Consider the following 115,343-nt stretch of genomic DNA (forward strand, 5'->3'; position numbering starts at 1 on the left):
AGGGCTTTGAGCTTGCGCTCATCCACTATGCTGCGGTCTTTCAGGGTCAGACGCAGACGGGTGATGCAGGCATCGATGGTAACCAGGTTGTCTTGGCCACCCAGCACTTCCAGATACTGGCGAGCCAGTTCGGTGCGGTCAGTGGTCTGAGCCTGTGCCGGTACAGCTTCATCATCTTCACGACCCGGAGTTTTCAGGTTGAACTTGACGATGACGGCACGGAATATCACGTAGTAGAGGCCGAAGAACACCAGACCCTGTGCCAGCAGCATGTACCACTGGGTCGCCAGCGGGTTGCGGCTGGAGAGCACCATATCCACCAGACCGGCACTGAAGCCGAAACCGGCGATCCACTGCATGCTGGCGGCGATGAACACAGAGATACCGGTCAGCAGGGCGTGGATGACATAGAGTACCGGTGCCACGAACATGAAGGAGAATTCGAGCGGCTCGGTCACACCGGTGAAGAAAGCGGCGAAGGCGGCGGCGATCATGATGGATGCAACCTTGTCCTTGTTCTCTTTCTTGGCGGAGTGATAGATGGCCAAGGCAGCGCCCGGCAGACCGAACATCATGATGGGGAAGAAGCCAGCCTGGTACATACCAGTGACACCCACGACAGCTTTGCCCGCGTCAATGGAAGATTGGCCACCCAGGAAGTTCGGGATGTCGTTGATACCAGCCACGTCAAACCAGAACACTGAGTTCAGGGCGTGGTGCAGACCCACGGGGATAAGCAGGCGGTTGAAGAAGGCGTAGATACCTGCACCGGTAGAGCCCAGGTTGACAATGGATTCACCAAAGCTCACCAGACCACCGTAAATGACAGGCCAAACAGCCATCAGGATGAAGGCAACGACGATCATCACCACTGAGGTCACGATCGGTACCAGACGACGGCCGGAGAAGAAAGCCAGCGCCTTGTGCAGTTCAACACTGCTGAAGCGGTTATAGAGCTCGGCGGCAATCACACCGGTCAAGATACCGATAAACTGGTTCTCAATCTTGCCAAACGCGGCAGGCACTTGATCCAGCGGGATCTGCTGGATTTGCGACACGGCACCCGGGCTCAGCAGTGTGGTCACGACCAGGTAGCCGACCAGACCGGCCAGTGCGGCAGAGCCGTCTTTGTCCTTGGACATGCCGTAGGCAACACCGACAGCAAACAGGATGGCCATCTTATCGATGATGGCGGCACCGGCCTTGATCAGGAAGGCAGCCAGCGCGCTGTCACCACCCCAACCGTTAGGGTCAATCCAGTAGCCAACCCCCATCAGTATCGCGGCGGCAGGCAATACCGCTACCGGCACCATCAGGGCACGGCCGATCTTTTGCAAATAACCGAGAATGTTCACGGTTCCTCTCCTTAGTTAATGTTTTTCTAGAAATTAAGTGCTTATCACGTTTGACGCATAAGCCATCAAGGCTTGATTGGCAGTCTAGGGCTTTTATTTCGCTGCGCAAATTAATAAACCTGTAATCGTGATCATTATCACCCAAACGAGATAAAGGTAGCGGATACATGTGGCTTAGTTCGCAATCTTTATTTACGCTATAAAACAACTTGAATCCGTCTTAGCCTATTTGCCGCCGACACCCCGGCAGCAACCCGTACAGAGGTATCTACAATGCGCCTGATCCCGTTGAAATCTGCCAGCCAAGTGGGTCTGTGGTCTGCCCGTTACATCGTTGACCGTATCAATGGGTTCAAACCCACGGCCGATCGCCCCTTCGTACTGGGCCTGCCCACCGGCGGCACCCCGCTCAACACCTACAAGCGCCTGATCGAGCTGCATAAAGCCGGTGAAGTAAGTTTCGAGCACGTGGTCACCTTCAACATGGACGAATATGTCGGCCTGCCGGAAGAGCATCCCGAGAGCTACCACAGCTTCATGCACAACAACTTCTTCTGTCACATCGACATCCGCCCGGAAAACATCAACATCCTCAACGGCAACGCCGAGGATCTGGTGGCCGAATGCAAGCGCTATGAAGACAAAATCAAGTCCTATGGCAAGATCAACCTCTTCATGGGTGGCGTCGGCAATGACGGTCACATCGCCTTCAACGAGCCGGCCTCTTCCCTCTCCTCCCGCACCCGGGTCAAGACCCTGACCGAGGACACCCGCATCGCCAACTCCCGCTTCTTCGGCGGTGACATGGAGCAGGTGCCCAAGCTGGCGCTGACAGTGGGTGTCGGCACCCTGATGGACGCCGAAGAGATCATGATCCTGGTCACTGGCCACGGCAAGGCCCAGGCCCTGCAAGCAGCAGTGGAAGGCAGCGTCAACCACATGTGGACCATCTCCACCCTGCAACTGCATCCGAAGGGAATGATGGTGTGCGACGAGCCCTCCACCATGGAGCTCAAGGTCAAGACGGTGCGTTACTTCCAGCAGCTCGAAGCCGCCAACATCGGCCGTCTGTAAGGAGCCACCATGTACGCATTGACCAATTGCACCCTCTACACCGGCAGCTGTGTGCTGACCGGTTACGGGGTCGTGATCGAGGGCGACAAGATTGTCGCCATCCAGCGTCAGGCCGAGCTGCCTGTCGGCATAGAGCGACATGATCTGCATGGCGCCAACCTGAGCGCCGGCTTTATCGACGTGCAGCTCAACGGCTGTGGCGGCGTCATGTTCAACACCGACATCTCCACAGAGACACTGGCGATCATGCAGGCCGCCAACCTCAAATCCGGTACCACCAGCTTCCTGCCGACCCTGATCACCAGCCCGGATTCGGACATGAAGCAGGCCGTCGCCGTGACCCGCGACTACATGGCCGCGCACCCGAATGAAGTACTGGGCGTGCATCTGGAAGGCCCCTACACCAACCTCAAGCGCAAAGGCATACACCCGGCCGCCCAGATCCGCCAGCCCGCCGACAAGATGATCGACTTCTTCTGCGCCAACAGCGATGCCATCGCCAAGATCACCCTGGCACCGGAGCGCAACAAGCCCGAGCACATCCGTCAGCTGGTAGAGGCAGGCATACTGGTCTCCGCTGGCCATACCGCCGCCAACTACGATCAGGCCATGGCCGGCTTTGATGACGGCATCCGCTTTGCCACCCACCTCTACAACGCCATGACCCCGACCGTGAACGGCCGCGAGCCGGGCGTAGTGGGTGCCATCTATGATCGCAAGGATGTCTATGCCGGCGTCATTGTCGATGGACACCATGTGCACTGGGCCAACGTACGACTGGCCCACAAGATGCTGGGGGAGAGACTGGTACTGGTTACCGACGCGACCGCCCCCGCCGGTGCGCCGGAAGGCTTTGAGAAGTTTGATTTTTGTGGCGCAACCGTCTATTTCCGCGATGGTCAGTGCGTCGACGAGAATGGTACACTCGGCGGCTCTGCCCTCACCATGATTGAGGGGGTGGAGAATCTGGTCAAACAGGTCGGATTACCGCTCGATGAAGCACTGAGAATGGCCACTCTTTATCCCGCTCGCGCCATTGGATGGGACTCACGTCTCGGTAGTATCCAGGTCGGAAAAATAGCCAACCTGACTGTCTTTGATCAGACCTTCACGGTCTGCGGGACCGTGGTTAACGGACACTACACAACACAGTGACACTATGACTGGCGGACAAATAGCAAACGTAGATCTTATCAAGCAGGTCAACAGTGCAGCCGTATATCGGCTCATCGACCTGCAAGGCCCCATCTCGCGGGTCAAAATTGCCGAGCTGAGTCAGCTGGCCCCGGCCAGCGTGACCAAAATAACCCGGCAACTGATCGAGCATGGCCTGATCAAGGAGACCTCACCGCAAGCCTCTACCGGCGGGCGGCGTGCCATCTCCCTGACCACCATCAAGCATCGCTTTCAGTTTGTGTCCGCCAAGCTCGGCCGCGGCTATCTGCAGCTGAGCCTGTACGATCTCGATGGCAAGGAGCTCGATCAACACGTCACCCAGGTGAGCGAGATCGATCAACAGCCGGTGGTCGACATGCTGCTGCGGGAAATTGGTGCCTTCATGGACTCCCAGCAGGAGCGCAACCGCAACCTGATCAGCATAGCGCTGACCATGCCGGGTCTGGTCAATCCGGAATCGGGTATGGTCATCTATACCCCCAAGTACCAGATCCGCAATCTGGCCCTGGCCAAGCTGCTGGAAAACCACTTCAACCTCCCCTGCTACGTGGGCAACGACACCCGCTCGCTGGCACTGGCCGAACACTTCTTCGGCGAGTCCCGCGACTGCATGGACTCCATTCTGGTGAGCGTGCACCAGGGTGCCGGCTCCGGCATCATCACCAAGGGCAAGGTGTTCCTCGGTCAGAACCGCAACGTTGGCGAGATCGGCCACATCCAGGTCGAACCGCTGGGCAAGCGCTGCCACTGCGGCAACTTCGGCTGCCTCGAGACCATCGCCTCCAACGAGGCCATTGTCGACAAGGTAAAAGAGCTGATCAGTCGCGGCCACCTGAGCTCGCTGCAGGAGAAGCACATCACCATACAGGAGGTGTGCAAGGCGGCTATGGCCGGGGATGAGCTGGCACGCAGCGTGATCGAGAACGTGGGTGAGCACCTGGGACGGGCGGTGGCCATCACGGTCAACCTGTTCAACCCGCAGAAGGTGCTGATCGCAGGCGAAATCACCGCCGCCGAAGAGATCCTCTTCCCGGCCATTCGCCGCTGTGTCGAACACCAGTCACTGCCGAGCTTCCACCGTGGCCTGCCCATCGTGAAGGCCCGCTTCCAGAATCAGCCCACCATAGGTGGCTTCGCCCTGGTGAAACGGGCCCTGCTGGAGGGTGATCTGTTGCAGATCATCATGGAGCAGAAGTAAGGCGCTGGCCTTGCGAGACAAAAAACGGCAGCCACTGGCTGCCGTTTTTTATTGTGCGCTTTTCGCCGGTTTATCCCGCCCGACAGGGCTTGAACAAGTCCAACGCACCGTCATAGACGCTGGTCTGCACATCCATGATCCCCAGCATTGTGCGGGAGTTGTCGCATTCGCTCAGCCTGGTTCACCCCGCCCTACACGGTTTGAACAAGTCCAGCGCACCGTCATAGACGCTGGTCTGCACATCCATAATCCCCAGCATGGTGCGGGGCAACAAGTTGTCGCGCTCGCTCAGTCTGGCTCACCCCGCCCGGCAGGGCTTGAACAAGTCCAACGCACCGTCATAGACGCTGGTCTGCACATCCATGATCCCCAGCATGGAGTGGAACAAGTTGTCATGGGAGAAGCGCTTGCTGCTCGCCTCCTGTTGCAGACACCCCATGTTCAGCTGGCGATCCGCCTGCAACTGCGTAGAAAACCAGGTCAGCAGCGGCACCCGGGTCTGATCATCCGGCGCAAACTGGTAGGGAGTGCCGTGCAGATAGAGCCCCATAGCACCGAGGGATTCGCCATGGTCGGAGAGATAGACCAACCCCACGTTGTAATCCGTTTGCAGTGACTTGAGCTTCTCTATCAGTTGCGCCACCACCTTGTCGGTATAGCGAATGGTGTTGTCATAGGTATTGACCAGCTCTTCGTTGCTGCAATTCTCGATGTCACTGCGCGGGCAGTCCGGCACGAAGAAACGCTCGGACGCAGGATAACGGCGATAGTAGGTCGGACCATGGCTGCCCATCAGATGAAAAGCCACCAGCTTGTTGCCCTGTTTGCCCTTCATGTCGGCAATCTGCCGATCCAGCCCTTCCAGCATCACTTCGTCGTAGCATGAACCCTGCTGGCAATACTGCGGGAAGGCCTTGGCCTCGATATCTATGGTGGGCACGTTCTTGCACACCCCCTTGCAGCCGCCATCGTTCTCCTTCCAGAGCACAGAGACACCTGCGTGTTGCAGCACATCCAGCATGCCGTCCCGGGACTGGGCCAGGGTGTCGTCATACCCGCGCCGGGTGAGATTGGAGAACATGCAGGGCACGGAGACAGCCGTGGCCGTACCGCAGGAGCGCACGTCCTTGAAGGAGATGACTCCCGCTTCCTGCTCGGTGAAACTGTTGGTCTGCTTGCGATAGCCGTTGAGGGAGTAATTCTGGCTACGCGCCGTCTCCCCCACCACCAGGAACATCAGGGTCGGCTTGTTCCCCTGCCCCACCACCCTGGCGTCCGTCCCCAGCGGCTGATAAGGAATGGGGGTGGCAAACAGTATATCTCTGGCATAGCGATAGAAGCCGTGTACATAGTTGGCTGGCACTATCTCCTTGCCAAGAGACTTGTTGTTGCGCCCGACCGAGGCGTAATCCTGATAATAGAGCGCAGCCACCCCCACCAGAAACAGCAGTGACAGGGCGATGGAGCCAAGTCGCAGGCCAAGGCCTCTATACCAAGGGCTGGGATATTCAATCTTCACCCACAACAAGGCCAGCGCCGGCAGCACACCGGTCAGCAGGAACCAGAGCGCGACCGACCCATTGAGGTAGGCGCTCACCTCCCCCGTATTGGTCGCAACCATGTTCTGTACCATGTCCCTGTCGAAGATGACGCCATATTTGAGCATGGCGTAGCTGACCACAGAGCCCAGCAGGATCAGCAGCACGAAGAAGGGCTTGAGCAGATAGCGGAAGGTAAAGGGCAGAAACACCGCATTGAGTGCAGCCAGCAATACCAGGGGGATAGAGAGGACAAAGCCCGCCTTGACGTGATCCAGCTGAGTGAGAATGGTATAAAAGTGCAGGAAGATGGGCCAGTTGAACACCAGTGCAAACAGCAGCACCAGCAACAGATTCACCTTCATCACGCCCAGGGTGATGCGCATAACGATACTCCGACAAATCAGGCAGGACTGGGGGCCCGGCATGGGCACTCCCGTTGTTGGCATCTCGCTTACCGCGCGACGCTGTTTGAAGGCGATAGCGATAATGGGCAGGGGGCCCGGATACTGCAGGCAGCTTAAAAAGCCAAACTTAAGGGAGAGTTAAGGGGAGCGAGTATCTTGGCGGGAAGAGAACAAGAGACAAAAACGGCAGCCTGAAGGCTGCCGTTTTTAATATGTGCTCAGCGTACGATCAGAGGGTCGTAGCCAATTCGTCGGAGGAAGATGGCACCGTTGTTATGCCACCTCCTCGCGTGTGCACCCTGACGATAAGAGGGTCGCGGCGACGTCGTCGGAGGAAGATGGCACCGTTGTGATGCCATCTCCTCGCGTGTGCACTCTGGCGATCAGAGGGTCGCGGCGACTTCGTCAGAGATGGAGCCGTTGTGGTACACCTCCTGCACGTCGTCCAGATCTTCCAGCATGTCGATGAGACGCATCAGCTTGGGGGCGGTTTCCGCATCCAGCTCGGCTTCGGTGGAAGGGATCATGGTCACTTCGGCGTTCTGTGCCTTGAAGCCGGCGGCTTCCAGCGCATCCAGCACGGTCCCGAAATCGTTCGGGGTGGTGTACACCTCGATGGAACCATCTTCTTCGGTCACCACGTCATCGGCGCCCGCTTCCAGTGCCGCATCCATCAGGGCATCTTCGTCGACACCGACGAAGGTCAGCAGCCCTTTCTTGCTGAACAGGTAGGCGACCGAACCATCGGTGCCCAGGTTGCCGCCGCTCTTGCTGAAGGCATGACGCACTTCCGCCACGGTACGGTTGCGGTTATCGGTCAGACACTCCACCATCACGGCGGAGCCTGCCGGGCCGTAACCTTCGTAAACGATGGTCTCGAGCTGCTCACCGTCGCCACCACCGGCCCCACGCGCGATGGCGCGGTTGATGGTTTCGCGGGTCATGTTGCTGGTCAGGGCTGCCGTCACCGCCGCACGCAGGCGCGGGTTGTTGGCAGGATCCGGATCGCCGATACGAGCCGAGGTAGTGATTTCACGGATCAGCTTGGTGAAGATCTTGCCGCGCTTGGCATCCTGAGCTGCCTTGCGGTGTTTGATGTTGGCCCATTTACTGTGACCTGCCATAGAGACTCTCCGTTATATTTTTTAGATTTCAATAACACAAAGTGACCGGGTAGGGCGCGCTGGGCGCGGCCGGGACTGTGCCGGATGCCGGCTTATTCATCACCCTTGACGGTCGTCGCAATTGCCAGTTCGCTCATCTGCACCTGGTTGGCAAAGCTGGGGGCGTCTGTCATCAGACAAGCGGCCGCCGTGGTTTTCGGGAAGGCAATCACGTCCCGGATGTTGTCGGTACCGGTCAGCAGCATGCTCAGACGGTCCAGGCCGAAGGCCAGACCGGCGTGCGGCGGGGTACCGTACTTCAGCGCATCCAGCAGGAAGCCGAACTTGAGGCGTTGCTCGGCCGGGGTGATGCCGAGGATGTCGAATACGGTGGCCTGCATTTCGCTGTTGTGGATACGCACAGAGCCGCCACCCACTTCGTAGCCGTTGATGACCATGTCGTAGGCGTTGGCATAAGCGCTGAGCGGGTTGGCTTTCAGCTCGCTCGGGCCCAGGTTGCTCGGGGCGGTGAAGGGATGGTGCATGGCCGCCAGGCCGCCTTCGCTGTCTTCCTCGAACATGGGGAAGTCGATGACCCACAGCGGCTTCCAGCTGTTTTCCATCAGACCCAGATCGCGGCCCACTTTCAGACGCAGGGCACCGATGGCATCGGCCACCACTTTCTTGCTGTCGGCACCGAAGAAGATGATATCGCCGTCGGCCGCACCGGTACGGGCCAGGATTTCGCGCACTATCTCATCGGAGAGGAACTTGGCCACCGGGGACTGCACGCCTTCAATACCGTTAGCCGCTTCGTTGACCTTCATCCAGGCCAGGCCCTTGGCACCGTAGATGCCGACAAACTTGGTGTACTCGTCGATCTGCTTGCGGGACAGCTCGGCGCCGCCCGGCACTTTCAGGGCAGCCACACGGCCTTTCGGGTCGTTGGCGGGGCCGGCGAACACGGCGAACTCGACGGCGGTCAGCAGATCTGCCACATCGACCAGCTCCATCGGCAGACGCAGGTCCGGCTTGTCGGAGCCGAAGCGGCGCATGGCCTCGTCAAAGGTCATAACAGGGAAGTCGCCCAGATCCACGGCCAGCACGTGTTGCCACAGGTTGCGGATCATCTCTTCCATCAGCTCGCGCACTTGCGGCGCGGTCATGAAGGAGGTCTCCACGTCTATCTGGGTGAATTCCGGCTGGCGGTCGGCACGCAGGTCTTCGTCACGGAAGCACTTGACGATCTGGTAGTAGCGATCGAAGCCGGACATCATCAGCAACTGCTTGAACAGCTGCGGGGACTGCGGCAGGGCGTAGAACTTGCCCTTGTGCACCCGGCTCGGCACCAGATAGTCACGGGCACCTTCCGGGGTGGCCTTGGTCAGCATGGGGGTTTCGATGTCGAGGAAGCCGTGCTCGTCCATGAAGCGACGTACGAAAGCGCTGGCCTTGGCACGGGTCTTCAGGTACTTGGCCATCTCGGGGCGACGCAGATCCAGATAACGGAACTTGAGGCGCTGCTCTTCACTGTTGACCTGATTGAAGTCCAGCGGCAACGGCTCGGCGCGGTTGATGATGGTGAGCTCATGGGCGAACACTTCGATGGCACCTGTGGCCATGTCGCTGTTGCGCTGGGAGTCAGGGCGGGTACGTACCACACCTGAAACCTGAATGCAGAACTCGCCGCGCAGTTCGGAGGCCAGGGCGAAGGCGTCCGGCTTGTCCGGATCGAAGAACACCTGCACGATCCCTTCCCGGTCACGCATGTCGATAAAGATCAGACCGCCGAGGTCGCGACGACGATGGACCCAACCGCACAATGTAATGGTCTGCCCGGCATGGGCCTCATTGACCTGTCCGCAATAGATAGAGCGCATGGACTTCTTCCTTCGAAATTGTAGAGAGACGGTTAACCTGAGCCGCCGGGCACGACTGGCAGCACAGTCCGTCTCACAGCTGGCCAGAGTCTTGTTCTTGCCCGGTTTGAAATCTGTCTCGTACCGTCCGACCCCCTGGATCGGACACCTGCCACCGATATCGGCTCGACCAGAGGCGGCTGGCAAGCGGCCGGGCAGTCGGTCAGAGGGCATCGGAAAGCATCGTTGTTTGGCCAATTCATGGCCGCTACCGTCGCCACAATATGCGCACAGCGGGGCGAGTCACAACAAATTGGCAAACAAAAGGGCTGGCATTATAGAGGAAAACCCCCATTTGGGTAAAATGGCCAGCAGCCTCCTTTGCCCTGTTTTTTGCGTCTCAAGGCAAAAAATGGGCATAAACCGAGATAAACCCGCAGACAGGATCCGCCATGAGCCTCTTTTTGGGCCTGCCACAATGGTCGCACCCGGCCTGGCCCGGTCAATTATTGGGTGTGGGCGCCAAACCCGCCGAACATCTCGCCCACTACGCCCGGGTGTTCAACACAGTGGAAGGCAACACCACCTTTTACGCCTCGCCCACCCCTGACACAGTGCAGCGCTGGGCCGATGCGGTGCCTGCCCACTTTCGTTTCAGCTTCAAGTTTCCGAAAGAAATCAGTCACCAGAGCGATCTGGTGAGCGTAGACAAGCAGGTGACCGAGTTCATTCGCCTGCTCACCCCGCTGCACGACAAGCTGGGACTGCTCAAGCTGCAACTGCCCGCGCGCTTCGGCCCGAGCGGCCTTCCCCGCCTCGCTGAATTCTTTAACCGGCTGCCGACACAGTTTCGCTATGCCCTCGAGGTACGTCATCCCGATTTCTTCGCCAAAGGGGAAGCAGAGCGCAGCCTCAACCGCATGCTGATGGAAAAAGGCATCAACCGCATCATGCTCGACAGCCGGCCACTGTTTTCTGTGCCAGCTACCACGGCGGCCATGATAGATGCACAGGGCAAGAAGCCCAGACTGCCGGTGCACCTGCTGGCTACCGCCAGCGCCCCCGTGGTGCGGCTCATCGGTCTGCCGGAACCGGCCGCCAATCACCCCTTCCTGCCAAGCTGGTTGCCCCACTGGCGTCAATGGCTGGCGGAGGGAAAGGATCTCTACCTCTTTATACATACCGCCGACAATGCCCAGTCACCCGAACTGGCCCGTCAGATAACACACCTGTTGGGACAGGAGATGGCCCCCTGGCCGGGGGAAAACGATCGCGCGCGCCAGGGCGTGCTGCGCTTTTAGCCAGCCACTGCACCAGCCATTCATCAGGCGCAAAAAAAGCCACTTTTTTGTGGCCGGACAGGGCTCGGCGTCAAGACAAATGCCCATCAATCCTCTACACTAGCGCCCCAAGCAAGGGTCCGGAACATGACCCATACGAACTGGGACGGCCCGAAGGAACTCAAGGCCAGTCACCCCGTTCGTAAACAGGTGATATATCTACTCTGATGGGTATCACCCAACGACTCAATTGAACAATACAGCCGGATTACACCCCGGCTGTCAGGTTGCGCAAGCATGCATACCAAAGACCAAATTTTTGCTGCCCCTATCGCCCGATTGGGGGACTTTTGCTTTGACGAACAGGTCGTCGACGTCTTCCCCGACATGATCCAGCGCTCGGTGCCGGGCTACAGCAACATCATCTCCGCCATCGGCATGATGGCTGTTCGTTATGCCCAGCCACAGAGCCGTCTGTACGATCTTGGCTGCTCCCTCGGCGCCGCCACCCAGGCCATGCGTCGCCACCTGACTCAACCGGGTTGCCACATCACGGCAGTGGATCTCTCTCACCCCATGATAGAGCGCGCCCGTGCCCACCTTTCGGGTTTCAAATCCGAGGTGCCGGTGGAGCTGATCGAGGCGGACATCTGCGACATAGCGATCGAAAACGCCTCTGTGGTGGTGCTCAACTTCACCCTGCAGTTCGTGGACCCCGAAAAGCGGATGGCCCTTATCCAGCGCATCTTTGATGGTCTGCGTCCGGGCGGCATCCTGATCCTGAGCGAGAAGTTCCGCTTCGAGGATGAACCGGTCAACGATCTGCTCATCGAGCTGCACCTGGACTTCAAACGCGCCAATGGCTACAGCGAGCTGGAGATCAGCCAGAAGCGCAACGCCCTAGAGAACGTGATGCGTACCGACAGCCTGGAGACCCACAGATCACGCCTGCAAAGCGCCGGCTTCGTTCATCAGGATCTCTGGTTCCAGTGCTTCAACTTCGGTTCCATGATTGCCATCAAATCCAGCGACGCCAACTAAGCCATGATCGACTTTGCCAATTTTTATCAACTGATCGCCAAGAACCGGCTGAGCCACTGGTTGCATACCCTGCCCGCTCAGCTGCATGCCTGGCAGCACGACAACCTGCATGGGGACCTGCCGCGCTGGAATCGCGCCCTCAACAAGCTACCCACCACAGCGCCCGGCCATATCGAGCTGCAACAGGGCGTCGAGATAGGCAATAGCCAGAGCTTGAGTGAAGGTGAGCGCAAAAAAGTCGAGAGTCTGCTGCGCCAATTCATGCCCTGGCGCAAGGGGCCCTTCACGGTCCACGGCATCCACATCGATACCGAGTGGCGCTCCGACTGGAAGTGGGATCGGGTATTGCCCCACATCAGCCCGCTGGCTGGCCGCTATGTGCTGGATGTGGGCTGCGGCAGCGGCTATCACCTCTGGCGTATGGTCGGCGAAGGAGCCAAACTGGCCGTCGGCATAGACCCGAGCCCGCTGTTTTTGTGCCAGTTCGAGGCCATTCGTCACTTCACCGGCGGCGATCAGCGCGCTCACCTGTTGCCGCTGGGCATTCAGGAGCTGCCTGACCTGCGCGCCTTTGACACCGTCTTCTCCATGGGGGTGCTCTATCACCGCAAGTCCCCCATAGAGCACATAGAACAGTTGCGTAACCAGCTGAAAGACGATGGCGAGCTGGTGCTGGAGACCCTGGTTGTCGACGGCGGCGTCAATGAGGTGCTGGTGCCCACCGACCGTTACGGCAAGATGCGCAACGTCTGGTTCATCCCCTCAAGCGCAGCCCTCAAACTCTGGGTGGAGCGCTGCGGATTTACCGATGTGCGGATCGTAGACGAGAATATGACCAGCACCGACGAACAGCGTCGTACCGACTGGATGATTAATGAATCCCTGAGCGATTATCTGGATCCTGCGGATCCCGCGCTCACGGTAGAAGGACACCCGGCGCCGAAACGTGCCGTACTGATTGCCAGAAAGGCCAAAGACTAGCCGATGGCGCCAGCGGAAGTTACACTGACCCAATTCCAGGAAGCACAGTTAAATGAATGACATGAAAAGCAAATTAAAAGGAATGACCCTGCTCTCCCTGCTCAGTCTCGGCGGGTGTGTCAGTGTGGATAAAGCGCCCCCGGTACCAACCTTGACGCTGGCCGAGCTTCGCACCGAGATCAATCTGAGCGAGCAACGCCTGCAAACATCCATGGAACAGCAACAGAAGCAGTATGTGCAGCAACAGCATCTGCTGGTTCAGCTCAACACTGATGTCAACAACATGAAAGAGTCTGTGAAAAAAGTCGATAGCAAGCTCGAAGCCTTGCCACCCGAGCCGCCCAAACCCATGGCGATCCCGACCGAGAAATGCCAGGCACCAAGCCAGGGCCATACCGTCGACGGCAAACTGCTGGTGGGTGAAGCCGAGTGGATCTGGGTTGACGCCGCCAATGACGCCTTCCAGGCGCGGGTCGATACAGGTGCCACCACCTCCTCCATCAGCGCCCAGGACATCACTATCTTCGAGCGCAATGGCAAAAACTGGGTGCGCTTCTTCCTGAGCCACCAGGAGATGGACGACAAGATCCAGATCGAAGCGCCGCTGGTACGCCACGTGCGGGTACGTCAGGCGTCTGCCGACGATCTCGACCGTCGTCCCGTGGTACGTCTGGCGGTCCGGATCGGCGACATGACCGAGAAGGCCGAATTTACCCTGAAAGATCGCAGCGACATGACCTTCCCCGTGTTGCTGGGTCGCGAATTTTTGAAAGACATCGCCGTGGTTGATGTGGCCCGCGAATATATCCAACCAAAACCCAAGCTCAAGGATGTGAAATAATCCATGGTTTCCCGTAAGCCGTTCTATTTGCTGGTCGCCCTGCTGTTCATTGTCGGCCTGGGGATGACGTTTTATCACCACATAGCGTTGGATGTACCGCTGACGCCAGGTGAAAAACGCCAGATCTGGTCCATCGAGGCCAAGCTCGAATTTGAAGCCACCGGTGAGCCGGTGATCGCCTCCCTGGCCATTCCGGGCACCCAGCCCGGTTTCACCCTGATGAACGAGAACGCCGCGAGCCCGGGCTACGGCCTGTCATTTGTCGAGAAGGACGGGGATGCCCGCGCCGAGTGGTCGATCCGTTCCGCCTCCGGCCGCCAGGAGCTCTACTACCGCGTCGACATGATGGCTGACGAGCATGCCAAACCGGCTGCCCTGGCAAAGCCTCCCGTCATCGAGAAGCAGATCGAGAGCGAGCCTTACGCCACCGCCATGAAGCAGATCTCCGAACGGGCCCAGGAGCGCTCCGCCGACGGTTACACCCTGACCCGCGAGATCATCAAGGAAATAGAGAAGCAGGAGCAGAACGCCGAGCTGCTGAAATCTCACAAGAGCCGGGCCAGCCTGATTGCAGAGCTGCTGAGCAACGCTGACGTCCCGGCGCGCGTGGTCCATGCACTGAGTCTGGAAGACGGCCGTCGTCGCCAGGAGCTGGTGGATTACCTGCAGGTATTCAACAGCCCGACCGACTACAAGCTGTTCAACCCGCAAACCGGTGAGCAGGGTCGCCCTGCCAATCTGCTGCTGTGGGAATACAACTCGGGCGCCCTGCTGGATGTCACCGGCGGCCACAACTCCCGGGTCACCTTCTCGATGATCGAGCAGGAACAACCGGTCAACGTGGCGCTGGCGCAGAAGTTCGAAAAGTCCGAGATGCAGAACTTCTCCATCCACAGTCTGCCGCTGGAAGAGCAGGCGCTGTTCAAAGGCTTGCTGCTGATCCCCATCGGCGTGCTGATGGTGGTGTTCCTGCGGGTTATCGTCGGTATCAAGACCTCGGGCACCTTCATGCCTGTGTTGATCGCGGTCGCCTTCATCCAGACCTCGCTGGTTACCGGCCTGGTCGGCTTCCTGCTGATCGTCGGCACGGGTCTGGTCATCCGCTCCTATCTGTCGCGGCTCAACCTGCTGCTGGTGGCCCGAATATCGGCGATCATCATAATGGTGATCTCAATGATCGGTATCTTCTCCGCCTTCGCTTTCAAGCTGGGACTGACCGACGGCATGAAGATCACCTTCTTCCCGATGATCATCCTCTCCTGGACCATAGAGCGGATGTCCATTCTGTGGGAAGAAGAGGGTCCGAAAGAGGTGGTGCGTCAGGGCGGTGGTTCCCTGCTGGTGGCGGTCATCGCCTACCTCGCCATGGATAACGAGCTGATCCGTCATCTGACCTTCAACTTCCTCGGCCTGCAGCTGGTGCTGATGGCGACCGTGCTGCTGCTGGGTAACTACACCGGCTACAAGCTGAGCGAGCTCAAGCGTTTCAAGCCGCTGGTGAACGAGATCAAGTCTGGCGCCACCCCGGGTAAGGACAAGTAACAGATGTGGTTCTGGGAAAAATACACCAGCCCGTGGAGCCTGTCTCAGGCAGGCATCCTCGGCATGAACAAGCGCAACCACTCCTACATCAGCCGCTACAACCCGCGTCGCCTCTACCCGCTGGTGGATGACAAGCTGCAGACCAAGCGCATCGCGCTGGATGCAGGTGTGACAGTGCCCGAGCTTATCGGCACCATCCGCGAGCAGCATGACGTTGGCCGCATTACCGAACTGGTAAAAGATTGGCCTGGCTTTTGTATCAAGCCGGCCCGTGGCTCCGGCGGCAAGGGGATCCTGGTGATCCTCCGTCAGGAAGATGGTCTCTTCTTCAAACCGAATGGCAGCGCGTCTACCGGTCAGGATCTGGAGCGCCATGTCTCCAACATTCTGGCGGGGCTCTATTCCCTCGGCGGCAAGCCTGACGTGGCACTGGTAGAAGGCCTCATCAACTTTGATGATGTGTTCGACGGTTACTCGTTCGAAGGGGTGCCCGATGCACGGGTGATCATCTTCAAGGGCTTCCCTGTGATGGCCATGATGCGTCTCTCCACCGCCGCCTCCGACGGCAAGGCAAACCTGCACCAGGGCGCCGTGGGTGTGGGCCTGTGCCTGCGCACCGGCCGGGCGCTGCGGGCGGTACAGTTTGGCAATCCGCTGCGCTACCACCCGGATACCGGCCTCGATCTGTACGATCTCAAGGTGCCTCACTGGGATACCTTGCTGACGCTGGCAGCCTCCTGCTACGAGATGTCGGGTCTGGGTTACATAGGTACCGACATGGTGCTGGACAAGTTCCGCGGCCCCATGCTGCTGGAGCTCAACGCCCGTCCCGGCCTTGCCATCCAGATCGCCAACGGTCGCGGCCTGGTGCCCAATCTCAAGACCATCGAGAAGCTGGGTCAGGTCAAGATGAACGTGGAGCAGAGGGTCAGCTTCGCCAAGGATCACTTCGGTATCTTTGACGAGTAGCCCCTACCACCCTGATAGCAAAAGCGCGCCCCGAGGCGCGCTTTTTTATGGCTGGCATTCGGCCTTTTACATGATTTGGCTGGCGGCAGGCAGAAAAAAACCGATGCCTTGGCATCGGTTTTTCGGTATCCGGTACGCAGACCCGATTACAGGGAGGCAGCGTTCTCAGACAGGTACTTGGCAACGCCATCAGCAGAAGCGGTCATGCCTTTTTTACCCTTCTCCCACTGGGCCGGGCACACTTCGCCATGCTCTTCGTGGAATTGCAGGGCATCGACCATGCGCAGCATCTCGTCGATGTTGCGGCCAAGGGGCAGATCGTTGACCACCTGATGACGCACCATACCGTGGCTGTCGATCAGGAAGGAGCCACGGAAGGCAACACCGGCTTCCGGGTGCTCAACGTCATAGGCTTTGCAGATTTCGTGCTTCACGTCGGCGATCAGCGGGTATTTTACCTGACCGATACCGCCATCTTCCACCTTGGTGTTACGCCAGGCGTTGTGGGAGAACTGGGAATCAATGGAAACACCGATCACTTCCACACCGCGCTTCTGGAACTCTTCATAGCGGTGATCGAAGGCAATCAGCTCGGACGGACAGACGAAGGTGAAATCGAGGGGATAGAAGAACAGGACAGCTGCTTTGCCTTTGATGTGGGACGCCAGGTTGAAGGAGTCAACAATCTGGCCATTGCCCAGAACGGCAGCAGCGGTGAAATCAGGTGCGGGACGGCCTACCAATACCATATTCAATTCCTCATTATGTGAAGTGAACAATCCTGTCAGGATTGGGCTACCTAGAGCCAAGTCCGTCTAATTCAAGCGACAAACCCTATACCCAGTGGTAGATTAGTTAAATCAAATTAAATAGATAGCATTCATCGGGTTTTCCTATGCAACGTTGGCCCAGCCTGAAACAGCTGCAATATCTGGTCGCTCTCGACGAGCACAAGAACTTCAATCGTGCCGCCAAGGCCTGTCATGTCAGCCAGTCCACCCTGAGTACCGGGATCCAGACGCTGGAAGACATGATGAACCTGCAACTGGTGGAGCGGGACCACAAGAGCTTCATTATGACCCCGGTCGGCATGGAAATCGTCGAGCGAGCTCGCAATTTGCTCTCGGATGCGCGAGATCTGATGGAGCTGGGGCAACATCAGGGCGGCGTCATGCACGGCACAGTCCGGCTCGGCTGCATCCCCACCATAGCCCCTTTCCTGCTCAGCAAGCTGCTGCAGGAGTGCGGCAAGGCTTATCCTGAACTGGAATTGTTGCTGCGTGAAGACACCACCACCAACCTGCTCAAGCAGCTGGAACAGGGTCAGCTCGACTTGCTGATCCTGGCGTTGCCGGTGGAGATCGGCGGCTTCCACTGCAAGATGGTTGGCCAGGATCCCTTCCACATGGTGATGCCCGCCAGCATGGCGGCCGGTCTGCATACGCCGTTCGACTACAAGGAACTGCCCAACCAGAGCATCTTCCTGCTGGAACGGGAGCACTGCCTCACCGAACATGCGGTCAGCGCCTGTCGGCTGCGGGACAAGAGCAAGATAAACCCCTTTGCCGCCACCAGCTTGCACACCCTGGTGCAGATGGTCGGTGCCGGGCTTGGCACCACCTTCCTGCCCCAAATGGCAATAGATTCCGGCATTCTCGACAACACCGACCTGGTGGCCATTCCCCTGCCGGGTGAAAAACCGTATCGCGAGATAGGCCTGGTGTGGCGCCCCAGCACCACCCGGGTACAGACCTTCTACAAGCTGGCCGAGCTGCTCACTCCGCTCATCGAGCCCAAGACCGGAGTCACGTTCTGACCCACAAAAACGCCGGCAGCTTGCCGGCGTTTTCATTGGTTCAAACACATCGGCAGATCAGTTGCCGGCCGGTGGCCCAAAGATGCGGGTATAGGAGGTCAGGGTCCGTACGCTCACATCCGCCGGATTGCCGTTCTCGTCATAGAGCGCCAGCTCACCAGTCTGCTTATTGTGGCCGAGCAGCTGATGAGCACTCAGGTTGCTCAGCGCATCGCTGTCCGCCTTCCACTCCCAGCGCTGGCCCAAACTCAGACTGCAGCTCTGCAACTGGCCGAGGTTGTTGCCATCGAGGCAGCGACGGGTATCCAGCGCACTGACATAACGGCCGTACTGGTCATAGATAAAGGACTGGGCAGCCGAAGTCTCGTCACAGGTCACGGCGCTCAGGCCATGCTCGGCGCCGGCGCTCAGGCAACGGTTGTCAAAGCCCCCCAGCTGCAGGTTGACCGGGCGTCCGCCGGTGAATACCGGATGGTTCCAATCCACCTTGAAGCTGGTTGAGGCGGTCACCCGTCTGCGCTTGTCGACATCCTCGAACCCCTGGAAGGAGACATGCCCTCCCACCACGTAGTAGTGCTTGTAGATGCCGGTGTAGATGGGGCGGATGTTGACCGAAGAGTCGATCTTGAACTCGGTACTGCCCGTCTCGTCGGGCGCCGCCTTGTAGATGACATCCAGATTCGGCACGAAGCCCTTGTAACTCAGCGGCTGGATGCGGTTGTGATCCACATCGTACCCCATGCCCCAGACGGTGGCGGTCTTGGAGGAGAGCAGTGACTCCGCCGTCGCGTATTGATCCCGCACCCAGCTGAAACTCACCTTCTGGGCACTCGGCGCCGAGCGTTCGACCCGATAATCCTGGGTGTTGTAGGCTAGCTGACGCTGCTGGCTGAACTTGGCTGACGCCTCCAGCTTGGCCTTGGGCCCATCCTTGTTCACTTCAACCCCGCCGGTCACCCCCACCTCGAAACCCGAGATCTCGCGATGCTCATACTTGCTGTTGAGGTTGGTCGGCAGACTCTTGAGCACAGCCGCCTTGGTATTGGAAGCGTCGATGGTGAAGCGATAATCTTGGGCGATGGCATCGGTGGCATAGTCCCGCGCCCAGCCATCGAGCAGCAGATAATCTGCGATGTTCTCGCTCCAGGTGAGGTCCTCATTGAGCTGAATACCGGCACCTGCCGACTCGTCATCCAGCGAGATCCGCACTATCTTGGCATCCGGCGTAGCTGACCCCGTGTTGCCAAATTGCAGGGAGCGCTCCAGATTCACCCGATAGACCAGCGAGATGTTTGGCGAGTCACAAAAGAGGCGAGCCCCCCGATCCCAGGTGCGTGAGCGCGGGAAGGTACACTCGCCATCGCTGATCTTGCGATTGACGTTGAGATAAAAAGCCACGTGAGGCAGGCCCGCTTCCGCCGTCGCGGTTTGCGTCAGGGAGCGCTTGTGGCGTTTGCCCTGCCCTGCCAGGGTGTCGATTCGCTCCATCACCTGATAGAAGGCAGGATCATCCGCGCCCCCCAGCGGGGTAAACAGCAGCTCCCCCTTGTAGGCGGAGACCAGCACCCAATTGGCATCAAACGAGATGCCTGCCAGCTGCTCCATGGCTTTTCTGGCCTGTTGCCGTTCGGCCTTGTCAGTGATGCCGCTGAAATCGATGAAGATACGCTCCCCCTGCCCCAGCACACGCTCGCGCAACTGGTCACGGGTCAACGCCTTGGCTGCCTGTTGTTCATCCAGCCAGCTGCTGGCGTTGAGGTAGACCAGTCCCTGCTCCGATTGCAGGCTGGCCAGCATGGCTGTGCCCTGATCGGTGCGTTCACCTATGTCTTCGGCATGAACGCTGCCAGCCAGCAAGGCCAGCGCGAGCAGACTGAGGGCGGGAATATGAGTGACTAATTTGCGTGGTTTATTGTTTTTCATTGTTATCTCCTGATCGAATCCCGCCAGACTATTTTCCCATGCAGTGAAATAGCATAACCCTGTTATCAATGGTTATATGGAGGCGTTATTCTCTTTGCCAGCCAAGCTGTATTTTCCATTTTTCTTGCTGTGAATTAACAACGGATTGATGGGTGACATTTCATATGGCAGAGCAAGGACCGCAATGCAGTCCAGGGTGGACGACTCGGCGTTCGCCGATGCTATTACACGGTTGTCGCGCTCTGGTGCGCGCCCCATTTATGATGCGGGTGACATCTGTCATGAATCTCGCCATCACGGATATGACATACTGGCCTGACTCATATGTCTATCGTGTCTGCCTTGCCTGTAACCCGGATTGCACGGGCGACAGGGTGCGAGGAAACACTGACTGCTATGGGCTTGCGATCATGATGCTACCCTCCTCTTTGCTGGTGGAATTATTCCTCTGGCGCCATAATTAATCAATGTCAGCCAGGGGTTAATATCATTTACAGCCTGTTACAAATTAATTCCCTATATATCCAGCTTGATACTGTTATTTCTTCATTCAGGTAATCAGCATGACTGTATATATTACGCAGGAACATCATAACGAATTAACCTGAAATCAGAACGTGACACAGATCACGCAGTGACGTCAACAAGGATAATAATAAACTTATTTAAATCGCATTAGAATAAACGCGTTAATATTGAAATGCTCATTCAAGTAAGCAAGATGATATTATTCAATTAGTGGTACTTGATGGTATAAATGAAATCCATACGACCCCCTTTATACTCAACATGCCTTGTTAAAATGGGTTTTATCACGGCCAAGGCTATGTTCGAGCCCCAAACCCCGTTTATGATGAGCAGGTTGTCGCATCGAGGGAGCCCCTATGGATTGCAAGTTACTGCTACCCCTGCTGGCCCTGTTGCTGGCCGCCTGTTCCAGCACGCCCGAACCGCCGCCACCTCGTCAGAGCAGTGCCTTCGACAGCTTTTATCAGCAGTGGCGTGGTGTGCCCTATCGCATGGGCGGATCCAGCCGGGCGGGCCTCGACTGCTCCGCCTTCACCCAGCTTGCCTACAGCCAGGTACTGGGCTTCAACCTGCCCAGAACCACAGAATCCCAGGCCAGTCTCGGCACGCCGGTCGATCGCTACCGGTTGCAACACGGGGATCTGGTCTTCTTCAAAACCGGCTGGCAGCAATACCATGTCGGTGTCTATACAGGTGCCGGTGAGTTTATCCACGCCTCCACCAGCAAGGGCGTGATCCGCTCGCGCCTCGACAATGTCTACTGGAACAGTCGCTACTGGCAGGCTCGCCGCCTGACGCAGTGAGCCCCGCTCGCCATGAGAAATGAGAAAGGCCCGTGACGGGCCTTTCTCATTGTCTGTTTTCAGACTCAGTGCTTGCGATGCCAGCGCGGCGAGGTGGCTTTCTCACCCCAGGGGGTCACGCATGGCAAGAGTGCCCCCTCGATCACCACATCGCTGCTGGCCAGCGCCTCGGCAATCTTCTGGTGCAGCACCCGCAACAGACGCCCCTCCTGCTCGGCCAGGGAGTGGCCCGCGGCAAAGAACTCGCGCTGATGTTGCAGTGCCAGCTTCTGGGCAAACTCATAGGTATTGAAGCAATCCGGCATCCGCTCGACCACATCATCAAGCCGGGCCAACAAGCTGTTCAGTTCCCTGGTCATATCGCTCACTCCTTGTAGGTTGATAACCAAAAACTACCCCTTATTGGATAAACCACCAACCCTCAAACCCTGAAAGTGTGGTGGGTCGCACAGTTAACAGGTGAGTCATCCGCGACCCAGTGCCAAGCCAGATGAGATAACTTTACAGCCGGTTAACAAGCCGCTAGATTTAGACCGACCAATCAGTCGGTCAATTAACAAGCGGGGTAGGCCATGGACCTGGTTCAGTCGCAAGAGAGCTCCACAGACAAGTTGTCGCTACCAAACAAGCTGGCCAGGCTCAGGCAAGCCTGTCAGGCCAATCCCATGCCTGGCCTGAGTGAACGTAGAGCCCATCTGAATCAGCTCAAGCGCGCCCTGCTCGACCACAAGCAGCAACTGTGCGACGCCCTGGCCCGGGATTATGGCCAGCGCAGCGACTACGACAGTCTGATCGCCGATATCCTGCCCTGTGTCATGCAGATCAACTACACCCAGAAGCGGATCAAACGCTGGATGCGCCCTCATCGCCGCCATACCGGTCTGCTGCTGGCACCGGCCAAAGTCGAGGTGTTCTACCAGCCCCTTGGCGTAGTCGGCATCATAGTGCCTTGGAACTTCCCCGTGATGCTGAGCCTGGGACCTCTCATCAGCGCCATCGCCGCCGGCAACCGGGCCATGCTCAAGCTCTCCGAATTCACCCCTCACACCAATGCCGTGCTACGCGAGTTGCTGGACGGCGTGTTCGACGAAGAGGAGGTGACGGTCGTCGAGGGGGATGCGCAAGTGGCCGCCGCGTTCAGCGCCCTCCCCTTCGATCACCTGCTGTTTACTGGCTCGACCGCGGTGGGCAAGCTGGTGATGGCCGCAGCCGCCCCCCAGCTCACCCCGCTCACCCTGGAGCTTGGCGGCAAGAGTCCCTGCCTTGTCGCCCCCGACATGCCCATCGCACTCGCAGTGGAACGGATGATCTTCGGCAAGAGCCTCAACGCCGGCCAGATCTGCGTGGCCCCCGACTATGTGTTGCTGCCACGGGGCCAGGAGCAGGCCTTCATCGAGGCCTATCGCAACCACTTTGCCCGCATTTATCCCAAGGGACTGGCCAGCCCGGATTACGGCTCCATCATCAATGTGCGCCAATATGAACGGATCACCAGCTGGCTGGCCGAGGCCGAACAGGTGGGTGCCCAGGTGCACCCTTGCGGCAGCCCGGCCCGGGACGACATAGCCCACCGACTGGTGCCCCATCTATTGACCGGGGTACCCAACCACTGTCAGGTGATGCAGCAGGAGATCTTCGGCCCCCTGCTGCCGCTGGTGCCCTACGACAGCATCGACGAGGCGCTCGCCTACATAGGTGCCCGCCCCCGCCCACTCGCCTTCTATCTGATGAGCCTGGATCCGGCCCTGCAAGCCAGGGTGACCCGGGAGACCCACTCCGGCGGCATGGCCATCAACGAGAGCCTGTTCCAGGTGGCGGCCGATGATGTGCCCTTTGGCGGCATAGGTGCCTCCGGCATGGGCCACTACCACGGCCATGAAGGCTTTCTCACCTTCTCCAAGGCCAAAACCGTGCTCAGCCGTGGCAAATTCAGTACCGGCTCCCTGGTTCATCCCCCTTATCGGCGCTGGCACCAGCGGCTGATGATGGCGCTGTTTTTACGCTAACCGCCCGTGACGAGGCCAGCATGAACAAACCCATGACCGACAAACGCCGCCAGATCCTGGATGCTGCCCTTGCCCTGTGTGCAGAGGATGGGCTGCAAGGCGCCGCCACCGCCCGCATCGCCAAGGCGGCAGGGGTGGCTAATGGCACCCTGTTTCACCACTTTCCCAGCAAGGAGGTGCTGATCCAGTGCCTCTATCAGGACATCAAACTGCGCCTCGGCGCTGCCATCACGGAGGCGGACGCCGCCCTGCCCCTGTGCGAGCAGGCCCGTCATTACTGGCAGCAAGCCATGCAGTGGATGCAGGCCCATCCCAACGAGCTCAAGTTCGTGCTGGGCTTCTTCCACTCTCCCCTGCTGGCGCGCTCCCTGCGCAGCCAGATCCTGAGCGAGACCTTGCGTTTTCTGCCGCAACTGCTGACCCAGGGCCAGGCCAGCGGGGTGCTGATGCAAGCCCCACCGGCCCTGATGCTGGAGGTATGCCAGAGCCAGTTTCTGGCGTGCGCCTCCCTGTTTGTCGATCAACCTGAACTGGGGCAGGACGCCCACTGGCAAGCCAGTGCCTTCGCCCTCTTCTGGTCTGCCATCTCGGGAGTGAATCCTCATGCAAAACCGGACGCTTGAATCCCTGGCGGCCCTTGGCCGCCGTCTCTGGATGGCCACCCTGCTCTGGGTCATAGGGCGCACCCTGTGCCGCGCCGCCCGGGTCGATGAGGCGGTGCGGCGTGAACTCGCCCCCCTGCCCGACGGCCTCACCATACGGCTGGAGGTAGCGGGCCTCACCCAGGCGCTGATCATCCATAAAGCAGCTGGTCGCTGGCAGTGCGGCGTACCGGCACATGCCAGCAGCGATCTGCACCCGCTGCGGGTGCGCTTCAAACATCCGGGTATCGCCTTTCGTGCCCTCAGCTTTCGGCTCGGGGTCAATCAGGCGTTCAGTGAAAACCGCCTGCTGGTGGAAGGGGATCTCACCGTCGCCATGCACCTGGTGCGGGCACTGGAGCAATTGCAGGCCCTGATCCTGCCCGCCTTCATAGCGCGGCCGCTGCTGCGCCACTATCCGAGCCCGCGCAACAAGCTGGCGCGTGCCTGCCACATCTACCTGGGTCTGCTGACCGGCTGAATAAAAGGATGAACAACATGAGTCGCTATTACGATTTCTTCTGTCCGGTCAAACTGATGGCGGGCGAGCAGGCGCTGGAACAGCTGGCTGGCGAATTGGCGGGTCTGGGGGCACGCCGTCCGCTGCTGCTCACCGACAAGGGGGTCAGCGGCACAGGGCTCGCCACCCTGCTGGCCAATGTGCTGGCCGAGGGGGAGCTGCCGGTCGCCGACATCTGGGACGAGATCCCGGCCGACTCCTCCACCGCCGTGGTGGAGCGGATCGCGGCCCGCTATCGGGAGCTCGAATGCGACAGCCTGGTGGCGCTGGGCGGCGGCTCCGTCATCGACACAGCCAAGGCGGTCAACATCCTCGCCTCCATGGGCGGGGATCGGCTGCTGAATTACGCCGGTGCAGGCTGTCTGACCCGGCCCTTGCAGCCACTGGCGGTGGTGCCCACCACGGCAGGTACGGGATCCGAGGTGACGCTGGTGGCGGTGATCAAGGATGAGGCGAGCGGGCGCAAAGTGCCCTTCACCTCCCCCTTCCTGCTGCCCCAGCTGGCGGTGCTGGATCCGCGCCTCACCCAGGGCTTGCCCCTCAACATCACGGCCGCCACCGCCATGGATGCCATGACCCACGCCATCGAGGCCTTCATCGGCAATGCCAAGAATCCGGTCAGCGACGCCCTGGCCCTGATGGCGATAGAAAAAATCGCCAACGCCTTGCCCAAGGTGCTGCAAAGCCCGCAGGACAAGCAGCTGCGGCTGCAACTGGCGGAAGGATCCACCCTGGCGGGGATGGCGTTTTCCAACTCCATGGTGGGGTTGGTGCATGCCCTCGGCCACAGCCTGGGGGCCCGCTGTCACCTGCCCCATGGTCTGTGCATGAACCTCTTCCTGCCGACCGTGCTCGACTACAACCGCCCGGGCATAGACCCTGAGCTGGCCCGCCTGCTGCTGCCCCTGGTCGGCGCCGAGCGTTTTGCGGCAACCCCGGCCACAGAACGGGCCCAGGCGGCCATCCAGGCTCTGTGCGCCCTGCGCGATAACCTGTGGCAGGCGGTGAAGCTGCCGCGCACCTTGCGTGAGGCAGGCGTCACCGACAAGGGGTTGCTGCCCGAGATCCGGGATCTTGCCATCAATGACGGCGCCCTGCTCTATAACCGCAAGGATGCCGACCGGGCTCAACTGCTCGACCTGCTGGAACGGGCGTGGGAGTAATCAGGCTGAGGGCCCCGCATCGCGGGGCCCTCAGTTACCAGCGGATGGTGGCACCGGCGCCGTAGTTGCCGTTCTCTTCAGGCGTTTTTTCGCGCCAGATGGACTCCTTGTTGCGGCGGATGGCCTCTTCCCGCTCCTGGTTGCGCTCCCAGACGGGTTTCATCTCATCCAGCGGCCGCTCATGTTTCTCCCCCTTGTGATCGATGACGGAGCAGTGCTTTTCGCCGCACTGGTAGGCGTAGGGTTCGACGGCGCAGCCTGTCAGGGCCAGGCTCAGGCCAATAAGGAAAATGCTCAGAGAGGAAGGCAAGATCATGTGACGCTCCTGTTTGCATCGGTGACGAGAGGGCGCCGAGTGTCAAACAGGAGAGAGAGGGATTCAACCTTGCGAACCGGATGGATTGTTACAAGTTGTACATGAAGAAAACTATCAGCAAGGTACTGATTAATAACATCTTGGTTTCAGGCAGTACCGAGCGCCACGCTAGGTGGCCACCTGCTCTGGCGGCGTGAAGACCCCGGTGGAGAGGTAGCGGTCCCCCCGATCACAGATGATGGCCACCACCACCCCCTGCTTGATCTCTGACGCCACCCGCAGGGCTCCGGCCACAGCACCACCTGAGCTGACTCCGCAGCAGATCCCCTCCTCCCGCGCCAGTCGGCGCATCATGACCAGCGCCTCCTCTTGCGTCACATCCAGCACCCGATCGACTCGTTGTGGCTCGAAAATGGCGGGCAGATAGGCTGCAGGCCAACGGCGAATGCCCGGGATCTGGCTCCCCTCTGCCGGTTGCAGGCCTATCACCTGCACCGCCGGGTTCTGCTCCTTCAGATAACGGGAGACCCCCATTATGGTGCCAGTGGTGCCCATGGCGGAGACGAAGTGAGTGACCGCCCCCTCGCTCTGGCGCCAAATTTCGGGGCCGGTCGACTGATAGTGGGCATCCGGGTTGGCCGGGTTGTTGAACTGATCGAGCACCAGCCCCTCGCCGCGGGCCTCCATGGCCAGCGCCAGATCCCGCGCCTCTTCCATGCCGTTCTCCACCAGCACCAGCTCGGCGCCATAGGCCTGCATGGCATCTCGCCGCTCCTGGCTCATGGTGCGCGGCATGATGAGCCGCATCCGGTAACCTCGCGCCGCCGCCACCATGGCAAGGGCGATGCCTGTGTTGCCGGAGGTGGCCTCAATCAGCCTGGCTCCCGCGCGCAACTTGCCACTCGCTTCCGCCGCCCTGATGAGGTTCAGCGCCGGCCTGTCCTTGACCGAACCAGCCGGGTTGTTGCCCTCCAGCTTCACCAGCAGGATGACGTCGGGCCAGGGATTGATGCGGCGCAGGGCCAGCAAGGGGGTATTGCCAATCAGATCTTCCAGCGTGGCGAAGGCCATAATGGGATCCATCCTCTGTTAACTGTTCTATACCTTGGCTAGCGGGTATGCACCCGATGGGGTTCGCAGTGTAAGCGAGCCCGCACAGTTGGCAAAGGGTTGCCAACATGGTCAGATAGCCCCATCCCCCGTATCGAGGAGCAAGCATGAGCGAGATCATTCATCAGGCCAACCAGCAACAATTCATCTGTGTGGTGGATGGCAAGGAGTCCAGGCTGCGTTACCGCCGGCTCGATGCCAAGACCATAGATGCCTACAGCACCTTCGTCCCGCCGGAGCTCAGGATACAGGGCATCGCCGATCAGCTGGCGCGCACCTTCTACGACTGGACCCAGGCCGAGGGGCTCACCATAGTGCCCAGCTGCAGCTACATAGACGTCTGGCTGCGCCGCAATGCAGGTTGAGGTGCTGGCCCCGTTGGCACAAGACGACACTGACTTGAGAGTGCAGACAGAACGCCTGCTGCGGGCCGATCGCCAGCGGATGGCCTGTTTGCAGACCGCCGCCGAGCTGGCCCTGCCCGACTGGGCGCTGGGGGCCGGTTTTATCCGCAACCTCATCTGGGATCACCTGCACGGTAAAGCCGTACCTACCCCGCTCAACGATATCGATCTCATCTACCTAGACCCCCTTGACCCGCAAGGGTTGGCAGAGTCTGAACATGAGCAGTGGCTGACGGCCCGCCTGCCCGGCCAGCGCTGGGAAGTGCGCAATCAGGCCCGCATGCACCAGCGCCAGCGGGTTTCCCCCTTTGCCAGCAGTCTGGAAGCCCTCAGCCACTGGGTGGAGATATCTACCTGCATCGGGGTCAGGCTGCTGCCGGACGAGGAGTTCGAGTGGCTGGCCCCCTACGGTTTTGCCCACAACTGGTCCCTGCAGGTGAGTGCCAATCCGCGCTGTCGTCAGGAGAGCCAGGTGTTTGTGCAGCGCATCCAGGAAAAACGTTGGCTGAGCATCTGGCCTGACCTTGTAGTGAACTGGCCATAACCGCATTGCAATGTTTCGGCAACCTTGGGCACACTAGGGAAAAGCTGTTTGTAACTCAATGGGTTAAATAATGCGCGACTTCTTCTCTCTCGAACGCTGGCTACCGGGTCTCGCCGCCCTGCTGCAATACCAGCGGGCCTGGCTGATGCCGGATGTGCGCGCTGGACTGTCGGTGGCGGCCGTGGCGCTGCCCGTGGCCATCGCCTATGCCGAGCTCGCCGGCGTGGGGCCCCTGGTCGGCCTCTATTCCTGCATACTGCCCATGCTGGTCTATGCCCTGTTTGGCACTTCCCGCCAGCTTATCGTCGGCCCGGATGCCGCCACCTGCGCCGTCATCGCCGCCGTGGTGGCCCCGCTCGCCGCCGGTGATGCGACCCGCCACTGGCAACTGGTGATGACAATGACCGCCATGACGGGTTTCTGGTGCCTCATCGCCAGCCGCTTCAAGCTGGGGGTGCTGGCAGACTTTCTCTCCCGCCCCATACTGATGGGGCTGCTCAACGGGGTGGCCATCACCATCATGGTGGGCCAGCTCTCCAAGATCTTCGGGTTTACCTTCGATGAGCGTTACCTCATAGAGCGGATCGCCAGCGGGGCCTACTACATCACTCAAACCCATCTGCCGACCCTGGCCATGAGCCTGACCGCCTTGCTCACCCTGCTGCTGGCCAAACGTTACAAGCCTGCCTGGCCCTCCTCCATGGTAGCCATGGTGGTGACGGGGGCGCTGGTATGGGGTTTCAGCCTTGGGGATCACGAAATCGCCACCCTCGGTCTGGTGGGCTCGGGCCTGCCCGCGTTTCAGCTCCCCCAGTTTCCTCCCGGTCTGATGCGCGAACTGGTGCTGCCCGCCTTGAACCTTGCCATGGTGAGCTTCGTCTCCATGATGCTCACCGCCCGCAGCTTCGCCGCCAAAAACGGCTACGAAATAGATGCGGACAAGGAGTTTCGGGCCCTTGGCATGGCCAATCTGGCGGCCGCCGCCTCCCAGGGCTTTGCCATCAGCGGCGCCGATTCTCGCACCGCGGTCAACGACGCCAACGGCGGCAAGAGCCAGCTGGTCTCCATCATAGCCGCCGCCGTGATCGCCATCATCACCTTCTACCTGACGGCGCCGCTGCAATACATACCCACGGCCGCCCTCGGCGTTGTGCTGGTGATGGCGGCGCTGTCGCTCACCGACTTTCGCAGCCTCTGGGCCCTGCGCCACTCCGACAGATCCGCCTTCTGGCTCGCGCTCATCACCTTCATCAGCGTGCTGGCCATGGGGGTGATCCCTGGGATCACCCTCGCCGTCTTGCTGGGTCTGTTCCAGTTCCTGCGCAACGTGATGCGCCCCACCGATCAACTGCTCGGCATGGATGACGAGGGGGTAGTACGCACCCTGGGGGACAACGAACAGGCCAAGGCCATTCCCGGCATCCTGGTCTATCGCTTCAACTCGCCGCTCACCTACTTCAACGCCCCCTACTTCAAACGGCGGGTATTGGCGCTGCTGGTACAGGATCCCCACAATCCCAAATGCCTGGTGGTGGATGCGGTGGCCTGTTTCACCCATCAGGACATCAGCGTGATGAGCATGGTGGGGGAGCTGCACAGGGATCTGAAACGGCGCGGCATTCACATGGTGATGGCGGGTCGCCACGGCCAGATGAGCCAGTGGCTCAAGCAGGCAGGGATCCGGGTGGGCGACGAGGGTGTCATCCTCTGCCCCGACATGTATCAGGCGCTGCGCATGACCCGCTGTTACCGCGAGCCTGTGTTCAAGGATGACGCCGTGGTGGAGAGCACCACGGACGCCATCCTCTCCCACTGGCCCCAGGATGATGCCCTGCCGGACTCGGCGCGGCTCACCCTGCCCTCCGAGCAGGAGGCGGGTGCCACCCTGGCCTGATCGGTTGCCAGACCATGCCCAGAGCTGGTCTGACACACTCTCCTCCCAAGGCAAGATTGCACCCCGCAGGCTCTTGGTGTTAAATGCCCGTCCAGATGGCGCTGACGAGGGCCATCCCCAGTATTTGGACATCCCATGCAAACTCAACCCCACGCGGGCCCGGGCACACTTTTCTCCCTGACCTGGCCGCTATTTATCGATCTCGCCCTGCACTTTCTGACCGGGGCCCTCAACACCTTCATGGTGGGCCACGTCTCCTATCAGGGCGTCGCCGCACTGGCGGTCGGCAACCAGGTGTTTGATCTGGCCATCACCCTGTTCAGCTTCGTCAGCATAGGCACCAGCGTGGTGATCACCCAGTATCTGGGGGCTGGCGATCGGGAAAAAGCCCGCATCGTCATCCACACCGCCATCGGCTTCAACCTGCTGGTGGGGCTGGTGGCCGCGGTCGGCGTGCTCGCCGGTGCCAGCACCATGCTCTCCCTGATGAACCTGCCCGCCCACCTGATGGGCGATGCCACCCTTTATTTGCAGATCATCGGCCTGTGCCTGTTGCCGGAGGCGGCAGCACTCTGTCTGGCCGCCACCCTGCGCGCCCACGGTCATACCCGTCAGGCCATGTACGTGACTCTGACCGTCAACCTCATCACCTTCGTCGGCAACCTGCTGCTGCTCTACGGCTGGTTCGGCCTGCCCCAGCTTGGGGTAGCCGGGGTCGCCATCAGCACTGTGGCGGGTCGCATCGTTGGCGTAGTGCTGCTGGTGTGGCTGGTGACGCGCAAGACAGGCATCCGCTTGCGTCTGCCCGAGATAGTTCGCCCCAGCAAGGTCATGCTGGACAAGGTGCTGCACATAGGTCTGCCGGCGGCGGGGGAGAACCTCTCCTGGATGTTGCAGTTCATGGTGGTCACCGCCTTCGTCGGCCTGCTCGGTGACAAGGCGCTGGCGACCCAGTCCTACTTCTTCCAGATCTGCCTGTTCATCCTGCTGTTCGGCCTCTCCATCGGCCTTGGCAACGAGATCATCATCGGCCATCTGGCGGGAGCGCGCCGCTTCGAGCAGGCCTATAACCAGCTGATGAAGAGCCTCAAGTTAGGCCTCATCGTCACGACCCTGATCGCCATCGCCGCCGCCCTGAACGGCCGCGCCATCATCAGCCTGTTCACCGACGATCCGGACATCATCACCCAGGTGGCACAGCTGTTTCTCATCAGCCTCATCCTCGAACCCGGCCGCACCTTCAATCTGGTGGTGATCAACGCCCTGCGTGCCACCGGGGATGCCCGTTTCCCGCTCTACATGGCGCTCGTCTCCATGTGGGGGATTGCCGTTCCGCTCGCCTATTTCCTTGGTATCATGCAGGGTTATGGACTGGTCGGCATCTGGTTGGCGCTCGCCTGCGATGAGTGGGTGCGCGGTCTGGCCATGTTCTGGCGCTGGCGCAGTCGTCGCTGGCAAAACAAAATTCTTGTTGAAACATAAGCGGAATCACAATGAAGAAAATCGGACTCTTGTTGGCTGCCATCCTGCTCAGCCCGTTGGCCATGGCGCAAACCGCGCCCGCGGCTCCCAAGGCGCAGGCCTCCAAAATCTGGTATGTGGCACCCATCGCCATCGCCATCGACGAGACGAGTGAAGCCCAGAAAGCATTGACCAAAGATTTTATGGCCCAGATGATCAAGACCATCAAGATCAACGAATACCAGACTGGCAAAGCACTCGGCAAGACCAAGGATCCCAAGTGGCTGATCCGCACCAAGTTGATGCCTGCCAGCACGGAGCCGCTGGTCGGCAAGAAGCACCCGCAGGGTCTCACCTACGGCAAGGGCATCCCCACCCAGGAAATCGTCGGCGAGCTCATCATGAACGGCACGCTCGTCGCTCATGTGGGGCAGGGCTGGCGTGAGCCCATAGTCCCGGGCACCCCGGTGGCCGAGAAGATCACCATAGCCAACTACCAGTACGCCATCGGCAACGAAGCCAAGGCGCCGGATCTGGAAGAGCTGGCAGCGCAGATAGGCTTCGAAGTGGGCAAGGTCATCGCCCGCGATGGCAAGCCGCTGCCCGAGAAGAAAAAGAAAAAAGAGTAAACGCCATACCCGTTACGAAAAGGGGCCTTGCGCCCCTTTTTGCTACCCCCTTGCCAGCCCGCCGCCGTCATCAAACCGTCACAACTGTGATCGAGATTCCAGTTTGAAGCTCAAAACCTTACTTACAAATGACTTATCAGCTTGTGATTCAATGAGTTAAAAATCATCTTCCCCATGCAGCAAATCATTGGTTCCGAATTCGATCGGGATCACATTTATCTCTGGGGGGAAGGGGTACTTTTGTTTTGAAGGCACAATCAAACGAAACCAAGGAGGCTTCATTACATGTTCCCAGAGTACAGAGATCTCATCTCGAAACTGAAGAGCAGTGATGTCCATTTCCAGAAGAAGTTTGACTTGCACAACGACCTGGATGCGGAGATTAGAAAGTTGGAAAAGCATCATGCCAGCGACTACAGCTCCGAGGTGAAGGATCTGAAAAAACAGAAACTCAAACTGAAAGAGGAGATATACGACATCCTCAAACAACATCCACATTAGACGCCTCGACGAATACCCGGATAAGCAACTTATCCCTCCAGCCCGGCTCAAGCCGGGCTTTTTATCGCCCGCTCACGACGGAGCGGCGCAGACCATATCAGGCCGACACCGCCTGCGGATCATTGTCGGTCTTGTTGGGCGGTACGCAGATAACCAGCGATTCGCAGGGGATGGGCCACAGCTCTTGTTTATCAGTAGCGGGCATATGGGCAGAGATCGTCAGCGGATGGGCATTGATCCCCTCCCCCTGCAGACGGGCCGCCTTCTCGGCGCTGCAGACCGTCACCGCTACCGGCTTGCCTGCCGCCAGCAGAGCCCGCGCCAGCGGCAGCCCGAGACCGCCCGCCCGCCCCCAAAATACCGATCGTCCCGGCTGCATATTGTTCTGTCATCATCCCTTCTCCTGCTTGACGCCGTGTGCCCCGCAGCTTACCTGCCTTGGAGAGAAAAAAGCTTTGGCCTACAGAACTCAATACGTGATCAACATGCCACGATATATAAATCCCTTTTTGATACTTGTTCAGGTATTTACTAGAACGGAATATCCTCCCACTCCATTTCTGGTTCTTGCTTAGAGTGATTTAATTTTTGGATACCGAATTTAGAAAGCAAAGCATTAAATGAATTAATAAACCCTTGTGATTCCATCAACAAAGAATTATCAGACACCTGTTTTTTTAAGCTATCAAGTAAATCTACTGATATATTATCCAACGATTTAAGGATGGCAACTTTATCAAGAGCTTCTTCAGGTGAGCTGGCGTTAGACACTGCTCCTGACATTGCCATTAGAATTTTATTCTTCGTTTTTGGCGATTTGATCAAGGTTTGAAATATTGCTTCCGCCACATCACCAATAGTTTTATTTTGAGCTTGAATGCCTTGGTACTTACCAATAAAACCATACGGATCTAATCCTTTGCGTAAAGGTATCACAAGAACATCACGACCAACGGCGAAGCCAACTTCTTGATCACACCAACGACTTTCTTGAAAACCAGGCATTAGAATTGCCACTAAGGCATCCATAGTATGGAGGGCAGCTTCAATTTCCTCTTGCCACTGTTTCGTTGGCTCAATGTCTTCATGTGCAACAAAACTAGAAATTGCATATTTCCTTAAAGCCGATTGTAAATGAGATGTTTGCACTTTGAATGAAGCTAAATGACTAATGAACAATTTAAAATGCCCGGCCTTCCAAAAAGTTACTTCTTTTGTAGACATAGCATTCATCATCGGTATTTCAAGTGAGAGTTCCTCTGCAATTTTAAAAAGAACTTCATCACTAACCTTTGAAAGCATATCTTTTGAATATGAGCGCTTACTGTTAGTTGGGTAACTAGCCTCTGTTGGAACTTTATGTCCAGAAAAATAAACATCAATATCTGAAAACGTCATTCTAGATTGTAATTCAACAGCAATCGCATCAATAAGCTCAATTTTCTCTAAACCATTCATAATTATATTACTCTCCCCTATATAAATAACTATGCATTACGAAATGAATTTTTATATAACAACATGCTGCGGTGGTGGATTCAGCCCCGTACATCCTGCCCAGCCTTACCTAACATATCAACACATCATCTTTGATATTTAACAACTAAAAGTGTCCAAACTGTCAGATAGCGATAACAGATATAACGTGCATTAAAAATACCAATAAGCGGGCTAGTGGCCCGCTTGGTTATATCGATTTCACCCCACAATCACACCGGCGGATGGAAATGGCTGGCCTCGCGGGTGGCCATCTCCTCGTAGGTGGCCCACTTCTGCCACGCCACTTTTTGCGCCACCTGCATCAGCCGTTCGGCTTCCTCGGGGTGGCTCTGGGCCAGTACCTGATAGCGGTTCTCCTCTGCCCTGTATTCGGCGAGCGGAATGGAGGGGCGCAGGCTGTCGAGGCTGAAGGGGTTCTGCCCCGCACTGCGCAATACAGGGTTGTAGCGCAGCAGCGGCCAGTGACCCGAGTCCACCGCCCGTTTCTGCTGGGTCAGCCCCAGCTCCATGTCGATGCCGTGGGCGATGCAGTGGCTGTAGGCGATGATGAGGGACGGTCCAGGATAGGCCTCAGCCTCACGCAAGGCTTGCAGCGTCTGCTGCGGATTGGCACCAAAGGCGATGCGAGCAACATAGACGTTGCCGTAGGAGATGGCCTGCAAGGCTACATCCTTCTTGGCCAGCGTCTTGCCTCCCGCCGCGAACTTGGCGACGGCACCGAGCGGGGTCGATTTCGACATCTGGCCGCCGGTGTTGGAGTAGACCTCGGTATCCATCACCAGCACGTTCACATCGCGCCCGGAGGCGAGCACGTGATCGAGCCCCGCCGAGCCTATGTCATAGGCCCAGCCGTCGCCGCCAACGATCCAGACCGAGCGGCGCACTAGCTGATCAATCAAGGAGAGCAGCTCGCGGGCCTTACCGGATCGCACCTCTTCCAGCCGTTCCCGCACTTGCGCTACCCGATTTCGCTGGGCGCGGATCTCCGACTCCAGCCGCTGCGGGGCGCTGATAAGCGACTCGACCAGCGCTTCTCCCAGCTCCCCCTTCATCGCCTTGAGGGCGGCCACCGCCTGACCGTGATGCTGATCGGCGGTGAGACGAAAACCAAAGCCGAACTCGGCGTTGTCCTCGAACAAGGAGTTGGACCAGGCGGGCCCCTTCCCTTCCGCGTTCTTGGCCCAGGGGGTGGTCGGCAGGTTGCCGCCATAGATGGAGGAGCAACCGGTGGCGTTGGCCACCAGCATGCGATCGCCAAACAGCTGGGTCAGCAGCTTGAGGTAGGGGGTCTCGCCACAACCGGCGCAGGCGCCGGAGAACTCGAACAGGGGTTCCAGGAACTGGGCACCGCGCACGGTGGAGAAGTCCACCCGCTCGCGGGCAGGCCAGGGCAGGCTCTCGAACCAGCGCAGCGCCTGTTTCTGACCGGCGAGGTGTGGCGCCTTGTCCATCATGGTGATGGCACGCTCGCCTTCGTGTTCCTCATCAGCCCCGCACCGCACCGGACAGGCCTGCACGCACTGGCCGCAGCCGGTGCAATCCTCCGGATAGAGCTGCAGGGTATAGCGGCTGTCGGGGAAGCCCTTGGCGGTGACGGGCACCGACTGGGCCGCCTCGGGGGCGGTCGCCAGCCAGTCCTGATGGTAGAACTTGGCCCGCAGCGCAGCGTGGGGGCAGACAAAGACGCAGTTGCCACACTGGATGCAGATATCGGATTGCCAGATTGGGATCTCACGGGCGATATCCCGCTTCTCGAAGCGACTGGTGGCGGTGGGGTAAGTACCATCCACCGGCAGCATGGAGACAGGGATCAAATCGCCGCGCCCCGCCAGCATCTCGCCGGTGACCCGCTGGACAAAGTCGCTGCCGCCGGGGGCCAGTGGCAGCGGATAATCGCTGATCTGCTCGTCACCGGCCGGGATCACCACCTTGCTTAAGTGAGCCAGGGTATCGTCCACCGCGGCGAAGTTGCGCGCCACCACTTGCGGCCCCTTGCGGGCATAGCTCTTCTCTATGCTCTCCTTGATCAGCGCAATGGCTTCGTCCCGCGGCAGCACACCGGCCAGCGCGAAGAAGCAGGTCTGCATAATGGTGTTGATGCGATTGCCCATGCCGTTCTGCTCGGCCACCCGATCGCCATCGATGCAGTAGAGCTGGATATTGAGGGCGCGGATGCGGGCCCGCAGCCGCTCGGGCAGCTGGCCCCACACCTTGTCTGCTTCATAGGGGGCATTGAGCAGCAGGGTCGCCCCTTGGGCGGCGTGCTCCAGCAAGTCCACCGATTCGGTGAAGCTCCACTGGTGACAACCGATGAAGCTCGCCTGCTCGATAAGCCAGGGGGCGTCGATGGGCTCGGGGCCAAAACGCAGGTGGGAGACGGTGCGCGAGCCCGACTTCTTGGAGTCGTAGACGAAGTAGCCCTGGGCGTGGAAGCCATCCAGCTCGCCGATGATCTTGATGCTGTTCTTGTTGGCGCCAACCGTGCCGTCGGCACCCAGACCGAAGAAGAGCGCCCGCACCCGGCTAGGAGGCTCCAAATCACCGATGGGGTGCCAAGCCAGACTGAGGCCCGAGACGTCATCGACAATCCCCACGGTGAAACGTGGGCGCGGCGCATCGGATGCCAGCTCCTCAAACACAGCGGCGCACATGGCCGGGGTGAACTCCTTGGAAGAGAGACCGTAGCGACCGCCACTGAGCCACGGCAGCCGCTTGATAAGGCCGCGCTGCAAGCCATCGATCAGGGCGCTCTGCACATCCAACAGCAGCGGCTCGCCGCCGGCGCCCGGCTCCTTGGTGCGATCCAGCACCGCCAGCCGGCGCACGCTGGCAGGCAGCGCATCGAGCAGCGCCTGCACAGGGAAGGGGCGATAGAGGCGCACCACCAGGACCCCTGTCTTGCGATCCTGCCGGTTGAGCCAATCCACCGTGGTGCGGGCGGTGGCCGCCCCCGATCCCATCAGCAAGATGACGTCGGTCGCGTCGCTGGCGCCGTGGTACTCCACCAGCCGGTAGTGGCGGCCGGTGAGGGATCCCAGCTTGTCCATGCACTGCTGCACCCGGGCCGGCACCGCCTCGTAGAAGGGGTTGACGCTCTCGCGGGACTGGAAATAGGTGTCCGGGTTCTGGGCCGTGCCGCGCATCACGGGATGATCCGGGTTGAGCGCCCGGGCGCGGTGGGCCCGCACCCAGTCGTTGTCGATAAGCGCCCGGATCTCGTCCCGATGCAGGGCCGTGATCTTGTTCACCTCGTGGGAGGTGCGAAAACCGTCGAAGAAGTGGATAAAGGGCACCCGGCACTGCAGGGTGACGCTGTGGGCAACCAAGGCCAAGTCCTGCGCCTCCTGCACCGAGCCGGAGGCGAGCATGGCAAAGCCGGTGCTGCGCGCCGCCATCACGTCCTGATGATCGCCAAAAATCGAGAGCCCCTGCGCCGCCAGCGAGCGGGCCGCCACATGGAACACTGCCGCGGTCAATTCACCGGCGATCTTGTACATGTTGGGCAGCATCAGCATCAGTCCCTGACTGGCAGTGAAGGTGGTGGCGAGCGCCCCCGCCTGCAGGGCGCCATGTACAGTCCCGGCCGCCCCCCCTTCACTCTGCATTTCCACGACTGTGGGGATGTTGCCCCACAGGTTGGTCTGCCCCTCGTCCGCCCAGGCGTCGGCCAGCTCGGCCATGGTCGAGGAGGGGGTGATGGGATAGATGGCGCACACTTCGCTCAGCTGGTACGCCACCCGGGCCGCGGCTTCGTTGCCATCGACCATGATCAGTTCATGTTTCATTGGGACTCCTCCGGTTGGCGCAGCTCGATAGCGTGACAAGGGCATTGGTCGTGACAGGCACCGCAGCCGGTGCAGCGCGTCGCATCCACTTGATAGCCCTTGCCCGGCCCCAGCTTCTCGATGGCCTGCTCGGGGCAGCTGCCGTAGCAGCCGTCGCACTCGAAGCAGTTGCCGCAGGAGTAGCAGCGCGCCGCCTCGTAACGGGCGGCCACCTCATCCAGCCCGCCGATGATCTCGCCAAAATCATCCCGCGCCCACGCCGGTTTGACCGGCTGACTGCTGGCGGGCGCGTGGGTCTGGAACCAGAGTTGCAGCTGCTCCGGCACCACCAGCGGGTAGGAGAGCGGTTTGTGGTAGTGGCGACCGCGCAGCCAGGCATCCATATGGCGTGCCGCCTTCTTGCCGTGGCCGGTCGCTATGGTGACGGTGCGCTCGGAGGGCACCATGTCGCCCCCCGCAAACAGGCCCGGCACATCTGTCATCAGGTTGTCGGCCACCTGCACCACTCCCTCCTTGTTGACCCGCACGCCGGGAATGTTCTCCAGCACGCTCAAGTCCACCTCCTGACCGAGCGCCAGAATGAGTGAATCCGCCTCCAGGGTTTCAAACTTGCCGGTGGGCACCGGCTTGCCCTGCTCATCCAGCGCCATCACCTCCACTTCGATATGGGTGTTGTCGAGCTGGCGGATGCTGCGCAGCCAGTTGATCTTGATCCCCTCCTCCTCGGCCTCAAGGGCTTCGAAGGCGTGGGCCGGCATATGGTCCCGGTCGCGGCGGTAGATGATCATCGCCTCCTCCACTCCGAGACGGCGGGCGGTGCGGGCTGCATCCATGGCGGTATTGCCGCCGCCGTAGATCGCTACCCGCCGTCCCAGTTTGGGGGGCGGCAGTCCCTGCTCTTCGGCCAGACTGGCCTGCTCAAGGAAACTCACCGCATCGAGGATCTTGCCCGCTTCCCGGGCCGGAATATCGACCCGCTTGGCCAGATGGGCGCCGATGGCCATAAAGACGGCGTCAAAGCCCCCTTGATCGCGCGCCTTGAGCACGTCTTCCACCTTGTGGTTGAGGGTGAGGATCACTCCGGCAGCAAGGATGCGGGCGACCTCCCTGTCCAGCACATCGCGGGGCAGCCGGTAGGCAGGAATGCCAAAGCGCAGCATGCCGCCAGCCAGCGGCCCCGCTTCGCGGATCTCCACCTGATGGCCGAGCCGGTTGAGGTGCCAGGCACAGGAGAGACCGGAGGGACCGGCGCCGATCACCAGCACCTTCTTGCCGCTGGCTGGAGCTGGCGGCGCGGGCAGCCAGCCTTTGGCCAGCGCCTCGTCGCCGAGGAAACGCTCGATGGCGTGAATGGAGACGGCATCATCCACCTGGGCGCGGTTGCAGGCGCTCTCGCAGGGGTGATAGCAGACCCGGCCATGAACGGCGGGCAGCGGATTTTCTTCGATAAGCGTCTGCCAGGCCGCTTCAAAGCGGCCCGCTTCGGCGAGGGAGAGCCAGGCCTGGATGTTCTCGCCAGCCGGGCAGGCGTGGTTGCAGGGTGGCAGGGCCGGCCGCCAGACGGGCAGCCGGGTACGGACCGGGCCTGTTCCCGTTTTCTGGGAGAGATCCGGCTGTGGGGTCATATCCAGTTGTTTGCTCATACATTGCTTTCTTCTTTTTGTGTGACAGGCCCCATCCGATGGCACTTGATACCGTTTAGCCGAAGCGGACGGTGGCCGGATGGGGAAGAAGCGAAAGCGTTAGAAACTGGAAGCTGGTTCGATAGTGGACTGATTTTTGTACTGATTGACGGATCAGGATCAAATAATGTTGCACTTTATGGGGTATGGAGAACAGAACGTGACCCCTGTAACATCTTGCCCGATTGAAGATGTGATTGGGTTGACCATGTCGCACCTTCGACAACCGGCGCAGCACACTGCAGGGATGGCTGCCACGACAGTCACTGCGCTCTTCCCCTCGTTGACACAGGGCACTTCACAGGATCAGGACATGCCAATACTCGACAGCATTCATCTCTACCCCATCAAATCAACGGCAGGCATGCCACTGACTCGCGCTCTGGTGACCGAAGAGGGATTGCAGGGAGATCGCCGCTACATGGTGGTCAAACCGGACGGCACCTTTATCACAGCCCGTACCCATCCTCAGCTACAGCAAGTAGTGGCGACCCCCATAGAGGGCGGCTTGCAGTTGCGCTATCCGGGATTTAAACCGCTCACGCTGCGAGAACAGGATTTTTCCCGCACACCTCGGACTACCGGCGTCTGGCGCGACAGCTTCACCGCCCTGCATACCGATATCAGCGCCGATCTCTGGCTGAGCAAGGTCACGGGTGAGCCGGTCGCCTTGCTCTGGCTCGGCGAGCAATCGGATCGTTTCCGGGAAAAAACCGGCACCCGGGTCAGCTTCGCCGACGGTTATCCCCTGCTGCTGATCAGCCAGAGCTCGCTCGATGACCTCAACCTGCGCTCCGATGCCCTGCACCAGATGAGCCAGTTCCGTACCAACCTGGTGGCAACCGGTACCCGGCCGTTCGAGGAGGACAGCTGGGTCCGCATCCGCATCGGCGAGGTGGAGTTCAGTGTGGCCAAGCCCTGCAGCCGCTGCATCATGACCACGGTGGAGGCGGGCACGGATCGCTTCAATGCCCTGAAAGAGCCGCTGGCCACCCTCACCCGCTATCGTCGCGGCCAAGATGGCGAGGTCTATTTCGGCCAGAATCTGGTGGCACTGAACGAGGGCTGGATTGAGGCGGGCAGCGAGATAGAGGTGCTGGAAACCGCCCGTCCCCCCGTCTACCCCAATGCGGCGCCGAAGAAGCGGGAGCTGGTCTGCGTCGCCCGCGAGCCGCTGGCGCGAGATCTGGAAACATTCTGGTTCGAAGCTGCCGATGGCGAGCCGCTGCCCGACTACCTGCCGGGCCAGCACCTGCCCATCAGTCTGGATATCAAGGGCGAGCGGCTGCAACGGCGCTATACCCTGAGCTCAAGCCCGGATCTGCCGGAGCGCTACAGCATCAGCGTCAAGCGCCTGGGTGAAGGGCGCATCTCCCCCTGGTTGCACCACCAGCTGCGGGTGGGGGATACCCTGCTGGCGGCCGCACCGGCTGGCGAGTTTCACCTCGGCACCGAGCGCAGCCTGCTGCTGCTCTCGGCCGGCTCGGGCGTCACCCCCATGCTGTCGATAGCCCGCACCCTGTATCTCAGACACGAACTCGGCGACGTGCACTTTATGCATTTGTGCAGCAGCGAAGCAGACATACCGGCCGCCGCCGAGCTGCACGCCCTGAGCCGGGCAGGCATGCAACTGACCCTGATCCTGAGCCAGCCGGATGCTCACTGGCAGGGGCTCAAAGGGCGGCTGTGCGATGATCATCTGGCCCAGGTCAAGGGGTTGACCGGGCGCGAGGTATTTATCTGCGGTCCTCACGGGTTTATGGCCGATGCGGCCGCCAGATTGTGCGCGCTCGGCGTTGCTGCGGACCGCATCAAGCAGGAGAGCTTTGGCGGCGCCATTCTTTCGGTGACTCGCCCCCATCAGGCGGTGCAACTGCGTATCGGTGAAGAGACCTTTGTTGGCAACAATCAGGGCACCATCCTGGATCAGGCCCACAAGCAGGGAGTGGAGCTGCCCTGGAGCTGCCGCGCCGGCATCTGCGGCAGTTGCAAGCAGACCCTCGTCTCGGGGGACGTGGATCACCCGGATGCCCCGGCCATCACGGCAGCCGAGCGGGCCGAAGGCAAGATCCTCACCTGCTGCGCCGTGCCATTGACCGATCTGGTGATCGGGCCGCGATAATAGTGCGGGCCGGAAGCATCATGGGTTAAGCGCCCCCCGGCCCTTATTTTCCCCGCTGTTTTTACCCCCTTCCCTTTTCTCGGCATACCCGAGCCATGCAGCCTCTCCGGCCCCCTATACTCACTGCAGAACAATAAAAACCTTCAGAAGTACCGGCCTTCGCCGTGTGACAAAGGGGGTTATTCTGGTGAGAATAAGGACGCTCAAACCATGGAACAGAACAGACCTGCCTTTCAACTCAATCTCTTGCTCTCCGTTGTCACCCTGATCCTGCTATCGCTGGTATTTTTTGCCTACACCTGGTCAGGGACAAAACTCGAGCAGAGTTATCAACAACGCTACCAATCCTATCTGCTGGCCGATGAGCTAAGGCAATCCTCCGACGATCTGACCCGGCTCGGTCGCACCTATGTGATCACCAAGGATCCCGCCTATGAGCAGCAGTACATGCGGATCCTGGCCATACGCAACGGCGAACAGAACAGACCGGAAGGCTACAACCGCATCTATTGGGATTTCGTGGCGGCCAGTGGTCAAAACCCCAGACCCGACACCTCGCTGCGGCGTGGCCTCATCGACCTGATGAAGGATGCCGGCTTTACCGACGGTGAGCTGGCCAAGCTCAACGAGGCCAAGAACAACTCGGATGCCCTGGTCAGTACCGAAGTCGCCGCCTTCAAGCTGGTACAACAGCAGGAGGGGGATCTCGCGGCCAACCAGCAAAAAGCCATCGCCATGATGCATGACAAGGCCTATCACCAGAACAAGGGGCGCATCATGGCCCCCATCGATGACTTCTACGTCATGATGGAGACCCGCACCCAGCAGGCGGTGGACGATGCCACCAGCCAGTCTGCCATGTTGCGCTATCTGTTTATCGCCCTGGGCCTGGTATTGATGTTCTTCCTGTGGCGCACCTATCGGGCCCTGCTCGACTTGACCGGCACCTCGGTCAGCCAGCTCAGAAGCGATCTCAACAGTCTGGCGCAAGGGGATTTCTCCCGTCAGATCCATGTACCCGTTGGCGCACAAGAGAGCCTGATCGGCCTGCTGGCCACCATGCAGTCAACCCTCAAGGGGATCATCGCCCAGGTCTCCCACTCCAGCGAGGAGCTGTCAGGCTCGGCCGACAGCATAGCCCAGATAGCAGAGCAGACAGCCCAGTTTGCTACCTCCCAGCAGACCAGTACCCAGACAATGGCGGCCGCCATCGAGGAGCTGGTGGTGAGCATCAGCCACCTCTCCGACAACGCCACCCATGCCGACGAATTGAGCAAGGTGTCGGCCAACACCCTGGAAGAGGGTTCCGGCGTCATCAAGCAGACCCTGGACAGCATAGAGAACATCTCCAGCACAGTGGGGGATGCGGCCAGCAGCCTCTCCGAGCTCAACAGCCACACCCAGCAGATTTCGGACATCATTGAGGTGATCCGTGGCATCGCCGATCAGACCAACCTGCTGGCCCTCAACGCCGCCATAGAGGCAGCGCGGGCGGGAGAACAGGGGCGGGGCTTTGCGGTGGTGGCCGACGAGGTGCGCAATCTCGCCAGTCGTTCGGCGGCCTCGACCCAGCAGATCACCGGCATGATCAGCAAGATCCAGAGCGGGGCGGATGCCTCCATCCGCAGCATGGAGAACACGGTCAACAACGTCTCTCGCGGCGTGAGTCTGGCCAACCAGACCGGCGAGGCCATCACCAGCATCAAGAGTCATGCAGCCAACCTGACCGGATTGATGGGGGAGATAAGCCACACACTGCGCGAGCAATCCACCGCCGCCAACGAGGTGGTTTCTACCGTCGGCCACATTACCTCCCTCTCCGAACAGTCGGGGGATGCGGCCCGTCACGTATCGCAGGAGGCCGCCAAACTCAAACAGCTGTCACGGCTGCTGCGCCAAGAGATGGGTCGCTTCAAGCTTTAAAGAACGCTGAAAAGCAAAACGGCTGCCCTTGGGCAGCCGTTTGTTTAGCAAGGTCTTATTCAAGACCGGATGGCATCAACCACGCAGGGCGGCGATGCGCTGTTCGATGGGCGGGTGGCTCATGAACAGCTCGCTCATGGAGCGCTTGCCGTTGATGCCAAACGCCATCATGGAGCCTTCCATCTGTGGCTCGGCACCGCGAGAGAGGCGCTGCAGCGCTGCAATCATCTTGTCACGACCCGCCAGCTTGGCGGCACCTGCGTCGGCGCGGAACTCACGCTGACGGCTGAACCACATGACGATCATTGAGGCCAGCACACCGAATGCCATCTCCAGCACGAACACGGTGATCATGTAGGCAAAACCACCGGAGCTGCTGCTCTCTTCGTCGTTGTTGGAGCTGAAGAAGTTGCTGATGACACCGGCCACGATACGGGCGAAGAACATCACGAAGGTGTTTACCACCCCCTGGATCAGGGTCAGAGTCACCATGTCACCGTTGGCCACATGGCTCACCTCGTGAGCCAGCACGGCTTCCGCCTCGTCGCGGCTCATGCTGTAGAGCAGGCCGGACGAAACAGCGACGAGGGAGTCGTCACGACGGGCGCCGGTCGCAAAAGCGTTCATCTCCGGCGAGTCGTAGATCCCCACTTCCGGCATCTTGATACCCGCTTCACGGGCCTGACGGGCAACGGTGCTGACCAGCCAGTGCTCTGTCTCGTTACGGGGTTGCTCGATGACCTGGACGCCATAGCTGCGCTTGGCCATCCACTTGGACATCAGCAAGGAGATAAAGGAACCCCCAAAACCGAACACGGCACAGAACATCAACAGACCGGAAATGCTGGACTTGTTGATCCCCAGAACCGAGAACAGGATATTGAGTACCACCCCCAGCACCAGCATGACGGCCAGGTTGGTCACCAGGAATAGCATAATTCGCTTCATATAGACTCCTTGTGAGATATGGATAGGTGCCTCCCGTTCCGGTTCACAGCCGGTCGGTATCACACCTGTTCCGCATAATAGATAGATTCGATGAATGTTCGCTGAATGTCGGGTTCAGAGCAGAGGGGATATATCGAGACGCCCGCGCAAATCAGCCTCAAGTGGATTGTTTACAAAGGGTATTTCACCCAAAAACGGCGCGGGGAGCAAGCCCCTCAAGGTGTCCAGGTTTTCCTGGTAGTGACTCATGGATCCGTACAGCCGATTCATGACCCAGCCTGCTACCGGCAGATTGTCGTTTCGAATGGCGGCAAAGGTGAGCAGCGCATGGTTGAGACAACCCAGCTTGGCCCCCACCACCATGATCACCGGCATGTTCTCCTGCTTGACCCAATCCGACAGCAGATGCTTGCGATCCAGCGGCAGAAACCAGCCGCCCGCCCCCTCTACCACGACAAGCTCGGCCCCCGCCTGCTCTATCTGGCGCAGACCGTCAGACAGTCCCTTCAGGGTAATGGCATCACGGGCCTCGCTGGCGGCGATATGGGGCGCAATGGGCGGTTCAAAGGCATACGGATTGACCATATCGTAAGGCAGCGACAGGTTGGCCGCCTCTTGCAGCAAGACGGCATCCAGGTTGCGCAACCCATCCGGGGTGCGAGCGCAACCAGCGGAGATCGGCTTGTAACCGGCGCACTGAATGCCATGGGCGACAAACTCCAGCAGCAGGGTGCGGGCGACCAGCGTCTTGCCCACATCGGTATCTGTGCCGGTGATAAAGAAGGATTTAACCATGATGACTCCTCAACACAAATCAGGCGACAGCCCGCCGTTTATAGGGGCAGATCACCTGCATATCAAGTATCTGGGACAGAAGATGAGTTCAGCCCGACTTGTTCGCACATCGCGTCCCCCGGACAGACCCGGCAAGGGGCGACTCAGGCCAGCTTATCGGCAGATCAGGCGCCCCAGGCACACCTGATAGCTGGCGGCCAGCAGGCCATCCGGCTGACGGTAGGCTTCATAAGCCTCCGTCAGGCGCTGCAAGCGCAGCCGACTGCTCAGACCTGATTGACGCGCATCGTTGAGCTGGCTGGCTCCTATGCCCTTGAGGTCGCGCAGCAGACCGCTCAACTCGTGATAGGAGAGCGCCCAGGCCAGACTCTCAAGGCAAGGCGCTGTGAAGCCCCCTGCGGCAACGGCATCTTGCAATTGTGGCAGGCTGAGGAAGCGATTGACATGGGGATGGTCGTCAACCGTGCGCCAGGCCTCACGCAACTGCCAGAGCGAATCGACAAGCAGGGTCGAGAACAGCAGTTGTCCACCGGGTTTGAGTACCCTGTGGAGTTCGGCAAACGCCTGCGCCGGTCGTTCACACCACTGCAGGGCGAGGCTGGAGAAGACCCAGTCCAGACTCCCGTCGGCAAACGGCAGACGCTCGGCATCGCCGCACACAAGTTGCGCACCGCTGCCACGCAGAGCCGCCTGCTGCAACATGCCGGGGGCAAGATCCAGTCCATGCAACTGGTGGCAACGACTGGCAAGGTGGGGCAGGAAAAATCCGGTACCACAACCCAGATCCAGCCCGGATATGGGAGATGTTGACAAGGAAGCGGGAGTCACCGGCTCCCCAGTCATGCGATCCAATAGCGCCAGACCGACTTCCTGCTGAAAACGGGCATGGGCATCGTAGTGGCGGGCCGCCGCCCCGAAACGGCGGGCGAGCTGCGCCTTGTCAACCTGCTGAAAGCGCTCATGCATGGCGAGCACCTCTCTGCTCTGCGGCAGACTCGCGCCTACTGGCCGTCAGGGTGCAAGGGCCGAGGGCCTCGAGCAGGCGGTCCACATCCTGTTCGCTGTGAGCCGCGCTTAACGTGATGCGCAGCCGCGCCGTACCGACCGGCACAGTGGGCGGGCGGATGGCGCTCACCCAGACGCCGCGATCCCGCAGCCGCTCGGCCAGTTGCAGGGCCGCACTGCTCTCCCCCACCAGCAGCGGCTGTATGGGGGTGTTGCTCGCACCGAGTTGCCAGCCCTGCGCCTGTGCCCCTTGCCGGAAACGGGCGATCAGCTGGCCAAGATGAGCGCGGGCATCGTCGGCGACCCGCACCAGTTCGATACTCTTGCTGACCGCACAGGCCTGGGCGGCCGGCATATGGGTGCTGTAGACATAGTGGCGAGCGAAGTTGACCAGATAATCCACCAGCTCGCGGCTGCCGCCGACAAAGGCCCCGGCCACCCCGAGCGCCTTGCCAAAAGTGCCCATCTGGATGTGTACGGATGCAGGAGCCACCCCTTGCGCCGCCAGGGTGCCGCGCCCCTCGGGCCCCAGCACGCCAAGGCCGTGAGCATCGTCGATCATCAGCCAGTTGCCGCTCTGGGCGGCCAGGCGGGCAAGCTCAGGCCAGGGGCCCTGATCCCCATCCATGCTGAACACCCCTTCCGAGACGATCAAACCCCGGTTTGGTTCGAGTTGGCGCTCGAGAGCAGTCATATCGTTGTGACCGAAGCGCTGCATCTTGCAGGGGAGCTGGCTGCCCATCTCCTGCAGGGAGGCGTGGTTGAGCCTGTCCTGCCACAGCAGATGCTCCTTGCCGAGCAAGGCCTTCAGCACCGCCTGATTGGCGGAAAATCCGCAGTTGAACAGCAGCACCGCCTCCACCCCCAACCAGTCAGCGAGCGTCTCTTCCAGCTGCTGGTGAGCACGGCTGTAGCCGGTCACCAGGGGCGAGGCACCGGAGCCAGCCCCATAGCTGTCAATCCCGTCCTTGAAAGCGGCCTTGATGGCAGGATGATCGGCCAGTCCCAGATAGTCGTTGGCACAGAAGTTGAGGTAGTCGCGGCCCGCTACCTGCAGCCTCCCCCCCACGCAGCCATCGGTGGCAGTGCGGCGGCGAAGCAAGGCGGCCTGCTCGCGCCCGGCCAGAGCCTTACCCAGACCAAAAGGGCCCGTTACCACAGGGCTCTTCATGGACGCACGACGCCTGCACGGGGACGGGTAGCATCGTAAAACATCTCATCCGGCGCGTTCTGGCGGCTCACCTCGGCCAGCAGCTCGGCTTCCAGTTCCAATGTCTGAACCTGATCCGGCTTCTGGGCTCGCTGGGCGGGGCGAATGCCGAGCCGTTTGAACAGCTGCATATCGCTGTTCTCATCCGGGTTTGGCGTGGTCAGCAGCTTGCAGCCATAAAAAATCGAATTTGCACCTGCCATAAAGCACATGGCTTGCATCTGTTCGTTCATCTTCTCCCGCCCGGCGGAGAGGCGCACATGGGAGGCAGGCATCATGATCCGTGCCACGGCTATGGTACGGATGAATTCGAACGAATCGAGGTTCGCTTCGTTTTCAAGCGGCGTCCCTTTCACCTTCACCAGCATGTTGATGGGCACGCTCTCCGGGTGGCGCGGCAGGTTGGCGAGCGCCATCAAAAGACCCGCCCGATCTTTTGCCTGCTCACCCATGCCGACTATGCCACCGGAGCAGACCTTCATGCCGGCGCCGCGCACATGCTCCAGGGTATCGAGCCTGTCCTGATAGGTACGGGTAGAAATGATCTCGCCATAGAACTCCGGCGAGGTGTCGAGGTTGTGGTTGTAGTAGTCAAGACCTGCGGCACCGAGACGGGCGGCCTGATCCGCGGTGAGCATCCCTAGCGTCATGCAAGTCTCCATGCCTAGTCCTCGCACCTCTTCAATCATCCGCAGTATGTAGGGCATGTCCCTCTCTTTGGGGTTGCGCCAGGCGGCCCCCATGCAAAAGCGCGACGAACCGTTGGCCCTGGCCTCACGGGCCCGCTCCAGTACCTTCTCCACCTCCATCAGCCGCTCGGTCTCAAGCCCTGTGTGATAGCGGGCACTCTGGGGACAATATTTGCAATCCTCCGGGCAGGCACCCGTCTTGATGGAGAGCAAGGTGCTCACTTGCACCTCGTTGGGATCGAAATGGGCGCGGTGTATCGTCTGTGCCTGGAACAGCAGATCATTGAATGGCAGGGCAAACAGGGCCTGAACCTCGGCGAGGGTCCAGTCGTGACGAAGGGCGTGGCCGCCCGCGGTGTAAGCATTCATACATGGCTTCCGGTTGTTATAAGTGGGATCCTGCGCCCGCCATCCTGGATGGCCGAGCCCCGGACCCGCCACTTTGCCCCCGCGCCATCCAGCGAGTGAGGAGCCAAGTGGCTGAAATTGTTGGCTAGTGTAGAGAGCGCGCGTAGACTGTCAACACCGACCAGATCAAATCCATTGACAACAGAACATAAAATGAACAACCAAGAATTCGACTTGAATCACATCTGGCACCCCTATACCTCTCTCACCCATCCCCTGCCCTGCTATGAAGTGGGCAGCGCCAAAGGAGTCACCATCACTCTCGCCGATGGTCGCGAACTGGTGGATGGCATGAGCTCCTGGTGGGCCTGTATCCACGGCTACCAGGTGCCTGAACTCGATGCGGCCGCCACCGCCCAGCTCGGCAAGATGTCCCATGTCATGTTTGGCGGCCTGACCCATGCCCCGGCGGTCGAGCTGTGCCGCAAGCTGGTGGAGATCACACCGGCCGGTCTGGATCGGGTGTTTCTGGCCGACTCGGGATCGGTGGCGGTGGAAGTGGCGCTCAAGATGGCCCAGCAGTACTGGCACGCCAAAGGCCCCCCCAGAGCCAAGTTCGTCACACTGCGCGGCGGCTATCACGGCGACACCTTCGGTGCCATGAGCGTTTGTGACCCGGATGGCGGCATGCACGAGCTCTACCAGGGCTTCCTGCCCGAGCACTACTTTGCCCCGGCCCCCAGCTGCCGCTTCCACGCCCAGTGGGACGAAGAGTGTGTGGTGGATCTCGCCACGCTCGTCGCTGACCATCATGAAGAGATCGCAGCCATCATCCTCGAACCCATAGTGCAGGGAGCGGGCGGCATGCGCTTCTACCACCCCCGCTATCTGCAATGGGTACGCGCTTTGTGCGACGAGTTCGGCCTGCTGCTGATTGCCGACGAGATTGCCACCGGGTTTGGTCGCACCGGCCAGCTGTTTGCCTGTGACTGGGCTGGCATCAGCCCCGACATCATGTGCCTTGGCAAGGCGCTCACCGGCGGTTACATGACCCTCTCTGCCACCCTCACCACAGAACATGTCGCCCGCACGATTTGCGACGGGAAAGCGGGGGTCTTTATGCACGGGCCTACCTTTATGGGCAATCCGCTGGCCTGCGCCGTGGCCTGTGCCTCCATCGATCTGCTGCTGGCCTCGCCGTGGCAGGAACGGGTGCAGGCCATCGAGCATCAGCTCAAAACCGAGCTGGTGCGGCTGACCCTGAACCCTTTGGTTGCCGATGTGAGAGTGCTTGGCGCCATCGGCGTGGTGGAGATGAAGGAGCGGGTAGATGTGGCCCGTATCCAGCGCAAGTTTGTGGAGTTGGGTGCCTGGATCCGGCCATTTGGCAAACTCATCTACCTGATGCCCCCCTTCGTCATCACACCGGCACAATTGAGTGTGCTGACCCAGGCCATCCATGAAGCCATCGCCAGCGGCGAGTTCTAAGCCGGCATGAAAAGGCCCGGCATGAGAATGCAGGGCCTTTTGACTCTTTTTTATCAGAATGTGAGCAAGACACCAGACCCGGGCGACCATGACGAGTAGACTGCGCGGGTTTTACCCAACAGATGTACTGCTCCCATGCGCCTCTCCATTGCTGCCAAAATCAACTTCTTCCTGCTGTTCATCTTTTCCATGGTGCTGGTCTTCTCTGCGGCCTATCAGGCGGTGCGTGAGCGCGACCTCATCCTGACGCTTATCAAGGAGCAGAGCCGCGAGCAGACCGAAGCCTATTTCGACGGCCTCAACATGCTGATGCTGACCGGCAAGATGGACGCTCGCGACACACTGCGAAACAAGTTCCTCGATCACGCCCACGTGGAAGATGCCCGCATCGTCCGCGGTGATGCAATCAGCAAGCAATACGGGCCGGGCCGCGAAACAGAGCAGGGCAAGGATGAGTACGATCGACTGGCGCTGGCGGGCAAGGGCAGCCTGGAGGTGGTGCACGACGGCATGCACAGCAAGCTGGTGGTAACCCGACCGCTGTTGGCCAAGAAAGATTTTCGCGGTACAGACTGCACCAGTTGCCATCTGGTACCGGAGAACACTGTGCTGGGGGCTGTGCGCTTTGACTACTCCCTCGACACCCTCTTTACCCGGGTCGAGCAGAACATTCTCACGTCGGCGCTTATTCTCACCGGTATCTTCGGGCTGGGGCTGCTGTTGACCCTTTGGGTCATTCGCACCTGGATAGTTCGCCCCCTCAACCAGTTGACCCGTTCCATGGAAGAGGCCACCGACCTGCATGACTTCGGTCACCGATTGGAAGGGGATGAAGGGGACGAGATTGGCCGGGTGGCACTGGCTTACAACCAGATGCTCGACAGCGTGGAACGTCAGCTCGGCAAGCGCCCTGCCGCGCAGGCGAAGCCGGATAAAAAGCAGGATTAGCCCGCATAGTAGAACAGCAAACTGGCGATGAAGATCAGCAGCAGTATGGTCAGATTGACGTGCAGTGAGTCTTCCCGTCGTCGGCTGCGTTTACGCTCCAGCAAAAACACCGCCAGGGTCAACAGGCAACAACCCCAGAGCCAATAAACCAGCCAGGGAGTCAGTACGGGATCCCAATAATCGCGAACTGCTATCCCCCCGTAGACCAGAAAACCGTACGCCACTTCCGGGCGCGCATAGTGATAGAGGGAGAGCAGCACGATAAAGCCCGCCCAGCAGAGGATCACCAAGCCCTGCAGCCCTCTGGTCAACCAGTCCGGTCCCTGTCGCCGCTCTTTCACGTCCATCCCCTGCCCCACTGGCCCGGCCATCAGGTGATCCGGGCATAAATCCCCTCCAGAGTCCGACATTTTTGCTTGTTTATCAAACCCGCGCGGGTAAGATTGTCGGCTTAGTCTGCCATGATGGGCCAGTGAATGCCCGGGCCAGACCCCTAGTGTTGCAAATAGCGCTGCAAGAACAAGCTGGAGACAATATTTCGATGACGCACGCATCCGTAGTAGATGTGCTGACCGGTAAATATGCGGTTGGCACCACCCAGACAGTAAAAGGGTGGATCCGGACTCGCCGTGATTCCAAGGCGGGGATCTCATTTTTGGCCGTATCCGACGGCTCCTGTTTCCATCCGGTACAGGCAGTTGTCCCCAATACCCTGGCCAATTATGAGAATGAAGTGCTGCGTCTGACCACAGCTTGCTCCGTGGAAGTGACCGGTGTGGTTGCCGCCTCCCAGGGCAGCGGTCAGGCTTTCGAACTGCAAGCCACCGACGTCAAGGTCGTAGGCTGGGTCGAAGATCCGGACACCTACCCCATGGCCGCCAAGCGCCACAGCATAGAGTACCTGCGTGAACAGGCCCACCTGCGTCCGCGCACCAACATAGTCGGCGCCGTGACCCGGGTGCGCAACTGCCTGGCCCAGGCCATCCACCGCTTCTTCCATGAAGAGGGTTATCTGTGGATTGCGGCTCCGCTCATCACCGCCTCTGACACCGAAGGTGCCGGCGAGATGTTCCGCGTCTCCACCCTGGATCTGGAAAACCTGCCGCGCACCGACGCTGGCAAGGTCGATTACGACAAGGACTTCTTCGGCAAAGAGACCTTCCTGACCGTTTCCGGTCAGCTCAACGTCGAAACCTACGCCTGTGCCCTCTCCAAGGTCTACACCTTCGGGCCCACCTTCCGCGCCGAGAATTCCAACACCAGCCGCCATTTGGCCGAGTTCTGGATGGTTGAGCCGGAAATTGCCTTCGCTAACCTGGACGATAACGCCGCCCTGGCCGAAGCCATGCTCAAGTACGTCTTCAACGCCGTACTGGCCGAGCGCCGTGACGATCTGGAGTTCTTTGCCCAGCACGTCGACAAGGATGCCATCGGTCGTCTGGAACGCTTCGTCTCCTCCGACTTTGCCCAGATCGACTACACAGATGCCATCGAAGTGCTGAAAAACTGTGGCAAGAAGTTCGAGTTCCCTGTCTCCTGGGGCATCGATCTCTCCTCCGAGCACGAGCGCTATCTGGCCGAGGAGCACTTCAAGTCTCCTGTAGTGGTGAAGAACTACCCGAAAGACATCAAAGCCTTCTACATGCGTCTCAACGATGACGGCAAGACTGTTGCCGCCATGGACGTACTGGCCCCCGGGATCGGCGAGATCATCGGCGGTGCCCAGCGTGAAGAGCGCCTCGAGGTACTCGATCAGCGCATGGCCGAAATGGGTCTGAACAAGGAAGATTACTGGTGGTATCGCGATCTGCGCCGCTTCGGCACAGTCCCGCACGCCGGTTTCGGCCTCGGTTTCGAGCGTCTGGTAGTCTACGTGACCGGTATGGGCAACGTCCGTGACGTTATCCCCTTCCCCCGTACACCCCGTACCGCCGAATTCTGATAACGGCCCTTTGCCGACAAAGCCGACCTCAGGGTCGGCTTTTTGTTGCCCGCCCCACGGCATTCGCCCCTCGCAGCCACCACAATTAATCTCACTTCCCCTTCTGGCTGCAGCCTTGCTGCACTGCACCTCAAGATACCAGCCCCGTATGATACCAACCAGGCCCCCTTCAAATAACAATCATGTTAATACGTGGTTTTTATGCAGTTAAATCAAAAAGCGATGAGTTATTGAAGTACCTCAATTTTTTGCCCCTTTGAGAAGGGCACAATACCCACTAACCCTTTAGGGCTAAATAAAAACAGACAATCCCGGTCCATGAGCTCAACACAGCACAGATATGGATTAAATCACGCGAGGTAATGGAATGATCTTGATGGAATTTATGGTGGTACTCGGCTGCTTGTTGCTGGGTACCCGATTTGGGGGCATGGGACTGGGTCTCATCAGTGGCATAGGTCTGTTCCTGCTGACCTTCGTGTTCGGCCTTGCACCGGGCGAACCGCCGGTGCAAGTCATGCTGACCATACTCGCGGTGATCGGCTGCGCCGCCACCCTGCAGACCGCCGGCGGCCTCAACCTGATGATGCAGGTGGCCGAGCGTCTGCTGCGCCGTCACCCGCAATACATCACCATACTGGCCCCGCTCACCACCTGGACCCTCACCTTCCTGTGCGGTACCGGCCACGTGGTTTACACCATGTTCCCCATCATCTCCGACATAGCGCTGCAAAAGAACATCCGCCCGGAACGGCCGATGGCAGTGGCCTCCGTCGCCTCCCAGATGGCGATTTGCGCCTCGCCAGTCTCGGTCGCCGTGGTCTCCATGGTCTCCATACTGGCAGCCGGACACGGTATCGGTGAGGCTTACGGCCTGCTGGATATCCTGATGATTGCCATCCCCTCCTCGTTGACCGGCGTGATGATGGCGGCCCTGTGGAGCCTGCGTCGCGGCAAGGATCTGGACAAGGATGAAGAGTTTCAGGCCAGGATCAAGGATCCGGAGCAGCACGCCTTCATCTATGGCGGCGGTGAAACCCTGCTCAACACCAAGTTCCCGAAAGAGGCCTACTGGTCTACCTGGATCTTCTTCGCCGCCATCGCTGCCGTAGTATTGCTTGGCGCCAACGAAGGGCTGCGCCCCGTGTTCACCATCAAGGACAAGACAGGCCCTCTCTCCATGAACCTGGTGATCCAGATGATGATGCTGATCGCCGGTGCCATCATTCTGATGCGCTGCAAGGTCAAACCGGGTGAGATCGCCAACGGGGCTGTCTTCAAGGCCGGCATGGTCGCCATCTTCTCCGTGTTCGGGGTTGCATGGATGAGCGAAACCTTCTTCCAGGCCCACATGCCGCTGCTCAAAGAAACCCTGTCCCACGTGGTACAGGCCCAGCCCTGGACCTACGCCCTGGTGCTGTTCCTCATCTCCAAGCTGGTCAACAGCCAGGCTGCCGCCCTGACCGCCATCGCCCCCATGGGTCTGGCGCTGGGGGTGGAGCCCAAGCTGCTGATCGCCTTCCTGCCGGCCAGCTACGGTTACTTCGTGCTGCCGACCTACCCGAGCGATCTGGCCTGTATCGGTTTCGACCGTTCCGGCACCACCCGCATCGGCAAGTTCATCATCAACCACAGCTTCATCATTCCGGGGCTGATCGGGGTGAGCAGCTCCTGCGCCCTGGGTTACGTGCTGACCACCATTCTGCTCTAATCGCAGCGGTGTTTATCGCACCATTGCCACACAGGCCCCCAACTTCGGGGGCCTGCTCTTTTCTCCCCCTGCCTATTCCCGTTACGATTTCACGCCACGGCTTTACCTGCGACCCCGCCACTGGGTAGCATGCTCCCTCTTTCACCATCGGAATCGACTCCATGTCTCGCGTCATCCTGCTCTGGAGCGGCGGCAAAGATGCCATGCAGGCCCTCTGTCGTGCCCGTGAGCAGGGGCATCAGGTGGTGGCACTGGTCACCTTTGCCCCGCCATCCCCCCGTTTTCTCGCTCATCCCCTGCCACTGGTACGCCGTCAGGCCGAGGCGCTGGGCCTGCCCCACCAGCTGGTTACCATAGAAGCGCCATTCGATCAGAGCTACGAAAGGGCACTGGCCGACTTGCAGCAGGAGTGGAAACTCGATGGGGTGGTCACCGGCGATATCGACAGCGTGGGGGGCGCCAGCAACTGGATCCGCGAACGCTGCCGCCCGCTGGGGCTTGAGGTACACACACCGCTCTGGCAGCAATCTCGCGAAGCACTGCTGAGCGACATGCTTGGGCGCGGCATCGTCGCCCACCTCTCCTGCGTCGATACCCGCACGCTGGCACCCGACTGGGTCGGTCGTGTGCTGGACGCATCCGCCATCACTGAATTGAAAGCGCTGGCAGACCGGCAGGGGTTCGATCTGTGTGGGGAACAAGGGGAATACCACACCATGGTGACCGACGGCCCGGGCTTTGCCGCCCCTCTTGGGCTTGATGGCTGGCATCTGGCAGCGCAGGCACACCTGGCCTACCTGACAGAAAAGGAGGAATAGCCGGGCGGCGGTGAAGGCAGGAGCTTCTTCTGGCGGCAAACAAGCGGGTTCAATCGTTGATCCGGTCGCGGTTTGGTAAAGGGCCATATGAGCCAGCAATAGGAGGATACAGACATAGACGGCACCGTTTTCCCTTGCTCCTGGTCGCCAACCATGACGGAGCCTCACTTCGCCAGAACAAAACTCCAAAAAAACAATAAAAAATGGAAATTTAAACTAATAGCAAAGCTTTAGAATCCCTTTGCCAAGCATTCTGGCGAGGAACCTCAGGCTTTTTTGCTCTGGATCAACGTCAGGGGCCAGTGAACTGGCCAAGATGCCCATCGACATACAGCGACCATTTCGCGCCGGAGAGAGTTATGACAAACCAAGCCACTGCAGGCACCACAACCTGCGACTACAAGCTATGGGACATCCTCGTCGAGTCAGCAAAGGAACGCACTACCATTCGTTACTCCAAACTGGCCAGGCAGGCCGGGCTGGAGAATAGCCAGGATGAGCTGCGCACCCTGCTGCAACGCATCCGCATGTACTGCACCGAACACCAGTTGCCGATCCTCTCCACCATAGTGGTGGACGATGTGGGCAAATACACCGGCCTCTCCTCCGGCCTGCCGGACGCTCCTTGGGAGCGTGCCAGGGTGTTTGACTACCAATGGCCTGTTGCCCCCTGATCCAGACATTCATCACCATAACGCGCCCGCTGGCGCGTTTTGTACTTCTTCGGGCCCGCTTTCCTGAACCGCAGGCAAAAAAAACCCGCCTCAAAGGCGGGTACTAAGCAAGCAACGCTCTGGATGACCAGAGTAAAGAGTTCAGGCTGTCGAATCTTGCCACCCCCGGCACCACGCGAAAGAGGTAACAGGACAACATGGGTTTGTATAAATCGCTGATTTATCCAAGCTTCATGCTGACCATCGACGGGGAGTGAGACTAAAGTGAAGGCCCTGCTTAAGGAAATGATTTATTAGTATTCCATTATGCACAGAATGAATTTACGAGGCGTCGACCTCAACCTGCTGGTGGTGCTCAAGGCCCTGCTGGAGGAACGCAACACCACCAAGGCCGCCGAGCGACTCGCCATGAGCCAGCCTGCCGTCAGTCGGGCTCTGGCCCGCCTGCGGCTGCTCTATGACGATCCCCTGCTGATCCGCACCCCCCTGGGAATGGAACCTACCGCAAGGGCACAGGCACTCTTGCTGCCACTGCGGGAAATACTGCACGACATAGAGCAGACCTTCAGCCAGCCCGAACAGCACGACCCGAGCCAGTTCGAGGGAGTACTGCGCATCGGTGCCCACACCTATGTGGAATATGTGATGATGCCAAGCCTGCTGGGGCGCCTGCAGCAGCAAGCGCCCAACCTGCGCATCCACATGGTGCCCCTCAATGCAGATTACGAGGACCAGCTCGACGAAGGGGTTGTCAGCATGGTGATCAGCAAGCAGGACGAGGTACCCGGTCGCTTTCGCCGCATCCCGCTGTTTGAAGACAAGCTGATCTGCGCCGCCCACAGCAGCCATCCCTTTCAGGGTCAGGTGCTCTGCATAGAGTCTTTCGCCAAGGCCCAGCATCTGCTGGTCGCCCCCCGTGGCAGCGAAGGGGGCATAGTCGATGACCTGCTCGCAGCGCACGGCATGACCCGCCATACCCCCTTGATAGTGCAGAGTTTTCTGGCAGCACCCTTCATCCTGCCCTATGCCCCCCTGCTGCTGACCTCGCCAGCCAGGGTGCTGCGTCCGCTGATGCCGCTGCTGGATCTGGTGGAGTACGAGACCCGCTTTACCCTGCCGACCTTCGAGGTCAGCCTCATCCGCCATCGCCGCGACGACAACCACGCCATGCTCAACTGGTTCGAGTCAGAATTGCATCTCTGGTGCCAATCCCTCTGCGAGCTATGATCCCCTCCGGCGCCCCGTGCGCCGGGCTCTTTTCCCATCATCACAGCATTTGACTCTGGCCCTTTGGCTGGCGACTCCCCTGGTAAAATCCCCCGAGTCGCAGTGCCAGCGTTGCCTTGAGATCGCCACAATGCCAGAATCGGGCCTTTCCTTGATTTCATGTTCAGATCTCAAGTTTCAGCTTTCAGGGCCCACGCCCGCAGACAAGGACTCCCCATGGCCACCACCCTCTATGGCATCAAAAACTGCGACACCATCAAGAAAGCCCGCAAGTGGCTGGACGAGGCTGGCATCGACTACCGCTTTCACGACCACAGGGCCGATGGCCTGGATCCCGCCGCGCTGGATAGCTGGCTGGCAAAGCTTGGCTGGGAAGCTCTGCTCAACAGCCGTGGCACCACCTTCCGCGCCCTGCCGGACGAAGCAAAACAGGGGCTGGATACCGCAAAAGCGCGCGCACTGCTGCTGGAACATCCGGCCATGATCAAGCGCCCGCTGCTGGATCGGGATGGCGAGCTGACCCTGGGTTTCAAGGCTGATCACTATCAATCCCTCTTCTCTCGTTAAACTTTTTAAGGAACGCTGATGTCGGACGTCATCGCACTGGCCAAGGATCTGATCCGCCGCCCCTCCGTTACCCCGCAGGATGAAGGGTGTCAGGCCCTGATGAGCGAACGCCTGGCGCGTCTTGGCTTCGTCATCGAACCCATGGTGTTTGAAGACACCACCAACCTCTGGGCGCGCCGTGGCAGCGAAGGCCCCCTGTTCTGCTTCGCCGGCCACACCGATGTGGTACCGGCCGGGCCGCTGGAGAAGTGGCACACACCGCCGTTCGAACCGACCATCCAGGATGGCGTGCTCTACGGTCGCGGCGCTGCCGACATGAAGGGATCCCTCGCCGCCATGGTGGTGGCCGTCGAACGCTTCGTGGCCGAGCATCCGGATCACAAGGGGTCCATCGCCTTTCTCATCACCTCGGATGAAGAGGGCCCCTTCATCAATGGCACAGTGCGTGTCATCGACACCCTTGAAGCGCGCAACGAGAAGATCCGCTGGTGCATCGTCGGCGAGCCCTCCTCCACCCATGTGGTGGGGGATGTGGTAAAGAACGGTCGACGTGGCTCCATCACAGGGGATCTGCTGGTGCGTGGCGTACAGGGGCATGTGGCCTATCCCCATCTGGCGGACAACCCCATCCACAAGGCGGCGCCGGCATTGACTGAGCTCGCCGAGACGGTATGGGATGAAGGCAACGCCTACTTCCCCCCCACCAGCTTCCAGATTGCCAATATCCAGGCCGGCACCGGCGCCTCCAACGTCATTCCGGGGGAGTTGCAGGTTCAGTTCAACTTCCGCTTCAGCACACAACTGACCGACATGGATATTCGTGAACGCGTCCAGGCCCTGCTCGACAAACACGGTCTGGACTACGAGCTGACATGGACCCTCTCCGGCCAGCCATTTCTGACCGATACCGGCGCCCTGCTGGAGGCCACAGTGGCGGCGGTAGCGGCGGTCAATGGCCAGCAACCGGCCCTGCTCACCACGGGCGGCACCTCGGATGGGCGCTTTATCGCCCCCACAGGGGCCGAAGTGATCGAACTCGGGCCCGTCAATGCCACCATCCACAAGGTGAACGAGTGCGTGAAGGCCGAGGATCTGGATCTGCTGGCAGCGATGTACCAAGGGGTACTCGAGAGATTGCTGGCATGACCCAGGAACAACTGCTGGGGCTCGACGAGAGTCACCTTGTTCTGGTGGGACGCGGGCCTCATCGCCTGACCGCTGCCACTGCAGCGGCCTTCAACGACATGCAGGTGGCCGCCGCCCATGAAGGACACAACCTGCAGGCGGCCTCCAGCTGGCGCAGCTTCGAGCGTCAGCTCGCCATCTGGAATGGCAAGTGGCGCGGTGAGCGCCCCCTGCTGGATGCCGACAACCAGCCTATGGACACACTGCAACTGAGCGAGTGCGAACGGCTGCACGCCATACTGCGCTGGAGCGCCCTGCCCGGTACCAGTCGCCATCACTGGGGCACGGATCTGGACATCTATGATCCCGACTGCCTGCCTGCCGGTACCAAGCTGGCGCTGGAGCCCTGGGAGTATGAAGCCGGGGGCTGGTTTAGCGACCTCGGCGACTGGCTGACCGACCACATGAATGACTTCGGCTTCTTCCTGCCTTATGCCAGACCTGTGGGTAGCGGCAGCGGTGTCGCCTACGAACCCTGGCATATCAGCTTCGCGCTGGAATCCCGAGAGCAGCGGCTGGATCCGGATGCGCTGGCGCTTTGCCTGCAACAGGCGGATATTGAAGGCAAGTCGACCATATTGGCCCATCTTGACGAGATTTTGGCCCGTTATGTCACCACCTGTCCTGACGAAAGGAAAACCCCATGAATCTCTGGCTGTGGATTGGTTTGCCACTGCTCTTCCTGCTTGGCATGTTTCTCAATGCCATCAAGGACATGAAGCGGCTGGAGAAACAGCTGCCCAAATACAAGGACAAGATACGGGAAGTCAAGGATGACGAGGACGACTGATCGCCCTCTCAGCCCGCCAGGGGCGCCACTATGGCGCCCCTGCTGCTTTTCACGAGGACGGAATTCCCCCTCCCCATACTGATGCAGGCTCCGTGATCCCGTTCACATAGAACAGGACTTCTTTCTCCCTTCCTTCCCGCCATCTTCAAGGTAAAAACCCAGTTCCTGGCAGCACTGAAAATGTAAAAAACTGCAAATAAATGCACAATTAAGCCACACTGCGCCCAACAAACTGCATATAATGTGCCTGTTTTGCATTTTGACAGAAGGAGTTCGCCATTGGATGCCGTCACCATCAACAGTTTCTTTTTAGTCGCGGCCTTGTTGGTGGGAGCCAGTGTCCTGTTGAGCGCGCTCTCCTCTCGCCTTGGCATCCCCATTTTGGTGATATTTCTCGCGGTCGGCATGCTGGCCGGGGAAGATGGACCGGGGGGCATTCACTTCGCTGACTACTCGGTTGCCTATCTGGTGGGCAACCTGGCGCTCGCCATCATATTGCTCGACGGCGGCATGCGTACCCGGGTTTCTTCTTTTCGGGTCGCACTCTGGCCAGCGCTCTCGCTGGCAACCGTCGGCGTGGCCATCACCACAGGGCTGACCGGTCTGGCCGCCGCCTGGTTGTTCGACCTCAACCTGATGCAGGGCATGCTGATCGGCGCCATCGTCGGCTCCACCGATGCGGCGGCTGTCTTCTCCCTGCTCGGCGGGCGCAGCCTCAACGAGCGGGTCAGTGCCACCCTGGAGATAGAGTCCGGCAGCAACGACCCCATGGCGGTGTTTCTCACCGTCACCCTGATCGAAATTCTTGCCACCAACCAACAGGGGCTGGACTGGTTCTTCCTGCTGCTGCAACTGGGCAAGCAGTTTGGCCTCGGTGCCGGCATAGGTCTGGGCGGCGGCTGGCTGTTGTGGAAACTCATCAACAGCGCCAGGCTGGCTCCGGGCCTCTATCCCCTGCTGACCGTCAGTGGTGGCCTGCTCATCTTCGCCCTCACCACGGCCATCGGAGGCAGCGGCATCCTCGCCATCTATCTCACCGGCCTGCTGCTCGGCAACCTCTCCCTGCGCAGTCGCAGTACCACGCTGTCGGTACTCGATGGCCTGACCTGGCTCAGCCAGATCGGCATGTTCCTAGTGCTGGGGCTGCTGGCCTCCCCCCACAAGCTGCTGCCCATCGCCCTGCCGGCGCTGGCACTCGCCGCCTGGATGATACTGTTCGCCCGTCCCGTCTCTGTCTGGATTGGCCTCTTGCCGTTCAAGAACTTCGCGCCCCGCGAGCGCTGGTTCATCTCCTGGGTGGGGCTGCGCGGCGCCGTGCCCATCATACTGGCTGTCTTCCCCATGATGGCCGGGCTGCCCAACGCCCAGCTCTACTTCAATGTCGCCTTCTTCGTGGTGCTGGTCTCCCTCATACTGCAAGGCAGCTCGCTGCCGCTGGCATCAAAGCTGGCCAGGGTTGAGGTACCGGCACCGCCGTCACCCATCAACCGATCCGGGCTTGAGATAGATCTGGACAGCCAGTGGGAGACCTTCGTCTACCGCCTCAGCGCCGAGAAGTGGTGCATCGGCTCGCCCCTGCGGGATCTGCGCATGCCCAAGGGTACCCGTATCTGTGCCCTGTTCCGGGATCAGGAGCTGCTGCACCCCTCGGGCAGTACCTGCCTGCAATCCAATGACATCCTCTGCGTCATAGGACACGAGCGAGATCTGCCAGCTCTCGGCCAGCTGTTCAGTCAGGCTCCTGAGCAGGATCTGGGTCCGCGCTTCTTCGGTGACTTCCTGCTGGAGGCGGCCGCCAATATGGTGGACCTGGCTCCGCTCTACGGGCTGGATGTGAGCGAGGTGGCGGATCAGACACTTGGCGATTTTCTTGCCGACCAGTTGGGCGATAATCTGGTAGTCGGCGATCAGGTCGAATGGCAGGGCCTGATCTGGACAGTGGCCGAAATGGAAGAGGGCAAGCCCCGCAAGATAGGGGTGCGCTTTCAGGAAGAAGACCCGGTCTGACGCACATCGTCTGACCCGCCTTTGCGAGCAGGGAGTTCATTATGCCTTACCAAACCGAGTTGTCTGGCCTGCAACCCCCTTTTCCCAATCTGGGATTGATAGAGGGATTCTTTGGCAAGGGCTGGAGCTGGGAAGCCCGCGCCCGCTACGCTCAATGGCTGCCACGCCACGGCTACGGCTTCTACATCTATGCCCCGAAAGAAGATGGCTATCTGCGCAAGCACTGGGCCCTGCCCTGGCCTGAAGCCGAGCTCGAGGCTCTGCGCCAGCTGGCCCGCCAGTGCCGCGACAACGGCCTCGCCTTCGGGGTGGGCTTGAGCCCCATGGGTGCCCACCACGACTATGATCGCAAGCGCCCGGCCCTGTTGGAGAAGGTGCGCCTCATCGACGAAGCGCTGCAGCCTGACATACTGGCTGTGCTGTTCGACGACATGAAGGGGGATACCCCGGATCTGGCCCACCACCAGCTCACCATAGCCCACGACATTGCGGCCCACAGCAAGGCCGGCCGTCTCATCTTCTGCCCCAGCTACTACTCCACGGATCCCGTGCTGGAAAAGGTGTTCGGCGCCATGCCCCCCCGCTATCTGGAGGATATAGGCCAGCAACTCGACCGCCGTTTCGAGATCTTCTGGACAGGCCCCAGGGTCTGCTCCAGCGAATACCCGGCCCCCCACCTCAAACAGGTGACCGAGCTGCTCGGGCGCAAACCCTTTTTGTGGGACAACTACCCGGTCAACGATGGCAGCAAGGCCAGCAGCTTCCTGCACCTGCGCGCCTTCGAGAATCGTCCGGCAGAACTTGTGGATCTGGTCGCGGGCCACGCAGTCAACCCCATGAAGCAGGCGGCGCTTTCTGTGCTGCCGCTCGCCACCCTGCCCATGAGCTACCGGCTCGGCAAGCAGTATGATGCTGACAAGGCGCTGCACGCCTCCCTCAATGCCACCTGCGGGCCGCAGATTTCGGCGATGATAGAGGCAGACCTGCCGCTGTTTCAGGACATGGGGCTGGCCCTGCTCACCCAGGAGCAGATCGCCCATCTCAAGCGCCGTTACCTGCCGTTTCAGGATCAGGTGTGTGTAAACGAAATCTTGCGCTGGCTGGCGGGTGAATATGTGTTTGATCCTGACTGCCTGACCGACTGAGACAAGCCACGCCAGATGCCACAGGAGGCTGCATGGACGCATCCCTGATCTACCAGAACCTGGCGGTGCTTGCCGCCTTCTTGCTGATCTACAGCCTGATCGCAGGTCGCTTCGAATCCAGATTGATCAATGGCCCCTTGCTGTTCCTGCTGATGGGCTGGCTGCTGGGGCCAGGCGGGCTCAACCTGATGTCACTCTCGGTCGACAGCGAGGGGATAAAGCTGCTGGCAGAGCTCACCCTGGTCATAGTGCTGTTCAATGACGCCGCCAACACCAACTGGCAAGTATTGGCAGCCAACCGCGCCCTCCCCATACGATTGCTGCTCATCGGCCTGCCACTCACCCTGCTGGGGGGCACCCTGTTCGGCCTCTGGCTCTACCCGGATCTGCCGCTGCTGGAGCTGGCCATCCTCTCCACCATCCTCGCCCCCACAGATGCGGCGCTCGGCAAGGCCGTGGTCAGCAATCCGGCCGTGCCCGCACCCATCAGGGAGGGGCTCAATCAGGAGAGTGGCCTCAACGACGGTATCTGCGTGCCAGTGCTCTTGCTGCTGCTCGCCCTCATCGCCCCCACCGAACAGCACGCAGGCACGGGCATGCTGGCCATAACCTTGCTGCTGGAAGAGATAGGCATAGGCCTGCTGGTGGCCCTGGTGCTCACCAGCCTCACCATACGGCTGCTGAAAACCTCCTACCTCAACGGCTGGCAACTGCCGCTCTGGCGCCAGCTCACCATGCCGGGGCTGGCCCTGCTCTGCTTTGCGCTTGCCCAGACCCTGGGGGGCAGCGGTTTTATCGCCGCCTTCGTCGGGGGTCTCTTGATGGGCCGCAGACTGGGGGAGCACAAACACGCTTACATGGATAGCTGCGAAGGGTATGGGGACCTGCTCTCCGTGGTGATCTGGATGGTGTTCGGCGCCACCCTGATGCCCATGCTGCCGGAGCTGCTGCACTGGCAATACTGGCTCTATGCCGCCGCCAGCCTCACCCTGCTGCGCATGCTGCCGGTCTGGCTGAGCCTGCTGGGGACAGGACTAAAACCCGAGTTGATGCTCTTCATCGGATGGTTCGGACCAAGGGGGCTCGCCAGCATTGTCTTTGCCGTCATGGTGTTGCAACACGAGCCCGCGCTGCTGGGACAAGAACCCATCATAGCCACTGTGCTTTGCACCATCATACTGAGCGTCATCTTGCACGGTATCAGTGCCAACCCCTGGGTCAGGCGCTTCAAGACGGCGTAAATACCCGACAGTGGCCAAAGGTATGGCAGAGGGGATAAACAACCTCATCGCCATTGCGGTATAAAACAATACCCCCAGTCAAGACTGGGGGTATTGTGGATAGATCAAGACATGTATGAGCGGCGTATTTCAAGGTGCCATGGCAATCGAGGCTGATTTGGTCCCCTTGTGGCCGCCCCCATCATGACCGGATATTGCCCTCTGTTGCACGGTAAACCAGAATGCCCGGCTTGTTTTTCACATAGTCAATAAAAGGCGAATCCACTACCTTCATATTCGTCGAAACAGAAGAGGCATTGCGAAGTACGGGGCCATTTTCACCCCGAATGAAAATACCAGTATGGGTCACATCCAGACCGGCAATATTGGTATAGATACCGATATAATCACCATCTTCCAGCAAGCTCAGCATGTCTTCGTCCACGCGATCACCAGGAATATAAGTGATGTCGCGATTCTTCACCGCCAGCCCCGGAATATAGTGACTGCCATCTTCTTTTTGATTCAATACTTTGGCGGCGGTCACCACATAGTTGCCGACCAGATGGGTCACATCCTTCACCTGATTGCCACCATGGACCCAATCAGAGAAAAAATGCTTTCTGGTCAGGTAGTTGACTTCACCATTTACATAACGAGTGTACATGACATTCTCGATGAAATTATGCACACTCGTTGAGTGTCGCAGTGACTCAACGTAATCCAGATAGGTGAAGCAATCCAGCTCACCAAAATCCACCACCAGTTTTTCCTGCCGGTCGCTCGATCCCACCAGCCGATTGGCAACATAAGGATTCTCGAGAAACAGTTGCGAGAAATCCTTTATTGACTGACCCGGTGCCACATTCTGATGTTGAGCAAACATCCTGGTGAGTTGCTGCTCCTTTATATTGTAAAAATCCAGGTTTTTCCCGTTGCCGGCCGCAACCCCGCCAGAAAAAGCGAGCAAAGCGGCGCCTATTACCTTCACCATTGAGTACCATCCTTGACCATAAAAGCGAGCAGCAGGGGATACCCCTGTCGCGAACAGAGTCGACAATATGCATCTAATGCCATTCGAGACTGATGAATTAAGGGCCGATTGAAAACAAAAAAAATGTAAGTAAATGTACCCAACTCGCCAGATATTGGCCTGATACAAACTCACGCTGGCATGAATACTCGCTGGTGGAAAATAACCTCGATGGCAACCAAACAGAGAAGCCCCGACGCGGCCGGGGCTTCTCTGTTGGCTTTCGTTGCTCGTCATGGCCTTGCGGTCACTGCCTGACGAAACACGTTACCCGCCCCATCCCAGGACTGAATTCACATGCTGACAGGCTCTCAGCCGAGCGCCAGCCAGACACCGACACCGAACATCAGGGAACCGGCGATCCGGTTCATCAGGGTCACGTTGCCGCTCTTGGCGAGGAAGTGGCGCAGGGTACGGCCACCGCCTGCGTAGAGCAGCAGACAGGAGAACTCGATCACCAGGATCAGGGCCACCAGGGCGCTGATCTGGGGCGTCATCGGCTTGGCTGCGTTGATGAAAGGAGGCAGCAGGGAGACCATGAAGGCCCACCCCTTGGGGTTGGCGATGGCAGTGACAAAACCCTGCATGGCCAGACCAAGGGGGCGTGTCTCCTGTCCGGCCGACAGATCCGCCGGTATGGCCATCTTGCCTTTGGCCTGCCACATCTGGATACCGAGCCAGATGAGATAGGCGCCACCCACGTATTTGAAGGCAGAGAAGAGCGCCGGATAGTTGAGCATGACGGCCGCCACCCCGATCACCGACAGCACAGAGACCAGCGCGACCCCGACCAGTTCACCCCACATCATGTGGAGGGTACGGCGCACCCCCAGACTCATGCCGAGGGTCATCGCCAGCGTCATGCACATGCCGGGGGTAACAGAGACAAAAAAGAACGTAGGCACAAACAGCGCCAGAATCGCGGGATCAATCCAGTCGGACACACTACACCTCCATGGTAACAAGCTTGAGATCTTGCCTATCACACTCTTTTAACACAAGAAAAAACCTTTTCGTTCAGCATGATTTCAGCAATAAAAACCCTGTGACAATAGTTGTCGCGCCTGTGTAATATGCCGCCTCACTCCTCTTTTGGGTTAGGACCTGCCATGTCGTTGAGTAACCTGTCCATCCGTCTTCAAGTGCTTGTTCCACTCCTGCTCGCCAGCCTCTTGATGGTCCTGATGGCCGGGATCAGCAAGCAGGAGATAGACAGCGCCATTGCGGACATGAACCAGACCACCACCAGCGTGACGCGCCACAAGGACGACATCGCAGCCCTGATCCACGCCACCTACCGGATGCGCACCAACGCCATCTATGGCCTGTACGATCCGGCGCGCTTCGCCCAATTGCCAAACGATCTCAATGCGGCGGAACAGGAAATAGGGACCATCTTGTCCCGACTGGTGATCTCAGGTGCCGAGCAGGACAACAGCCAGGTGGCCGCCGCCCTGCAGGCTTATCTCGGCCACACCCGCAACAACATGCTGCCGCTGCTGGCCCAGAAACATCAGGGAGGTGGCGATGCCGCCACCTACGAGCAGTCACGGCTGCGTTTTCGTGAGCTGGGGGAGCAATTGATCAAGCAGATCGACACCATGTCAGCGCGCATCAACCAGCTGATCCAGACCGAAATTGCCGAGGAAGAGGCGCACTACAACGCCACCTTGTTGCGAACCCTGCTGATGATGAGTGCCACCCTGATAGCGGCGCTGCTCGGTGGCTGGTGGTTGTCCGGCCAGATAGTCCGCCCCATAGGCCAGTTGCAGGAGGTGATGCGCGCCGTCGCCCAGGGGCGCTTCAACGTGCGGGCCAACGCCGATGGCAGCAATGAACTGAGCCAGCTGGCCAAAGATATCAACCAGACACTGACCCAGCTTGGCAGCACAATCCATACCCTGACCGGTATCAGCGGCAACGTGGCCTCTGCCGCCACCGAGCTCGCCGCCGTCATGACCCAGTCCGAGACCAATGCCCAGCAGCAGCGCAGCGAGACAGAACAGGTGGCCTCCGCCGTGACCGAGCTGGCCAGCACGGCCGACAACGTCAACCACAACGCCGCCCTGGCAGATGGGCTGGCGCGGGATGCCAATAGCCGGGTCGAACAGGGGCTGGCTCTGTTCGCGGAGAGTATCGCTGCCAACAGCCGCATGGCGGGCAGCCTGGAAAGCGCCGCCGCCGTGGTGGCGCGCCTCAAGTCCCAGTCCGAGCAGATCGGCAAGGTGATCGAAGTGATCCAGAGCATCTCGGAGCAGACCAACCTGCTGGCCCTGAATGCCGCCATCGAGGCTGCTCGCGCCGGCGAAACCGGTCGCGGCTTCGCGGTCGTGGCCGACGAGGTACGCCTGCTGGCGGCCCGCACGCAGGACTCCACCAAGGAGATCCAGACCATCATAGAGCAGTTGCAGAGCCAGTCCCAATCCGCCAACAACGGCATGCAGGAGACCCTCACCATCCTTGAGCACAACCAGCAGCTCTCCGGCGAGGTGCAGGCGCTGCTCGGTGGCATCACGGAGGCGGTCAACCAGATCAATGGGGCCAATGCCCAGGTGGCCACCGCCGCCGAAGAGCAGTCGTGCGTCACCGCCGACATAAACCGCAACATCACCAATATTTACGAAATAGTGAACCAGAGTGTGGCCGGCATCAGCCAGAGTGCCGCCGCCAGTCACGAACTGTCACAGCTCGCCGAGCAGCAGCGCAAACAGCTGGCCCAGTTCCAGTTGTGACGTCCGCTTGCGCGATCGACACAAAGGCCCCGCTTGCGGGGCCTTTGTGTTAATGAATGGACACATTTGTTATTGTTTTAAACGGCTTTTTTATAATGTGGCTTCATTGGGGGCTGGGCTGTCGCACCAAATGTGAGTATGGTAGAGGCACGTCACTTCCCCTCACATGAGATCACCATGAAGCTGCATTTCAAGAAACCGGCCTTCATCGGCCTGGGCCTCATCGCCCTCGTCTCCGCCATCTGGCTCGACTACTACCTGCCGGAGCACACCATAGCCACCATCACAGGGGTGGAAGTGAAGCGCACCGACAAGGATGGCCCCATCAGCCAGAAAAACCCGGCAGACGGTCCCACCACGGATGTCTACTACATCTATACCGAACGCCCGGGCGAACAGATCCGGGTATTTCGCAATGAAGATACCGGCTGGGGCTGGCCTTTCTACTTCAAGTTCAACGCGGCCGATGTGCAGGCAAAAGCCAAGTCCATGGAGTTCGAGAAGCGTCTGGCCATCATTACCTCCTACGGCTGGCGCGTGAACATGTTCACCATGTTCCCCAACGTCACCAAGATAGAGAGTACGGGTCCTGAGGCCTCCACCTGGAGCTTCTTCCGCTGGTTCTGGTTCGGTATCTGGGCACTGGTGATGGGCAAAGCCGCCATCGCGACCTGGCGCTACTTCGACCGGCTCGAGGACGAGATATGACAGAGCCGAGCAAGACTCGCACCAGTTTCTACCGACGGCTTTATGTTGCCTGGCTGATAAGCAGCGGCACGGACACAATCCCGGCCATCATGGCGGCCACCGGCATGCCGCGGCGCACCGCACAGGATACGCTGGCGGCACTAGCTGATCTCGATATCAGCTGCGGCTTCGAACAGACGGAAGGGGCGCGCCACCTGCAGGGGCACTATCGCATCAGCGACTGGGGTCCCATCAATCCGGCCTGGATCAAGGCCCAGTTGCCTGCCATCAAGCAAACGCTGGGTTATCCATAACGACTGACGGGGCACTATCGCACCGGTGACGGGGGATCTATCCAATCCAGCCTGGATCAAGGCCCAGCTGCCTGCCATCAAGCAAACGCTGGGTTATCCATAACGACTAACGGGGCACTATCGCACCGGTGACGATCAACAGAGGCCAGCCGCAAGGCTGGCCTCTTTTTATATTGCCCGGGCAGACACAGGTCTCGGCTCGCGGAAACGACTTACTCCGGGAAGGGCTCTTCCGGCAGCGGTTCCTGGGTCTCAGCCTGGGTGCAGTCGATGATGGAACGCTTGGGGTTGTTGGGGTCGCGCAGCAGCAAGGGGGCCAATCCCTCATTGTGCTTCTGCTCGTCGGCAAACTCGCTGCCATAGGCATTGTGGGTCAGCCTGCGCGCATTGGCGATGGGGGTGTCCACAAACAGGGCGTGCACTTCGAAAGTGGACGAGGGGATGAGAAAGCCACTGATGGGCAGACCATGCAACTCTTCATGGGTCTTGTACCAGGCAAACCCGTCCGTCACCTTGTAGGGGGTGAAGTTTTTAAGCTGAGGGTGGGCCGGCTCACCGGTCTCGCTGTCGAGGTAGAGATGGTCGAGATCGCAGGTCGCCAACCCCTGCCACATGGATTCGAACGGCGTGGAGCAGGCCGTCAATTGCAACCCGGCAAGCAGTGCCAGCGACGCTTTGTACATTTCCCGTCCCTTCTCTCAATAGTGCAATGGCCGTCAGCCAAAAAACCGCAGTCGCTCGACCAGCAAGTCGATGAAGCCCGCACGATCCAGTCCCAGCAGCACCAGCGCATTGGCCGGTTTGTCAGTCAGGCCATAGCGATCCACCACCGTCATCCCTGTGGTATGCAACCCCCGGGTCTCGATATCAACCCGGCACTCGACCCCGTGGAACAGCTCGGGGGCCAGCAACCAGGCAATGGTACAGGGGTCGTGCAGCGGCGCACCAGCAAATCCCCACTTGGGATCCCTGTGGTAGATCATGAAGAAGTCGAGCAAGCCAGCCACGCACTGGGCCACCGGATTGGTGATGGTGCGTACCCGCGCTATGTCCTCGTCCATCACCTGCGCCTCATGGGTCACATCGAGTCCGCACATTGTGATGGGAATACCTGACTTGAAGACCATATCGGCTGCTTCAGGGTCCACATAAATGTTGAATTCCGCCGCCGGGGTCCAGTTGCCCGCCCCTGCTGCGCCCCCCATCAGTACGATACGGGCGATGTTGGGCTTGAGTTCGGGGTGCGCCGTCAGCAGCAGGGCGATATTGGTGAGCGGGCCGGTCGGCACCAGGGTGACCGGCTCCGGACTCTCGCGCAGCGATTTGGCCATCAATTCGAGGCCCGTCATGGCTTGGGGTGCAAAGGCGGGATCCGGCAATGTGGGGCCATCGAGGCCAGACTCGCCGTGGACGTTGTCGGCTATGATAAGCTCGCGGGCCAGTGGTTTGGGCGCCCCTGCCGCCACCGGGATGTCGTCATGCCCCAGCAGGGTCAGGATGCGCAAGGCATTTTTGAGGGTCTTGTCCGGCGTCTGGTTGCCCGCACTGGTGGTGACCGCCAGCACCTTGAGTTCGGGACTGGCCAGCGCCAGTATGAGGGCGATGGCATCATCGTGGCCGGGATCACAATCGAGAATAACGGGCAACGCCATGGACAGACTCCTTGCAACATGACAGGGAGTCATACCTTAACAACCCGTGACGAGATTAACTCGGGAGGGAGTCACAAAACGGACTCTGCCCATCTTATCAAGCAGTTGCTCTCAAACTCGCCGTAATGGCCGTCGGCGGTTCACCCTCGATTCGCCCCGCACAGCCGGTTCGAGTATGATCGCCCCCCGTTTCCAGCCCGTGTGCCCTATGTCCGTCATCGTCGATACCTTCATCGCCCCGCCCTGCGAGGCTGCCATTGAGATCCTGTTTGAAGATGAGCACCTGTTGCTGATCAACAAGCCGAGCGGCCTGCTCAGCCTCTCTGGCAAAAATCCGCAGAATCTCGACTCTGTCCATTACCGGCTGGTGCAGGATTATCCCGGCTGCACCCTGGTGCACCGTCTCGACTTTGGCACTTCCGGCATCATGGTGGTGGCCAGAAACAAGGCCATCAACGCCCTGCTCTGCCAGCAATTCAGCCAGCGGGCGGTAAGCAAGGCCTACAGCGCCCTGCTGTGCGATCATCTGACCGACGATAAGGGGGTGATCGATGCCCCCATCGCCAAGGATCCGGCGCTGTTTCCCCTGATGAAGATCTGCGCCGCCAGCGGCAAACCCGCTCGCTCCCGCTATGAGGTGGAAGATCGCCTCTGTCGTGAAAGTGAACATGGGGAAACCCAGCGACTGACTCGGGTCAGACTGGTACCGGAGACCGGCCGTACTCATCAACTGCGCATCCACTGCCAGCTGCTGGGTCACCCCATCCTCGGCTGCGATCTCTACGGCGGTCTGCTGCCATCCGGCTGCGAACAGGCGCCGCGGCTGATGCTGCACGCCAGCGAGCTGGATTTTATTCATCCGGTGAGCGGGGAGCCAATGCAGATCCGCTGCGCGCCCCCTTTTTAGGGGCAATCAGTAGAGGCCGTCAGTAGATGGCAATAAACGCGAGTGTGGCGGGATCAGTGAAAGGCGTGACGGGAGAGGAAAGGTGCAAACGGCAGATAAAAGATAGGGGCCGTGCTTTCGCAACGGCCCCCACCCCCCACTCGGTGTGGCTATCAGATCAGCTTGCGGGCGGCGCCCAGAACGATCTTGATGGCATCAGATTCAGTTCTCGCCATGGTTTCGGCGTTCGGGATTTCCTGCTGGGTACGGTTGACGATAACACCGGCTACCATACCGGCACGCAGGCCCTGGCTGGTGCACATGGTCAGCAGGGTGGCAGATTCCATCTCATAGTTCAGCACGCCCATGGCTTGCCACTCTTTCATGGAACCCTGGAAACGGCTCACTACGCGGCCGGATACGGTGTCGTAACGCTCCTGACCCGGGTAGAAGGTATCGGAAGAAGCAGTCACACCGATGTGCAGCTTGGAGCCCATCTCTTTGGCAGTGTTGACCAGTGCCGTGGTGCAGTCGAAGTCGGCAACAGCCGGGAACTCCATGGGTGCAAAGTGCAGGCTGGCACCGTCAAGGCGCACGGAACCGGTAGTCACGATCACGTCGCCCACGTTCAGGTGCGGCTGGATGGCGCCTGTGGTGCCGATACGCAGGAAGGTATTGATACCCAGCTGGGCCAGCTCTTCTACTGCGATGGAGGTGGACGGGCCACCGATACCGGTAGAGCAGATGATCACGGCCTTGCCGTCCATCTCGCCACGCCAGGTAGTGAACTCACGATGGCTGGCCAGGTGCACCGGGTTATCCAACAGCTCTGCGATGCGCTTGACGCGCTCGGGGTCACCGGGGACGATCGCCAGGGTGGCGCCTTGCAGATCAGCTTTCTTCAAACCCAAGTGAAAAACATCAGACATAGTGGACTCCTGGTTGCTCCCGGCCGACATGGTCAGGGCGCAAGTTAAGATGATTCTTGATGGTACTTTCAAACCTTCACTCCCCTCTCTGGGGAGGCGCCAACTATGGTCGAAAGCGCTTTCCAATTCCTTGAAGCACCTCACACTTCCACGCATTGAAAGTGACAAATTCAGCGCAAAACGTTTGCTAACTTGATGAATTTCTTGAAAAACGTTTTTCTGCCAAGAAAGGGGCAATCGGCCTTGTCAATCCCTGTCTCGCCCCGGTTTATCGGTACGTGATCGAGTCCATAAAGTTGCAAACAGGATACCATTGACCCCTTCTCATCCCCACTGACGATGCTATTTTGACGTCCGCATACCACTTAATGGCTAATCATACGGAGTCCATCATGGCGACATTCAAGTTCTATATTCCCGCAATCAACCTGATGGGAGCGGGCTGTCTGCAAGAGGCGGCAGCCGATATCAAGGGTTATGGCTATCGCAAGGCGCTCATCGTCACCGACAAGATCCTCAACCAGATAGGTGTGGTCGCCAAGCTCACCACCCTCTTGGCGGAACATGGCATTGAAAGCCTGGTTTTCGATGAAACCAAGCCTAACCCCACCATGACCAACGTCGAATCGGGTCTAAGGATGATCAAAGCCAACGGCTGCGACTGCGTCATCTCGCTGGGGGGCGGCTCGCCCCATGACTGCGCCAAGGGCATCGCCCTGGTGGCCGCCAACGGTGGCAGCATCCAGGACTACGAAGGGGTGGATCGCTCCGCCAAACCGCAACTGCCGCTCATCGCCATCAACACCACAGCAGGCACGGCCTCCGAGATGACCCGCTTTTGCATCATCACGGACGAGGCTCGCCAGGTGAAAATGGCCATCATCGACAAGCACGTCACCCCGCTGATGTCGGTCAACGATCCCGAGCTGATGCTGGCCAAACCGGCCGGCCTCACCGCCGCCACCGGCATGGATGCGCTGACCCACGCCATCGAGGCCTATGTCTCCACCATCGCCACCCCTGTGACCGATGCCAGCGCCATCATGGCGATCCAGCTCATCGCCAAACACCTGCGCACCGCGGTCCATCAGGGTGATGACCTGCACGCCCGCGAGCAGATGGCCTATGCCCAGTTCCTGGCCGGCATGGCGTTCAACAACGCAAGCCTGGGTTATGTGCACGCCATGGCCCACCAGCTGGGGGGCTTTTATGACCTGCCCCACGGGGTCTGCAACGCCGTGCTGCTACCCCACGTTCAGGCATACAACGCCCAGGTAAGCGCCGCTCGCCTGAAAGATGTGGCCCGCTACATGGGCGTTGACGTAAGCACCATGAACGACGAACAGGGCGCAGCTGCCGCCATCGCTGCCATCAAGCAGCTGGCGCTGGATGTGAAGATTCCGGCCGGTCTGGAGCAGCTCGGCGTCAAGGCCGATGATTTCGACGTGCTGGCCAGCAACGCCCTGAAAGATGCCTGCGGCTTCACCAACCCGAAACAGGCGAGCCACGAAGAGATAGTCGCCATCTTCCGCGCCGCCATGTAAACCGCATTGCCAGCGGATAGGAAAAGGGGCCTGATCTGGCCCCTTTTTCACACTATTTCGTCAGCACCACATCGTTGATGGCGCTGGCCAATCGGGTCAGCACGGTGCGAATGTTGCCACTGGTCGCCTTGTAGGCCTGCGAACGGTCGCTGGCGCACTGCGCCACGAAGCGGGCATCTCCCTCGAATGCCACTGTGTAGACCTGGATCCCCTTGCGTTTCATCTCCCGGCACAGCAGCAGTTGCTTGCGATCACGCAGCGCCGCCTCGGGCCCCATGTGTTCGCCGTCCGAGAACAGCACCAGGATCTTGCGGTTATCCGCTTGTCCGTAAGGGCGCGGCAGTTCGGCTGCCCCCCGGCCCCAGCGCCCCTGCCACTGGGGTGACAGCAGGCGCCAGCCCCACATCACGCCCTCAGCCGTATTGGTGTTGAAGGCGGCGTAGAGGGTATCGAGCGCCTGGCGGTACTCGGCCCGGGTCGACAGATGCGCCTGAATGGGGCTCACCCCACAGTCGGCATCATCGAAGATGCCGAGCTTGTCACGCCGGTTCTCCAGGTAACGCTCCAGGGGGTTCTCCCTCGGGGCGAATGCCCGCAGGGGAGTGCCATCTTCATACTGCTTGATGGCTGGCGGCTTGGTGCTGTAGTGCAACCTGGGTTGCGTCTCGCCAACGGGAGCCTGCTCCAGCTTGCGGATCCAGCCCGGGGTGAGTTCCGCCAGCCGGTCTATGCCGTCCACATGCTCCGGCAGGCGGGCACAGAATGCCTTGCGCTGGCGCCCCGGTACGTCACGGGTCAGCAAATTGCTCCAGCCTCGCTCATGGGCCAGCGTCTGCAACCCGAAGGGAAATGCCAGGCTCTCTGGATGAAACAGTTCAGGATGATCCCCGATATTGACCAGTCCGGTGGCGGGGATGATGCTGACGACCCTGTCCTGATTGCGCCGCTCGCGGCCAAACAGCACCTCGCCAAACTCTGTCAGCCCCTGCTTGATCGCTTTCATCGGCGCCCCGGACATGGAATTGGACACATCCAGCACCAGGGCAATTTCAATACGGGTACGGGCACTGCTGGCACGGGCCGCCGCCGCCACCGGCATGTCACCCCCTTCGCCAATGGCCGAGAGATCCATCAGTGCGGGTACATGCCCCTGCAGAATAACCTGGGATCCCTGTTCGCTCTGGCTCAAGCTGGGGGGGGCCACCTGCAAGGGGCGGCCTGCCAGATTGGCCTGCACCAGAGCAACGGCATCCTCAGCGGCAGTGTCACTGTCGGCGGCAGAGTAAAGCACCGCATCGGCGGCGGCGCTGAGCAGGCTCTGGCCGCTGTAGCCACGTACCAGTTCGATGACAACGCCGGTCAGCGCTAGCACGCCTGTCAACATAAGGGCAAAGGCGGGAGAGAGCCCGCCCCCTTGGCGCAAGGGCAGTCCCATTCAATGGATCTCCTGAATAAAGTGGGTGACCAGGGTGCGGCCCGCCCAGAACCGGCTGAACATGCCGCCCTCCCCTTGCCCGAGGCGATAGCAGAGGGTCACCCGCATCAAGGTGCCCACCCGCAATTGCGGCCAGTTGCCCTGGCCGGCGCAGCCACTGCCCTGCAGCAGGGGAACCAGTTCGCCATTGGCGCTGTTGTACTGCTCTATGGTCAGTGCGGCCTGCCCCTCTTGCAGAGCGGACAACTGGCCCTGCACGAAGCGCTGATAGAAGGCCAGCTGCGACACGGCGGCGGCGTTTTGCCCCGTCCCCTGCTGGGTCACTATCTGGGTCACGTTGTAGGCCACATTGTGCAGGCGCTGCTCGAGGCGCAGCAGTTGCAGTGCCTCACTGCCAAAACTGAGCAGGGCCAGCAAGACGGGAATGAACATCATTGCCTCTATGCTGATGCTGCCCCCCATGGCGCCAGGGCCCGACCCCAGGAGCCGGTGGCGGCAGGAGCAGCGACTCATCCTGCCCCTCCGGCCGGTAGCCGGTCTGTGAGCAGCAAGAGGGTGCTCTGATAGCTGAGCTCGCGATCGTCAATCAGCCAGCTCGGGGTGAGCTGTAGACGGGGACGGACCCTGGCCGTCACCTCCAGCACGGGATCCGCAGGCAGGCGGATCTCGCTGGCAGGATCCGGGCTCCCCTCCTCCTGGCCCAGCATGGCCTCCAGCGACACATGGGGGGTGACGCTCACTGTCACGCCATCCAGCTCCCCTCGCCCCCGTTGTTGCAAGCGAAGGCGGATCCCGTCAGCCGACGGGATCCGCCCTGCCGCTGATTCGGCCTGCAGCTCACGGAGCACGGATCGCAAGCCATGCTCCAGGGTGCTGTATTGCAGATGCACCCGCAGCACATCCACCACCAGCAACAGCAGTGCCAGCAGCAGCGGCAATATGATCACCAGCTCTATGCTGGCCACACCGAGCTCGCGTCTCACGCCCCCGTCCCCCGCCCCAGTTGCGCCTTGAGCAGCCTGATGTCGTGCTCCAGCTGGCTGGCACTGAGAAAGCGCGACAGTATGAGGCGAGCCTGGGGTTCATTGCCCTCCGCCAGCAGCAGCAGAACATAATTCATCTCCACCCTGGGTGGCAGGCTCTGGTAGTGCAGCAGCGGCTCGAATGCCTGACGGGCCGCCACCTTGTTGCCCTCCATCAGCCAGCCCAACGCCAGGTTGGCACGATAATCCGGCTCGTCGGGGGCCGCCGCCACCGCCACTTCAAACTGCTGGCGTCCCTTGCCAAAGGCCCCCTGCTGCAAGCTGGCCACCCCCAGGCCATTGCTGAGTCGCGCGCGCTCGTCCCGGTTCAGTCCGGCCAGTGCCAATCCCTGTTGATAGGCCAGTGCAGCCTCGCCGCTCAGACCATCATCCAGCAGAAACTTGCCAAGATAGTGAGCGGCCTGAGCCCCCTGCTTGCCCCCCTTGTCCAGCAACTGCTGCAAGCCATCACGCGCCGCCTGCTTCTTGTCTTGCTGATAACGGGTACGGGCCAGCATCAGCTGCGCCTCCTCCAGGGTGGCATCGTCAGCCAGCAAGGCCTGATAGAGCCGCTCTGCCTTGTCATACTGGGCAGAATCGAACGCCGCCTTGGCCACCGCCATGCCATTGCTCTGGCTTTGCTGGCGGGTATTGCCGTGGTTGCTGCACGCTGCCAGCCCGAGCAGGGCCAGCAGCAACACACAATGAAGTCGTGATCGCATTTCAAATCCTGTGGCCTGCTCAGCGCAGGCTGTTGATCAACAAATTGAGGGTGGGAGCAATGATCAGCACCAGCATGGGCAGCATGATGAGCGCCATCTGGATGAGGGTGATCTTGCCCGGCAAGGAGCCTGCCTGCTCCTCCAGCGCCAGTCGCCGCATCTGGCGGGCCTCCTGACTGATGGTGCGCATTGTTTCGGCCAGCGGCGAACCGTACTGCTGGGCCATCTGCAAGGTGTTGGCGAGCCTGTCCAGCTCGGGCAAACCGGTGCGCCAGGCAAGCCGCGCCAGACAACTTGCCTGATCGCCGCGCATCTGGATCTCCGCATGGGTGCGCAGGAACTGGCGGGCCAGGCCCGGCTCCAGCGCTCCCAGATAGTGGCCCACCCGCAGCAGCGCCCGATCCAGCGCCAGCCCGGCCTCGACGCTGATCACCAGCAGGTCGATGGCATCGGGCACCACCTTCTGCTGCGCACTCTTCACCTTGCGGGCACGCCACTGCAGCCAGCGCTCGGGTACACCGGCCCCCACCACATAGGCCACCAGCACCCACATCAGGGTGAAACCGTCGGCGGGTGCCACCAGCAGACGCCACAGCAAGGCCGCCAGAGCCCCTCCCAGCCCACCCAATAACTTGGCCGCCCTGAGCCGGTCAAAGCCATGGCGGGAGAAGATCCCCGCCTGCGCCAGCAGTTGCTGCAAGCGGGCCTGCTCCCGGGCGCCGACCGGGTAACCGCGACCGCACCAGGCCAGCCAGTCCCGCGCCGCATCCCTGCGTTGACGGACAGGGCCATAGCGGTGGCTCTGGGCCTGCCACTGCTGCTGTTGCCGGTAACCGTGCCAGCCAACGACCGCCGCCGACGCGAGACAGGCCAGCGCCAATCCGAAAAGTTGCATGACAGTCATGGGCTACCCCTGCAGACGCGTGAGGCGACGGATAAGCCAGAGCCCGACCGCCACGCTGATGGAGACATATCCCAATACCCACTGGCCGCTGGCCGTGGTCATCAGGTAGGTGAAGTGCTCCCGCCCGGTCGTGAACAGCACCAGCAAGATGATGACGGGGAGCGCTGCCAGCACCTTGGCGGCATTGCGACTCTCGGCCGTGATGGTCTGGATGCTGGCCGCCAGGGTCTGGCGGGCACGCAGTGTCTCCACCAGTTGCGCCAGCACCTCCGAGAGGCGGCCGCCCGTTTCCTGTTGCAGGCTGAGCACTATGGTCAGAAACTGAAACTCGGCCACCGCGACCCGGCTCGCCGCCTGTTGCATCACCTGCGCCACCGGCTGACCTACTTGCAACTCGTCATGCATCTGACCAAACAACCGGGCCATCAGGCCGTGCTGCTGGCAGGCCACCAGCTTGAAGATATCCGCCAATGGCGCCCCGACCCGCAGCGCCCGTATCATGCCGTCAATCACCTCGGGCAACTGGGTACGAAACCGCTCCAGCGCCCGCTGTTGCAGTTGCTGATAGACCACCAGCCCGAGGGAAAGAGCCCCGCCCACCGCCAGCAGCAGTGCCAGCCAGAACGGCATGCCATTGGCCACCAGCAAGACGCAGGCAAGGGCCGCCCCCGCCGGGCCCTGCCAGGTCCAGCGGGTCAGCTGCTCTTGGCCCACCATGGTCACCATCTGCTGATACCAGTGGGGCAGAGGCCGTGTCCCCTTGTGTTGCGCGGGCTGGCCATAGCGTTGGCACTGCTGCTGCCAGGATTCGCGTCGGCTCTGCCATTGCCAGAGCAGCAGGCAGGCCAGTCCCCAGCCCAGACACACCAGAATGAGCGTGCTCATGACACCGGCTCCCCGGCACCCGCCATGCACTCATGGAGTTCGGTCAGCAAACCCGCCTGACGGGCTTTCTCCTCGACTCCGGCCGAGAGGGGATGGGCAATGAAGCGCCCCTGCAGCTTGCCGTGCAGCTCGGATTCCAGCACGAAGCGAAACAGCGGCTGCATCCTGATCTGGCTCCCTTCCAGCGAGGTGACTTCACTGATGGCGGTGATCCGGCGCTGACCGTCACGCATCCGCTCCAGTTGCACCACCAGATCCACGGCGCTGGCGATCTGGGCCTGGATGATCTGCTCTGAGAGCCGCTCAGCCCCCATTTGCAACATGTTGGTCAGCCGCAACAGAGCATCTTCCGGGGTGTTGGCATGCAGGGTGCAGAGGGAGCCATCATGGCCTGTGTTCATCGCCTGCAACATGTCGAACGCCTCGGCGCCGCGCACCTCCCCCAGAATGATGCGATCCGGCCGCATCCGCAGGGCGTTGCGTACCAGGGCGCGTACGCTCACCTCTCCCTTGCCCTCTGCACTCTCGTTGCGGGTCTCCAGCGGCACCCAGTGGGGCTGATCGAGGGAAAGCTCCGCGGCATCCTCTATGGTGATGATCCGCTCATCGTCGTTGATGTGCTTGCTCAGGGCGTTGAGCAAGGTGGTCTTGCCCGAGCCCGTTCCCCCCGAGATGAGCACGTTGAAGCGGCTGCGCGCCGCCAGCCCCAAAAAGCGGGCCATGGCATCGGACAGGGCCCCCTTCTCCACCAGATGGGCCAAGGTCAGGCGGCTACTCGGGAATTTGCGGATGGAGATGGTGGTGCCACACAGGGCGATGGGCGGCGCAATGACGTTGACTCGGCTGCCATCGGCCAGTCGGGCATCCACCATGGGGGTGGATTCATCCACCCGCCGCCCCACCGCATTGACGATCCGCTGCGCCACGTTGAACACATGCTGGCGGTCGCGAAAGCGCACCCCGGAGAGGGTCAACTTGCCGTGTCGCTCCACATAGACCTTGTCCGGGCCATTGACCAGAATGTCCGAGACTTCGGGGTCATCGAGCAGGGGTTGCAGCGGCCCCACGCCCACCATCTCGTCCACCAGCTGACGGGCAAGCAGGGTCAGCTCCTGACGGTTATAGGGCAACATGCGGCGGGTCGAGAGCTGCGCGAGGGCACGGGTGACGCGCTCGAGCAGCGCATCACGCGGCAAGGTAGCGGCCACCGAGGGTTCCACCAGCTCGTAGAAGGCCTCCCGCGCGGCATCAGACAGGGTGAGCAGTGCCCCTGGCACCGACGGCAGTCGGCTGTTGGCTTGTCCGAACATCAGCGTCGCCCTCGCCCTGTGACCTGAGCCCCCACCAGCTCACCCGCCAGCAAGGTCAGGGCGCGAGCCAGTTTGCTCTTTTGCTGGATGAGCGGCTGCCCGGCACGCTCGGCGCGCACAAAGGCGCCGTGATCATAGGGCAGCACGGCGGCGTGGGGCCGACCACAGACGCGCTCCAGCTCCTGCGCCGGCACCCGCCCCTCTTTGCCACGGCAGTGGTTGCCCACCAGCAGGCGGCGTTGGGCCTGCCCGCCTTGCGGGCATTGCCCCAGCAGCCGCAGAGCCCCCAGACTGAAATCGTGCAGCCAGAGCACTACGTCCGCCTCTTGCAGCAAGGCACGCAGCCCATGGGTGCGCAGATCCGGCACATCGATAATGAGGGTGCTGTAGTGCTCCGCCATAACATTGACCGCCGCCACCAGTTGCTCGGCACCGAGCACCAGCTCCTGCCCCTCGTCATAAAAGAGGAAGAGCCTTGGCCCAAGCTGATGGGCGGTGTGGGCCAGCAGGGTGCCATCGAGCCGATCGGTAGCCTGCCACCACTGTTCACCGGGCGGGGCATAGTCGCTGCCCAGCAAAATAGGGTGACGGCTGTGATGAAGGTTGAGATCCAGCAACGCAACCTGACGGTGATGCTGATCGGCCAGCGCCATGGCCAGATTGGCAGCCACTGTGCTGGTGCCCACGCCACCGGCGGCGCCGACCACGCAGATCACCCGCCCCTTGCGCAATGAGGTCACCAGCGGCACCCCCAGCAGACGCAGCAGGCCGGTACGCAGGGCATCGGGATCCAGCGGCGCCGGATAGTAATCATCCACTCCCACCGAAATAAGCCAGCGGAACAGGGTCACGTCCCCCCTCTCCCCCAGCAGGACCAGCCGCATCTGGGGCGGGCAGCACTCGGCAAGGGCGGCCAGATCGGCCGCCAGCGTCTGTGGATTTTCCACCTCCACCAGCAGGATATCGGGGGCCCCTTGCGCCAGGCAGTAGGCCCTGGCCTCGGCCAGGGAGCCCGGGATCTGTCGGGCTTCGACCTCGGCCAGCTGGGCCAGCACCAGGCCGACCCCGGCATGCAGGGCCGGCTGGCGGGTGACAGCCACCAGATGTTTGGCTTGTTCACTCATGCACTACTCCCCTGTCGTCTGCTGTTTCTTGGCAGACTTGGCCTTGCCCTGATAGAGGCGCTGCACGGCACCGGCATCGAGGGCGCTGCCACTGCCGTCGTAGCGTGCGCCGCGGGCCCAGTGCTCCCCATGACTCTGGGCGCGATACTGGTTGCGCAGTACCAGACAAGCGCCGGGCGATGCCAAAGATACGCCTCTGGCATAGCGGCAGGTGTCGGATTGCAAGGTGGCGTCAAGCTCGACCTCATACGCTTGCTGGGTCACCGGGATGAAGGTGAGGCGGGTCTCCAGCGCCAGCCACTGGGCCAACTGCTGGCGCAGAGCTTCCGGAGTTGACTCCCGGCTCCCGGGTTGCGGGCCCGTGATCGTCAGGTGCAGGGATCCTGCCTCCAGCCGGTTGGCCAGCGGGGCCAGTTGCCATTGCAGCTGTTGTTGCAGTTGCGACGGGGCAACCCGGAACTGCAGCTGATCCTTGAGGGAGGCGGCAGGGGGTTGGGTGGTGCAGGCCATCAGCGGTAACGCCAGGGCCAGCAACAGTGTCTCTCTTAACATGGTCACTTCCCTCAGTAGCTGTAGCCGTAGTTGCCAAACAGGCGAGTAGCTTGCGCGCCCGGTCGCTCGGTTGACCCCATATCGGTGAAGAACAGCCGCTCGAACCGGCTCGGCGCCCGATAGTGATCCAGCGGCGTCGACAGGGAGAGGGGATCGCTGGTGGGCTGCACCAGACGGGCGGTGGCGATGATCACCAGTTCGCTCTCCTGGTTCTTGAAGCTGTTGCTGCCAAAGAAGGGGGCCAGCCCGGGGATCTCGCCGAGGAAGGGCAAGGCCTCGCTGCTCTGGTTGCGATGGGTACGCACCAGGCCCGCCAGGGCGAAGCTCTGCCCATCTGCCAGCTCTATGGTGGTGGTGGTGCGACGGGTTTCTATGCCCGGCACCACGACCCCGGCGATGGAGACGCTGTTCTCGCGGCTCAGGGTCGACACTTCGGGTGAAACCGTCAGGCTGATGCGGCTGTTGTCGAGCAAGGTGGGAGTCAGCTCCAGCGAGATGCCGAACTTCTTGAATTCGATCTCGGGCCCGTTATCCCCATTGCCCACCGGGAAGGGGAACTCGCCACCGGACATGAAGGTGGCGGCCTCACCGGATTTGGCCGTCAGGTTCGGCTCGGCCAGCACATTGACCAGGCTGTTCTCCACCAGTGCATCTATGATGGCGTTGATGTAGACCACATCCTTCTTGCCGCCCCAACTGCCCCGTTCGGCGGGTTTGGGGAAACGGTTGCCCGGCGAGACACCCAGCTGCAAGTACTCCCCCATGGCGCTCCAGCGCAATCCCAGTTGTTCACTGGTGGTGCGCTGCATCTCGACGATGCGCACCGATATGTTGATCTGATCCGAGCCCGCCAGACGCAACTGGTTGATGACGTTCGCATATTGCCCGCTGCCACCACCGGCGACCGCCGCCCCCTCATCCTGATTGCCGCTCTGAGGCTGAGCGGGGGCGACTGGGCCAGAGGGAACTCCCTGAGGCTGAATGCCTTTGGCGAACGCCTCCACCATGGCCAGGATCTCGTGGGCTTGCAGCGGACTGGTTACCTCCCCCGCCACCACTATGGCGCCGCCAGACTCGCTGAAGGTGAGTCGACTTTGGGGAAAATGCTGCCTGGCCAGTTGCTTGAGGGGGGCAAGATCCGCCACCACCTGCACCCGGTAGTGACCCAGGGTGCGGCCATCCTGCGCAGTGACCACCAGATCGGTGCGGCCGACCTTGCGACCATAGATCAGCAATTGCTGATCGGAGGGGCTGTGTACCCGCACCAACTCCGAGTTGGCGACGAAGGCATCCAGCACGGGTTCATCGAAATTGAGCAGGGTGGACTGCTCGGGGGTGAGAGTCAGGCTCTCTGCCGCCACTGCCCATAACGGCAGCAGGGCGAGCACCATGGCGAGTGTTCGCAACATCGTGTCCTTTCTGGGTTGATTAAGGTTGGCGGTTACGGTCGTTGCCGTCGCCATAACTGATCCGGACTCCGTGACCCGGAATGGCCCTCGGATTCTGGCCACTGGCCACCTGCTCGGCCCATATCAGGCTCCCTTCCGGCAGGGCAACAGCCTCGCTGCCCGCAGGGGCACCCTGGGCCGAGCGCAGCACCAGTGCCAGCTCTCCCAATCGATGGGCCAGCAACAGACGGGCTGCCGCCCGCGGGGCCAGCTCGAAGGTCACGGCCACTTGATCGAAGTTGTCCTGCGCCGCCGCAGTGCCGTTGAGCGCGGCGATATCGGTCACCTGGGCATCGATGGCCAGCAACTTGATGTCGGTCAGAATGATCTCCGCCGACTGGTTGCTGGTCACCTCGGCCCCTTGCGCATTGTGCTGACGGGCATGCTTGCTGGTGAGGATCACATCCACCCGGTTGCCGGGCCGGATCAGGCCATGGCTGGCCGCCTCCCGCCCCAGCGCCAGGGTCACAGCCCGCATCCCCGGCGCCATCATGGCTGAGAGATAGTGGCTCTGCTCCGGGCGCACCAGATCATCAGACGAGACAATCTGCCCCGACTCCAGGGTACGGGTGACCAGACTTCCCTTGAGTGCCTTGGTATCGGTAAAGCCGAACAGGAAAAGTCCCGGCAGATTCATCTCCTCGGCGGCGGGCAGGGTTTGCCAGACCAGATCCTCGGGATGGATAAAGGAGCCGGCCTGTACCCTATGGGCGGCCACCAGCACCTGGGCGACCCTGTCGGAAGCTGTCGATTCCGATGTCAGGTCTCGCGATGGAACTGTCTTCTGCGGCGCCGGTTCAACCGGCCAGAAGGCAGCCAGCGTCGCCGCCAGCACCAGCAGTGCAGCGATAAGAGAGAAGAGTTTCTTCATAGGTGTGACTACATAAATAGAGGAGTGGTCAGACTCGCCGCCCACAAAATGGCGAATCCATAAGGCACAGTGACGGGCTCGGGAGATGGCCGGAAACGGGTGTAAGCCAGGCATATGAGGCTGAGCACGCCACCCGAGAAGGCCATCCAGAGTAGCAACTCGGGCCAGCGTCCGGATGCACCATAGAGGCAGACCGCCAGCAACTTGCTGTCACCGGCCCCGCACCAGCCTCTGTGATAGGCAAACAGCCCCAGCAGCAGGGTCAGCAGGGCCAGGGTCAACGAAAGCGGATTGAACGGCAGCAGCCAAAGCGCCCAGAGTGCCAGTACCAGCACAGCCAGGTTGGGGATACGCCGCTCAAACAGGTCGCTGACCAGACACCAGCACACCATCAATATGGCCAGCCACTGCCCGAGCGCTGTCACTTGCCCGCGGCATCCATGTTCAACCCCGCCACTATGGCGGTGAACTTCTCCTTCAAGGCCGTGATGAAGATCCCGTCCGAGCCGAAGATCGCGAGGATCCCGGCCGCCAGCCCCGCCGCCAGAATGCCGTATTCGATCGCTGTGGCGCCGGTGTCATCCTTCAGATAGTCCCCAAGGTAATCCCAAACTCGCATCTTCATTTTATTGTCCCTGTTTTTTATGCCTGAAATTAAACAGCGACAATATAATATTGAGATCACAAACGAGAATCAATATCATTATCATCAAATGAAATAATTCGCAGAGTGAATTTTCGTTTTTGACACTTTTAACAGCAAAAAAATCTGCACTAATCGTTCAACTCGCAAGAAGAGACTGGTTCAGCAGCTTATTCACCTATACAACAATAATGGAGTCGATCTTGTTCAGGATAACGCGCCCCCTGATCCTGGCCCTCTGCTGCGCAACCTTGCTGGCATGCAAAGCCGAGCTGGGTACCCCGGATCAGGAAGGAAACAACGGCAACACCAGCGGTAATAACGGCAGCAGTCAAACCACGCCTACCCCCCCGGATCCCGTGACCCCGCCATCGGACAACAACACCGGGAACAACGGCAGCGGCACGGGTTCGGGGAGCAGCAGCGGAAACGGCAACACAGGCACTGTGACCCCGCCTACACCACCGGATCAACCGGACAAGGCACCAGATCCCGCCACCAAACCCACCAGCCTGGATCTGGCGGGGGCGCTCTCCATCACACACGAGCAGGGAGCCCAATTCGATATCCAGCTCTGCGCCGACAAGGTGTGCGTGACTCAGAGCGCCCTGGCCGACGGCAGCTTTGGGTTCAAACTCAAGCTGAGCCAGTGGCCTCAGGATAAACCACTGAGGTTGACCGCCAGCAACCGCCAGCAGAGTGCGCCTATCCTCAGCAGTCAGCTGCCCTCGCTGGAGCAACTGCTCAAGCAGGATCAGAATGGGGATGGCATCATCACCGAGCAGGAGGCCCCCCATCTGCACCTCTCCCCCATGCTGCTGGCATACCAGAGCCTCACCACGGCACTGCAAAAACGGGAAGGCAGGCAGGATGTCACTGCCCTGCTGGTCAGCGATCCACAGCTCAATCACGGCATGGCCCGCGAGCTGACCGCGCTGCTGCAACTGGTACTCGATGGCGACATTCCCCTCCCGGTCAGCGAGATCACCCAGTTGGCCGAACACCTGGTCGCCTACCAGCAAGTTCAGCCAGGTGCTGACCTGCGAGAAGGGCTGTTGAACTATGCCGTCCAGCAAGGGACGGCACTGCCTGTCGATACGGAGACCATGCTGGCTGCTGCGGTCAAAGCCATGGCAGCCCTCGACACCCGCACCCCGGCCTATCAGCTGCACGCCACCTTCTACCCTCATCGACAGCTGACCCTCCAGGGAATATTCCCCTCGCGGCTTGGCGAGCCGACCGTCATGGTGGAGATAGGCGCCAAGCCCAATCACGATGGCCTTAACCAGTACTACTTCAAACCGGAACGCCCAATACGGCCACAGCGACTCCCCGTCAGGGCACTGGATGGCAAGGTACTTGACGGTCTGCCCGTCAAACAGGGCAACCAGTACAGTCTCACCCTCGCACTGCCGGACCTCAACAATACCTTCACCACTTGCCAGCCTGGCGAGAGCGAGACCAGCGACGACCTGATGCAGGACACCCTCACCCTGGTGGTACAGGATGAGAAGAGCGAGGTGGAGTTGCGATCCGTACTTGGATCCCTGTGCGAACTGGTCAAGCAGGACGGCAACCGGGACGGCATCCTCACCGCCAGCGAATTCCCGCGCCTGCAAGTGGGCTATACCAGCACGGCCCAGCAAGCCCTGCTGCTCAAAACCACACTCAGTGCCAGCATGGGCTCTTTCCTGGGCTGGCAAGCCTGGACCCTGGCGGAGCTGGATCAAAAACTCAAGGCACTGCCGAGGCATCAGGTCGAGCTGCTGGCAGCCATGGTCGCCCTGCAGGCCGAGGGGGAGCTCTGGCAGCAGCCCGTCAACCTGATCGAGGGCACTGATTTTCGCCAGCAACTGCTGAGCTGGCTGGAGATCAACATGGCCAATGAATATTCAACCGTGTCTCGCAACAATCAGATACCGGACCTGTTCAAACTGGAATCCGCCATCGCCGACAATAGCGGGCTGGGCCCCCTGTTGAATGCCAATCCAAACAAGAACATCTCCCACATCATCAAGGCGGCGGCCGGTCTGATCCGCAACTCGGAAAGCGATGCACTTCTCTATCCCGGTACCAGCACACCGGGTAGCTGGGTCTCCCCCTATCCCAACAGCCCCCTATCCCCCGTCTGTCAGCGCGAGGTGTTGTCAGATCAAGTGATCGGCCTGGCCATTCTGGGCCAGGGCCGTGATCAGGATGGCAGCCACTGGGTCACCCTTGGCTGGCAACCTCAGGAGGGGGCGAGTCAGTATCGGATTGGCTGGGGGAAAACCCCGTTTGAGCATATTGAAAACGCCGAACAGCAAGGCATCAGCCAGCAGACTCGCATCACGCTCAAGGGTCTCCCTCGCTATCAGGACTACCAGATAAGAGTGATGAGCGAAGGCGGCACCATCAGCGCGCCCCTCCACTATCGGACGGGCCAGTTGCATGTGGCCGATACCCGCATCACCCACAGCATGGGAGACGATGACGGCAAGCGGGGACGGGATCTGGACAATCGCTGCGATCCTCTGAGCGGTCAGGCCGTCAACAGCAATCAGGATGGGGTGCTTGGCGCTCGCTACATCAAGCTGGACAGCCAGGGACAACCCCTGCCACGGCAAGACCTCTCCTACAAACAGTTGCCCTTCGCCTGCGTGGTCGATGCCTTGAGCGGACTGGTATGGGAAACCAAGGTGCAGCACAAGGATGGGGAATCCTCCCTGCACGATGACAAGAGCCTGTTTGCCTATGACGATATCCAGAGCGACAACGCCTTCAACGGCAGCTGCTATGACCCGCAAAGTGGCACCCTGGCAAGTGATAGAAGCCGTTGCAACCTGAAACGTCAGGTCAATCAGGTCAATCAGAGCAAGCTGTGCGGCCTGGATAACTGGCGCGCCCCGAGTCAGCAGGAGTTCTACGGCATCATGACCCTGACCAAAGAGAACCCCATAGCGCTCGATACCCGTTATTTCCCGCTCTATTCCGGCCTGACATACACCTACGGCAAATGGAACGAGCTGGAAGGTATCTTTTACGGCTTCTGGACGGCAGATGTCATGCCAGTGAGTCGCCCGGTCGGCACCTGGAGCCAGGATGATGGCGGGCCGGATGCCTACAAGGTACGGCCAGGCTCTGACCTCAGAGGCAGTATCGCCCGCCAGTATCAACCCCATTACGTCATGCTGGTCAGCGATGGCTTCAAGGTCACAGGAGAATAAGATGCACCGCTATTTCCCCCCCCTATTGCTGATCGCCACCCTGTTGCCGGTCACCAGCCAGGCCCACGAGTGCCTGCCTGGCTATCAGGACGATCACAGCCGTTTCGTCAGCGAGCAGGTCGACACGGCCGAGGGCAAGCTGAACGTGGTCAACGACAGAGCCACAGGTCTGCAGTGGCTCTATTGCCCCTATGGTCAGCACGCCAGTACCGATGGCACCGGCTGCGAGGGCACACCCGCGTTTATTTCAACCCGCGCCAACGCTGAAGAGAATCCCTTGATGGGCGTCATCAAACAGGCCAACGACCGGCTTGGTACACCCGCACAACCCTGGCGGGCCCCCGACATCAAGGAACTGTTTACCCTCTACAACAACCAGTGCCAGCCGGCCATTTATGCGGCACAAGGTTACCCTGCGACATCCCTCCAATCACAGATAGCGGCAGACAAAGAAACCCTGTGTGCTGACGCAGCCTCCAAGTGGGATGAGGTAACCGAGCAGTGGATCGAGGCTCCCGATGATGTCAAAACTGCATGCCGCGCAGCTGAACAACAACTTTGGGCACTGACCAACATCGCCTTTGGTTCAGACAGCTCGGGGGAGGAAGGATACGACTTTCTGAACTTTGCCGGCAGCGGGGAAACCTTCAACGTTGGCGGAATAGGATTATCCAGCGTCATGCTGCGACTGGTCCGCCCCATCCCCACCATTGAGGAGTGATCCCATCGGCCAGAGGGCCAGGCGCCCTCTGGCTATTTTTTCCATGGCTTTTACTTCCGCCAAGGGAGTAGGTATGATTCGGCCAGCGTAAAAGACTTGAATGGATGATCTGAACTCGATATGCGGATGAAACACCTGATTGCCGCGGCCCTGACCGCCCTCACCCTGTCCGGTTGCAGCCTGGTCTATCGCATCGATATTCCCCAGGGCAACTATGTGGAACAAAAACAGGTCGACAAACTGCGCCAGGGCATGACCCGCGAACAGGTCGAGTTCGTGCTGGGCTCCGCCATGCTGCGCGATGGTTTTGACCCGAACACCTGGTATTACCTCTATGAATTCCAGCCGGGTCGCGGCGAAAAAGAGCGCAAAGAGCTCACCGTAACCTTCGCCAACGACAAGCTGGCCACGGTCACCGGCGACTTCCCGTTACCAGCGGCCTTCCACACCCCGCTCTGATCGCATTCACAAAACCGGCCCAGCGCCGGTTTTGTTTTATCTCGTTCGCAAGGAGTGCTTGATGAGCCAGATCCTGATTGCCGGTGCCAGCGGACTGATCGGCACAGCCCTTGTCCGCCAACTCGATCCCGCTCACTCACTGACCCTACTCTGTCGCAAGGCGGGTGCTTCCCAACCCCGGCATCACTGGCTGCCAGCCGACTTCGAACAACTGACGGATCTGGACCTGCCCTCTCCTGTCGACATCGCCTTCTGCTGCCTGGGCACCACCCGCAAGCAGGCAGGCTCTGACGACGCATTTCGTCGGGTCGACCACGACTATGTGCTGGCTTTTGCCCAGCTCGCTCGCCGCCACGGCTGTCAACGCCTCATTGTCGTCTCGAGTCTGGGAGCCAACCCACGCTCACCGGCCCTCTATCCCCGCACCAAGGGGCAGATGGAACAGGCCTTGCTGGCACAATCCTGGCCACGGCTTGCCATAGTGCGCCCCGCCATGCTGCTCGGCAACCGCCAGCCACCGCGCCGTTCCGAACAATTTTTTCAGGCACTCTATCCGCTGCTGCGCCCCCTGCTCATCGGCAAGTTGCGCCGCTGGCGCGCCATCGACGCCAGCCAGGTCGCCCACGCCATGATAGTGCTCAGCCAGCAGGAACATGGTATCGAGCTGGTGGAGAACGAGCGCCTGCTCGCCATGTAACCTCTTCGCCCTCTGGCGGGGACGATTTAAAGAACTCGCCAACCCGACAGCAGTGCGGTCGGCAAAAAACAAAAAGGCGCCTAGGCGCCTTTTGTGATCACAGCGCTCGGCATCAGGCCGAGTCTGCATCCCCTCGCTTGCGGTTGGTATTGGGCCGGCCGCCAGTCACCACATCGGCGCGTCCTTCTTCTTTGGCCTTCTCTGCCCGCTTCTTGCGCATCTCTTTCGGATCGGCAATGAGCGGACGGTAGATCTCGATGCGATCCCCATCCAGCAGCAACTCGGAACCCTTGACCGGACGGCTGTAGATACCGAACTTGTTGACCGACAGATCGATCTCCGGGTGCTTGGTCACTATGCCGGACTGCTCGATGGCAGCCAGCACGCTTGTCTCGGGGGCAACCCGGATGCGCAGCACCGTCTGGCGCTCGGGCAGGGCATACACCACCTCGATATTGAGTAAATCAGACACCGTACACCACCTTGGCGCGGTTGGAGAAAGCGAGCACCATGGAACCCACCAGATCGCGGAAAATCTGGCCAAATGCCAGCTCGATCAACTTGGACGTGAATTCGAAATCAAGGTCGAACTCGACCTTGCAGGCATCCACATCCAGCGGCGTAAAGGTCCACCAGCCAGCCAGTTTGCTGAAGGGGCCGTCCACCAGCTCCATTTTTATCTGCCGGTTGGCATCGAGCTGGTTGCGAGTGGTAAACGTCTTGGCAATTCCCGCCTTGGCCACATCCACCGAGGCCGTCATGTAGTCATTGCCGGTTTCGTGAACGCGGCTGCCGACACAACCGGGCAGAAACTCCGGATAAGCGTGAACATCATTGACCAGCCGGAACATTTGTTCGGCACTGAACATCACCAGGGCACTGCGAGTAATACGGGGCATGGGTTTTCCTCATCCAATCGGGCCGATTTTATCACCTTGTCAGCTAAAATCACCGCCGAAACTGCTCACAATGCCGTCACTCAAGCGGTTGCGCGTTTTACCACCGCCGCCACCCACCTATAAATCACCGTCCCGGCCAACATCGCCGCCGAAACTGCTCACAATGCCATCACTCAAGCGGTTGCGCGTTTTACCGCCGCCGCCACCCACCTCTAAATCACCTTCCCGGCCAAAATCACCGCCGAAACTGCTCACAAAGCCGCCACTTGAGCGGTTGCGCGTTTTACAGCCGTCGCCACCCACGTATAATGCGCCTTCCTAATCATTGCCAAAGGCGCCCGTCATGAGCAAAAAGAACAGTAAAAACAAAGCCGGGTCCAGCACCATTGCACTCAACAGAACCGCCCGTCACGAGTACTTCATCGAAGAACGTGTGGAAGCCGGTCTGTCCCTGCAAGGGTGGGAAGTCAAATCCCTGCGGGCGGGCAAGGCCAACATCAGCGAAGCCTATGTCATCTTCATGCAAGGCGAAGCCTTCCTGTTCGGCTCCACTTTCTTGCCACTGAATGCCGCCTCCAGCCACGTGGTGTGTGACCCGACTCGCACCCGCAAACTCCTGCTGAGCCGCCATGAGCTCGACAAGCTGGAGAGCCTGACTGCCCGTCAGGGCTACACCATAGTGCCGCTGGCACTTTACTGGAAAGAGTGCTGGGTCAAGGTCGAGATCGGCCTGGTAAAAGGCAAGAAAGAACACGACAAGCGGGAAGACACCAAGGCCCGCGAATGGGATCGGGAGAAAGCCCGCATCATGAAGAACAAGCATCGCGGCTGATTGTGCGCCGCCAGCGCTTGCGCGGCGTCCAATAAACCAGCAATCGACCGGCCAAGGCCGGTCGATTGCTATCAACGCCTTGCCATAACAGGATTTTTGCGTACAATCGCTTTTGACAACTTGGGGCTGATTCTGGATTCGACAAGATTCACGAAACCCAAGGTGCATGCCGAGGTGCGGTAGGCCTCGTTAACAAACCGCAAAAAAATAGTCGCAAACGACGAAAACTACGCACTAGCAGCTTAATAACCTGCATAGAGCCCTTCTACCCTAGCTTGCCTGTGTCCTAGGGAATCGGAAGGTCATCCTTCACAGGATCGTGTGGAAGTCCTGCTCGGGGCGGAAGCATTAAAACCAATCGAGCTAGTCAATTCGTGGCGTGTCTCTCCGCAGCGGGTTGGCGAATGTAAAGAGTGACTAAGCATGTAGTACCGAGGATGTAGTAATTTTGGACGGGGGTTCAAATCCCCCCAGCTCCACCAAACAATGTTCCGGCCGGGAACGAAGAAGTACAGAAACCCGCACAGCGTAAGGCTTTGCGGGTTTTTTGTTGTCCGTAAAAGTCCGGGGGAGTCGCCAGAAGCCAGCTCATTTAGTACCATTATTAGTACCACAGGGGCTGTGGTACTAATAATGGTACTAAGAGGCAACATGGACAAGAAGACACGCGAGACCGGAACAAACCGGCTAACCGACACTAAGGTGAAAACTGCCAAGGCAGAAACCAAAGAATCAACCTTGCCTGATGGCGAAGGGCTAGAGCTGAGGGTTAAGCCTAACGGCGGGAAGCGATGGGTTTTCAAATACCAGAGACCAGCCGATAAGAAACGCACCAACATGGGATTTGGTACTTATCCAGAAGTATCCCTTGCTGCAGCCAGAGAACGGCGGCGAGAAGCCCGCACTCTGCTGGCCCAAGGCATTGATCCCAAGCTCCACAAAGAAGAACAGATCGCCACAGCCCAAGCTGAACAAGAAGCCAGTGCCAACACGTTCGAGCGCATGGCCAGCAAATGGCTAGAACTGAAACGCCACGACGTATCAGAAGCCTATGCCGCAGATTCGTGGCGCTCTCTTGAGCTATATGTGCTGCCCTTCATTGGCGACCTGCCCATCGATCAGATTCGTGCCCCTAAAGTCATTGAGATACTTCGCCCTATAGAAGCTGATGGCAAGCATGAGACTGTGCGTCGCCTCTGTCAGCGGATAAACGAGATCCTCGACTACAGCGTTAATCATGGCCTTCTCCATGCCAACCCCTGCTCTGCCGTTCGCAAGGTATTCAAGAAACCCACCAAAAAGCATATGCCGACACTCAAGCCAGAAGAGTTGCCGCTTCTTATGGCTGACATTGCCAATGGACGGCTAGATCCCACAACGCGCTGCCAAATTGAATGGAGCCTGCATACCTTGGTTCGCCCAGGCGAATCAGCCGGTACTCGTTGGGATGAGATCGACATGGAGGGCAAAGTCTGGAACATCCCCGCCGAGCGGATGAAGATGGATCGCTCGCACCGAGTGCCCCTGACACCACAAGCAATATCCCTGCTGGAACGGATGAGGCCGATTAGCGGTCACCGCCACTTTGTATTCCCCGGCTACCGCGACCCACTTAGCCATATTAACGATCAGAGCGCGAATGCTGCGCTGAAGCGGCTGGGCTACGGCGGACGGCTGGTGGCTCATGGCTTGCGCTCGCTAGGGAGTACCATCCTGAACGAACAGGGGTTCAACCCGGATGCCATCGAGGCGGCGCTATCCCATGCTGACGAAAATGAGATCCGCCGTGCCTATAACCGCTCAGATTACTTCGAGCAACGGGAGATCATGATGGGCTGGTGGAGCAACCATATCGAGCAAGCTAGCCAAGGAAACCTCTCTCTGGCGAGCGGTTTTAAAGCATTGAGGGTGGTGGGCGAGTAACCCATATCTGACAAATTACCGGGCCTAGAGCGATTGATCAAACAGGCGATAACCCTGCTCGCAGGCCCTGCCCCCCTAACCAAGCAAAGAACGGGAGTGCCCTTCGATGACAACAACAGCAAAACCTAAGAAGAAAACAGGGCAATCCGCCCCCCCGTTGCTCCCCCTGGAATACTGTCGGCCAGAACGAGCCGCCGAGCTACTGGGTTGCAAGGTTGAGGATTTGCTCCACTGGGCAGCGATTGGGGTAATTAACTTCTATGTTAATGCTGCGATGGCGATGGATGGAGTCAAGACTATAGACACTTACCTCCCCGAGGGGGTTGATCCTGAATTTGTGATAGAACCTAATACCATGGAGGGTGAGTTTAAATTTGGGGCAGCATTCAGCTTTGTGAGAGCTGGTGGATATATATTGAGCGATGACGGTTATTGTAGATTTGATGCTGGAAAAATTTATGGTTTTTGGGGGATTTCCCCCTCTCATTTCCAGTGCTGGGAGCTGGACGGTGGGATTCCAGAAAGCAATGAATACAGCCTTTCACTTTTTTCAAAATTTGATTTTGGTTCATCGGCATACCTCCACGATGAGCCAGACATAGATATAACGATTGAGGTTACTGCTTCATTTCCAAGCCTCAAGGATAACCTTTGGTTGATGCGTGAGGACTTGGCAAAGATTAACCAGCACATTCACACGGGGGAGAGCCTCCCCATTAAAGCAGATGATAAAAGGCAGCGCAGAGATGCGATGAGGCGCGCACTTGGGCTCCCCCCCAAGCAGCCATCGCCAGCGTTTGAACCTCAGCAACCATCATCAGGAGAGGAGCAGTGGGCTGGCGCGCGAGCTGATATTCTTGCTGCTGCTCTTCACCTCGTAGCAAATGATCCAAACATTTTAAAAACCGAGGGACTGCTGGCTGAGGGGGCTCATGCTCACAAAGCAGCCATGTGTGGAAAAAAAGTTGGGCGTCATATTGGAGCCAGCGGTGCTCTAGCGCTGGTTAAGGAAGCGATAAATACGGGGAAGGTGCATAAAAACTAAGGCTACTTTCCAAGAAAGTAAGCTTACTTTCAGACTCTCTCCTACATCACAGACTCCCCCCTGTGCTTCAATGACCGCCTCGAAAACAACGACCATAGAGGACAGTTATGGAAGCACATACCCCACCCACTCCCCCGCAGTTTCGCCTCATCCGCATGAAGGAAGTGATCCAAAAAACCGGCTTGAGCAAGAGCAGTATTTACGACCTGATCGCTCGCGATCAGTTGCCAAAACCCGTCCGCTTATCACCAGCGGGAGGGCGCTCTGTGGCCTTTGTCGAATCCGAAATAGACACTTGGATTGCAGAGCGCATTGCCGCTCGCCATGTGGAATAAGGGGAAAAAAATGAACAAAAAAAAGGCCGCCCCGCAGAACGGCACGACCCAGTTTGAACACCTAAAGAATACCACCTTATGTGCTTGCCCAACAGTCACCGGGCAACTCGCGCAAGTACTGACCATCCTTCGACAGGGGCCGACCTCCAGCTTGGAGTTCATACATGAACACAATATCTTGAGAGCTCCAGCTAGGATTTTTCAACTGCGGCAAAAGGGGTTCAACATCACGCCCCATATTCAGTCGCACGTGCTGTATCGTGACCACCTATACAGGAACACTGCTACCTATGTGCTAGGACAGCCCGAATGGTCGTCCCCCTCCGAATCTGACAGCAACACGACCACCAGCTAACGCCGCTAGAGACCAAAACCATGACGATGCAAATCAATGGGCATAACGCTCAGGGCGAAGCTTTGCCAAAAATCGGAAAACATCGCCTCAAAGCCCTCCAGATAAGGGCGAATTTTGATGCCCGGGCCAGCAATGCGCTGGTGGCAATTCAGACCAGGAGTGAGAGATGAACAAAGCAAGATTCGTCTCGGATGTGGCCGCTGCGGCTACGGGGCACTGGCCCGATCTGCTGGCGGCTGTGGGGATCGATATCCCACACGGCGGTAAGCATGGCCCCTGCCCTGCCTGTGGTGGCAAAGACAGGTTTCGACTCGATAACAAGGGAGGGCGCGGCACTTGGATTTGTAACCAGTGCGGAGCCGGGGATGGGCTGACGCTGGTTGGTTTGGCAACTGGCAAGCTGCTCAAGGAGGCGGCTGAGCTGATAGCCCCACTGGTAGGGCTGTCTGCTGGTGGTCTAGATACAACTGAACGGGAACGCATCCACCAGCAGCAACAGACCAAAGCCGGGCAGGAGTGCCAACAGGCCGAGCTACGCCGCCATAAGGCTGCCCGCCGCGCCGCAGCAATCATGCAAGACTGTGAGCAGGCCCATGCACCCTATTTGGCCCGCAAGAGCTTAGGTGTGTGCCTGTGCGCAGTGAATCGCATCTTGATCCGCGAAGCTGGTGAGAACTTCCCACCAGCAAGCCTGATCGTTCCCCTCTACAACGAGGCCAACGAACTGGTGAACGTTCAACTGATCCGGGAGGACGGCACCAAGCGCTATCTTGCCGGTGGGCAGAAGGCAGAAGCCTATCACAGCATTGAGGGTGGGGAGCTGGTGGCAGTGGTAGAAGGATATGCAACCGGGTTATCCGTCCATCTGGCAACTGGGGCAACAGTCTATTGCGCGATGGATGGCGGCAACCTGTTAAACGTAGCGGAGATAGCCCGCAGCCAGCACCCAACCGCAGAGATCATCATCGGCGGCGATCACGACTTAGACGAGGCAGGCCAGCGCAACGAAAGCACCCAACGCCAGACTGAGGGGGCGGCCCTAACTGTGGGGGCTTTGGTTGCCCTGCCGCCCGTTCAGGGGGACTGGAACGATTACCACCAAGCCCATGGGCTGGCCAAGACACAAGAAGCCATCATGAGCGCCTGCGCCACCCCGCTCGCCAACAATGCCCAAGACCAAGACGCTAGCCAGAAGGAAGGGTCTGAGATTGTCACGCTTCATCCACTTCACCAAAACGAGGAGGCTAAGGAACAGGTGCTGCCGGTTGGGTTCGAGATCAAGGGGAATCGCCTCTGTGTGTGGGAGCTGGTGGGGCGGGGAGACAATGCCCGGCAAGAGTTGGTGCCCATATCAAGCCCGGTGCAGGTATTGGCTGAAACCAGTGATGAACATGGTCGGGGCTATGGCCGCCTGCTGGAGTGGCAAGATAGCGCCGGACGAACGCGCCAGTGGGCTATGCCCGTTCGTTCTCTGGTGCCGCGCAATGGTGAAGAGGTATTTACAGCACTGCTAGATGCAGGCTTGCCGTTTATAGAACTGGGTCACAAGCGCAAGCTGGCCGAGTACCTGATGGCTTGTCAGCCGGAGAGGCGGATCACCTGTGTAGAGCGTACCGGTTGGCATGGTAATGCCTATGTATTGCCGCAAGGGGCGATAGGCCTAGATGCCGAGGGAGTGATCCTGCAAACAGCGGGATACGCTGCCAGTGACTTTACCGAGCGTGGCACCTTGGCCGAGTGGCAACAAGAAGTTGCAGCGCTGGCCGTGGGTAACTCCCGGCTCTGCTTTGCCCTATCACTGGCCTTCGCAGCCCCACTGCTCACGTTAGTGGGTATGGAGGGAGGCGGCTTTCACCTCAAGGGAGAGAGCACAGACGGCAAAACAACCATTATGAAGGCCGCCGCCAGTATTTACGGCAACCCGGATCGCTACAGCCAGACTTGGCGGGCAACGGGTAACGCGATTGAGGGGATCGCCAGTCGGCGTAATGACGCCCTGCTCTGCTTGGACGAACTGGGGGAGCTGGATGGCAAAGAGGCCGGGCAAGTGGCCTATATGCTGGCAAACGGGCAAGGCAAGGGCCGAAGCAAGCAGGATGGAGAGTTGAGGGAGCGCAAGGCTTGGCGCTTACTCTTTCTCTCCACTGGTGAATTGAGCCTTGAAGATCATGCTGCCAGCGCTGGCCAACGCACCCAGGCGGGAATGGAGGTGCGTACCATCCAGATCCCGAGCGACACCGGCCACCATGGGGCGTTTGAATGGCTGCATGGCATGGAGGGCGGACGTATCTTTGCCGATACCCTCAAGGCCAACGCAGAACGCCAACATGGCACAGCCTTTCGTGCCTTAGTAGGAGGACTGGCCCTCGGTCTGGATAGACACCGCGAACGCTTGGCGAGCGAGATCAAACGCCTTGTCAGTGAGCTAACGCCAAAGGGGGCAGGCAATCAAGTAGGACGGGCCATCAACCGGTTCGCGCTGGTGGCCGCAGCCGGTGAGCTGGCGACCCAACTTGGCGTAACGGGCTGGCCAGAGGGTGAGGCTATCAGGGCGGTGCGGGTTTGCCTCAAGGCATGGCTGGTGGAACGGGGCCACCTTGGCAACAAGGAAGATGCCGCCACTCTGGAGCAAGTGCGCGGGTTCGTCACTGCCCACCAGTACACTCGCTTTGCTGACTGGTTTGATGCCAATCATCGCCCGGTAAATATGGTGGGCTATCGCAAAGCTGAATCTGATGGAGTGAGCTTCTTTGTGTTACCTCCTGGCTGGGCCGAGATCACCAAGGGGCGTGATCCCAAACGAGCAGCGACTCTCTGCCTAGAGGCGGGCTATCTACGGATCGGCAAGGACAAGAGGCGATTGCAGTACAAGGCAAGGCTACCGGGAATGAGTGGTGCTGTGTGGGTGTACTTGCTAACCGAACGCGTCTTGGCTGAAGCTGCAGAGGGACAAGAAGACGAGTAAAGCCAGCCAGAAGGATACAGCAGGCTACCGAACGTGGCCTTCTGACCCCCACCTTGTGCGTGTGCGTAAAGAACAAGGTTAAGCGGTGGGCACAGTGGGAACAAGACAACTCTATGAGCCTGAAAGCCTTATATGGCAAGGGATTGAGCTGTTCCCACACATATTAATATGGAGTGGGTACAAGGTGGGAACAATGGGAACAGAGGGCCAAATGCTGAAGTTGTTCCCACCTGTTCCCAGCACATTAACAGTGTGGTGGGTACAAACAAACTCAGTAGCGGCAAGGGTTGACGGGCATTATTCCCACGTTCCCACTGTTTTTTTAAGATATATGAGCACACAGCCGACATTCACCGAATGCGAGGGCTTCTCTGGCTAGCAATGTGTTATCTGGCTGCAGGACTGTGAGCACAACGAGGGGGGAAAGTGATCATTCCCCAAAAAGTGATCATTCTGCCAAAAATGATCACTGCAAAAGTGATCATCCCCCCCAATGATCACTTTTGCGACGATAAGCCGGGTACGAATTAAAGACCATAAAAATCATGCAGTTGAAATGGCATTCCGTTTACAAATGAGGGGCATATAGCACACGCAGGCAAACAAATTTATGAGCAAATACCGGGGTCGAAAATACAGAAAATGATCACTTTCCCGGTCTGCTGATGGTGGTACTGGCAAGCCGGATTGTCTTCAGTACTGAGGAGAGCAAGCAGCCCTGAGCACTCACGTCCGGCTCTGGATTGCGGGTAAGCCTAGTTCACTTGACCATAGCACCAATAAACGATCGCCAAAAAGCGATCGTTCCACCAAAAGCGATCGTCTAGCTAAAAACGATCGCTAACCCCCCACATTGCTAACACGCCCAATGAAAAATGAAAAAAGCCAATTAAAATCAATAGCATAAAAACACACAAAACACCTGATGGGGGGCGTGACGCACAAAAGCGATCGCTTTTTTACTTGCATACCCAGGGTCAGAAATAGGATCGTTTTTGTCGGGATCGTTTCCTGCTAGTTAGCGATGCTACAGCTCATGCTGAAGATTGGGAAAATCATTTAAAATCATGCTAATAGATGATGTTTTAGTCACTCAGAATGGAGGGCGGCATACAAGAAAGGGATCGCCCGGCACGCCATGCCCCTGAGTCGAAAATAGGATCGTTTTTCTCGATGCGATCCCCACTCCTAATGGTCATGCTGGTGGCATCAGCATAGGCATACCTCTGGTATACAGCCTTCCAAATCACCACCACAAAAACTCAAACGAACCTGATAAGGGCCGATTATGCAAAACAACAGCAATATGGACACCACTCCCCAGATGCAGATGAACCTGATGGATGCTCTGTCGGATAACATTGAAGAGATGATCAGCGCTTGCGAAAACACAGGCGATCAGCTAGCGCCTGTGGATGTTTGGATGGAATACCTGGCCACCCTCCCACTCTCCACCAGCCGGGAAGAGCTACACGAGTTAAACGCCCGGTTCATACCTGCAATACGGGAATACTTGGGAATGAGAGCTACACGGACAGATCTGCGAGAGCTGTTTAACCAGTCAGCGCTAACCGAGCACCAGAAAATGTATCGCTCCCCCACTGACAAACGAACCAAATAGCGGCTTACCTCTCATTTGCCACAAGAACATCGCCCCAAAAACATCCATAACGGTTTATGGCATCCGAGCAAGGCGGTAGAATGGCAGCCAACTCAATCCATTAGCGGCAACAGTCTAAGGACGCAACCGTAACGACGGCTATGTCCTTGCCAGATTGATGGGCAAGTACAAGATGCGAATAGCCGATGTAGTGAGGGATACCGGACTTAGTCGCAGCACAATCACTTTGTGACTGTGAAGTGCCTGATTTGCTGCAAAAGGTTCCAGCGTCGCAGTATCGACAAGAGAAAAATGAATGACTCTGATTAACCTAAAAGATCTTGAAGCCCACCTTTGGCATGCCGCTCATATTATCACCGGGCCGATCGATGCTTCTGACTACAAAACATACATATTCCCCATCTTGTTCTTCAAGCGTATCTGCGATGTGTACGATGAAGAGTTTCTTGAGGCAATGGAGCAAGTCGGTGATGAAGAGCTTGCCAAAGGCGATATGTTCCACCGTATCCAAATTCCTGCATATTGCCACTGGAAAGATGTCTTTGCCGAAACAAAAGACCTTGGCCAGGCATTGAAGGATGCGTTCAGAGGCATCGAGTTAGCCAACCCGAAGTTGCACGGCATATTTGGTGATGCCAGCTGGACCAATAAAGAGCGCCTATCTGATGAACTCTTAGCTACGCTACTCAATCACTTCAACAAAGTGAATCTGGGCGTCGCCAGTGTTCGTGGCGACGATATGGGCCGCGCATACGAATACCTGATTAAACGCTTTGCGGATAAAGCCAACAAGAAAGCCGGTGAGTTCTATACCCCGCGCACCATTGTGCGCTTAATGGTCAATATCCTAGATCCGCAAGCAGGCGAAAGTGTTTACGATCCTGCCTGCGGCACTGGCGGCATGTTGCTAGAAACCATTCACCACGTTAAAGAAAATGGCGGAGACCCACGCCTACTCAAAATCAAAGGCCAGGAAAAGAACCTGACCACTGAAGCCATTGCCCGAATGAACCTTTTCCTGCATGGCCAAGAAGATTTCGACATCGTCCGTGGCGACACCCTGCGCGAACCCAAACTTTTGGTCAGTGATCGCCTGGAAACCTTTGATTGCGTTATCGCCAACCCACCGTTCAGTTTAAAGGAATGGGGTTACGATCTTTGGTCGGCCGATCCGTATGGCCGTAACCAATATGGTCTGGCACCCAAAACCAATGGCGATTTTGCCTGGGTACAACATATGTTTGCATCCTTGAACGACAATGGCCGTATGGCGGTGGTGTTGCCCCATGGTGTACTGTTCCGTGGTGGGGCTGAAGGTAACATTCGTGAGAAGCTGCTCAAAGAAAATCGCATTGTCGCGGTAGTCGGCGTTGCTTCTAACCTGTTCTACGGCACCGGTATTCCGGCTTGTATATTAGTGCTGCGCAAACAAAGGCCTGAAGCACACCAAGATCACGTACTTATCATCAATGCCGAAGAAATATTCACCAAGGGTCGGGCACAAAATACCTTGTCAGAAACGCAAGCGGACGACATTTACGATATCTATCGGGATATGCGCATCAAAGGCCCTGAAGCCGATGACATCGAAGGGGTAGCGCGTTGGGTTCCCCATAGTGAGATTGAAGAAAACGACTTCAATTTAAATATTGCACGTTATGTACAAAAACCGCTTGAAGAAGAAACCATCACAGTGGAAGAGGTGCTAAAAGACTTCCAGCAAAAGCTGGCCGCATTAGAAAAAGCAGAAAATGAACTAGAGACCCTGCTTATCCAAGAAGGGTTTGAACTATGAGCATATTAAATAACAAGAAGCTAGAGGATTTACTCTGGGGCGCCGCCGAGTTTTTACGCGGCCAAATCGACGCCTCAGACTACAAGCAGTACATCTTTCCGCTGCTGTTCTATAAGCGCCTGTCGGATGTGTACTTAGAAGAGTACACAGAAGCGTTGGAGATCCACGCCGGCGATGCAGAATACGCCGCCATGCCCATGTTCCACCGTTTTGATATTCCGCAGGAAGCCCGCTGGGAAAAGGTGCGCCACACCAGCAAAAACATTGGGGAAGCCATTCAAACTGCGCTGCGCCTCATCGAAGCCAACAACCCGCGCCTTCATGGGGTGTTTGGTGATGCTCAATGGACCAACAAAGAGCGGTTGCCCGATCATCTATTATCAGACCTAATTGAGCACTTCAGCAAAATTCCGCTGGGGATTAAGTCAGTCGCTCAAGATGATTTGGGCGAAGCCTACGAATACTTGATTAAAAAATTTGCCGACGATTCAGGCCACACCGCTGCCGAGTTTTATACCAACCGTACTGTTGTGCATTTAATGACCCGCATCATGGGCTTAAAGCCAAGTGAAACGGCTTATGACCCCACCTGCGGCACCGGCGGTATGTTACTGAATGCCGTGATGGACTTGCGTTCACAGGGCAAAGAATGGAGATCAGTACATTTACATGGTCAAGAAGTGAACCTGCTTACCTCTGCCATCGCCCGTATGAATATGTTCCTGCACGACATTGAAGAGTTCGATGTGCTGCGCGGTGATACCCTGGCCGACCCCAAGTTTATTGAAAACGATCGGCTCAAGCAGTTTGATGTGATTTTCGCTAACCCGCCTTACTCCATCAAAAAGTGGAACCGCGATAAGTTTGCCGCCGACCCTTACGGCCGCAACCTCTACGGTGTACCGCCACAAGGCTGTGCCGATTATGCGTTTTACACCCATATCATCAAAAGCCTAAAACCCGACACTGGCCGCGCTGCCATGCTCTGGCCACACGGCGTGTTGTTCCGCGATTCTGAGCAAAGTATCCGCAAACAAGTGATTGAGTCCGACATTATCGAAGCGGTGATTGGCCTTGGGCCGAATCTGTTTTACAACTCACCGATGGAATCCTGCGTGGTGGTACTCAATTGCAATAAACCCGCCGAGCGCAAAAACAAGGTGTTGTTTATTAATGGCGTGGAACATGTTACCCGCGAGCGCGCCCACAGCCGCCTGTCTGATGATGATTTAGCTGTGCTATGCGATGCTTACTTTACGCCTGAAAAGCAAAGCGACATTACTGCGTTGGTAGATATCGATACCCTTAAAGAGAACCTCTACAACCTGTCGATTCCGCTCTATGTGCAGGCGCAAAACAATGGTGAAGTGCACGATATTGAACATACCATCGAGGCATGGAAGGTCAGCCGCGTGCAATTTAAAAAGCAGACTAATAAGTTATTCCAAAGCCTTGCTGAGCTTGGCTATAGTGCTGACACAGGTAATACGATTTTTACAGAAGAAATGGCACATGAAGCCAGAAAAGAGTTGCATAAAAAGCTTAATGGTGAAGGTAAATAAATTATGACTAATAAAAAAACCGTTAAACTTGGTGATATTTGCCGCGAAATAAAACTCACCACCCAAGACCCGATTGTCGATGGTCATGAGCGTTACATTGGCTTGGAGCACTTAGATTCTGGCTCGCTTAAGATCAAGCGCTGGGGAATGATTGAGGAAGATAACCCGAGCTTTACGCGTGTATTTAAGAAGGGAAATCTTTTGATTGGAAAGCGTCGGCCGTACCTCAAAAAGGCAGGAATTGCTGAGTTTGATGGAATATGCTCAGGCGACATAATTGTAGTTGAGTCGAAAAAATCGAAGTTGGAAAAAGATTTACTGCCATTTATTGTCCAATCACAGGAGTTTTGGGAATGGGCAGTTAAGACTTCGTCTGGCTCGCTATCCCCGAGAACTAAGTTTAAGTCTCTATCGGAGTTTGAGCTTCGGGAAATCTCGCCTGAGGCTCAAGCGCGGTTGCTTAATAGTTTGTTGTCTGTTGAGAAGTCAATCAACCTAGTGGATGAAGCTTTAGAGCAGGCTTACACGTTAAAAAGAATTTTGATAACAAAATTTTTCTCCAAAAATTTTGTTTCAAAATTTGAGCATAAAGACGTTTATCTTAGGGACGTAGTAGACATTCAAAGCGGGCAAGTTGACCCTAGGGAAAAGCCCTATTGTGATTTACCGCATATTGCTCCAGATAATATGACAAAAATCACTGGTAAGTTAATTGAATATAGGAGTGCAAAGCAAGATGGAGTAACAAGTGGAAAATATTATTTCGACGAGTCTTGGGCTCTATACAGTAAGATTCGCCCAAATTTGAGAAAGCTTTGCTTCCCTAAGTTTTCAGGGGTTTGTAGTGCGGATGTTTATCCAATAAAAGGCAGGCGGGGACTTCTTACTGAGTATCTATTTTATCTTTTGCAGTCTGAACACTTTAATAGGTATGCCATAAGTACATCTACACGAAGTGGATTTCCGAAAATAAATCGTGATGATCTCGGGGCGTATCGTTTTTATCTTCCTGAAGAAAAGGCTCAGACTTTAGCTATTTCTAAGCTAGTAGAGGTCGACAAGACAATTGAAAGCTGTCTTTCTTACTTATCTAGGCCCGCTGAAATTAAAAGTGCGATGATTTCAAAGGAGATAGGAATTTAATGTTTAACGAACAAACCGTCACAGAAAATGGAATTATTGACCGCTTAAAGGGTTTAAGCGGTGTAAAGTGGACATACTGCCACGGTGAGAGCTTGCCCAAACAAGCGCATGATATATTCGTTGATGAGTGGCTCAAAGACGCGTTGTGTTCGTTAAACCCCGATATCGCCAAACACCCCGATTACGCCGATGAGGTGATTTACAAGCTGCGTGGTGTGGTGCTGGAAGCGCGCCACACCGGCTTGGTGAAGGCCAACGAAAACTTTCATGAATGGTTAATGGCCGAGAAGACCTTACCCTTTGGCGAGAACGGCGACCATATCACCATCAACCTGATTGATTTTGACAATATCGACAACAACCACTTTGTGGTCGCGCAGCAGGTACACTATATCGCGGCCACCGAAGTCTATTTTGATATTGTACTCTATGTGAATGGAATTCCCTTGGTGGTGGGAGAAGTAAAAAGCGCCACCCGCCCGAGTGTCACTTGGCAAGATGGTGCCGCCGATTTTATGGGCGGTAAAAAGCACTACTGGAAAAACGTTGAACCTTTCTTTGTGCCCAACCTGCTCTGTTTTGCCAGTGAAGGAAAGACCTTTGCTTATGGTGCCATCAATGCCCGGGTAAAAGATTGGGGCCCTTGGCACAATACCGACCTGCGCGATGAAATATTGCCCGGACTGGCATCAGTGCTGGATAGCTGTGAGGGCTTGTTAAACCCGCAAACCTTATTGCAGCTGCAGGAATCTTTCGCGCTATTTTCAACGATTAAAACCGGCAAAGAGACCCCACCCAAACGCATAAAAATCCTACCGCGCTACCCGCAATTTGAAGCAGCAAAACAGATTGTTGAGCGTGTGCGCCAAGGTTACCCGAAAAAAGGCCTTATCTGGCACTTCCAAGGTTCGGGTAAATCCTTGCTGATGCTTTATGCCGCCAAGATGTTGCGCTGTGACAATCAGCTTAAAAATCCCACTGTATTGATCGTGGTGGACCGCCGCGATCTGGACAGCCAAATCAACGAAACTTTTGGTGGGGCGGACGTTAAAAACCTGATTAAGGTACAGAGCTGTAAAAAGCTTGGCCAATATATCGAGCAAGACAGCCGAGGCATTTTAATTACCACCATCTTCAAGTTTAAAGATATCGAGATCGACGATAGCAATCTCAATGGCCTTAACAGCCGCGACAACATCATCGTGTTGGTGGACGAAGCCCACCGCACACAAGAGGGTGGCTTGGGTGAGAAAATGCGCTGGGCACTTCCCAATGCGCATTTCTATGGTTTAACCGGTACACCTATTTCGGGTATTGACCGCAACACCTTTAAGCTATTTGGCGCCGAGGAAGACCCCGGCCGCTATATGAACCGTTATAGCTATAAACAGTCGATTCGCGATGGCGCCACCAACCCGGTGAAGTTCGAACCGCGCTTGGCAGAGCTGCGGGTAGATCGTGATGCGATTAACGAAGAGTTCGAAAAGCTCGCCAAAGAAAACAACCTCGACGACGAAGAGAAGGCCGCACTATCTAAACGCGCAGGCAAATTAGCAGTGATGCTCAAAGCGCCGAAACGGATGGCGGCAGTAAGTGCAGATATTGCCGAACACTTCACCAATCACGTTCAGCCGAAAAAGATGAAAGGCATGGTGGTGGTGTACGACCGCGATGCCTGCGTACAGATGTACTACTTGCTCGGGGAAAAGCTCGGCTTTGATGCTGTTGAAGTGGTGATGAACCTTGATCAAGCACCGGTAAAAGTCGAAGAAGGCGGCAAAAAAGACAAGGTAAACAAAGACTGGCGCAAATGGCATGACGAATTGGAATTGCCAATTCAGCAAGCGGATTTTGAGCGCTGGCAGAAGATAGATGCCGAAGATCAAACCCAGAAAGACTTGATCGAAAGCTTCAAAGACCCCAAGCATCCGTTACAACTGATCATCGTGACTGCGAAGTTACTTACCGGTTTTGATGCGCCAATTTGCTACTGCATGTATCTAGATAAGCCGCTGCGCGATCACACGCTTTTGCAGGCGATGTGTCGCACCAATCGTCTGTATGAAACGGACGAGGCGCGCAAAAATATGGGTCTGATCATCGACTATCTCGGCGTATTTGAAAACCTACGTACTGCACTGGCTTATAACCCGGAAGAGATTGATGGGGTGGTTGAAGGCATTGAAGCCTTTAAGAAGATACTGCCTGAGCTGCTGGATAAGTGCTTGTCCTTCTTCCCGGGTGTTGACCGCACCTTAGAAGACTTTGAAGGTATTATGGCGGCACAAGAATGCTTGCCGACCAATGAAAAACGTGACGCATTTGCTGCCAGTTTTGGCGTGTTGGCCAAGCTGTGGTCGGCCATTAACCCAGACACCTTCTTAACCCCATACCGCAAAGACTATAAGTGGCTGGCACAAATCTACGAATCGGTACGTCCCGTTGGTCAAACCGGCGCTCTGGTATGGGCGGCCCTTGGCCCTGAAACCATTAAAATGATCCACGAGCATACCGACATCAACCGCATTCGTGATGATATCGATGAACTCATTATGGATGAACACGCCATCTTTACCCTGACCGACAAAGAGCAGGAGCAGCGTGCCAAACGCCTGGAAATTGATCTTATGGGCCGCCTGCGTGGTAGCAACGAGCCAAAATTTGTCGAATTGGGTGAGCGCTTGGAAAAACTGCGGCAAGACTACGAGGCTGGTGTGATTAAAGCCATCGACTGGTTAAAAGGCCTGTTAGATGCCGCGAAAGATAGCGTTCAGGCCGAGCGAGAAACCGGCGAACATGTGGTGACCGAAGAGGACAACAAGCAGGCTTTAACCAAGCTGTTCTTGGAAACTCGCCCTGAAACCACGCCCAAGTTAATTGGTGATGTGGTTGAGCAGATCGACAAGATAGTCAACGCCACCCGTTTTGAAGGTTGGCAAAACTCTAACAGCGGGCCTAGAGAGATTCAAAAGGCTTTGTTTTTGACGTTGGCTCAGTTTGGACTGGGTAAGGACAAAGAGCTGTTTCAAAAAGCTTATGGGTATATCGAAGAGCATTACTGATGCAAAAGGGAATCGAGGCCGAGCAGAGAGACCTGTTTGATGTGCAGGCCTATGTCGCCTATGCCGATGACCCCATGACCAGGGAGGAGCGAGCAGCACAATCCGAGGCCATGCAGGACCAGGAGTTTGACTGCAGGCAGCTATCCTTCTTGAGCTTCGTGCTGGATCATTATGCCAAAGAGCGGGTCACCGAGCTTGATGACACCAAGCTGGGACCACTCCTCAAGCTCAAATACAACAACGTGCTGGCCGATGCCTGTGCCGAGTTGGGGACTCCTGATGCTGTGCGCCGAGCCTTTGTCGGCCTCCAGAAGTATCTCTATCAGGGGCAGTGAGAGGGATGAGCGGTGTTGGTGCATAAATGGCCGAGGGATTTAAACCCGCATCTTGTGAAGGTTGCGAGGTTACTGAAAGTTCTTGAAACGCCCTTCAAGGAGGGGTGGTTTTACAGCGTGTACCACCACATGTACCACCACCACTCACAACAAAGAACACAAAACAAATAAAATCATAACCTTACAATTCAAATTCAGACTCCCCCAGCAAACGTTTGGAAAGGGCCACTTCGCAAGAAGTGGCCCTTTTTATTTGCATCCTGTTTCCACCCCGTATCGAACGATTGAGCCGTTACTGACAGTTCATTCTGCTAACTCGCTGAGATGTTAAACAAATTTTCCCTGCTCTCCGGCGCCTCTCCGGCCATCTGCACCGCTTTATGCCAGGTGTTCGCCCTCCATCCTGCACGCTAGACAAGGAATAAAACGGCGCTTGTCCCTGCCGCTTATTGTGTCTCCTGTGCCTGGGCGCAGACCCAGTCGATAAAGGCCTGGATCTTGGGGCACTGACGGTTGGGCAAGGTTGCTATGTAGTAACGCTGCTCGCAGCGCACCTCCATGCCAGAGAAAGGGGCAACCAGTTCATGTCTGGCCAGCCGCTTGCTCACCAGGTTCTTGCGGCCCATGGCGACCCCGGCGTGATTCATGGCAGCTATGATGGCGAGATCGGAGCGATCGAACCCCATGTTCGACTGGCAGGCGTCGAGGGAGATGCCGCACTGGCGAGCCCAACTGCTCCACTCATCGCTGTCCGAGTCATAGCCCCAGGCCTGCCTGTCGTGCAGCAGGCGACAGCGAGGCAAGTGGTCAGGATTGTCCAGCAGCCCATGCTGCTCGGCATATTCGGGGCTGCAGACCGGCACCATGTACTCATCCATCAGCGGGTGGATGGCGAGCCGCTCAGGGAGTTTGTCATCGAAATAGATAGTCAGGTCTATGCCATAGCCGTGCAGATTGATGTTCTCGTTACCTGTCATGACGTTGAGATCGATCTGGGGATGCAGGCGAGAAAAATCCGCGAGTCTAGGCACCAGCCAGCACTGGGCGATGGAGGGGCGGGAGTAGACGGTCAGGGAACCGGACAGTTCCTGATGCTTGATCTCCAGGATCTCCTGATTGATGAACTCCAGCGAGGACTTGAGCGCCCAGAAGACTCTTTGCCCCTCTGCGGTCAGCATCACCTTGCGGTGAAAGCGCTGGAACAGCTTGAAACCGAGCTCCTCTTCCAGCGCACTGATCCTGTGGCTCACCGCACTGGGGCTCAGCGCCAGCTCATCTGCCGCCAGGGCAAAGGAGCTGTGGCGGGCCGCCGCCTCGAAGGTATGCAGCTTGGAGAGCTGATAACCGTTCAGCAGCTTGTTTCTCGATACGTAGTTGTCTTCGGTATACATCAGGCACGCCTCTTCACCCCCAAAAAACGCACAGATGATAGCCAGAAATCCCGTCTTTGGATGCAGCCAAACAACTCAAATTTCATCAAAGAAGATAAATGTGATGAATATGGCACCTTTGCATCAATTTGGATCATCCAAGACGCCATTTTCATCATTTGTCAGCCGCACGTCATTTTCATTCAATAGGCGCCTAATCATCACTCATGACACATAGAGGCGCAGTATGAATTCTGAAGTGTGGGTCGTCGGTACCTTGCTGACTAGCATCATTCTGATTGTCTTCACCATAGTGAAGGGCAAGGTACATCCTTTCCTCGCCTTGCTGCTGGCGAGCTTCTATGTGGGCACCATGATGGGGATGAACCCGGTCAAGATGGTCAACGCCATGGAAGAGGGCATAGGCGGCACGCTAGGCTTTCTCGCCGCCGTCATCGGCCTTGGCACCATACTCGGCAAGATGATGGAGATATCGGGGGCGGCGGAGCGCATCGGGCTCGCCCTGCAAAAGTGCCGCTGGCTCTCGCCTCAGGTCATCATGGTGCTGGTCGGTCTGGTGTGTGGCATTACGTTGTTTGTCGAAGTGGGAGTCGTACTGCTCATTCCCCTTGCCTTCTCCATCGCCCGCAAGACCAGAACCTCGCTGCTGACCCTGGCCATCCCACTCTGCACCGCCCTGATGGCCGTGCACTGCATAGTGCCGCCCCACCCGGCCGCCCTCTACGTCACCAATCAGCTGGGTGCCGACATAGGTTCCGTCATCGTCTATGGCCTCGCGGTCGGGCTGTTTGCCTCCCTGGTCGGCGGCCCGCTGTTTTTGAAGCTGCTCGGTAAACGGGTGCCGTTCAAGGAGGTGCCCGCCGCCTTTGCGAATATAGAGGCGCGCGACGAGGCAAGCCTCCCTACCTTAAGTGCCTCCCTCTTCACCGTGCTGCTGCCCATACTGCTGATGCTGGCCAAGACGGTGGCCGAGCTCAACATGGATCACGCAAGCGGCCTCTATACCCTGCTGGAGTTTATCGGCAACCCCATCACCGCCATGTTCATCGCCGCCTTCACAGCCTACTACGTGCTGGGGATCCGTCAGCACATGAAGATGGAAGGGCTGCTAAACCAGACCGAGCAGTGCTTCTCCTCCATCGCCAACATCCTGCTCATCATAGGGGCAGGCGGCGCCTTCAACGGCGTGCTCAAGGCGAGCGGACTGGGAGACAGCCTAGCGACCATCCTCTCCCAGCTGGACATGCACCCTATCCTGCTGGCCTGGCTGGTGGCCATAGTGCTGCACGCAGCCGTCGGCTCGGCCACCGTCGCCATGATGGGGGCCACAGCCATCGTCTCCCCCATCATGGTGCACTACCCCGAGATAAGCCCCGAGATCATGACGCTCGCCATCGGCTCCGGCGCCATTGGCTGCACCATGGTGACCGACTCCCTGTTCTGGCTGGTCAAACAGTATTGCGGCGCCACCCTGAACGAAACGCTCAAGTACTACACTACCGCCACCTTTGTCGCCTCCCTGATGGCGCTGGCCGGTACTTTCCTGCTCTCCTATATCGTGTAACAAGACCGAGACATCCCATGAAAAACATCGACGTCCAACAACTCATTACCCAATTTCCGCTGGTGCAATCCCTGATCGCACTCGAGCCCGTGACCTGGTTCAACCCCAAGGCCAGCACGCTGGCGCTTGGCCTGCCCTATGTGGGACTAGATGGCAGCGATGTGGCGGATGCCTCGGCCCGGCTTGCCCGCTTCGCCCCCTACATGTGCGAAGCCTTCCCGGAGACCCGCGCCAGCAATGGCATTCTGGAGTCCGAGATCGCCGCCATCCCGGCGATGCAGACAACGCTCAATGCGCGTTACGGTGTCGAGGTCACCGGCAAGCTGCTGCTGAAAAAAGACAGTCACCTGCCCATCTCCGGCTCCATCAAGGCACGCGGCGGCATCTACGAGGTGCTGACCCACGCCGAACGGCTGGCGATCAAGGCCGGGTTGCTGTGCGAAGAAGACGACTATCGCAAGCTGTTCACGGACGAGTTTCGCCAATTCTTCGGCCAGTACAGCATTGCCGTGGGCTCCACCGGCAACCTCGGCATGTCCATCGGTATCATGAGCGCCAAGCTCGGATTTACCGTCACAGTGCACATGTCCGCCGATGCGCGGGAGTGGAAGAAGCGCAAGCTGCGCGAACACGGCGTCATAGTGGTGGAGTATGCTGAGGATTACGGGGTAGCGGTGGAGCAGGGCCGCAAGGAAGCCGAACGCGACCCCAACTGCTTCTTTATCGACGACGAGAACTCCCGCACCCTGTTCCTCGGCTACTCGGTAGCCGGTGAGCGGGTGAAAACACAGCTCGACCAGATGGGCATCAAGGTGGATGCCGAGCATCCGCTGTTCGTCTACCTCCCCTGCGGCGTCGGCGGTGGCCCGGGCGGCGTGGCCTTTGGCCTGAAACTCGCGTTCGGGGATAACGTCCACTGCCTGTTTGCCGAACCCACCCACTCCCCCTGCATGCTGCTGGGGGTCCACACCGGCCTGCACGATCAGATTTCGGTGCAGGATCTGGGGATAGACAACCTCACCGCCGCCGATGGTCTGGCGGTGGGGCGCGCCTCCGGCTTCGTCGGCCGCGCCATGGAGCGACTGCTGGATGGCTTCTTCACCCTGAGCGATCAGGAGATGTATGACCTGCTGGGGCTGCTGGCGCGGGATGAGCAGATCAAACTCGAACCCTCGGCCCTGGCCGGCATGCCGGGCCCGTGGCGCATCACGGCCGATCGCGAGTGGCAGGCGGAACGCGGCTTCGATGCCGCTACCCTGGCCCGGGCCACCCACCTGGTATGGGCCACCGGCGGCGGCATGGTGCCCGCCGAGGAGATGGAAAAATACCTAGCCACCGCCAAAATTTGATCTTTTTTCACCCGATAAACCCGCCACCCTGGCGGGTTTTTCTCTTCATGGATCAGCAAGATGGCACACCCTTTGCCCTGAGCATGAGCACGTCACGTCTCCTCCTTCGGCTGCCAATCCCCCCAAGTTGGTTATTTTGTGATAGGATAGGGTCCGTTTTTTGACATCTGCGCCCAGTTCGCACCGTTATCCGGCGAGATCGCTACCCAATCCGGTGATAACAACGAACAGAGGTGCGCAGAAAAACAGTGACCTGGTTGAGTCAGGTCTGGCCGCAGTCGAGAGGCTGTTTTACCAGACGGGCAACACCCAAGGGCACCTTAGATAAGGAGATCGGGCAATGAAACAATATCAAAGCTGGCTGGGACAATATCTGATGAGTCGCCGCGATGGAGATCACGCCATGGCATCCGAGCTCGCCAACTCCATCTGCGAGTTCTGGCAGACCCAGGGTGACGAAGCCGAAAGCAGCAAATGGCAACAGCGCTATCAGCAACACGCAGAGCAAGCGCAGTAAGCCACTTGACTCTTCACCGATAAAAAAACCGGCGCTCATGGCGCCGGTTTTGCTTTTCAAGACCTTCTGGATCCCATTACATCTGGTCGACCATGTCCTGGGCAAACTCGGAGCAGGAGCGCAGGGTGGCGCCTTCCATCAGTCGCTCGAAGTCATAAGTGACCGTCTTGTTGGCGATGGCCGCTTCCATGCCCTTGATGATGAGATCGGCCGCTTCGACCCAGCCCATGTGGCGCAGCATCATCTCGGCAGAGAGGATCAGCGAACCCGGGTTGACCTTGTCCTGACCTGCGTATTTAGGCGCAGTGCCGTGAGTCGCCTCGAACAGAGCCACACCGTCGCCGATGTTGGCACCAGGGGCGATACCGATACCACCAACCTGAGCGGCCAGGGCATCGGAGATGTAGTCACCGTTGAGGTTCATACAGGCGATGACGTCGTACTCGGCCGGACGCAGCAGTATCTGTTGCAGGAAGGCATCGGCGATGACGTCCTTGACCACGATAGTCTTGCCGGTTTTCGGGTTCTTGAAGGAGCACCAGGGGCCACCGTCGATGAGCTGGGCATCGTACTCTTTCTGGGCCAGGGCATAGCCCCAATCCTTGAAGGCACCTTCGGTGAACTTCATGATGTTGCCCTTGTGCACCAGGGTCACGGAGTCGCGATCATTGTCGATGGCGTACTCGATGGCGGCACGCACCAGACGCTCGGTACCGGCCTTGGACATGGGCTTGATGCCGATGCCGCAAGACTCGGGGAAGCGAATTTTCTTCACGCCCATCTCGTTTTGCAGGAAGGCGATGACCTTCTTGGCTTCATCGCTGTCCGCCTTCCACTCGATACCGGCGTAGATGTCTTCGGCGTTTTCGCGGAAGATCACCATGTCGGTCAGGTCAGGACGCTTGACCGGGCTCGGGGTGCCTTCGTAGTAACGGACCGGGCGCAGGCAGATGTAGAGATCCAGCTCCTGACGCAGGGCCACGTTGAGAGAGCGAATACCGCCGCCGACCGGAGTGGTCAGCGGGCCCTTGATGGCCACGCAGTATTCACGAATGAAATCCAGGGTTTCGGCCGGCAGCCAGGCACCTTCGCCATAGATATGAGTCGACTTCTCGCCGGTATAGATCTCCATCCAGGCGATCTTGCGCTCGCCTTTGTAGGCTTTCTCGACCGCGGCATTGACCACATTCAACATGGCCGGGGTCACGTCCACACCGATGCCATCCCCTTCAATAAACGGAATGATCGGATGGTTGGGAACCTGCAGCTTGCCGTTGGCATCGACTGTGATTTTCTGGCCCTGGGTCGGGATAACTACTTTGCTTTCCATCGGCATCTCCTAACTTCCGTTTGTTATCAATCTGTAAGTTGCGCGCGGCCATCTTAGCCCATTCGTTTTCATAATCAAATGGCGAGCACGCATGTCAGACCATAGTCGAGTACTGGATCACAATGCGGCCGGCTCGCTCGCCCCTGCATACATTCGGCGCCATCCAACCCTGTTGTACTCGGGCCCAGACGGCGGCATGACTCATACCACCAGCCTATCCCCCTGCCCTTGCGGCTGACTCAGAGAGCGATACTGGGAGGGGGTCAGCCCGGTCTTTTGCTTGAACACCCGGCAAAAATAGTTCACATCGCCGTAACCACAGCGGCTCGCCACCTCCTCCAGCCGGAAGCGGTACTTTTTCAGCATGAATTTGGCCCTGTCGATCCGCACCCAGCTGATGTAATCGGCCAGGCGCATGTGGCCCTGCTCGCGAAACAGGTGGGAGAGATGGCTGGCCGACACATTGAAGCGGTGGGCGATGGAGTCGCGGGTGATGGGGCGGTGAAAATTCTCCTGGATATAGATGCAGATGCCATGAAACAGGTCTGCTCCTCTTGGCCGCTCGGCGGCGGATTCCGCCAGCAGCTGGCGGGCACTGGTGAGCAGCGCCTGCAACAAGTGGTTGTCGGTGGGGGAGCGGCCGGGATCCTCGGTCAGCACGTTGAGCGCCGCCAGTATGTGTTCGATCACGTGGCCGGCCCGCGCCATTATGCTGTGCTTTTGCACATCGAAAAAATCCGGGTCTTCCCGTCGCTTGCTCACCAGGCTGAAACCGAGCTGGCGCTTGCCAAACAGCAGGCTAAGCACCGAGCAGTCCGTGGTCCACAGCGGCTTGTTCCAACCGTTGGGGGGGATGTAGAGCGCCTGTCCCGGCAGCACGCTTATCTCCTTGCAGCCCAGCTCCTTGTCCCAGACCTGGTTGAGGTATTCGCCGCTGAACACCAGTTCGAGGCGGGGAAAGTTGACCTGATAGCTGAAACCGGGCGGCACCCCCTGATCCTGGGCAAACCAGATCTGCTCAAAAGGAGCTTGCTCATGGAGGGCGCCATCGAGCAGTTGGCTGAAGATAAGTGACATGCTGATCCTGATCAAATAGAGAGAGGCAAGCGGTTGCGGCGGCCACAACCGCCCATGTTATAGTCCGGCCCACAGCAGCAATGCCACCCTTTTCTTCACCCGACTTTCTTCACAC

At 58.8% G+C, this 115,343-nt stretch carries 105 protein-coding genes and 1 other RNA gene (1 of these 106 cut by a window edge); 63 read left to right on the plus strand and 43 right to left on the minus strand.

Annotated elements, in window-relative coordinates; translation table 11 throughout:
- Positions 1-1,355, minus strand: partial view of an N-acetylglucosamine-specific PTS transporter subunit IIBC gene (nagE, locus tag ONZ54_RS15140; RefSeq protein ID WP_087756036.1) — the 5' portion only. The gene continues 100 nt to the left of window position 1, outside the view; the window shows 1,355 of its 1,455 coding nt (coding positions 1-1,355); the start codon lies at positions 1,353-1,355; the stop codon falls past the left edge of the window.
- 273 nt (positions 1,356-1,628) lie between these two features.
- Here nagE and nagB point away from each other — a divergent pair, with 273 nt between their 5' ends.
- Genes nagB through nagC form a run of 3 tightly spaced genes read left to right on the plus strand, consistent with a single transcriptional unit; the run spans position 1,629 to position 4,803 of the window.
- Positions 1,629-2,429: a glucosamine-6-phosphate deaminase gene (gene nagB, locus ONZ54_RS15145; RefSeq protein WP_271786560.1), complete on the plus strand. Its 801-nt coding sequence runs from the start codon at positions 1,629-1,631 to the stop codon at positions 2,427-2,429.
- A gap of 9 nt (positions 2,430-2,438) precedes the next feature.
- The gene (nagA, locus tag ONZ54_RS15150) at positions 2,439-3,584 is read left to right on the plus strand and encodes an N-acetylglucosamine-6-phosphate deacetylase (RefSeq protein WP_271786561.1); all 1,146 of its coding nucleotides are present in this window, start codon (positions 2,439-2,441) and stop codon (positions 3,582-3,584) included.
- Between the two features lie 4 nt (positions 3,585-3,588).
- Positions 3,589-4,803 (plus strand): DNA-binding transcriptional regulator NagC, encoded by a 1,215-nt coding sequence (gene nagC, locus ONZ54_RS15155; protein ID WP_271786562.1) that lies wholly within the window; start codon positions 3,589-3,591, stop codon positions 4,801-4,803.
- A 298-nt stretch (positions 4,804-5,101) separates the two neighbouring features.
- On the opposite strand, the gene ONZ54_RS15160 is transcribed toward nagC, so the two are convergent.
- The 3 genes from ONZ54_RS15160 to aspS form a co-directional block, all read right to left on the minus strand.
- Complete coding sequence (locus ONZ54_RS15160) at positions 5,102-6,727, minus strand: phosphoethanolamine transferase (RefSeq protein WP_271786563.1); 1,626 nt, start codon at positions 6,725-6,727, stop codon at positions 5,102-5,104.
- A gap of 404 nt (positions 6,728-7,131) precedes the next feature.
- Positions 7,132-7,872 (minus strand): YebC/PmpR family DNA-binding transcriptional regulator, encoded by a 741-nt coding sequence (locus tag ONZ54_RS15165; protein WP_005313105.1) that lies wholly within the window; start codon positions 7,870-7,872, stop codon positions 7,132-7,134.
- A 92-nt stretch (positions 7,873-7,964) separates the two neighbouring features.
- Positions 7,965-9,731: an aspartate--tRNA ligase gene (gene aspS, locus ONZ54_RS15170; protein ID WP_271786564.1), complete on the minus strand. Its 1,767-nt coding sequence runs from the start codon at positions 9,729-9,731 to the stop codon at positions 7,965-7,967.
- Between the two features lie 431 nt (positions 9,732-10,162).
- On the opposite strand from aspS, the gene ONZ54_RS15175 reads away from it, so the two are divergent.
- The 6 genes from ONZ54_RS15175 to ONZ54_RS15200 all read left to right on the plus strand — a co-directional run bounded on the left by ONZ54_RS15175 (position 10,163) and on the right by ONZ54_RS15200 (position 16,364).
- Positions 10,163-11,011: a DUF72 domain-containing protein gene (locus ONZ54_RS15175; RefSeq protein WP_271786565.1), complete on the plus strand. Its 849-nt coding sequence runs from the start codon at positions 10,163-10,165 to the stop codon at positions 11,009-11,011.
- A 276-nt stretch (positions 11,012-11,287) separates the two neighbouring features.
- Positions 11,288-12,031, plus strand: coding sequence for a carboxy-S-adenosyl-L-methionine synthase CmoA (cmoA, locus tag ONZ54_RS15180; RefSeq protein ID WP_271786566.1), 744 nt, complete (start codon positions 11,288-11,290; stop codon positions 12,029-12,031).
- Positions 12,032-12,034: 3 nt separating this feature from the next.
- Positions 12,035-13,012: a tRNA 5-methoxyuridine(34)/uridine 5-oxyacetic acid(34) synthase CmoB gene (gene cmoB / locus ONZ54_RS15185; RefSeq protein WP_059167664.1), complete on the plus strand. Its 978-nt coding sequence runs from the start codon at positions 12,035-12,037 to the stop codon at positions 13,010-13,012.
- A gap of 52 nt (positions 13,013-13,064) precedes the next feature.
- Positions 13,065-13,853 (plus strand): ATP-dependent zinc protease family protein, encoded by a 789-nt coding sequence (locus ONZ54_RS15190; protein ID WP_034283210.1) that lies wholly within the window; start codon positions 13,065-13,067, stop codon positions 13,851-13,853.
- Positions 13,854-13,856: 3 nt separating this feature from the next.
- On the plus strand, positions 13,857-15,395 hold the full coding sequence (locus ONZ54_RS15195) for an inactive transglutaminase family protein (protein ID WP_005313088.1): 1,539 nt from the start codon (positions 13,857-13,859) through the stop codon (positions 15,393-15,395).
- Between the two features lie 3 nt (positions 15,396-15,398).
- Positions 15,399-16,364: an alpha-L-glutamate ligase-like protein gene (locus tag ONZ54_RS15200; RefSeq protein ID WP_005313085.1), complete on the plus strand. Its 966-nt coding sequence runs from the start codon at positions 15,399-15,401 to the stop codon at positions 16,362-16,364.
- A gap of 146 nt (positions 16,365-16,510) precedes the next feature.
- Here ONZ54_RS15200 and ONZ54_RS15205 read toward each other — a convergent pair whose 3' ends face one another.
- Positions 16,511-17,113, minus strand: coding sequence for a peroxiredoxin C (locus ONZ54_RS15205; protein WP_005313082.1), 603 nt, complete (start codon positions 17,111-17,113; stop codon positions 16,511-16,513).
- A 146-nt stretch (positions 17,114-17,259) separates the two neighbouring features.
- Here ONZ54_RS15205 and ONZ54_RS15210 point away from each other — a divergent pair, with 146 nt between their 5' ends.
- Positions 17,260-18,180 carry a hydrogen peroxide-inducible genes activator gene (locus tag ONZ54_RS15210; RefSeq protein WP_125609135.1) on the plus strand — a complete coding sequence of 307 codons (921 nt, stop codon included), beginning with the start codon at positions 17,260-17,262 and terminating at the stop codon, positions 18,178-18,180.
- Positions 18,181-18,237: 57 nt separating this feature from the next.
- On the opposite strand, the gene ahh1 is transcribed toward ONZ54_RS15210, so the two are convergent.
- Positions 18,238-20,103, minus strand: coding sequence for a hemolysin Ahh1 (gene ahh1, locus ONZ54_RS15215; protein WP_271786567.1), 1,866 nt, complete (start codon positions 20,101-20,103; stop codon positions 18,238-18,240).
- 884 nt (positions 20,104-20,987) lie between these two features.
- On the opposite strand from ahh1, the gene ONZ54_RS15220 reads away from it, so the two are divergent.
- Positions 20,988-21,434, plus strand: a complete 447-nt coding sequence (locus ONZ54_RS15220) for a C40 family peptidase (RefSeq protein ID WP_021137925.1) — start codon at positions 20,988-20,990, stop codon at positions 21,432-21,434.
- Positions 21,435-21,499: 65 nt separating this feature from the next.
- On the opposite strand, the gene ONZ54_RS15225 is transcribed toward ONZ54_RS15220, so the two are convergent.
- Positions 21,500-21,793 carry a hypothetical protein gene (locus tag ONZ54_RS15225; RefSeq protein ID WP_005313055.1) on the minus strand — a complete coding sequence of 98 codons (294 nt, stop codon included), beginning with the start codon at positions 21,791-21,793 and terminating at the stop codon, positions 21,500-21,502.
- A gap of 213 nt (positions 21,794-22,006) precedes the next feature.
- Between ONZ54_RS15225 and ONZ54_RS15230 the strand changes: the two genes are divergently transcribed.
- From ONZ54_RS15230 to ONZ54_RS15245, 4 genes are read left to right on the plus strand one after another with little or no spacing between them, the layout of a single operon-like run.
- Entirely contained in the window at positions 22,007-23,440 is a 1,434-nt protein-coding gene (locus ONZ54_RS15230) for a coniferyl aldehyde dehydrogenase (RefSeq protein WP_271786568.1), read from the plus strand.
- A 20-nt stretch (positions 23,441-23,460) separates the two neighbouring features.
- Entirely contained in the window at positions 23,461-24,063 is a 603-nt protein-coding gene (locus ONZ54_RS15235) for a TetR/AcrR family transcriptional regulator (RefSeq protein ID WP_059167658.1), read from the plus strand.
- Positions 24,044-24,562: an SCP2 sterol-binding domain-containing protein gene (locus tag ONZ54_RS15240; RefSeq protein WP_271786569.1), complete on the plus strand. Its 519-nt coding sequence runs from the start codon at positions 24,044-24,046 to the stop codon at positions 24,560-24,562. The genes ONZ54_RS15235 and ONZ54_RS15240 overlap by 20 nt, the downstream gene beginning before the upstream one ends.
- A 17-nt stretch (positions 24,563-24,579) precedes the next feature.
- On the plus strand, positions 24,580-25,764 hold the full coding sequence (locus ONZ54_RS15245; protein ID WP_271786570.1) for an iron-containing alcohol dehydrogenase: 1,185 nt from the start codon (positions 24,580-24,582) through the stop codon (positions 25,762-25,764).
- A gap of 34 nt (positions 25,765-25,798) precedes the next feature.
- Here ONZ54_RS15245 and ONZ54_RS15250 read toward each other — a convergent pair whose 3' ends face one another.
- Together ONZ54_RS15250 and cysM are read right to left on the minus strand one after the other, a co-directional pair.
- On the minus strand, positions 25,799-26,080 hold the full coding sequence (locus tag ONZ54_RS15250) for a hypothetical protein (protein ID WP_271786571.1): 282 nt from the start codon (positions 26,078-26,080) through the stop codon (positions 25,799-25,801).
- Between the two features lie 168 nt (positions 26,081-26,248).
- Positions 26,249-27,163 (minus strand): cysteine synthase CysM, encoded by a 915-nt coding sequence (gene cysM, locus ONZ54_RS15255; RefSeq protein WP_271786572.1) that lies wholly within the window; start codon positions 27,161-27,163, stop codon positions 26,249-26,251.
- Positions 27,164-27,297: 134 nt separating this feature from the next.
- Between cysM and ONZ54_RS15260 the strand changes: the two genes are divergently transcribed.
- The 6 genes from ONZ54_RS15260 (at position 27,298) to ONZ54_RS15285 (ending at position 32,623) form a co-directional block, all read left to right on the plus strand.
- Positions 27,298-27,555, plus strand: a complete 258-nt coding sequence (locus ONZ54_RS15260) for a GNAT family N-acetyltransferase (protein WP_005313036.1) — start codon at positions 27,298-27,300, stop codon at positions 27,553-27,555.
- A complete protein-coding gene (locus tag ONZ54_RS15265) occupies positions 27,545-28,138 on the plus strand; it encodes a nucleotidyltransferase family protein (protein WP_271786573.1) in 594 nt (197 codons plus the stop codon). Before ONZ54_RS15260 ends, ONZ54_RS15265 begins: the two co-directional genes overlap by 11 nt.
- A gap of 70 nt (positions 28,139-28,208) precedes the next feature.
- Positions 28,209-30,032: a SulP family inorganic anion transporter gene (locus ONZ54_RS15270; RefSeq protein WP_271786574.1), complete on the plus strand. Its 1,824-nt coding sequence runs from the start codon at positions 28,209-28,211 to the stop codon at positions 30,030-30,032.
- A gap of 135 nt (positions 30,033-30,167) precedes the next feature.
- The gene (locus ONZ54_RS15275; RefSeq protein WP_021137933.1) at positions 30,168-31,514 is read left to right on the plus strand and encodes an MATE family efflux transporter; all 1,347 of its coding nucleotides are present in this window, start codon (positions 30,168-30,170) and stop codon (positions 31,512-31,514) included.
- A gap of 11 nt (positions 31,515-31,525) precedes the next feature.
- Positions 31,526-32,122: a hypothetical protein gene (locus ONZ54_RS15280; RefSeq protein ID WP_271786575.1), complete on the plus strand. Its 597-nt coding sequence runs from the start codon at positions 31,526-31,528 to the stop codon at positions 32,120-32,122.
- A gap of 285 nt (positions 32,123-32,407) precedes the next feature.
- Complete coding sequence (locus ONZ54_RS15285) at positions 32,408-32,623, plus strand: YdcH family protein (protein ID WP_005313020.1); 216 nt, start codon at positions 32,408-32,410, stop codon at positions 32,621-32,623.
- A gap of 97 nt (positions 32,624-32,720) precedes the next feature.
- Here the strand turns inward: ONZ54_RS15285 and ONZ54_RS15290 are convergent, their stop codons facing one another.
- The 4 genes from ONZ54_RS15290 to ONZ54_RS15305 all read right to left on the minus strand — a co-directional run bounded on the left by ONZ54_RS15290 (position 32,721) and on the right by ONZ54_RS15305 (position 39,551).
- A complete protein-coding gene (locus ONZ54_RS15290; protein WP_271786576.1) occupies positions 32,721-33,002 on the minus strand; it encodes a hypothetical protein in 282 nt (93 codons plus the stop codon).
- A gap of 152 nt (positions 33,003-33,154) precedes the next feature.
- Positions 33,155-34,081, minus strand: a complete 927-nt coding sequence (locus ONZ54_RS15295) for a toll/interleukin-1 receptor domain-containing protein (protein WP_271786577.1) — start codon at positions 34,079-34,081, stop codon at positions 33,155-33,157.
- A gap of 251 nt (positions 34,082-34,332) precedes the next feature.
- Positions 34,333-37,908, minus strand: coding sequence for a pyruvate:ferredoxin (flavodoxin) oxidoreductase (nifJ, locus tag ONZ54_RS15300; RefSeq protein WP_271786578.1), 3,576 nt, complete (start codon positions 37,906-37,908; stop codon positions 34,333-34,335).
- The gene (locus tag ONZ54_RS15305) at positions 37,905-39,551 is read right to left on the minus strand and encodes an NAD(P)-binding protein (protein WP_271786579.1); all 1,647 of its coding nucleotides are present in this window, start codon (positions 39,549-39,551) and stop codon (positions 37,905-37,907) included. Before ONZ54_RS15305 ends, nifJ begins: the two co-directional genes overlap by 4 nt.
- A 352-nt stretch (positions 39,552-39,903) precedes the next feature.
- Between ONZ54_RS15305 and ONZ54_RS15310 the strand changes: the two genes are divergently transcribed.
- On the plus strand, positions 39,904-41,712 hold the full coding sequence (locus ONZ54_RS15310) for an MOSC N-terminal beta barrel domain-containing protein (protein WP_271786580.1): 1,809 nt from the start codon (positions 39,904-39,906) through the stop codon (positions 41,710-41,712).
- 210 nt (positions 41,713-41,922) lie between these two features.
- Entirely contained in the window at positions 41,923-43,635 is a 1,713-nt protein-coding gene (locus ONZ54_RS15315) for a methyl-accepting chemotaxis protein (RefSeq protein ID WP_096119199.1), read from the plus strand.
- Positions 43,636-43,710: 75 nt separating this feature from the next.
- Here ONZ54_RS15315 and htpX read toward each other — a convergent pair whose 3' ends face one another.
- From htpX to bioB, 5 genes are all read right to left on the minus strand, one after another.
- A complete protein-coding gene (gene htpX, locus ONZ54_RS15320; RefSeq protein WP_005313012.1) occupies positions 43,711-44,583 on the minus strand; it encodes a protease HtpX in 873 nt (290 codons plus the stop codon).
- Positions 44,584-44,697: 114 nt separating this feature from the next.
- Positions 44,698-45,378 carry a dethiobiotin synthase gene (gene bioD / locus ONZ54_RS15325; protein WP_096119200.1) on the minus strand — a complete coding sequence of 227 codons (681 nt, stop codon included), beginning with the start codon at positions 45,376-45,378 and terminating at the stop codon, positions 44,698-44,700.
- 153 nt (positions 45,379-45,531) lie between these two features.
- Entirely contained in the window at positions 45,532-46,344 is an 813-nt protein-coding gene (gene bioC / locus ONZ54_RS15330; protein ID WP_271786581.1) for a malonyl-ACP O-methyltransferase BioC, read from the minus strand.
- Entirely contained in the window at positions 46,337-47,554 is a 1,218-nt protein-coding gene (gene bioF / locus ONZ54_RS15335) for an 8-amino-7-oxononanoate synthase (protein WP_271786582.1), read from the minus strand. The genes bioC and bioF overlap by 8 nt, the downstream gene beginning before the upstream one ends.
- Positions 47,551-48,651, minus strand: a complete 1,101-nt coding sequence (bioB, locus tag ONZ54_RS15340; protein WP_059112588.1) for a biotin synthase BioB — start codon at positions 48,649-48,651, stop codon at positions 47,551-47,553. The genes bioF and bioB overlap by 4 nt, the downstream gene beginning before the upstream one ends.
- Positions 48,652-48,843: 192 nt before the next feature.
- Between bioB and bioA the strand changes: the two genes are divergently transcribed.
- Both bioA and ONZ54_RS15350 read left to right on the plus strand, forming a co-directional pair.
- Positions 48,844-50,118 carry an adenosylmethionine--8-amino-7-oxononanoate transaminase gene (gene bioA / locus ONZ54_RS15345; RefSeq protein ID WP_271786583.1) on the plus strand — a complete coding sequence of 425 codons (1,275 nt, stop codon included), beginning with the start codon at positions 48,844-48,846 and terminating at the stop codon, positions 50,116-50,118.
- Between the two features lie 135 nt (positions 50,119-50,253).
- Positions 50,254-51,066 carry a HAMP domain-containing protein gene (locus tag ONZ54_RS15350; RefSeq protein WP_005312995.1) on the plus strand — a complete coding sequence of 271 codons (813 nt, stop codon included), beginning with the start codon at positions 50,254-50,256 and terminating at the stop codon, positions 51,064-51,066.
- Here the strand turns inward: ONZ54_RS15350 and ONZ54_RS15355 are convergent.
- Positions 51,063-51,413, minus strand: a complete 351-nt coding sequence (locus tag ONZ54_RS15355) for a hypothetical protein (protein WP_011898929.1) — start codon at positions 51,411-51,413, stop codon at positions 51,063-51,065. The genes ONZ54_RS15350 and ONZ54_RS15355 overlap by 4 nt on opposite strands.
- A gap of 194 nt (positions 51,414-51,607) precedes the next feature.
- Here ONZ54_RS15355 and asnS point away from each other — a divergent pair, with 194 nt between their 5' ends.
- From asnS to ONZ54_RS15415, 12 genes are all read left to right on the plus strand, one after another.
- On the plus strand, positions 51,608-53,008 hold the full coding sequence (asnS, locus tag ONZ54_RS15360; protein ID WP_059112591.1) for an asparagine--tRNA ligase: 1,401 nt from the start codon (positions 51,608-51,610) through the stop codon (positions 53,006-53,008).
- Positions 53,009-53,375: 367 nt separating this feature from the next.
- Positions 53,376-54,719 (plus strand): anaerobic C4-dicarboxylate transporter, encoded by a 1,344-nt coding sequence (locus ONZ54_RS15365; protein WP_021137946.1) that lies wholly within the window; start codon positions 53,376-53,378, stop codon positions 54,717-54,719.
- Between the two features lie 161 nt (positions 54,720-54,880).
- Positions 54,881-55,537: a Dph6-related ATP pyrophosphatase gene (locus ONZ54_RS15370; RefSeq protein ID WP_271786584.1), complete on the plus strand. Its 657-nt coding sequence runs from the start codon at positions 54,881-54,883 to the stop codon at positions 55,535-55,537.
- 359 nt (positions 55,538-55,896) lie between these two features.
- Complete coding sequence (locus ONZ54_RS15375) at positions 55,897-56,211, plus strand: hypothetical protein (RefSeq protein WP_005312982.1); 315 nt, start codon at positions 55,897-55,899, stop codon at positions 56,209-56,211.
- Positions 56,212-56,526: 315 nt separating this feature from the next.
- Positions 56,527-57,438: a LysR family transcriptional regulator gene (locus tag ONZ54_RS15380; protein ID WP_011898932.1), complete on the plus strand. Its 912-nt coding sequence runs from the start codon at positions 56,527-56,529 to the stop codon at positions 57,436-57,438.
- Between the two features lie 216 nt (positions 57,439-57,654).
- Entirely contained in the window at positions 57,655-58,005 is a 351-nt protein-coding gene (locus ONZ54_RS15385) for an ArsC family reductase (protein WP_087756063.1), read from the plus strand.
- A gap of 18 nt (positions 58,006-58,023) precedes the next feature.
- Positions 58,024-59,151 carry a succinyl-diaminopimelate desuccinylase gene (gene dapE, locus ONZ54_RS15390; protein WP_271786585.1) on the plus strand — a complete coding sequence of 376 codons (1,128 nt, stop codon included), beginning with the start codon at positions 58,024-58,026 and terminating at the stop codon, positions 59,149-59,151.
- Entirely contained in the window at positions 59,148-59,837 is a 690-nt protein-coding gene (locus ONZ54_RS15395; RefSeq protein ID WP_021137951.1) for a M15 family metallopeptidase, read from the plus strand. Before dapE ends, ONZ54_RS15395 begins: the two co-directional genes overlap by 4 nt.
- Positions 59,834-59,980, plus strand: coding sequence for a hypothetical protein (locus tag ONZ54_RS15400; protein ID WP_017411705.1), 147 nt, complete (start codon positions 59,834-59,836; stop codon positions 59,978-59,980). The genes ONZ54_RS15395 and ONZ54_RS15400 overlap by 4 nt, the downstream gene beginning before the upstream one ends.
- Before the next feature lie 279 nt (positions 59,981-60,259).
- Entirely contained in the window at positions 60,260-61,987 is a 1,728-nt protein-coding gene (locus tag ONZ54_RS15405; protein WP_005312960.1) for a potassium/proton antiporter, read from the plus strand.
- A 41-nt stretch (positions 61,988-62,028) separates the two neighbouring features.
- The gene (locus ONZ54_RS15410) at positions 62,029-63,132 is read left to right on the plus strand and encodes a beta-N-acetylglucosaminidase domain-containing protein (RefSeq protein ID WP_021137953.1); all 1,104 of its coding nucleotides are present in this window, start codon (positions 62,029-62,031) and stop codon (positions 63,130-63,132) included.
- A 32-nt stretch (positions 63,133-63,164) separates the two neighbouring features.
- A complete protein-coding gene (locus ONZ54_RS15415) occupies positions 63,165-64,373 on the plus strand; it encodes a cation:proton antiporter (RefSeq protein ID WP_271786586.1) in 1,209 nt (402 codons plus the stop codon).
- 181 nt (positions 64,374-64,554) lie between these two features.
- On the opposite strand, the gene ONZ54_RS15420 is transcribed toward ONZ54_RS15415, so the two are convergent.
- Positions 64,555-65,346, minus strand: coding sequence for a DUF1460 domain-containing protein (locus ONZ54_RS15420; protein ID WP_058395060.1), 792 nt, complete (start codon positions 65,344-65,346; stop codon positions 64,555-64,557).
- A 350-nt stretch (positions 65,347-65,696) separates the two neighbouring features.
- Positions 65,697-66,329, minus strand: coding sequence for a LysE family translocator (locus ONZ54_RS15425; protein ID WP_021137956.1), 633 nt, complete (start codon positions 66,327-66,329; stop codon positions 65,697-65,699).
- A gap of 165 nt (positions 66,330-66,494) precedes the next feature.
- Here ONZ54_RS15425 and ONZ54_RS15430 point away from each other — a divergent pair, with 165 nt between their 5' ends.
- The 3 genes from ONZ54_RS15430 to ONZ54_RS15440 all read left to right on the plus strand — a co-directional run bounded on the left by ONZ54_RS15430 (position 66,495) and on the right by ONZ54_RS15440 (position 69,118).
- Positions 66,495-68,117, plus strand: a complete 1,623-nt coding sequence (locus ONZ54_RS15430) for a methyl-accepting chemotaxis protein (RefSeq protein ID WP_125596528.1) — start codon at positions 66,495-66,497, stop codon at positions 68,115-68,117.
- A gap of 177 nt (positions 68,118-68,294) precedes the next feature.
- Positions 68,295-68,825 carry a DUF1523 family protein gene (locus ONZ54_RS15435; RefSeq protein WP_005312938.1) on the plus strand — a complete coding sequence of 177 codons (531 nt, stop codon included), beginning with the start codon at positions 68,295-68,297 and terminating at the stop codon, positions 68,823-68,825.
- Complete coding sequence (locus ONZ54_RS15440; RefSeq protein ID WP_005312935.1) at positions 68,822-69,118, plus strand: winged helix-turn-helix domain-containing protein; 297 nt, start codon at positions 68,822-68,824, stop codon at positions 69,116-69,118. The genes ONZ54_RS15435 and ONZ54_RS15440 overlap by 4 nt, the downstream gene beginning before the upstream one ends.
- 212 nt (positions 69,119-69,330) lie before the next feature.
- Here the strand turns inward: ONZ54_RS15440 and ONZ54_RS15445 are convergent, their stop codons facing one another.
- Positions 69,331-69,801, minus strand: coding sequence for a hypothetical protein (locus ONZ54_RS15445; RefSeq protein ID WP_087756069.1), 471 nt, complete (start codon positions 69,799-69,801; stop codon positions 69,331-69,333).
- A 33-nt stretch (positions 69,802-69,834) separates the two neighbouring features.
- A complete protein-coding gene (gene rihA, locus ONZ54_RS15450) occupies positions 69,835-70,770 on the minus strand; it encodes a pyrimidine-specific ribonucleoside hydrolase RihA (protein ID WP_271786587.1) in 936 nt (311 codons plus the stop codon).
- 175 nt (positions 70,771-70,945) lie between these two features.
- Between rihA and ONZ54_RS15455 the strand changes: the two genes are divergently transcribed.
- The gene (locus ONZ54_RS15455; protein WP_271786588.1) at positions 70,946-71,677 is read left to right on the plus strand and encodes an RluA family pseudouridine synthase; all 732 of its coding nucleotides are present in this window, start codon (positions 70,946-70,948) and stop codon (positions 71,675-71,677) included.
- 152 nt (positions 71,678-71,829) lie between these two features.
- Here ONZ54_RS15455 and udp read toward each other — a convergent pair whose 3' ends face one another.
- Positions 71,830-72,585, minus strand: a complete 756-nt coding sequence (gene udp, locus ONZ54_RS15460; RefSeq protein WP_005312923.1) for a uridine phosphorylase — start codon at positions 72,583-72,585, stop codon at positions 71,830-71,832.
- A gap of 392 nt (positions 72,586-72,977) precedes the next feature.
- On the opposite strand from udp, the gene yiaY reads away from it, so the two are divergent.
- A complete protein-coding gene (gene yiaY / locus ONZ54_RS15465) occupies positions 72,978-74,129 on the plus strand; it encodes an L-threonine dehydrogenase (RefSeq protein WP_265455032.1) in 1,152 nt (383 codons plus the stop codon).
- A 52-nt stretch (positions 74,130-74,181) separates the two neighbouring features.
- Here the strand turns inward: yiaY and ONZ54_RS15470 are convergent, their stop codons facing one another.
- The 13 genes from ONZ54_RS15470 to ONZ54_RS15530 are packed head-to-tail and all read right to left on the minus strand — an operon-like array spanning position 74,182 to position 85,027.
- Positions 74,182-75,564 (minus strand): vWA domain-containing protein, encoded by a 1,383-nt coding sequence (locus tag ONZ54_RS15470; RefSeq protein ID WP_271786589.1) that lies wholly within the window; start codon positions 75,562-75,564, stop codon positions 74,182-74,184.
- On the minus strand, positions 75,565-76,077 hold the full coding sequence (locus ONZ54_RS15475) for a pilus assembly protein FlpK (RefSeq protein WP_271786590.1): 513 nt from the start codon (positions 76,075-76,077) through the stop codon (positions 75,565-75,567). It abuts the gene before it with no gap.
- Positions 76,074-76,547: a TadE/TadG family type IV pilus assembly protein gene (locus ONZ54_RS15480; protein ID WP_159165927.1), complete on the minus strand. Its 474-nt coding sequence runs from the start codon at positions 76,545-76,547 to the stop codon at positions 76,074-76,076. The genes ONZ54_RS15475 and ONZ54_RS15480 overlap by 4 nt, the downstream gene beginning before the upstream one ends.
- A complete protein-coding gene (gene flpI, locus ONZ54_RS15485; RefSeq protein ID WP_271786591.1) occupies positions 76,544-77,308 on the minus strand; it encodes a Flp fimbrial biogenesis protein FlpI in 765 nt (254 codons plus the stop codon). Before flpI ends, ONZ54_RS15480 begins: the two co-directional genes overlap by 4 nt.
- Before the next feature lie 19 nt (positions 77,309-77,327).
- A complete protein-coding gene (flpH, locus tag ONZ54_RS15490; protein WP_271786592.1) occupies positions 77,328-78,212 on the minus strand; it encodes a Flp fimbrial biogenesis protein FlpH in 885 nt (294 codons plus the stop codon).
- A 3-nt stretch (positions 78,213-78,215) separates the two neighbouring features.
- The gene (locus tag ONZ54_RS15495; RefSeq protein WP_271786593.1) at positions 78,216-79,097 is read right to left on the minus strand and encodes a type II secretion system F family protein; all 882 of its coding nucleotides are present in this window, start codon (positions 79,095-79,097) and stop codon (positions 78,216-78,218) included.
- Entirely contained in the window at positions 79,094-80,407 is a 1,314-nt protein-coding gene (locus tag ONZ54_RS15500; RefSeq protein WP_271786594.1) for a CpaF family protein, read from the minus strand. Before ONZ54_RS15500 ends, ONZ54_RS15495 begins: the two co-directional genes overlap by 4 nt.
- The gene (locus tag ONZ54_RS15505; protein ID WP_271786595.1) at positions 80,407-81,531 is read right to left on the minus strand and encodes an AAA family ATPase; all 1,125 of its coding nucleotides are present in this window, start codon (positions 81,529-81,531) and stop codon (positions 80,407-80,409) included. The genes ONZ54_RS15500 and ONZ54_RS15505 overlap by 1 nt, the downstream gene beginning before the upstream one ends.
- Before the next feature lie 3 nt (positions 81,532-81,534).
- Entirely contained in the window at positions 81,535-82,083 is a 549-nt protein-coding gene (locus ONZ54_RS15510; RefSeq protein WP_271786596.1) for a pilus assembly protein FlpD, read from the minus strand.
- A gap of 11 nt (positions 82,084-82,094) precedes the next feature.
- Positions 82,095-83,492 carry a type 4 pilus assembly secretin FlpC gene (gene flpC / locus ONZ54_RS15515; RefSeq protein ID WP_096119227.1) on the minus strand — a complete coding sequence of 466 codons (1,398 nt, stop codon included), beginning with the start codon at positions 83,490-83,492 and terminating at the stop codon, positions 82,095-82,097.
- A gap of 19 nt (positions 83,493-83,511) precedes the next feature.
- Entirely contained in the window at positions 83,512-84,402 is an 891-nt protein-coding gene (cpaB, locus tag ONZ54_RS15520; RefSeq protein WP_271786597.1) for a Flp pilus assembly protein CpaB, read from the minus strand.
- Between the two features lie 8 nt (positions 84,403-84,410).
- A complete protein-coding gene (locus tag ONZ54_RS15525) occupies positions 84,411-84,827 on the minus strand; it encodes a prepilin peptidase (protein ID WP_271786598.1) in 417 nt (138 codons plus the stop codon).
- Entirely contained in the window at positions 84,824-85,027 is a 204-nt protein-coding gene (locus ONZ54_RS15530; RefSeq protein WP_005312855.1) for a Flp family type IVb pilin, read from the minus strand. The genes ONZ54_RS15525 and ONZ54_RS15530 overlap by 4 nt, the downstream gene beginning before the upstream one ends.
- Positions 85,028-85,248: 221 nt before the next feature.
- Here ONZ54_RS15530 and ONZ54_RS15535 point away from each other — a divergent pair, with 221 nt between their 5' ends.
- The 4 genes from ONZ54_RS15535 (at position 85,249) to ONZ54_RS15550 (ending at position 90,128) form a co-directional block, all read left to right on the plus strand.
- Entirely contained in the window at positions 85,249-88,251 is a 3,003-nt protein-coding gene (locus ONZ54_RS15535; protein ID WP_271786599.1) for a DUF1566 domain-containing protein, read from the plus strand.
- A 1-nt stretch (position 88,252) separates the two neighbouring features.
- Positions 88,253-88,972: an Lcl C-terminal domain-containing protein gene (locus ONZ54_RS15540; protein ID WP_271786600.1), complete on the plus strand. Its 720-nt coding sequence runs from the start codon at positions 88,253-88,255 to the stop codon at positions 88,970-88,972.
- A 120-nt stretch (positions 88,973-89,092) separates the two neighbouring features.
- The gene (locus ONZ54_RS15545) at positions 89,093-89,431 is read left to right on the plus strand and encodes an outer membrane protein assembly factor BamE (protein WP_011898937.1); all 339 of its coding nucleotides are present in this window, start codon (positions 89,093-89,095) and stop codon (positions 89,429-89,431) included.
- Between the two features lie 61 nt (positions 89,432-89,492).
- Positions 89,493-90,128, plus strand: coding sequence for an NAD(P)H-binding protein (locus ONZ54_RS15550; RefSeq protein WP_271786601.1), 636 nt, complete (start codon positions 89,493-89,495; stop codon positions 90,126-90,128).
- A 112-nt stretch (positions 90,129-90,240) separates the two neighbouring features.
- Here the strand turns inward: ONZ54_RS15550 and ONZ54_RS15555 are convergent, their stop codons facing one another.
- The 3 genes from ONZ54_RS15555 to ONZ54_RS15565 all read right to left on the minus strand — a co-directional run bounded on the left by ONZ54_RS15555 (position 90,241) and on the right by ONZ54_RS15565 (position 91,330).
- The gene (locus tag ONZ54_RS15555) at positions 90,241-90,600 is read right to left on the minus strand and encodes an RnfH family protein (RefSeq protein ID WP_271786602.1); all 360 of its coding nucleotides are present in this window, start codon (positions 90,598-90,600) and stop codon (positions 90,241-90,243) included.
- Positions 90,593-91,027, minus strand: coding sequence for an SRPBCC family protein (locus ONZ54_RS15560; protein ID WP_005312837.1), 435 nt, complete (start codon positions 91,025-91,027; stop codon positions 90,593-90,595). The genes ONZ54_RS15555 and ONZ54_RS15560 overlap by 8 nt, the downstream gene beginning before the upstream one ends.
- 117 nt (positions 91,028-91,144) lie before the next feature.
- On the minus strand, positions 91,145-91,330 hold the full coding sequence (locus ONZ54_RS15565; RefSeq protein ID WP_271786603.1) for a hypothetical protein: 186 nt from the start codon (positions 91,328-91,330) through the stop codon (positions 91,145-91,147).
- A gap of 40 nt (positions 91,331-91,370) precedes the next feature.
- Here ONZ54_RS15565 and smpB point away from each other — a divergent pair, with 40 nt between their 5' ends.
- From smpB to ONZ54_RS15625, 14 genes are all read left to right on the plus strand, one after another.
- On the plus strand, positions 91,371-91,859 hold the full coding sequence (smpB, locus tag ONZ54_RS15570) for an SsrA-binding protein SmpB (protein WP_005312834.1): 489 nt from the start codon (positions 91,371-91,373) through the stop codon (positions 91,857-91,859).
- A gap of 122 nt (positions 91,860-91,981) precedes the next feature.
- Positions 91,982-92,341: a transfer-messenger RNA gene (gene ssrA, locus ONZ54_RS15575) on the plus strand.
- A 169-nt stretch (positions 92,342-92,510) separates the two neighbouring features.
- On the plus strand, positions 92,511-93,782 hold the full coding sequence (locus ONZ54_RS15580) for an integrase domain-containing protein (RefSeq protein ID WP_271786604.1): 1,272 nt from the start codon (positions 92,511-92,513) through the stop codon (positions 93,780-93,782).
- 106 nt (positions 93,783-93,888) lie between these two features.
- Positions 93,889-94,827, plus strand: a complete 939-nt coding sequence (locus tag ONZ54_RS15585) for a hypothetical protein (RefSeq protein ID WP_271786605.1) — start codon at positions 93,889-93,891, stop codon at positions 94,825-94,827.
- Between the two features lie 107 nt (positions 94,828-94,934).
- Positions 94,935-95,162, plus strand: coding sequence for a helix-turn-helix transcriptional regulator (locus ONZ54_RS15590; protein WP_271786606.1), 228 nt, complete (start codon positions 94,935-94,937; stop codon positions 95,160-95,162).
- A 10-nt stretch (positions 95,163-95,172) separates the two neighbouring features.
- Positions 95,173-95,517 (plus strand): helix-turn-helix domain-containing protein, encoded by a 345-nt coding sequence (locus tag ONZ54_RS23290; RefSeq protein ID WP_416995589.1) that lies wholly within the window; start codon positions 95,173-95,175, stop codon positions 95,515-95,517.
- Positions 95,518-95,683: 166 nt separating this feature from the next.
- A complete protein-coding gene (locus ONZ54_RS15595) occupies positions 95,684-98,482 on the plus strand; it encodes a DUF927 domain-containing protein (protein WP_271786607.1) in 2,799 nt (932 codons plus the stop codon).
- Positions 98,483-99,770: 1,288 nt separating this feature from the next.
- A complete protein-coding gene (locus ONZ54_RS15600) occupies positions 99,771-100,103 on the plus strand; it encodes a hypothetical protein (RefSeq protein ID WP_271786608.1) in 333 nt (110 codons plus the stop codon).
- Between the two features lie 157 nt (positions 100,104-100,260).
- A complete protein-coding gene (locus ONZ54_RS23295) occupies positions 100,261-100,335 on the plus strand; it encodes a hypothetical protein (RefSeq protein WP_465248792.1) in 75 nt (24 codons plus the stop codon).
- Between the two features lie 63 nt (positions 100,336-100,398).
- A complete protein-coding gene (locus ONZ54_RS15605; RefSeq protein ID WP_271786609.1) occupies positions 100,399-101,898 on the plus strand; it encodes a type I restriction-modification system subunit M in 1,500 nt (499 codons plus the stop codon).
- Positions 101,895-103,460 (plus strand): type I restriction-modification system subunit M, encoded by a 1,566-nt coding sequence (locus ONZ54_RS15610; RefSeq protein ID WP_271786610.1) that lies wholly within the window; start codon positions 101,895-101,897, stop codon positions 103,458-103,460. The genes ONZ54_RS15605 and ONZ54_RS15610 overlap by 4 nt, the downstream gene beginning before the upstream one ends.
- Positions 103,461-103,463: 3 nt before the next feature.
- On the plus strand, positions 103,464-104,603 hold the full coding sequence (locus ONZ54_RS15615) for a restriction endonuclease subunit S (protein ID WP_271786611.1): 1,140 nt from the start codon (positions 103,464-103,466) through the stop codon (positions 104,601-104,603).
- On the plus strand, positions 104,603-107,665 hold the full coding sequence (locus tag ONZ54_RS15620) for a type I restriction endonuclease subunit R (RefSeq protein WP_271786612.1): 3,063 nt from the start codon (positions 104,603-104,605) through the stop codon (positions 107,663-107,665). The genes ONZ54_RS15615 and ONZ54_RS15620 overlap by 1 nt, the downstream gene beginning before the upstream one ends.
- Positions 107,665-108,000: a type I restriction-modification enzyme R subunit C-terminal domain-containing protein gene (locus ONZ54_RS15625; protein WP_271786613.1), complete on the plus strand. Its 336-nt coding sequence runs from the start codon at positions 107,665-107,667 to the stop codon at positions 107,998-108,000. Before ONZ54_RS15620 ends, ONZ54_RS15625 begins: the two co-directional genes overlap by 1 nt.
- Before the next feature lie 446 nt (positions 108,001-108,446).
- Here ONZ54_RS15625 and dsdC read toward each other — a convergent pair whose 3' ends face one another.
- Complete coding sequence (dsdC, locus tag ONZ54_RS15630; protein ID WP_271786614.1) at positions 108,447-109,391, minus strand: DNA-binding transcriptional regulator DsdC; 945 nt, start codon at positions 109,389-109,391, stop codon at positions 108,447-108,449.
- Positions 109,392-109,617: 226 nt separating this feature from the next.
- Here dsdC and dsdX point away from each other — a divergent pair, with 226 nt between their 5' ends.
- The 3 genes from dsdX to ONZ54_RS15645 all read left to right on the plus strand — a co-directional run bounded on the left by dsdX (position 109,618) and on the right by ONZ54_RS15645 (position 112,821).
- Positions 109,618-110,955 (plus strand): D-serine transporter DsdX, encoded by a 1,338-nt coding sequence (dsdX, locus tag ONZ54_RS15635; RefSeq protein WP_271786615.1) that lies wholly within the window; start codon positions 109,618-109,620, stop codon positions 110,953-110,955.
- Positions 110,956-110,972: 17 nt separating this feature from the next.
- Positions 110,973-112,304 (plus strand): D-serine ammonia-lyase, encoded by a 1,332-nt coding sequence (locus ONZ54_RS15640; protein ID WP_271786616.1) that lies wholly within the window; start codon positions 110,973-110,975, stop codon positions 112,302-112,304.
- 340 nt (positions 112,305-112,644) lie between these two features.
- Positions 112,645-112,821: a hypothetical protein gene (locus ONZ54_RS15645; protein ID WP_005312753.1), complete on the plus strand. Its 177-nt coding sequence runs from the start codon at positions 112,645-112,647 to the stop codon at positions 112,819-112,821.
- A gap of 76 nt (positions 112,822-112,897) precedes the next feature.
- On the opposite strand, the gene icd is transcribed toward ONZ54_RS15645, so the two are convergent.
- On the minus strand, positions 112,898-114,151 hold the full coding sequence (icd, locus tag ONZ54_RS15650; protein ID WP_043134755.1) for an NADP-dependent isocitrate dehydrogenase: 1,254 nt from the start codon (positions 114,149-114,151) through the stop codon (positions 112,898-112,900).
- 201 nt (positions 114,152-114,352) lie between these two features.
- Complete coding sequence (locus ONZ54_RS15655; RefSeq protein ID WP_219590278.1) at positions 114,353-115,228, minus strand: helix-turn-helix transcriptional regulator; 876 nt, start codon at positions 115,226-115,228, stop codon at positions 114,353-114,355.
- Between the last annotated feature and the right edge of the window lie 115 nt (positions 115,229-115,343).

Source organism: Aeromonas salmonicida (genome assembly GCF_028355655.1).
Classification (GTDB): Bacteria; Pseudomonadota; Gammaproteobacteria; order Enterobacterales; family Aeromonadaceae; genus Aeromonas; species Aeromonas salmonicida.

Excerpts from the sequence above, each read along its gene's own strand:
- ONZ54_RS15315 (WP_096119199.1), top strand. The coding sequence starts at position 41,923 with ATGGAACAGAACAGACCTGCCTTTCAACTCAATCTCTTGCTCTCCGTT.
- cpaB (WP_271786597.1), bottom strand. The coding sequence starts at position 84,402 with ATGAAGAAACTCTTCTCTCTTATCGCTGCACTGCTGGTGCTGGCGGCG.
- nagC (WP_271786562.1), top strand. The coding sequence starts at position 3,589 with ATGACTGGCGGACAAATAGCAAACGTAGATCTTATCAAGCAGGTCAAC.
- ONZ54_RS15470 (WP_271786589.1), bottom strand. The coding sequence starts at position 75,564 with ATGGGACTGCCCTTGCGCCAAGGGGGCGGGCTCTCTCCCGCCTTTGCC.
- rihA (WP_271786587.1), bottom strand. The coding sequence starts at position 70,770 with ATGGCGTTGCCCGTTATTCTCGATTGTGATCCCGGCCACGATGATGCC.
- cmoB (WP_059167664.1), top strand. The coding sequence starts at position 12,035 with ATGATCGACTTTGCCAATTTTTATCAACTGATCGCCAAGAACCGGCTG.
- ONZ54_RS15510 (WP_271786596.1), bottom strand. The coding sequence starts at position 82,083 with ATGTTAAGAGAGACACTGTTGCTGGCCCTGGCGTTACCGCTGATGGCC.
- icd (WP_043134755.1), bottom strand. The coding sequence starts at position 114,151 with ATGGAAAGCAAAGTAGTTATCCCGACCCAGGGCCAGAAAATCACAGTC.
- ONZ54_RS15445 (WP_087756069.1), bottom strand. The coding sequence starts at position 69,801 with ATGTACAAAGCGTCGCTGGCACTGCTTGCCGGGTTGCAATTGACGGCC.
- ONZ54_RS15475 (WP_271786590.1), bottom strand. The coding sequence starts at position 76,077 with ATGAGTCGCTGCTCCTGCCGCCACCGGCTCCTGGGGTCGGGCCCTGGC.
- aspS (WP_271786564.1), bottom strand. The coding sequence starts at position 9,731 with ATGCGCTCTATCTATTGCGGACAGGTCAATGAGGCCCATGCCGGGCAG.
- bioF (WP_271786582.1), bottom strand. The coding sequence starts at position 47,554 with ATGAAGAGCCCTGTGGTAACGGGCCCTTTTGGTCTGGGTAAGGCTCTG.
- ONZ54_RS15190 (WP_034283210.1), top strand. The coding sequence starts at position 13,065 with ATGAATGACATGAAAAGCAAATTAAAAGGAATGACCCTGCTCTCCCTG.
- ONZ54_RS15350 (WP_005312995.1), top strand. The coding sequence starts at position 50,254 with ATGCGCCTCTCCATTGCTGCCAAAATCAACTTCTTCCTGCTGTTCATC.
- cmoA (WP_271786566.1), top strand. The coding sequence starts at position 11,288 with ATGCATACCAAAGACCAAATTTTTGCTGCCCCTATCGCCCGATTGGGG.
- ONZ54_RS15420 (WP_058395060.1), bottom strand. The coding sequence starts at position 65,346 with ATGGTGAAGGTAATAGGCGCCGCTTTGCTCGCTTTTTCTGGCGGGGTT.
- ONZ54_RS15610 (WP_271786610.1), top strand. The coding sequence starts at position 101,895 with ATGAGCATATTAAATAACAAGAAGCTAGAGGATTTACTCTGGGGCGCC.
- flpH (WP_271786592.1), bottom strand. The coding sequence starts at position 78,212 with ATGACTGTCATGCAACTTTTCGGATTGGCGCTGGCCTGTCTCGCGTCG.
- ONZ54_RS15540 (WP_271786600.1), top strand. The coding sequence starts at position 88,253 with ATGCACCGCTATTTCCCCCCCCTATTGCTGATCGCCACCCTGTTGCCG.
- ONZ54_RS15415 (WP_271786586.1), top strand. The coding sequence starts at position 63,165 with ATGGACGCATCCCTGATCTACCAGAACCTGGCGGTGCTTGCCGCCTTC.
- ONZ54_RS15275 (WP_021137933.1), top strand. The coding sequence starts at position 30,168 with ATGCAAACTCAACCCCACGCGGGCCCGGGCACACTTTTCTCCCTGACC.
- nifJ (WP_271786578.1), bottom strand. The coding sequence starts at position 37,908 with ATGAAACATGAACTGATCATGGTCGATGGCAACGAAGCCGCGGCCCGG.
- ONZ54_RS15175 (WP_271786565.1), top strand. The coding sequence starts at position 10,163 with ATGAGCCTCTTTTTGGGCCTGCCACAATGGTCGCACCCGGCCTGGCCC.
- ONZ54_RS15380 (WP_011898932.1), top strand. The coding sequence starts at position 56,527 with ATGAATTTACGAGGCGTCGACCTCAACCTGCTGGTGGTGCTCAAGGCC.
- ONZ54_RS15625 (WP_271786613.1), top strand. The coding sequence starts at position 107,665 with ATGCAAAAGGGAATCGAGGCCGAGCAGAGAGACCTGTTTGATGTGCAG.
- ONZ54_RS15655 (WP_219590278.1), bottom strand. The coding sequence starts at position 115,228 with ATGTCACTTATCTTCAGCCAACTGCTCGATGGCGCCCTCCATGAGCAA.
- ONZ54_RS15395 (WP_021137951.1), top strand. The coding sequence starts at position 59,148 with ATGACCCAGGAACAACTGCTGGGGCTCGACGAGAGTCACCTTGTTCTG.
- ONZ54_RS15225 (WP_005313055.1), bottom strand. The coding sequence starts at position 21,793 with ATGACCAGGGAACTGAACAGCTTGTTGGCCCGGCTTGATGATGTGGTC.
- ONZ54_RS15265 (WP_271786573.1), top strand. The coding sequence starts at position 27,545 with ATGCAGGTTGAGGTGCTGGCCCCGTTGGCACAAGACGACACTGACTTG.
- ONZ54_RS15355 (WP_011898929.1), bottom strand. The coding sequence starts at position 51,413 with ATGGACGTGAAAGAGCGGCGACAGGGACCGGACTGGTTGACCAGAGGG.
- ONZ54_RS15500 (WP_271786594.1), bottom strand. The coding sequence starts at position 80,407 with ATGTTCGGACAAGCCAACAGCCGACTGCCGTCGGTGCCAGGGGCACTG.
- ONZ54_RS15595 (WP_271786607.1), top strand. The coding sequence starts at position 95,684 with ATGAACAAAGCAAGATTCGTCTCGGATGTGGCCGCTGCGGCTACGGGG.
- nagA (WP_271786561.1), top strand. The coding sequence starts at position 2,439 with ATGTACGCATTGACCAATTGCACCCTCTACACCGGCAGCTGTGTGCTG.
- ONZ54_RS15260 (WP_005313036.1), top strand. The coding sequence starts at position 27,298 with ATGAGCGAGATCATTCATCAGGCCAACCAGCAACAATTCATCTGTGTG.
- ONZ54_RS15545 (WP_011898937.1), top strand. The coding sequence starts at position 89,093 with ATGCGGATGAAACACCTGATTGCCGCGGCCCTGACCGCCCTCACCCTG.
- ONZ54_RS15365 (WP_021137946.1), top strand. The coding sequence starts at position 53,376 with ATGATCTTGATGGAATTTATGGTGGTACTCGGCTGCTTGTTGCTGGGT.
- ONZ54_RS15400 (WP_017411705.1), top strand. The coding sequence starts at position 59,834 with ATGAATCTCTGGCTGTGGATTGGTTTGCCACTGCTCTTCCTGCTTGGC.
- ONZ54_RS15435 (WP_005312938.1), top strand. The coding sequence starts at position 68,295 with ATGAAGCTGCATTTCAAGAAACCGGCCTTCATCGGCCTGGGCCTCATC.
- cysM (WP_271786572.1), bottom strand. The coding sequence starts at position 27,163 with ATGGATCCCATTATGGCCTTCGCCACGCTGGAAGATCTGATTGGCAAT.
- nagB (WP_271786560.1), top strand. The coding sequence starts at position 1,629 with ATGCGCCTGATCCCGTTGAAATCTGCCAGCCAAGTGGGTCTGTGGTCT.
- flpC (WP_096119227.1), bottom strand. The coding sequence starts at position 83,492 with ATGTTGCGAACACTCGCCATGGTGCTCGCCCTGCTGCCGTTATGGGCA.
- ONZ54_RS15280 (WP_271786575.1), top strand. The coding sequence starts at position 31,526 with ATGAAGAAAATCGGACTCTTGTTGGCTGCCATCCTGCTCAGCCCGTTG.
- asnS (WP_059112591.1), top strand. The coding sequence starts at position 51,608 with ATGACGCACGCATCCGTAGTAGATGTGCTGACCGGTAAATATGCGGTT.
- ONZ54_RS15560 (WP_005312837.1), bottom strand. The coding sequence starts at position 91,027 with ATGCCCCGTATTACTCGCAGTGCCCTGGTGATGTTCAGTGCCGAACAA.
- ONZ54_RS15370 (WP_271786584.1), top strand. The coding sequence starts at position 54,881 with ATGTCTCGCGTCATCCTGCTCTGGAGCGGCGGCAAAGATGCCATGCAG.
- htpX (WP_005313012.1), bottom strand. The coding sequence starts at position 44,583 with ATGAAGCGAATTATGCTATTCCTGGTGACCAACCTGGCCGTCATGCTG.
- ONZ54_RS15640 (WP_271786616.1), top strand. The coding sequence starts at position 110,973 with ATGAAAAACATCGACGTCCAACAACTCATTACCCAATTTCCGCTGGTG.
- bioD (WP_096119200.1), bottom strand. The coding sequence starts at position 45,378 with ATGGTTAAATCCTTCTTTATCACCGGCACAGATACCGATGTGGGCAAG.
- ONZ54_RS15285 (WP_005313020.1), top strand. The coding sequence starts at position 32,408 with ATGTTCCCAGAGTACAGAGATCTCATCTCGAAACTGAAGAGCAGTGAT.
- ONZ54_RS15645 (WP_005312753.1), top strand. The coding sequence starts at position 112,645 with ATGAAACAATATCAAAGCTGGCTGGGACAATATCTGATGAGTCGCCGC.
- ONZ54_RS15195 (WP_005313088.1), top strand. The coding sequence starts at position 13,857 with ATGGTTTCCCGTAAGCCGTTCTATTTGCTGGTCGCCCTGCTGTTCATT.
- dapE (WP_271786585.1), top strand. The coding sequence starts at position 58,024 with ATGTCGGACGTCATCGCACTGGCCAAGGATCTGATCCGCCGCCCCTCC.
- ONZ54_RS23290 (WP_416995589.1), top strand. The coding sequence starts at position 95,173 with ATGAACAAAAAAAAGGCCGCCCCGCAGAACGGCACGACCCAGTTTGAA.
- dsdX (WP_271786615.1), top strand. The coding sequence starts at position 109,618 with ATGAATTCTGAAGTGTGGGTCGTCGGTACCTTGCTGACTAGCATCATT.
- ONZ54_RS15270 (WP_271786574.1), top strand. The coding sequence starts at position 28,209 with ATGCGCGACTTCTTCTCTCTCGAACGCTGGCTACCGGGTCTCGCCGCC.
- ONZ54_RS15310 (WP_271786580.1), top strand. The coding sequence starts at position 39,904 with ATGCCAATACTCGACAGCATTCATCTCTACCCCATCAAATCAACGGCA.
- ONZ54_RS15245 (WP_271786570.1), top strand. The coding sequence starts at position 24,580 with ATGAGTCGCTATTACGATTTCTTCTGTCCGGTCAAACTGATGGCGGGC.
- ONZ54_RS15295 (WP_271786577.1), bottom strand. The coding sequence starts at position 34,081 with ATGAATGGTTTAGAGAAAATTGAGCTTATTGATGCGATTGCTGTTGAA.
- ONZ54_RS15455 (WP_271786588.1), top strand. The coding sequence starts at position 70,946 with ATGATCGCCCCCCGTTTCCAGCCCGTGTGCCCTATGTCCGTCATCGTC.
- ONZ54_RS15250 (WP_271786571.1), bottom strand. The coding sequence starts at position 26,080 with ATGATCTTGCCTTCCTCTCTGAGCATTTTCCTTATTGGCCTGAGCCTG.
- dsdC (WP_271786614.1), bottom strand. The coding sequence starts at position 109,391 with ATGTATACCGAAGACAACTACGTATCGAGAAACAAGCTGCTGAACGGT.
- ONZ54_RS15430 (WP_125596528.1), top strand. The coding sequence starts at position 66,495 with ATGTCGTTGAGTAACCTGTCCATCCGTCTTCAAGTGCTTGTTCCACTC.
- ONZ54_RS15440 (WP_005312935.1), top strand. The coding sequence starts at position 68,822 with ATGACAGAGCCGAGCAAGACTCGCACCAGTTTCTACCGACGGCTTTAT.
- ONZ54_RS15580 (WP_271786604.1), top strand. The coding sequence starts at position 92,511 with ATGGACAAGAAGACACGCGAGACCGGAACAAACCGGCTAACCGACACT.
- ONZ54_RS15375 (WP_005312982.1), top strand. The coding sequence starts at position 55,897 with ATGACAAACCAAGCCACTGCAGGCACCACAACCTGCGACTACAAGCTA.
- ONZ54_RS15165 (WP_005313105.1), bottom strand. The coding sequence starts at position 7,872 with ATGGCAGGTCACAGTAAATGGGCCAACATCAAACACCGCAAGGCAGCT.
- ONZ54_RS15615 (WP_271786611.1), top strand. The coding sequence starts at position 103,464 with ATGACTAATAAAAAAACCGTTAAACTTGGTGATATTTGCCGCGAAATA.
- ONZ54_RS15605 (WP_271786609.1), top strand. The coding sequence starts at position 100,399 with ATGACTCTGATTAACCTAAAAGATCTTGAAGCCCACCTTTGGCATGCC.
- ONZ54_RS15235 (WP_059167658.1), top strand. The coding sequence starts at position 23,461 with ATGAACAAACCCATGACCGACAAACGCCGCCAGATCCTGGATGCTGCC.
- ONZ54_RS15550 (WP_271786601.1), top strand. The coding sequence starts at position 89,493 with ATGAGCCAGATCCTGATTGCCGGTGCCAGCGGACTGATCGGCACAGCC.
- smpB (WP_005312834.1), top strand. The coding sequence starts at position 91,371 with ATGAGCAAAAAGAACAGTAAAAACAAAGCCGGGTCCAGCACCATTGCA.
- ONZ54_RS15290 (WP_271786576.1), bottom strand. The coding sequence starts at position 33,002 with ATGCAGCCGGGACGATCGGTATTTTGGGGGCGGGCGGGCGGTCTCGGG.
- ONZ54_RS15530 (WP_005312855.1), bottom strand. The coding sequence starts at position 85,027 with ATGAAGATGCGAGTTTGGGATTACCTTGGGGACTATCTGAAGGATGAC.
- udp (WP_005312923.1), bottom strand. The coding sequence starts at position 72,585 with ATGTCTGATGTTTTTCACTTGGGTTTGAAGAAAGCTGATCTGCAAGGC.
- ONZ54_RS15205 (WP_005313082.1), bottom strand. The coding sequence starts at position 17,113 with ATGGTATTGGTAGGCCGTCCCGCACCTGATTTCACCGCTGCTGCCGTT.
- ONZ54_RS15305 (WP_271786579.1), bottom strand. The coding sequence starts at position 39,551 with ATGAGCAAACAACTGGATATGACCCCACAGCCGGATCTCTCCCAGAAA.
- ONZ54_RS15200 (WP_005313085.1), top strand. The coding sequence starts at position 15,399 with ATGTGGTTCTGGGAAAAATACACCAGCCCGTGGAGCCTGTCTCAGGCA.
- ONZ54_RS15585 (WP_271786605.1), top strand. The coding sequence starts at position 93,889 with ATGACAACAACAGCAAAACCTAAGAAGAAAACAGGGCAATCCGCCCCC.
- ONZ54_RS15210 (WP_125609135.1), top strand. The coding sequence starts at position 17,260 with ATGCAACGTTGGCCCAGCCTGAAACAGCTGCAATATCTGGTCGCTCTC.
- ONZ54_RS15600 (WP_271786608.1), top strand. The coding sequence starts at position 99,771 with ATGCAAAACAACAGCAATATGGACACCACTCCCCAGATGCAGATGAAC.
- yiaY (WP_265455032.1), top strand. The coding sequence starts at position 72,978 with ATGGCGACATTCAAGTTCTATATTCCCGCAATCAACCTGATGGGAGCG.
- ONZ54_RS15230 (WP_271786568.1), top strand. The coding sequence starts at position 22,007 with ATGGACCTGGTTCAGTCGCAAGAGAGCTCCACAGACAAGTTGTCGCTA.
- ONZ54_RS15160 (WP_271786563.1), bottom strand. The coding sequence starts at position 6,727 with ATGCGCATCACCCTGGGCGTGATGAAGGTGAATCTGTTGCTGGTGCTG.
- bioB (WP_059112588.1), bottom strand. The coding sequence starts at position 48,651 with ATGAATGCTTACACCGCGGGCGGCCACGCCCTTCGTCACGACTGGACC.
- flpI (WP_271786591.1), bottom strand. The coding sequence starts at position 77,308 with ATGCGATCACGACTTCATTGTGTGTTGCTGCTGGCCCTGCTCGGGCTG.
- ONZ54_RS15220 (WP_021137925.1), top strand. The coding sequence starts at position 20,988 with ATGGATTGCAAGTTACTGCTACCCCTGCTGGCCCTGTTGCTGGCCGCC.
- ONZ54_RS15620 (WP_271786612.1), top strand. The coding sequence starts at position 104,603 with ATGTTTAACGAACAAACCGTCACAGAAAATGGAATTATTGACCGCTTA.
- bioC (WP_271786581.1), bottom strand. The coding sequence starts at position 46,344 with ATGCATGAGCGCTTTCAGCAGGTTGACAAGGCGCAGCTCGCCCGCCGT.
- ONZ54_RS15590 (WP_271786606.1), top strand. The coding sequence starts at position 94,935 with ATGGAAGCACATACCCCACCCACTCCCCCGCAGTTTCGCCTCATCCGC.
- ONZ54_RS15505 (WP_271786595.1), bottom strand. The coding sequence starts at position 81,531 with ATGAGTGAACAAGCCAAACATCTGGTGGCTGTCACCCGCCAGCCGGCC.
- ONZ54_RS15410 (WP_021137953.1), top strand. The coding sequence starts at position 62,029 with ATGCCTTACCAAACCGAGTTGTCTGGCCTGCAACCCCCTTTTCCCAAT.
- ONZ54_RS15385 (WP_087756063.1), top strand. The coding sequence starts at position 57,655 with ATGGCCACCACCCTCTATGGCATCAAAAACTGCGACACCATCAAGAAA.
- ONZ54_RS15240 (WP_271786569.1), top strand. The coding sequence starts at position 24,044 with ATGCAAAACCGGACGCTTGAATCCCTGGCGGCCCTTGGCCGCCGTCTC.
- bioA (WP_271786583.1), top strand. The coding sequence starts at position 48,844 with ATGAACAACCAAGAATTCGACTTGAATCACATCTGGCACCCCTATACC.
- ahh1 (WP_271786567.1), bottom strand. The coding sequence starts at position 20,103 with ATGAAAAACAATAAACCACGCAAATTAGTCACTCATATTCCCGCCCTC.
- ONZ54_RS15495 (WP_271786593.1), bottom strand. The coding sequence starts at position 79,097 with ATGAGCACGCTCATTCTGGTGTGTCTGGGCTGGGGACTGGCCTGCCTG.